Here is a 115,343-nt window from a genome sequence, read left to right on the forward strand (position 1 = left end):
CCGATAGTCGACCAGCTCACACCTGACGTATGCTCCATCCGCTGGGCGACACCTCCTAGCCAAGCGAATCGGCCCTAGGAATTTATCCGCCGCGCCAGTTCAGATTCCGTGGAGGTGAACTAAAAAACAAACCAGAACGGAAGCTGAGCGATGAAGCTGTGCAGTCTGCGAGTGAGCAATTTTCAGTCCTTTGGCCCGGCCACGATGGAAATCTCTTTCGAGGACGTGACCTACCTACTGGGCCCCAATGGCGCTGGCAAGACTGCTGCTTTGCAGGCGCTTTGCCGGATGTTTGCGTTTGAACCCAATTTGAGGCGAGTCCGACGTTCAGACTTCCACGTTCCCGTCGGGGAAAAAGAGCCGCTGGAGCAGCGCGAGTTTTGGCTGGAGGCGGATTTCACCTTCGAAGAAACGCTGGATGACGACGATGACGATACCGTTCCGCCGTTCTTCGGGCAGATGGCACTAAACGCAGCAGGTGAAGTCCCACGACTACGTTTTCGCCTGGAAGCGACGATGTACGAGGATGGGGAAATTGAAGAGCGGTTCCTTTTCGTCACGAAAATGGATGAGGAAGACAAGCCCGCAGCGACGTCGACAGTGCCTAAACGGCACCGGGATACCATCCATCTCCACTACCTTCCTGCACGGCGCGATCCGTCCGACCATGTTGCTTACGGGGCAACTGCGCTTCTGGGCCGCCTCTTGCGCGCGGCCAACTGGAGCGATGATCGTGAGACTGTAAGAGAGCTTACTGAACAAATCACCGAATGCCTGACCGAAAACGAGTCGGTACAAACGTTAAGTTCAAGCCTCAGCACCGCATGGCAGCGTCTGCACAAGGGTGATTTTTTCGCTTCACCTCGCCTGACCTTTGAAAACTCCGAGATCGAAGCGTTGCTCAGGCACTTGTCCGTGTCCTTCAGCCCTGGCCACGGTGAAACCGACGTGGACTTCGTGCGGCTGAGCGACGGTCAAAAGTCCATGCTTTACCTCTCACTGGTTCTGTCCGCTCTCTCAATCGGCCGTGACGTAAGATCGGGGAAAAATACTTCCTTCGATCCGCATAAGCTGAAGCCACCAGCGTTTACGATATTGGCGGTGGAAGAGCCGGAGAACAGCCTGTCGCCGCACTACCTTGGGCGTATCGTCAATTCGCTCAAGTCCTCGGTAGGTGTGGATGCTCAAGCTTTAATCGCGACCCAAGCACCTTCCATGCTGCGTCGGGTCGAGCCGGAGAACATCCGCTACCTTCGATTGAATGAAGATCGCTGTACCCAAGTCTCGAAGATCCGGTTGCCCCCGAAGCGTAGCGATGCCTACAAATTTGTCAGGGAAGCCGTACAGGCCTTCCCTGAGGTCTACTTCGCCCGCCTGGTTGTGCTCGGAGAAGGAGACAGCGAAGAGATCGTGCTTCCTAGGATTCTGCAGGCAAAGGGTGCACCGGTCGATGAATTTGCCGTTGCTATCGCTCCTCTGGGAGGCCGCCATGTCAATCATTTCTGGCGACTGCTTTCAGCGATCGGAACCCCGTACATCACCCTCCTTGATCTGGATGTTGGCCGTCATCAGGGAGGCTGGGGGCGCATTGGGTACGTACGAGATCAACTTCAGCAATTCACGCCGCATCTCAACCTTCCTGTCGGCTGGGTACGACCTGCATGGAACGATCCCAAGGCACCAGTACGAACAAAACACTGGTTCAAAACCGATGAAAAAAAACTAAGCCTTTTCCAAGAGCTCGAAAACCGAAACATCTTCTTCTCGGCCCCCTTGGATCTCGATTTCGCGATGCTGTGCGCCTTCCCGGAGGCATATGAAGCTGAGGCCATGACTGCCACTGCAAAAAACTACGTTTCAGTCCTTGGGGAAAGCCACTTCAATCCAGATCAGTACAGCGAGGCGGAGCAAAACTGGTTCGCCGCATACCACAAGCTCTTCAAATTGAGCAGCAAGCCTGCGGCGCATCTAAACGCCCTCGGAAGGCTTACCGACAAAAAGCTGCTTGCTGCTTTACCTGCGTCGCTCAATCGGTTGGCAGACAGAGTCATCGCTAGGCTTGAGGAGTCGCCGGAATGATCAAGCCTGAGCGGTGGGTGCCCTCGCCTGGTATTCGGCTGGAGCGAAACGCCTGGGAGGTTATTCGAGAGAGAGACAAGTCTGTAGTGCTGACTGCTGGGCCTGGCGCCGGAAAAACCGAGGTACTTGCTCAGCGCGCAGACTTCCTGCTTCGTACAAATAGTTGCCGATATCCGAAGCGGATCCTTGCAGTTTCGTTCAAAACGGATGCGAGCCGGAACCTCAAACAGCGGATACAACTGCGCTGTGGCTGGGACTACGCCTCACGTTTCGACAGCATCACTTTCCATGGTTTTGCCAAGCGAATCATTGACCAGTTTCGTCCTGTCTTGGTCGATGTAGCACTGTGCCAAGATTATGAAATCGGCTCGGAGTACATCGCGGGCAAGCAAATTACATTCAATGATCTACTGCCGTTTGCCCTGCGGATCGCGAAGGAAAGCGAAATTGCGCGTAATGCAATACGAAAGACGTATTCGCACGTGTTCCTCGACGAGTTTCAGGATTGCACAGCGGAGCAGTACGAGCTGATCAAGCTGCTGTTCCTTGATACGCCGGCCATTCTGACGGCCGTGGGTGACACCAAGCAAACCATCATGGGTTGGGCGGGTGCACTGGAAGGAATCTTCAAAACCTACGCTGATGACTTTGAGGCGCGTCCGCTAAGACTATTCCTAAACTTCCGATCGCAACCAAGCCTGCTACGCATGCAAAACGATGTCATTCGGGAGATTGATGCAGCAGCCGTCATGCCGGATGAGTTAATCGAAGGCAATGGTGGGGAAATTGTAGCCCTTCATTTTCGGAACTCCGCTGAAGAAGCTCAGGCCCTAGCAAACCTCATTGATCACTGGATCACAGTCGAGGAGGTTCCCCCTAGCGAAATCGCGATTTTGATGCCTCGCCAGATTGGCGAATATGGCGAAGCGCTGATGGAGCAACTTTCGCTTCTGGGCATCCCCTTTCGAAACGACCACGACCTTCAGGACTTCCTCAAAGAGCCTGCGGCACGCCTTGTGATCGACTATCTGATCTGCCTTTACGGCGAAGGCGACGCGCAAGCCTGGTCAAGGCTGATGGAGCAATTCGCGCCCTTTGAGGACGACGATAGCCGGAGCAGTGCTCACCGGATATTTGAGGAAACCTATCGTGCCCACGCCAGACAGATTAAGAAAACCCGCAAGTCAGAAACGCCGTATAGCGCCTGGTGGGAGCTAACCTTTGAGCTTCTCAAAAACCTGGGCGCCTCGGCCCTGACTGCACTCTCTGCGGATTACCACTCTAAGCAACGCTTGAAGGAGGTTGTTCGGGAGACCCGCGATCGCATCAAAGCCCACTTGGCTATCGATTCTGAGTTACCGAAAGCGTTAGCGCGCCTCTCGGACGATGCGGCAGTGCGATTTCTCACCATGCACAAAAGCAAAGGACTTGAGTTTCATTCAGTGATCGTCTTCGGCGTCGAGACACAGGCGTTCTGGGGGAAGCTCGCCGAGGAGCGTTGCGTATTTTTCGTTGGCGTTTCGAGAGCAAAACAGCGACTCGTCCTGACCACGGCTGATCTACGCCCACGGCCAAAATGTGCAAAAAAAAGATGGGATGAACGAAGAAGTCCTCATGGCGAATTTGTCAGCCACGTCACTCGGCATCTTACCCACTCGGCGAAGCCGTGAACCATGTGATTTAAAGCCGAGTATGTAGGCATAGAGTTTTACCTCACGAATAAGGCTCCCGTTGTTAATCTGGCTAAGCTGAAAGACTCCTTAGACGCATCGCCTAAGACCAGCCAGGAAAGTGCAGTGGTTCTGCCCTTCAACAAAGGTCGCTAAGCGATCACTAACGCGACGGCTGAGTGTACAGTCGCGTTGCAATGCAAATGCGAAGGCTGACCGTCCAGGCTCCCTACTTAGCCGCCGATGTCATTCGCTAGTTACTGGCTGATGAAAAACAATGGCTACATCTTCGCAGGATGTTTCATCGGCCATTCTGATAGGCGAAACCTTCAGGCGCTCGACGATAACAGTTGTGAAGCCGGGCAGATCAGGCACGTCGCCATCGCCAAAGTGAGGATGACAAAGAACGCCGCGAGGATTCAACAGAAGCTTCATGCGCCCAGAGGTATCGGCACGTTCCTCCTCAGCACTCTTCTCGTTCGGTGAGTAATCAAATGGGTCAAAAAATATGAAGTCGTACTGTTGATCGATATTGGACTGCTTCCAATCTCCGCAGTGGGGATGCACAGACGGATTTGCCTCGGAAAAACGCTCCAGGTCTTTACAGACGGCCTTCTCGATCTCAAAAATATCGTGCCGGGCAGGTTTCATATGCTCCTGAATGAGGCCGGCCGAAATGCCTAGCCCAAAACCGATTTCCAGCACGGTAGTCGGTTTAAGGTAAGCCAGTCGCTGAAACAGAGCCTTGAAATATTCCTCCTCGGTTCGCGACATTACCACCTGCCCATTCCAAATGAGCACGTCTTCATTCTTCTCGTCAAAATTTAACTCAATCGAACTCATAGGATTCTTAACTATCTCGTTGACCTGATCCGTGGACAGCTCAATCTCGTGATGACTGCCGTCATTTTTCTGTGATTGGATTTCATTTTGACCACCTACGAGTTCACCCTCAGTACATACCGACTGCTCACCGGCCGCTCCAGAGGGTTGCCGACGCCAAACCAATACAAGCTGAGCATCCTCAGGTGTCGTCACATCGACAAAACCAGCATGCTCAGCCGCCTTCCGAGATGCGGTATTTGATTTACGCATGTGCGCGTAGACGACATCATGCTGACTGAGTGCACAGCAACGCTGGTAGACAATGCGACCGATCTGCCGGCCTTGGCTAGGTCTGTTCAGGAAAACGTGAAAGGATGGATGGTGGCCGCGCACAGGATCATTCACCAAATTGATGTAAGCAGTGCCTGCCCGTTTACCGTTGGACAATATGATCCATGCTTCACCTCCTGGCCCACCACCTCGCTCACGCGAACCCGGGGTGCTGATCAACTCGACAGCGTCTGCGCAGACAGGGCCCAGCTTTGATTTGGCTTTTACTGCGGGGGGTTTGAGTGTCTGCCGCTTGGATACTTTCGGCTTTGGGCTACTTAGCGTTCGAACCATGGCGACTCCCCCAAGCCCAGCAGAAGCCGATCACAACTTTGAGCCCAGAACTCCGCCGGAAAGAAGCCTGGTGAAAAGGCAATTACGATGTCTTCGAGACGAATCACCAAGCCGTGTCGATGTAACGCCTGAGTGAGCTCATCGATGCGACTCAACACCTCTGGCAACGGGCAGTTCAAAGGGCACGGGTGCTCCACAGAATCGCTGTCTCCGTCGTACCGGTTGCAGAAGTAATCCATGTCAATGTGAAGCAGGATAGCAGTGCCACCTCCTTCAAGCCCCTCAAGCCAAGCGTCAAGGTCGTCGGTGAACCGATAACGCCCGCGACCCGCCCCATTTTCATCAGGGACAAGCGAGACTCCGGGACGGAACTCAGTGGGGCTCAACAACGTATCTGCGAGTAACTCCAGCTTGATCACTGAATCGACCGTGCCAACGCATTTGGGGCCTTGGCAAAGGTGACGTACGTCAGTGGCAGGGGCGTAGTGAAGGAAGGGAGTCAAAAAGCTTCCCATGCCCAACGCACCACTCATGATCGCATTCCTTACGGTGTCGGGCTGATGAAGATTCACAGCCTGCCCTTTGATGGGATCGACCCAACCGTCAGCCCGCTCGAAAAGTCGGGGGGCACCCAAATCCTTATGGTCATCCACATGGAGCACGGTGATGTCTGGATGCGCCGGGTTCTTGGCCAGCCACTCACTCCAACTTTCCAGTGTCCAGGTATCATTCAATGACAACAGCACTCGCCCTTTGCGCTTACGAGCAGCTGCCATATCCTGATAGCGAAGATCGCCCCCCCACCATGAGAGTCCCTCAGTGAGTCGGGGGTCGACATACCGGTATGGATCATCCGACCAATCCAGCGCCAAGGCCCATAGATCGTCGACTTGACTGGCTACTGCATCCTTATCGCAGAAGTAGTCCCGCAGTTGAGCATGTCTTTGCTGCGGATCAAGCGACAGTCGGGACAGCGGAATTGTAATCGGCAAACTCATTGGACTTTGTCCCTTCCTTGGCGGCACGGTTCAATACCTCAACAAGACTCAGCCCCATATGCGTCAATGGGCATTCCTTCAGCGTGGCAAACGCTTGCTGCAAGTGCAGATCGGTGTCTGCAATCTGGTTTATAGCGCGCGAATTAAGGCCCGCTGGCCCGTGGTCGCGCACATGCATCCAGAAACGTCTGAGCTCTACAAAAACGAAGACTGCATGGAGCAACCCCGACGGTGGACGCAAGTCTTCTCTCCAAGGAGAAATGACTTGGGCGGATGTACGTTCCACGGTTGGTGCGTACCGCTCCAGCAGGTAGAGTTTCTGATGACGATGTTCATGGATCAGTGAATCTGCCAGATCGTAAGGGTCAATCAGAACCTCGCCCTGAGAGATCGACACGTAGAGCGCGCCGGGAACGGAGTTGTCACTGAATGACACGATTTTGTGAGGATCCGCACTGGGGTCACGAACGAATTGAACAGCGCTGCACGCCGCTAACATCTCAGCCGCAAGCTCTGGACGCCAAGCCTTGACGATCGCCATGGCACGCTCGACGAGCGACCGTCCAGTCTCCGCAATCTCGTCGTTTTCGAAGATAATCGCTTCTCCGAACGGAGCCCTCAGCCAGAGGTCGTTGCGGGCAATATCTAGCTCTACGCGAGCTTTTTTCTCACCAGCCAGTGCGAGCAACATATCCAGATAGTCCCGACTGACGGTAATGGCATGACCATCCACCGCTAACAACGCATGCCCGCAATTTTGGGCCATTGCCGCACTTGACCATGCAATGGAACCTGGATGGAGCGCCACCTGTTCGAAGGTGGCCTCATCCATCGTTTCAAGCTGTGCTGCACGACTGTCTTCAGGGAACAAGTTCAACGCCGCATGCAGGCGTTGTACAGCATCTCCTTTTGCGCCGGCACACAGCCAAATCAAATGTGGCCGAGAGGACTCTGCTAGCTCGAAACCAGCTAACTCAAATGATTCCGGAAGTGGAACCAGCGATTCCTCAAACGTTTCGCAGGAAAGATGCTCTGTCAGACGATTGCTGATATGCGCCACCAGACGCTTCATCTCATTGCAGTACACCGTAGGATTATTGAAACCATCCGCGCCGAAGCGGTGAGGGAGTGATCCCCCACCACAAATCTCAACAATCGCACAGGACTGGCAGGTGTCTGACAGACCATCTTTACGAAGATAGCGCCGGTGCTGCTCGATAGAGGGTGAGCGCGCCACCTCGGCAATAGGCGTGTCCAACACCGTTCCACCGAGCCGGGTTGCCCCTTCCTGAGTAACCTTCAGAACGTCCAGATCGTGATAGCTACCATCGGTTTCAATCGATAGCAAACTCACGTCGCCAAAGCCAAATGCATCGGTACCGGAAGGTAGCCCAGCGCAGACATCGAGCAGGGCTTCAAAGGTTCTCAGTGGTAAATGCGGGTACTTGTCGAACCAGACATCAAACGCATTGACTAGCCAATTCTCGTACAGGCCCGGATCTTGGTTACGACCCGGGGGTGGGCGCAACCAATGGGCATCCGGTAGCAGGAAGTCGAGGCGTGGGATGATGAACTGATCAAAATATTCAAAAAGCTCAGTCGCACTGGTCGAGGCGTCCACCACTGCAATGACGCCCGCGAAGATCGACGGATATTGCTGCAGGCGCCTAAGGGCCTGCTCTGTCTGTTCAAAGCTGGAGCGTCCCTTCCGGGTTAGGCGATGCTTGTCGTTAGCGGATTGGGGGCCATCAAGGCTAAGCGAAACGCCAACGTCAGCCTTTGCAAGGATACCTAGCGCCTCGTCGGTCAATAACAGGCCATTTGTCTGCAAACTGACATCCACAGGAATGGTGCAGGTCTTGCGAAGGAGTGCTGCAAAGTTCGCAAGCGATTGGGCACCAGCCAGCAAAGGCTCACCGCCATGCAGGATGACGGTACAGTGCTTCAGATCACTCTGGAGTACATATTCCGCGAGTCGTTGAGCAAATGCCTCTCGATGCTCCACGGAGAGGAATTTGGGCATGGAGCGCCAACTCTGATCCGCGTGATGGTAGACGTAGCAATAATCGCAATCGAGGTTGCACCGCGATGCCACTTTTACCAAAAACGACGAGAACTTAGCGGCGTCCATTCAGGCGACTTACGAACGATTGTGGCGGTGGTGCATGCGATCGTAGCTGGTGATGACCTGGCTGACGTCCGACTCAGTCAACACGCGCGAACGCAGGCGCTGGATGGCCGGGTTAGTGCTCTGCCCTTTTGCAAGACTGTGGCGGATGGTCGACTGAGTCGACTCTTCGATCTTGATTGCTGGAGACGACATCACATACTCCTTGACATGTTGAAGTGCCACCATGATGACGGATGGATCCAAAATTTCAAGAGGTATCGCAGACTTTGTAATAAATTGAATAAATGGAAGCTGACTGAAGAAAATTAGGAGCCAGTAGGAACGTTTTCGTAGCTTCTCGCGAATCTTCGGCAGCTCCGACCTAAGGTTGAAGGTTGCCAGTCACGATAAGCCTACTGGTATGTGTCATCAGTACGCCTGGCGACATCCATCTACTCCCCCTGTACCCCCGCAATAGACGATCAGGGCGGCCTTTTGGGAGGCTTGCGCTTCTTATATTGGCTTGGTAGATACTGGCTGCGCTGGGTAGGCGCACTTCACCCGTCAGTGTTAGCTGGAAACGGCACTACCCGCAGGAACTCAAAGCTTAAGGCCATGATTTTTCCAGGCCCCAAAGACAAACTCGAAGCTGCCAAGCTGCGGGTCGCCCTCTCCGGAATGCGCGACGCTGCCAATTTTTTAGCTTATGTGGCTCAGAAAATAGCGGCAGCGGGGAAGCTACTCAAATCCGCGCTATCAAAGGTCTTAGGCTTATACGATGCCAATGAGCACATCATTCATATCGACGAAAGCGTCGTCGCATCCAAGCAAACATTTCTGAAGCTTCATGAGACCGGCCATCATGAAATACCAGCACACCGTGACACGTTTAAAATATTTCAAGACTGCGACCTGACGCTCTCCCCTACCATTGCCGATCTTTTTGAACGCAAAGCAAACAACTTCGCTCGCTATGCGCTTTTCCAGGGGGGACACGTATAAAAACAAAGCCGCTGATATGGCTTGCGTGATCAAAACCCCAATGGCACTGGCAAAATATTTTGGCGCATCGGTCTACGCCTTGTCGCGCGAGTACGTGAGGACACACCATCGCGCATGTGTGCTCTACGCGCTTGAGCCGCTGATGCAGCTTCCCACCGGAGGCACAGTGGCACCTGTTCGACGGATTGAAGTCTCTCAAGCATTCAAGCATTCAAGCATTCAAGCAACAATTCGGCGTTCCCAATGATCGGTTCATCGACTTCACCCACCGGCTGGGGAGGCTCGTTCCACCGCCAGGTCGTCGAATGACAGCCGCTTCCGTTGTGTTGTTGCGCGACTTGAATGGTGTAGAGCACGAATGCATTGGCGAGGCATTCAATAGCACCTTCAACATTTTTTTACTCGTATTCCCAACGAAGGCTCTTACTGCAACGTCCATTGTTATGCCCCCATGGCCCGCATAGAAAACTAGCGCTGACTGCAGGTGACAAGGGCGCTTTTACAGCTTGTGGCGGGTCGGCTTTCGATTACCCTTGCGTAACATCATCTAGGTAATCGTCGACTTCACCACTGCAAAAAAAAGCAGTGCTGGCCATCCCTAAAACCGAGCGCACACCGGCAAACCTCACGAGAGCCCAAAATGAATTACGTTGAATTGGTTCAGCACCAAGCAGAGGCGGTATTTGGCAGCAAAGCACGGGCTGATGTTTGGCTGAACCAGCCCAAAACGGCGTTCGGTGGCAGCTCAGCGATCGAGCTTGCCCGCAATGAAGCCGGCTATGCGCAGGTTAAGGACGCACTCGAAAGAATCGACCACGGGTATGTAGGCTAAAAGAGGCTCGTGACATCGTTTGAAAGCCGCCACAGCACTCATTACGTGGCCTACGCGAGGTCTGCCAGGGGAGGTGAAAGTGACATCACGCCTTGTCCCTCACAACCCAAGTTCCCAGCCCAGAAAGTCCTCTTTGACGGCGTCATTCGCGCAACCATCCTGCAGCAGCCTGGATTGTATTGCGCGCAGCAGATGGACTCTCACGCCCTGCCGCAAACTCACAAACTGCGACGCGTCCGCTCGCGAACTGAGTACCCATGCTCTGCTGTGCAGTTTCGCCCACAGCATCTGCGTCGCTTGGGTTCCGATGTTCGATGCGTGCAGGCGTACCGGGGCATCCAAACCAGGTGTGCGTCTGAAGTTGTCCAGGGCATCACTCACCAAAATACTAAGATCGTCAGGCCCATAATGCTGCTGAGCCAGCGACCAAACTGCCGCCTCAATTTCATCCAAAAACGAGAGCTCCCAACGGAAAATGCAAGTGACAGCCTAGGGTGATTGATCAGTCCAGAAGACGTCGCCGTTCGTATCATTCAAACGTGCCCCCCGAATTGATTTTAAAAATGCCCCCCTGACACGCGCTATTCGGAACCACAGAAATCTAATACTGTTTTCAGATATCGCCAAATCAATTACATCGAAGGTTTGCCGACTGAGCTAAGCCACACGCTAAGCAAACCCACTCGTATAACTTACTCTTCAATCATGTCAACCCAAAATCGTTTGCAAGCAAAAAAATGCCATGCTAAATTTTTCCTATAACTTTAATAAAGGAACCAACCATGTCCTCTTACATCATTCACATCGAACATCGGGAAGAGCAAGATTTGGCTTGGGTTGAAATCAACGCACTGAGCCAAGAGTCTAAGTCTGCGCGCCGCTGTCGCTTTCAAACCATCGGCTGGATTTTAAGCATTGTAGATACTGTGAACAAAAAAGTTGATCCAAGAATAGTTGAAGATGAGGACTACGCTAAAAAAGCATTAATTAAGTTCGCTAAAATGGATGAGGCCTCAGCAGATTTACTGTTGAGCGCTCGTGACTGGAGGCGCCGATTTGAAGCAGTTTGGCCAACACTCGACGATGAGCAGCGTGAACACGCCCTGCGTTATGACTACGATGACTGGGATAACTATTGGCCAGGATTTGATACATTCAATCGCACGCTTTACGAACAGTATTTCATGCCACAGCCGAACGTTGCTCAAGAAAAAACCTACGATACTTCATCTACTATGGAACTGTAATGGCGAAAACCAAAAGGCAGAATGGGAGTTAGGGTATCGCCCACCATACAAGCAGGCGTTTTATCGCGGCGTGAAACTGATTGGCGCGACCTCACACTTTGTGACTGCTGACTTGGACGAAGGGCCGATCATCGAGCAAGACATCGTTCGCATCACTCATGCTCAGAGCCCTGAAGACTATGTTTCGTTGGGACGCGATGTTGAAAGTCAGGTGCTGGCCCGCGCTATTCATGCCTACGTGTATGGCCGGGTTTTTCTAAACGATACCAAGACAAACGTGTTCCCGCATTCGCCAGATTCATATTCATCTGAGACTATCGGTTGAGGTGTATGTGTTTCGAGGCCATAAAATCTTGAATGCTGGCCGAACCCTTAGGACAAGAGTATGCCCTTGGGAGTATTCCTAAGGGGCACATTCACACAAAAAACTGAGCAATCCCAAACAAAAAGGTATAAAAATAATTTAACGCTTTGGAACTTTATTATCATCCCGCTCGACACTGCGCTAACTCAAGAAGACGCTGCCCAAGGGCCATACGGAATACGACATTGAGGTTTTCAGCGTCTAGGCGGGTGAGCGTTCCGTCCAGCTCCAGCCTCTACATCAGCGCATGGGTGTAATACCCAAGCTGTATTGAATATGACGAGTTTGTTCAAATCAATTTTCCGAAGCTCTGCTAACTTATAACTTGTGCAAAACAGGGTCGTCAGTAAAGTCTCAAGGCATGGAAATCATGCCAAATGTGGGGCATGCCGAAGGCCGATGAAACCGCGTGCAAGCCGAGGCGCGTTACCTAACCAAGCCATACAGACTACAAACGAAATCGACCTACCGCCGCTTTCAGATCTCTGCCTAAACCTGCCAGCTCCCTGATAGAGTTCAAGGCCCTCGTGGCTTTTAGCGAAGACTGGTCAGCCATGAGACGAACATTTGAAATGTTCTGATTAATTTCTCCGACCGCCGCCCCTTGTTCCTCTGCCGCCGCGGCAATCTGCAGATTCATGGATTGAATGCTTGCAACCGACTGATTTATATCCACAAGCACCACTCGAGCGCTTTGCGCTTGCTTTACAGCTTCAGCGGTACATTGGGTACCACGAGCCATGAGCACTGAAGCCTTACTACTGCCATCCTGGAGCGCCAAAACTAGCTCCTCAATTTCAGACGTAGACTGCTGTGTACGCCTCGCCAATGCTCGGACCTCATCTGCAACCACAGCAAAACCACGACCTTGTTCGCCCGCTCGAGCAGCCTCGATCGCAGCATTCAATGCCAATAAATTGGTCTGTTCCGCAAGAGCTTTGATCACATCTAACACCTGACCTATTCGCTCACTGTCCTGCTGCAAGCGATTCATGGCTCCATCTAGATCATTCATTTCCTGAGAAAGATACTCGATTTGATCGACGACACTGTTCACCACGAGTTCTCCCTCTCGCGCTTTTGCATCAGCGACAGAAGCAGCACTGGCGGCCAAATCTGTATTCTTAGCTATATCATGCACGGTAATCACAAGTTCGTTGATGGCTGTCGAAACTTGCTCAACTTCCAGTTTTTGCTGTTCAACATCACGTTGCGACTGAGCACTGTCCACTGAAAGATGATCAGAGGCCTCTGCTAGCTGCAGCGCTCCCTGATCAATTTTTCCCACTAACTCACGCAAGCCAACCGACATCGCCTGTGTTGCGCGCTGTAACTGACCTATTTCATCTCGCCGCGAAGAGTGGGCTACCTCAAGTAAATCACCCGCAGCGATCCGCTCAACAAATTGCACCGTAGACTTCAGCGGGGGGACCAATTGGCGAGAAATTAACCACACTGCAAAGGTGCTGGCGAGCATCGCCATAAGGGATGTGGTAAATAGGAGTACGTAGATCAGATACATGCCATCACTGCGAGTTTTAAGCAGAAGTTTAAGTAAATCTTCGACAGCGTTGCCCAAAGCCACACGTTGACTTGCTATCTGCGCATCAACTGAATCCCACTTTACAACGGATAGAGTGTTGATCTCGCGGGTATTCGACGCACTACTTTTATCTGACGCATACAACTCGTTCGCATGAAGTTGCAACGCCAGCTTCAATCTATTCAGTTCTTCTGGACTCGTTTTACCAAATAATCGAGCTATTTGATTAAGGCTAAGATCCACCTGCTCTAATGTTGAAGTTTGGAGCCGACGCGATTCAGGATCTCCAAGGAGCATATACCGCATTTCAGCGGTGCTCAACTCTTGGAGTTTGTTCTTGAGCTCCCCAGCGGCCAGGCTTTTATCCAACACATCTGATAGCAAATACGTGCCGAAAAAAGCCGAGAGAGGGCAAGTCAGTCCTACCAAGATCGCTAACGAGAAGCCAAATGCAAGTTTAGACTGAACAGTAAAATTCGCGAAAAAGCCACTTCGTGCGTTCATCATCTCACTCTTTTTATTGTTAAAACCAATTAAAAATTCCCGACAACTCCGACAACGTCAAACTTTTATAAACTCTGAAATACACACATAACATGAATTAAACCCAGAACTCGACACGCAACCTGAAAAATAATGAGTGCAGCACTAATTCGGCTTCACGGTCGTTATCAATCAAAGTGAATGACTGCGCGGATTACTTTTCGGCCATGCATCAACTTGAACGTTTCGCTGATCTACTCAAGTCCCATATTGTGAGTAATAAAAGCATCTAAAGGAATTTCTCCGCTCTGCGCCGTGCTTACGTAGCTAGGTAATTCGCTGCGCCTTTTCCCCCCCCAAAAAACCGATCCCCAGAATGAGCGTGAACAATCTGAACAATCAGAGCTCGTATCAAAACCTCCTCTACGCGATGATATTAATCATATGCGGTAGGTGACCGTAACAATACGACGGCCATAAACAACTGGGTATTTTAGATCAATCATCGGTACTGGCATCCATTGTGCAAATCCAACTATGAAAAACACCACGCATGAGCCACTTCAAGATTAAGTATCAACATAGATACATTCTCATACTGTAAAAGGCAACTCACAGGCAAAAAATTTTAGCGTTCGCTTAGAGCGCACTTCGGACTCAAAAACTTTAAACGTATTCACCAAACCACTACATGGCTTCTAGCACATTAATCTATTTCGCCCCTCCTCGGATTTAAAAGTTACTACATTTCACACACAAAAATGATCAACATGAATCAGTTAATAGCTTCTTGTGCCTCACTGTTAGGCGACACAAAGTGAGTACCAAGAAGCTATATTCCTTAACTATATTTTCATGCTTTAAACTGTTTTCCGCACAGTCAAAATGCCAATCCATAACCGATGGTTAAAAAACTCAAATCTGTATCAATTTTGCTTCCGGTACTGGGACCAGTGCCTTTTACACTTTTCGGTAGGTCGTACTCATAACCAACCGTCAATTCGCTGCCTCCATCAAACTTACGAGTGAAACCCACCGTGATCGCATCGGGATTGATTGCGACCGGAATTACGTTGTTTGCCGTAAAATCAGACTGGAATTGTCTCCGCGCGTGGCTAATCCCACCACGAACGGACCATCGATCATCCAATTCATAATTTACACCTGCACGATACACATCCTGGGACCTCCACCCGAAAAGACGATTGTACGCAGCGACATTATCCCACGCGATATGCTGCCAATCCAAAGCGAAACTTAAGCCAGGAGTTGGCATATATGCGATGCCGAAAGCATATTGTTCAGGAATGTCTATAGAGCCATTAGCTGCAGATAATAAATCGTCTTTATAACCAGACATCTTACTCATATTTATTTTGCTGGCATATGATGCACCAAGTGAAAATTGTTCATTAATTTTCCACAACACACCAGTTCGCCAACCGCCACCATAGGCCATCTCATACCCATGACTCGGTAGCCCGCCACTTCCATCTGGCAATGGAATTCCTTGTACTCTAAATCTCTGGGCGGCGATCGCCAAAGAAAGGCCGACTGAAATATTTTCGTTTAACTTGTAACCTAAGGTGGGTAGAGCGACCACTTGTTGCAACGAGCCTTTTGCTTTAACGAGCCCAGGTATAGGTAATAGCGGATCGTCATATGCGAAGCCTATGCCACTGCCTGCGGTGCTTAGTCCGAGAGTAACATCTGGGCTCAATTGATAATTGAAAGCAACTTCAGGAACTGGGATTATAAGCGAGCCACTTTTATCATTATTTTCGGATAAAAATTCTACGTCCGAGTGGACATATAGGACCCGCAAGTTTCCATCAAATCGCGTGCCTACCTCTGCCATGCCTGCTGGGTTATTCGCCGCGGCAAAAGAATCCAGTGGCAAGGCAACTGACGCTCCTCCCATACCGGCAGCCCTTGCACCGTATCCCGTCAATTGAGTGCCGTTGTTCGCTAGGCTGGGGACTGCGTACCAGAGAGAAAAGGACGCGACTGCTGCTAGTATTTTTATGTTCATAAAAACCCTCAACTTATTGTTATTATTGATGTGATTTTTCAGGTACAACGTTAAAATTTCAATTCAACTACCCCAGACTGGAAAAGTTCGCTTTAATAACCACACCTTTGCCAAAATTCTGGTTTTTAGTTGCGCGCCATTATTTGCGATAACCTGCCAGGTACTACTAACCATACATAATGCAGATGCGCTACAGATACATATAATTATCATAACCTGCCTCCTTATTAATTTTTCAAGAGATAGTTATCGCTTCGAATCGAATCTTAATTATCAACGCTTGTCGCTTATTCCAAGATAAGCCAGTGACTCAATATGCACCTCCACATCGCGCAATATAAAACAGCAATGGGTTTACCGATTAACTCATCTGATCGAATTGAGAAACTACAAGTGCAGCTTTTCCATCATAGGGCGGACTCAGAAACTGTTCTTTAGGCGCGCTTGATTTTTGATAAACTACTCCCTTGGCATTCGATAGCTCGATGAAGCCTGCTCTACCGTAGCCCTTGCCAATACCGCTTTGGTTCACCCCGCCCATTGGCAGCTCGGGCAGTATCGACTGCAACAAGACATCGTTGACCGTAGCTCCGCCGGACGTCGTGTGGTTCAACACGTAAGACACGAAATCCCGGTCTTCACTGAATACATATACCGTGAGCGGCTTGTCGAACTGACGTACGAAGGCAACCGCCTCTTCGGGCGTTTGGTAATTGAAAATTGGCAGCAATGGCCCGAAGATTTCTTCCTTCATGAGCGCCGCATCTGTTGGCACGTTGCTCAAAATGGTGGGCTGTATTTTGCGCAGCTCATCGTTGAACACACCGCCCACCTCCACCTTAGCACCGCGGGCAATAGCGTCATCGAACAAACGGCGGATACGATCGTAGTTGGCCTGATTCACGATCTGTGGATAATCGGCGTAATTGAACGTGCCCGACGCGCAGAAGCTTTCCTGCAAATACTGCTTAGCATTACTTACGAACTCAGCCTGAAGTTGCTGGGGCACGAGCACATAATCGGTATTCATGCAGATTTGCCCAGCGTTCTGCTGCTTGAAGTTCACGATGCGATACGTGGCTTTGTCAAGATCTGCGCTCTCGTGAATGATAGCAGGGGCTTTGCCACCTAACTCCAGAGTGACCGAGGCTAGGTTTTCAGCCGCCGCACGCATTACCACCTTGGCCACCGTTGGACTGCCGGTGAAGTAGATGTGGTCGAAGGGCAGTTTCAGGATTTCCGTGGTTTCAGGAATCCCTCCTTCAAACACCGCAACTTCTTCTTCTGGGAAGCACTCGGCAATCACCTTGCGGATCATCGCGCTGTTTTCCGGCGTCAGCTCGGAGGGTTTGATGATGGCGGTGTTTCCGGCAGCAATCACGGAAATCAGTGGATACAGTGTTAGCGCGAAGGGCACGTTCCACGGGCCGATTACCAGCACAACGCCCTTGGGCTCGTAAATTACCTCGGCGGATTCGGCGTCGGCGGACACCAGCTCAATGGGCTCGTTGCGCATCCACTGCGCTAAGTGCGAAATGTTGTAGTCGATCTGAGTGACCATGATGCCTACTTCATAAATGTAGTTCATCACGTGCGGACGCTGGAAATCGAGATAGCCGCTTTCGGCAATTTCATCCTTATGCTTGAGGATGACCTGCTTGAGCTTTTTCAGTTTCGCGATCCGTTGCTCAGCTGTGGTCTGCCTGATCGCATGTTGATGCTGCTTCTGCGCCTGGAAAACCCGCCGCAATTGCGCGGTATATGCGTCCGGTATAAGGGCGGCGCCTACGCTTGCAATCATTACTGCATCTCCTTGGGTTTATTTAGGGGCGAAAGCCGCAAAAGCCTGTTCAAAGAACGCTTCTGTTCCCGAGTTGAAGGGTGGGGACAGCAGCTCCGCCATCGGCAACACATCGGCTTGGCGATAGATCGCCTTGGCGTGGCTAAAGGTGCGAAAGCCGTAGATGCCTCCGTGGTAATGGCCCATTCCCGACTCGCCAACCCCCCCGAAGGGCAGATTCTCGTCGGTCAGATGGCTGATGCAGTCATTGACGGTGACACCCCCGGAGATCGTTTCAGAAAGCACGCGCTGCTCTTGCGCTTCGTCCTGGCCAAAGTAATAAAGCGCCAGCGGACGTGGGCGGGCATTGACATAGTCAATGGCGTCATCGATCGAGGAATAGGCAATCACCGGCAGCAAGGGCCCGAAGATTTCCTCCTTCATGATCTGCATGTCCGGCGTGGTATCCAGCACCAGTGTGGGTGAGATACGCCGCGTGGCCGGATCGACCGGTGCTTCACCGGCTGCAATCAGTGGAAGCACTTTGGCGCCCTTGGCTTTGGCATCTTCGATCAGGCCATTGAGACGGGAAAAATGGCGCTCATTGACGATAGTCGTGTAATCCGGATTGCCGTGTTGGATGGGGAACAAGCGGCCAATGGTTTGGCTGGCGATCTCGATGAAAGCATCGCGCTTGTCCTGCGGCACCAGCACATAGTCCGGGGAGACGCACACTTGGCCGCAGTTGAGCATTTTAGCCGTCAGGATACGGCTGGTGGCCTGCTCCAGATTCACCGTCGTGCCGACAATCGCAGGAGACTTTCCGCCCAGTTCCAGGGTCAGTGGTACCAGGTTCTCCGCCGCTGCACGTGCTACATGTTTACCCACGGCAGTACTGCCAGTGAACAATAGATGGTCGAAGGCCAACGCGGTAAAAGCCGCACCAACCGCCGCACCGCCGGTGACGACTGCCAGCTCGCTTTCATCGAACGCACCGGAGATCAATTCCTTGAGCGCTTGAGCAGTGACAGGGGTCAGCTCGGACGGCTTGAGCAATGCACGGTTACCCGCGCCGAGGATCCCGATGATCGGCCCGATGGCGAGCTGCACTGGCACGTTCCACGGGCTGACCACGCCAATCACGCCTTTGGGCTGGAACTCCACGCGCGCTTGACCACCTGGGACGGGATCCGGTTGAACATCGGGCTTCATCCACTCGTGCAGATTCGCGCGGTTGTGGGCAATGGAACCCAGTAACGCCAGAACATCCAGCAACAAGCTCGTTGCACGCGCACGGTTGCCGAAGTCATGGGAGATAGCCTCAGCCAGTTGGTTGCGGTTGCCATGCAGTGCAGCGGACAAACGATCAAGACGATCCAGGCGCAATTTCAAGTCAGGCGTGCCTTGCTCAAGAACCGCGCGTCGCTGCAGCGTCAGTAACCGCCCCATGTCCGCAATAGCAGTTTGATCGCCAACAGAAATATCAGTGTTCATGTGATTTCTCTCTGTGGAGGAAGCGCGCCATTGGCGTCTTCCTCTCCGTGAACATGAATCGATCTCAGAACGACGTGATGACGCTACGGGCGATCATGCCACCCTGTAGTTCGGCATAGGCCTCATTGATCTGCGAAAGATTGATCTGCTTAGAAACCAAATCATCGAGGTTGAGCTTTCCCTGCAAGTACATTTGGGCGTACATGGGGATGTCGTGCTTGATGTTACTGGAGCCCATGAACACGCCTTGCAACCGGCGCTGTGGCCCAATTAGCTCTTCAGTGACCATCAGCTCAATCTTCGATCCAGGCTTGTGAACCCCAATCAGGTAGGCATCGCCACCGACGCGCGTCATGCGAACCGCTTGCTCGGATGTGATCTGCAAACCTACGACCTCAAAGGCATGATCCACACCACCACCTGTCAACTCGATGACCTTGGCCACCGGCTCCTCTTTCGAGGAGTCCACCACGTCCGTCGCGCCGAACTGCTTGGCCAGTTCCAGCTTTGAGGGCTGCAGGTCAATGGCAATGATGCGAGTGGCACCGGCAAGTTTTGCTGCCGCAATCGCGTTCAGACCAACGCCCCCTACACCGATCACAGCCACCGTGTCACCCGGACGAACACCAGCGGTATTGATGACCGCACCAGCGCCGGTCACCGTTCCGCAGCCTAGCAGGCAGGCCTGCGGGAACGGCAGCTCATCGGGCACTTTGGCAAGTTGGTTCTCGTGCACAAGCGCGCGCTCAGCAAATGCAGCAGTGCCAAAACCGGGCGTGACTGGCTTGCCGTCACAGGTGAGACGCGGCGCCTGGGACGAGTCGCGCAACGTTTCGTTGGGGTTTTGGCATTGGTAGGTGCGGCCTGCCAAACACGACTTGCAGTGCCCGCAATATTGGATCAGGCAGGCCACTACGTGGTCGCCTACCTCGAACTCTCTGACATCCGATCCAACCTCCAGCACCACGCCCGCCAACTCGTGTCCAAACACGGCAGGCAATGGAATGCCATAATTGTGCGTGGCTAAATGCAGGTCGCTGTGACACAAACCGGATGCTTTTACCTGCACCAGTACTTCGCGCCCGATGGGGGAGGCAATTTCGACCTCCTGGATATCGAACCCTTTGCCTGTTTCATTAACGACGGCAGCTTTCATAGTAGTCTCCTGCGTTATTGTTATTTTTTCTTGGCCTGTACCGGTTTGCGGAACAGCATGGTGAGGAGGGTCCAGATCAGTCCAGGGCTTGCGAACTTGAGTGCTGACCGGAGTTCTTCCGGGCGAAGCACCGTTTTCATGGGCATGGTGCCCATGATTTTTCCTTCGATGAGGATGCCCTGTTCGTGCTTTCGCACTGCGGTGACATCCATCAAAATGGTTTTATCCAGCGTGAACAGCTTCATGTTTTTATTTTCCTTGCTCGATGATCAACTGGAAGCCTTGTCGAAATCCCAGTCCTTATCACCAAAGATCTTGATGGCGGTTGCTCGGCCACCGCCGGTCACGCCACCTACCGATGGGTGCATGAAAGTACCGGAGAGGTACAGGTTCTCTGCGCCAGGCACGGCGTATTGCGCCAACGATGGCGTTGGGCGGTGCCCTTGGGTCTGGAAGAGTTGCCCCGACAACCCCACTACGTCGCCGTTCTGGAACGTCGGGGAATGCGCGGCGATGTCTTCGGGAGTGTCGAAGGCCTTTGCCAATACATTGGCTTTGATGCCCGGCAGAAAGGACTCGATCATATCGAGCGTTTCTTCTTCGACTTCGCTGCGAATGTCTTCCCAGGAGCGATCACCTGCCAGCTTGAACGGCATGATGCGCCATGCGAGGAACGTTGCTTTTCCTTCCGGATTTCGAGTTGGATCAATCTTGTGGGTGCTGATGGTGCCGATGGAGGGCACTTTCGGAACTCGGCCATTTCGCAGATCGTCAAAGACCGTCAGATATTCTTTAAGCGAGGTGGGCGCTAAACCGTTGACCCATGAGTCGTTGATATCAGGATGTGCATACTGGGGTGGTGCATCCAGAGCGTAGTGGGCGGTCACGCAGGAGAAGGTGGAGGTTTCCGCACGCTTGATCTCCAGTTGAACCTGATCGTCCAGTCCATCCACCAGCTTGGGCAGCAGGAAGGGGTGAATTTGACCGACGATGACTTCGCGAGCGCGAATTTCAGAGCCGTCGGCCAAACGAACGCCTTCAGCCTTGCCCTTGCTGGTCAGTACTTTCACGACCTTGGAGTTGTTACGGAACTCAGCACCGTGGTCCTTCAACTGACGCATAAGGGCATCTACCAGTGCGCCACTGCCGCCTCGTGGCGTACAAAACCCAGCCTTGTTCAGCATAGCGGGATACATGAATGCAACCCCACCATCGCCCTTAATCTCTGGATCGATGAAGTGCTCACTCAAGATGCGCATGATGTGGATCTTGACCTTGTCGCTCTCGAAGCGCTCATCGAAGATATCAGCCACGCTGCGCTGCATCATGTGCAGTGCGTTGCGCCCTACTGCGCTCTGATCCAGTAAGGCCAAGAACGCACCAAAGGGCGGCGGCGGGGCGAACATACCTTCAATAGCCAGCGGAGCAAATTCAGCACCTTCCTGGAACAGTTTGTAGTACGCGTCCGCGTCTTTCTTCGAGACCTGAGCGATGTTGTCGACCGTCCGATCCAGATCCTTGTAGCTGATGAGGGTGCTGCCATCGGTAAAGGTGGTGGAGATATCCGCTTCGGGGCGGATGTATTCCAGACCATATTTACTCTTTAGCTGCAACTCGTCCTTGGTTAGCAAGGGGTTGAACTGAATGCTCAAGTGCGCAGTCGAGTGCAAGTCACTCTTGAACCCCGGGAGCGTGACCTCTCGCGTGGCCACACCGCCACCATAATGCTCATGGCCCTCCAGAATCAGTACAGACTTCCCTGCTTTTGCCAAATAACCTGCGGTGACCAAACCGTTATGACCGGAACCGATTACAACAACGTCGAAAACTTCAGACATGGTGTTCTCCTTGATCAATTAATAGGTAACATTAAGTGTAGCGACAACAGCCGTGCTTAGCGGCTTGGGAAACTAACGTCACGCTTCTGCAAAAAAGCTTCGATGCCGGCTTTGGCATCGCCGCTTGTCAGAGTCAGAGCCTGTGCAACGGCTTCAGTGAAGAGGCCGGCCTCATCGGGCATTTCGTCAATCTGCGCCAGTGCGTGGAGCATCATGTAGTTGGATATCTGCGCGTTGCCAGCCACGTTTTCAGCAAGTTCCAGCGCAGCTGTGAGCGCCTGACCTGGCTCAACCAAATAATGTGAAAGGCCATACTGATAACCGGTTTCAGCATCCAGTTTCCGTCCGGTCAGCATCATTTCGGTCAGGCGCGACACACCGATAACCTTGCCAATACGCACACTGCCACCACCACCCACAAAGATGCCTCGTCGGCCTTCAGGCAACTGGTAAAATGCTGATTTGTCGGCGATGCGAATGTGCGTCGAGCACGCCAGCTCCAGCCCGCCGCCAATCACTGCGCCATGCAGTGCACTGATGACGGGACGACCACAGTTTTGGATATCGCCAAACAAGCGATGCCCCTCGCGAGAATTCAGCATGCTCTGGAAAGGAGGGACATGCTGATGCTCGGCTAGATCGAGCCCGGCGCAAAAATGAGTGCCATTGCCCGCAATAACCACGGCCCGCACATCATCGGTAAGCTGGTCGATAGCGATACGTAGACCATCGAAAACAAGTTGTGAAAACGCATTACGTTTTTCGGGGCGGTTTAGCGTGATGATCGCGGTTGAGCCTTGACGTGTGTACGTCACGCAATCGTTGGAATTGTCCGTCATGAATAGTCTCCTCGCTTTTTAGCGCGTTACAATAAGAGCATCGAGCGCGACTACACCTTTGCCCTTGCCATAAGCCACCAGGGGGTTGATGTCGATTTCAGCAATCTCTGGCACAGACAGCATCAAGCGGCCTACCGTAGCGACAACCTCAGCTACGGCATCCAGATCAACAGGCTCAGCACCGCGATACCCCGTCAGCAACTTGGAAGCCCGCAGTTTTAGCAATTGCGCCACGATCCGATCTGCTTGCAGGTCTGCCGGCAGTAACTGGACGTCGGCCAATACTTCGGTCCAGATGCCGCCCAAACCAACCACCACCGTCGCCCCCCACTGCTCATCGCGGCTGGCACCAACAATTAGCTCCAAGCCTCGTTCGCCCATCGCCTCGACCAAGATTCCATCGAGTACCAGGTCTGGTTTGGCGCTTGTCACGTTGGCATGTATGCGATGCCATGCTTCACGCAGGGCGACCTCGTCCTTGATCCCAACCAAGACACCGCCCACTTCACTCTTGTGCATCAACGACGCCGCTTGCGCTTTGACCACCACCGGGTAGCCGATGCGCGCTGCGATTGCGACGGCATCGTCTTCGTTGCTGGCCAGACTGCCCTCTGGGGTCTTGATGCCCAACGAGCGCAAAATCTCTTTGCCGCGCCACTCGGCGGTTGGCCCTTTTTCAAATACGGGTTGTTGTTCCAGTGGTACGAAGATGGCAGGACTGCCCAACGCCTCACGCTCCTTGACGGAACGTGACAGCGTCGCCAACGCGCGAATCGCACGATCGTTTGAGCGCATCACTACTACCTTCTCCGCGTGGGCACGCTCTACAAAGCCCTTGGGTAGCGGAACGTCTTCGGCATGAATGACGATGATGGCGGGCTTGGAAGAGCCCTTCACTGCCACGATGTAATGACTTAACCACGCCTCTAGAATCGCCGCTGATCCGTAGGGGAATGACATCAACAGGCTGCCGACGTTTTCATCCCCTAGCAAAGCGTTAATCCCGCGCTCCAGCAGCTCCGGTTGCCACGCCACCGCCGTACCGAGGTCAAGCGGGTTGCGTGGTGCGAGAAAATCCGGCAGATGTTCGCGCAGCACCGCGGCTTGTTTGTCTGAAATGGGTGGAAGTTCCAGCCCCAGGGGCTCGACGTAATCCTGCGATAGCCCACAGATCGCGCCCGATGCGGTTACCAGAGCCAAGCCACCAGCCGATGGGTTGGGGAAGCGCAGCAGCAACTGGCCGATATCAACCGCCTCTTCAAGGCTGTCCACCACCACCACGCCTGCACGCTCTGCCATCAAACGCATGACCGCATGATTGCCTGCCAGTGCGCCCGTATGCGACAGCGCTGCCTCTTGCGCCTTCTTACTCTTGCCAGGGTGCAGTAACACCACGCCCTTACCAGCGGCTCGCGCGCGCTTAGCTGCAGCAAGAAAAGCCTCTGCCGAGCGGATTTGCTCTGCGTAGATGATGATGGAGCCAGTCGCCGGATCATCAACGAAATGATTCAGTACATCGTCAAGCCCAATATCAGCCTCGTTACCGGTGGTCAACATATAGGACACCGGAACGCCACGTGCCGTCAGCGAACCGGCCACGTGCGAACCGACCCCTCCACTTTGTGCGGCTATGGCAACGGCTGGCCCGGCATCTGGATTCAAACGCGTCGGTAAATCCACATCGACCAGAATTAGATAGAAGCCATCGACATAGTTGTAATAGCCAACGGTATTGGGACCGAGCAGAGTCAGATTGCCTGCGCGGGCCACGTCGGCAATTTCCACTTGCTGCCTGCGGCCCTCCTCACCCATTTCGGCAAAGCCAGATGCAAAACAAACCGCAGCGCGAACGCCGCGTGCAATGCAAGCCTCGACCGACTCTAACACTGCCGCTGCAGGCACCATGAGGATGGCAAGATCCAGGCCTTGTGGCAGTTGATCGATGTCAGTCAGTACAACTCGACCGTCAATTACGCCACCACTGCGACCCACCAGATGAATGTCACCTTGGTAGCCACTTTTGAGCAGATTACCAAGTACAACTTGCCCTGCGGAACCGATTTTGGATGACATTCCGACGATGGCTAAGGATGCCGGATTGATGACGGGGTTGAGCCGACTCGGTTGCAGATTTGCATTGCTATTCATGTAGCTCATTGCACACTCCTATCAAATATGGTCAGGATCACTAAAGGGGTCATTACGTAGCGTCATCCGGCTGAAACAGCAGCAGATGAGTGCCGTCTTCATTGGCATGCCAATATGGCTTCACACGCAGACCGATTTCGACGCGATCCATGTTGCTCACCACGAGGTTGGAGATCACATCGACCCCCACATCAAGGCGCACCAGCACGACCAGATAAGGCTCGCTACCACGTAAGGTCCCCATGCCACGGCGCGTCAGCGTGTAGCTGAAGATTTCGCCGGAACCATCCACTTCTTCCCAGTGCAAATCTTGCGTGCCCGTCGCGATGCTGGTCGGCCGCGGGAAGAACTGGAATTGCCCAGTTCGTGTGCAACGCTGCAACAGCAAGCGTTTTTCACGCGTGGCATCCCAGTAAGGCTGCGAAAAACTCCGCGCTTGAATCGGTGCGCGTTGTACGCAGAGCGTGTCGTTTACAAGCGTCGTCATTACCTCACCTCACGCATCAGGCGTCAGAACAAGCACATTGCTGGAACCCCAGTTACGGGCGTAACTGAGCCAACCTATGCCCGTGACCAGGGTGTTATCGAGGCTGCTTACTTGGCGGGCGCCACCGGCCCCAAAGAGTTGCCGCACGGCTTCGACCAGATTGGTGCCGCCGCCGGCCAAACCGACTTGGCCGGCGGAGATCTGCCCGCCACCGGTGTTTAATGGCAGATCGCCATCAAAATTGAAGTTGACGTCACGGATGTAGGCACTGCCCTGGCCTTTGCCACAGAAGCCGAGCGACTCCAGTTGCAGCATGATGGCGATGATGAAATCGTCATATGGTTGGAATGAGCGGATGTCCGTGGGTCTCAAACCCGCCTGTTTGAAGGCTCGCTCACCGGCAATGCGATGGCCTGAATCGGTCACGTCACACAGGCTGCGCGCACCGTGCAACGTGGTGACTTCCCCGTAGCCCACGGGAACGACGAACCGATCTAAGCCCTTGGTCTTGGCGATCTTCCGGCTTGTCACCAACAGGCCGTTGGCACCATCGGCAGGCATGACGCAGTCAAGCAGCCGAATCGGATCGGAGATCATGCGTGAGTTGAGGTAGTCATCAACGGTGATCGGCTTGCGTAGCTTCTCGCACGCGTTGTCGTTCAGCAGGGCGTGGTTGCGCTGCGCGACCGCCAGCTTGGCCAGCGCCGAGTAATCCAAGCCATATTCATGTTCATACCGCTTGGACAACAAACCGAATGAGCCGGGCGGGCCCATCAGCCCATAGGGGTCGGCCCATTCTTCATGGAAGCCGTAGTTCTCGTACTGCGTTTGAACCGAGGACACATCGGTATTGATTAGCAGGACGGTAGAGCACAAACCCGCGTCAATCGCAGCGGCTGCTCGCGCCACCGATGCCACTGCAGAACAACCGCCTAGCTCCGTCCTGTCGCAGTAGTTCAATTGCAGCCCAAGATATTCCGAAAGCGTTTGCGACCAAAACTCGTTCCTGGCGGCAGCGAGACAAGGTGTGGTGATCATTCCGTCGATCTCGCCTTTCTCGAAGCCGGTTGACTTGAGCAGCGAGTCAAGAATGTCCGCGGACAACGAGAACACATCTCGCCCGCCCTTGATAGCTATCTTGGTTTCAGCGAAGCCCACGATAGCTGCATCTTTCAATGCCATGAACGATCTCCTCAGCTGTTATTTTTATATTTTTATCGCCTTTTAAAAATAGACAGTATGTACAATACTAGTCAAGCCCACGATGAAAAAAAGATCTCACCGATCCCTCGACATCAGCCCAACGGTAACGATCGTGCGAAGAGCAATTACGGTGGATAAGCCCGATATAGAGGTGCGCGGAGAGCCAGACCCAACGCTAAAATGACGTACAATTCAAAGGCTATCTCACGACACAAAGACAGCTTTGGTAAGGATCAGGACAGGAGAGTGTTGCTTGTGGAAGGAAGATCCTCACTGTGGGACTAACTGCCCCACACATCACCGTTCTGAGCGCCACAGCAAGCACTTGCGTTTGAAGTGAACCGACTCACGCCGCGAGAAAATCTGGTGGCAAAGCAGCATCTCTGCCTGCTCGCAAATGATATTTTGTCAATTCAACTCAGAGGAATTTTCAGTGGAGGAAACACGAGAGTCAGATGCAGTCATTGCCCGTCGCGCAAAAGTCGCAGCGAACCGAAAGGAGCGCTCTAAACTAGCCCTTTTAGCAGCTGCATTTGAACTATTGGGACAGGTGTCTGGCAGGATTAACAACGTAGATGCAGTCATTGCCCGTGCGGGGGTTACACGCGGAACTTTCTACAACCATTATGGGAGCCTCGATGAATTGCTAGCGCACCTGTCGTGGGAGATTACACACGACTTCAATCTTGCCGTTCTCCGATACCTTGGGACAATCAACAGCCCCGCAGAAGAGGCCACGATCTTTACCAAGGCCTACCTCCAGAGAACCGAGAAAGACCCTAAATGGGGATGGGGGATGGTCAATCTTTCGAGCTACGGCCCTATCCTTGGCGCCGCCTCGCACAAGATGTGCGAGAGCAATGTGAAGCGAGGCATAGAGTCCGGAGAGTATTCATGCCTGACCCACAGAGCGGGTCGCGATATCGCACTGGGATCCCTGTTCGCAGCCATGAATACCGTGTTGCTTCAAGGAAACAGCAGAGGCCATATTTCGAGTGTTGTCATAGGCGTCCTGCGCGCCTTAGGCGTTCAGCACGATCGGGCAATGGTGTTGGCGAAACAACGAATGCCTGTCATTCCTTACCTGGCGACTCGCGACGATTCAATGACGGACTGAGCAGGCCACCAACAACCGACCGTATTCCCTTCCGATTTGGTTGAGGTTCTTGGCCATCCATTGGACTCCCCCTACTCCGATACCTCAACCTGTGCTTCGCGCATAGGTTGAGGTTTATGAGCGCCTAGCTTTACCCCTAAGAATTTAAAATCGAGGAGGCCAATCAAGCACCTCAGCGCGGCCTTGCTGTAGCCCAATCGGCAAATCAGTACTCTTGCCCATCCAAAGATGCATAGCTGCGCTAGAGCTTGCCGGGTGGATGCCGATGGTTTTAACCCCATGATAGAAAATCAAAAAATGGCATATGCACACAGCTTGCTTCGGCCGCCCTAGATCTCTGCCCCCCCTGCCCGCCAGATCCTTTCCCAATCGGCTTCAGACATACTCAACGGAGCCACCCACAAAACCGGCGCTGCCGGGTCGCTGGACTGGCGGTGCGCATGCCGGAGCAGCACGAAACAAGCGAGCAATAGGTCAGCAGCCCTGCTGCCGAGCCCAGGGCCTCAGCGAGGACGCAAAACAGAAACAAAATCTGCACCGCAGCGTTGAGACAGAGTTTGATCGAAAATCACGTGACTACCCCATTGACGACCTGCACACGTGTGCGTATCTTCAGGAAGCAAGAGCGTTACATACATTGTCGCAGCACCATGACTGCAGAATGCAAGCGCTACACGTGGAGTTCCCTAGCGCGTTAAAACGAGCAGTCACGGGCCTCCCACAGATTTGATACCACCACTGAGGATTCACTCTAAATGTCCAGTGATGCAAAAAACAGCTCGCTCCAGGAGCTGATCGACTCCAAATCCTGCCTGACCGAATATTTCTATAATGACACGCTGACTCCACACAGTCGGCAGTCGGCTGCACTGTCGCCGGCCCGCATGGAATTCACAAACTGGCGTGACGAGCAACATGGCTGGCGTGACACTGCGATCATTTTCGATCAGTCACATCATATGCCCGAGCTCTTTCTGAGCGGCCCTGACGCATTCCGCCTTTTGAATTATTTAGGCATAAACAGCTTTGCCAATCTTGAACCTGGTCGCGCAAAGCAATTTGTTGCATGTACCTCGCGAGGTTATGTGATTGGCGACTGTGTGCTGCACTGTCTAGCCCCCGATCATTTCGAGCTGATCAGCGGAATGCCCGTCCTTGATTGGGTACACTTCCATGCAGAAACTGGCGAATATGACGTCACAGTCGTCCGTGACAACCATACTTCAGCCAATCCGAACGGCCGCACCAATTTCCGGTTCGGGCTCGATGGCCCCGCCGCTGGCGAAATTTTCGCGGAGGTGGTTGAGGGCGAAGTCCCCGAGATTCCGTTCTTCCGCACCGCGAATGTGACGATTGCCGGCGTTCCAGTCATGGCGCTGCGCCACGGCATGGCCGGACATAAGGGTGTCGAACTTTCGGGGCCCTTTGCTTCAGGCGCGAAAGTTCGAGCTGCGATTCTCGCTGCTGGGGCAAAGCATGGACTGGTAGAAGGTGGTACCAAAGCCTATTTCAGCACCGTTTTTGAAAGTGGCTGGATGGCTTATCCCTTACCGGCCATCTATACAGACGAAGAACTGCGTTCCTTTCGCGAGTGGCTTTCCGCGACGTCTTGGGAAGCGAGTTCCCAGCTCGGCGGCAGCTTCTACTCCGAGAACATCGAAGATTATTACACAACACCTTGGGATCTCGGCTATGAAAGAATTCTTAATTTCGACCACGATTTCATTGGCCGTGAAGCACTCGAAAAAATGGCTGGTGAAAAACGACGCGCCAAGGTGACCTTGGTCTGGAATAAAGAAGATGTCGCCAAAGTATTCAACTCCTTACTTCACGAGGACACACCGTTTAAATACATAGATCTGCCCGTTTCGTCCTATGCCTTTCAGCAATGTGATGAGGTACAAAACTACCAGGGTCAACATATTGGACTTTCGAACCTTTGCGGCTACAGCGGTAATGAAAAGGAAATGTTGTCGCTTGCGATGATAGCAACTGAATATGCAACGCCCGGAACCGAAGTTGTGCTGATCTGGGGGGAAGTTGGAGGAGGATCTCGTAAATCGCATGTCGAGCGCCACGCACAAACCACGATCAGGGCAACGGTCGCGCCCTCCCCTTATGCAGAAGCAGTGCGGCAGATGAAACGTGCCAGAATCTGAACCGCAAAACTCCAGGCTGATGATGGATGTTTAAAGGCTGATAGTCCAATGAGCTCGGGCCACCAATACTGGCAGAGGCCATGTTTCTCGCAAACAAACCACCTGAACCGAACTTTTCGGGGTAGTGGCTCATCACAAATCCTGTAATAAAGGGGAGTGGAGAAATGAAGGTGAACGCGTCGATATTCGACGGCCATCTGATCAGAGTATGGCAATATTTGATCTTGATGTCCGTAGTCCTTATTCTGGTGATCGATGGGCTGGATGTGCAACTTCTTGCATTTGTCACACCAGTGATTCTCGGTGAATGGGGAGTTGAGCGCGCCGCCTTCGCGCCCGCGTTGGCAGCAGTTATGGTTGGGATGGCTCTTGGTGCCGCTTTCGGCGGGATGCTCGGCGACCGCATTGGCAGACGACCTGTTCTGATCGGGGCCACCCTATCATTTGGGCTTGCGACAGCGCTTGTCAGTCAAGTGCAGGACATCTCTGCATTGACGGTTCTCCGCTTCTTCAGTGGGCTGGGGTTTGGTGCTGCGACACCGAACGCTTTTGCACTGGCAACCGAGTGGCTTCCTAACAGAGCTCGATCATTGGCCGTAGGGATTGTAGCCGTTGCAGCGCCACTGGGAGGCATGATCGGGGCAGGAGCTACCGTGGTTTTGCTTCCTGAGTTCGGCTGGCGGGGCACCTTCATTATCTGCGGCCTTTCGACGGCGCTGTTTGGCATCATCCTATATATGCTGCTACCTGAATCGCCGACTTTTTTGATGGCAAAAGGACGGCACCAGAAAGCAGTAGCCGTTTTGCGGCGGGTTAACATCTCACTCCCCGAAGCGCATCAAGCAAGTGTACAAATCTCGTTCGAGAAAGTGCACCGAACCACTATGTTTCGCAATGAACTCTTACGACTTAACATAGGCGCCGCGCTGGCCTTTTTCACCTTTAATTTCGCAACCTTTGCCATATTGAGCTGGATGCCGACCATCCTCAGCGACAACAACTTCCCCATCAAAGACGCTCTGCGCAGTGCGTTCATTTTCAATATGATGGCTGTCGTTGGAACATTGAGTTCTTCGGCAAGCATCAACCGGCTCGGCTCAAAATTCGTCATGAGGGCGAGCTGTTGCGCGACCCTGGGCGGTACCGCCGGCCTGCTCGCAATCCTAATAGCCGGCTCCGCTCAAAGTGGCGGCACGCATTGGTATATTTTGTTTACCTGCATCGGCTTCGCTGGCTTCGGCCTTGGCGGAGGGATGACTTCGACCTACGCGATAGTGTCCACTGGCTATCCAGTAGAATGTCGCGCAACCGGAATCGGTTTTTGTGTTATGGCTGGCCGGATTGGAGCGGTTGTGACCATTCTTGCCGGGGGCATTCTACTCAGTGACAAAGGCGGCGCTCCAATTAAATTCCTCGCTGCTATATTCCTCGTCATGCTGATTGGACTAGTCGCTACCTTCATAATTGATCGCCACGCCCCACGCCGCACTGGCTGACAAAACACACTTTATTCGTTGTTAACAGCTCATAAAATGCACACGTGTGACAAGCGCATAGATTACAGAGCAATAGGACCGAGATTAGTAAGCAGCACCTACCCGTACGGTGAAGAACCGCCGAAAGGTAAGCCAAATCCACCAAATCCATAAAGAGAGCGCCTTTAGGCCAGGAACGATCATGTCTTCAACCTCAGCAGAGATCATCTCTCCAGCAGATCGCAGTCTACTCACCGGGTATTCCCTGGAGATTACGGCCAAGGACAACGATGCTGTTTCTAAAACACAGGTGAAAATTCCCCAGGGAACCCCAATCTCAATCACCTATCTACCGGGTGAAACGCCTGATGCGCGCGTCAGAGCAGCAACCACAATCCGCAGGCTTGGTTTTGTACCTGTCCCCCATATTTCCGCGCGCCGCATCCCTTCAAAAGATGCCCTGCAGGACTTCCTGCTCCGCATTTCTCAAGAAGCACAGGCTGATCGAGTGTTCGTCATCGGCGGCGACCTGCATCAGGCATTGGGTCCTTATAACGATGCACTCGCGCTGATACAAAGCGGGCTTTTCGAGGATCATGGCATCAAAAAGATCGGCATTGCTGGCTATCCTGAAGGGCACCCGGATATTTCCGACGAGACTCTATGGAGTGCACTCCACAGCAAAGCAAAACATATTTCACAGCTTGGTTTGCCTCTTGAGGTGGCTACTCAATTCGCTTTTGACGCCTCCCCGATTCTGGCATGGCTAGAGCGCCTGAGAAACGAAGGCATTGAGGCTCGCGTGCGCGTTGGCGTCCCCGGCCCAGCGAGTGTAAAGACCTTACTGCGTTTCGCTGCGCGTTGCGGGGTTGGTGCCTCAACAAAAGTGCTTTCCAAGTATGGCCTTTCGATCACAAAGCTTTTGAGCAGTGCAGGCCCAGATAGCCTACTCAACGAGCTTGAAAGCCGCCTGAATCCCAAAATTCACGGGGATGTGAAGATCCATTTCTATCCGTTCGGCGGGTTCGAGCAGACGGCGAACTGGGTCAATACTTTCACTAAGGGGCGTTGAAGGTATCTGAACTCCAGCCAGCGCTATAAATGATACGTCAGGTCGGTCACGATCAAGCGAAAGACTACCGGCCCCAATACATCACGCCCACGTTTGAAGAAATACTCAACAGGGCATGACGAGAGTATAAAAAGTGAAGATCAAAGAAATTCGAGAGATCAATATCCCACTTGAGGGCCAGGTTTCTAATTCCGTTGTCAATTTTTCGGACCACGACGTTTCTCTCGTAGCCGTCATTACCGATGTCATACGCAATGGAAAGCCTCTCATCGGCTTCGGCTTCAACTCCATTGGTCGATATGCTCAAAGCGGTATTATCCGCGATAGGATTATTCCACGAATTACTTCTGCGGCGCCGGATTCCTTACTTAACGATTTTGGCTTTGACTGCGAAAAAGTTTATCGTCTGGCGATGAAGAACGAAAAACCGGGCGGACATGGTGATCGAGCCTCTGCGATTGGAGCAGTAGAGCTGGCCTTCTGGGACCTGAATGCCAAACTTGCTGATGAACCCGCCTATCGAACAATTGCCCGCCATTTTGGCCGAACCCCTTCAGATAAAGCTCCCGTTTATGCCGCTGGTGGTTATTATTACGATGAAGATGGTCTCGACCGCCTTAAAGACGAACTGAAAGCCTATGCTGATCTGGGCTTTGATGCGTTCAAGATGAAAATCGGCGGCGCTTCACTATCAAAAGACATGGAGCGCATTCAAGCTGCACTGGACATTTGCAAGTCAGGTGCGCGGCTTGCCGTGGACGCCAACGGGCGCTTTGATTTTGAAACTGCAATGACTTATGGAAAAGAGATCGCCCCCTTGAACTTACGCTGGTACGAGGAGGTTGGTGATCCGCTCGACTTTTCCCTAAACAGTCGTATAGCTGCGGAATATTCCGGAGCACTCGCGACGGGGGAAAACCTATTCTCCGGTCTGGATGTTCAGAACCTTCTAAATTTCGGCGGAATGCGGCCAGGCCGCGATATCTTCCAGATGGATGCAGGCTTGAGCTACGGTCTCTCTGACTATGCCCGTAGTATCAAACTGCTAGAACAAGCGGGATTTGACCGCAAGTTCGTCTACCCACATGGCGGTCACCTAATCAATCTGCACATTGTCTGTGGCATGAACCTTGGAGGCTGTGAAGCGTATCCTAGTGTCTTTCAGCCGTTTGGAGGGTATTCGTCACAGTGTGAGGTCGCGGATGGTTTTATCGCGCCCGCCGACCATCCAGGATTCGGCCTGGAATCCAAGCTGGCCCTGCGGCCGCATCTTGAAAAACTTAGCGCATAACGGAGTTAGTGATGAAAATTGCGGTCGTTGGATGCGGTGCAATGGGTTCGATATATGCGGCACGCCTTTCCGGTTCTGGCAACGATGTCATCATTATTGACACCTGGAAAGAACATGTCGACACCATCAACCGCGATGGGCTGGCTGTTGATGGCGTCGCTGGAAAATGCATTGCTCATGTTCGCGCCTTCACCGATATCCCAGAGGAAAAAGTCGACCTGGTTATCGTCTCCGTCAAGGCCGCCCATGTTGAGAGTACTGCCGGCCGCATTGGCAGGCTTATGGATCACCATACCAAAGTTTTGACCATCCAGAACGGAGTCGGTAGCGCAGAGATACTGGCAGAGCATATTCCGCCGGAACGTTTGTGCGTCGGAGTTGCAAAGGCTTTTGGTGCAATCATGAGGGGCCCCGGGCACGCTTATCACAACAGCATGAACGAGATCCGTATCGGCGCATTCACCGACCTTCCTGCTGCGGATGTCGAGAGTATCGTTTCGGTTTGGCGAGCTGCTGGCTTCAATGTCAGCACAGTAGCCGATGTACTGGCCATGCAATGGGAGAAACTGATCTGCAACGTCGCCTATAGCGCACCCTGTGCGTTGACGGGTTTAACGGTGGGAGAAATGATGGATCACCCCAATATGGGACCGGTGAGCCGGGCCGCCGCAGTCGAGGCCTGGACGGTCGCGCGCGCGCTTGGAATCAAGATCAAGGTTGATGACCCGGTCAAGCTGGTACGCGACTTTGCCGCCGGCATGCCCGCAGCCAAACCTTCCATGCTCCAAGATCATGAACATGGCCGCGCAAGCGAAATTGACGTGATTAATGGAGCTGTTCCGAAAGCCGCTATCCGCGCCGGCATCGCGACGCCAGTTAACGATACGTTGGTAGCTTTGGTGAAGGCAAAGGAAAGGTCATTCCTCGCCTAGGGAATCTCCTAACAAGTCCACTTATGCGAAACCACGGTACCTAATCCGAGTCGCCATGAGCCAGATGAGATTTTCCGACTTTCAGCGCGCCGGCAAGTGCAAGCAAACCTGCCGAGAACGCTTCTTCACCGAGATGGATCAAGTCGTGCCCTGGACAGCCCTGCTGGGGCTGACACAGGCTGCAACTGCGTCGAGAAGCACTCTGAATATGAAAGCTGGGAATTCATCTGGCAGACCGCTGCGTGCCGCAGTGCATACAAGACACTGGGTAAGCGCCGCCCATTGTACAAAGCCAAACGTAAGATCGAGAAAGCCAAAGCCCAGGTTCGGACCAAGGTCGAGCACCCGTCCCAGGTGTCCAAACGGCAGTCCGGTTACGGGAGGGCGCGCTTCCGTAGTTTGTCTAGCAACTGGTGACACTGTTCGCGCTATCTAATCTGCGGATGAAGCGGCGAGCGTTACTGATCCAAGCAGAAAATGTGCGCCTGCAATGTTGAAAATGGCTGCTGCGATGCGCTGGGCAGCAGCTAGGAACAAAGAAATGAGGGGGTTACCTGATCGTGATTGATCGATTCGTCGCTTTCAAAACCGGCGGGGGCAGAAGTCAGACAAAGATACCTAGTTCATTCAGGCCGTTCTTAGATGGTGTTTGATGCAGATAGTGCCCAGCGCAGCATTAATTCATCACCGATTATTATGCGCACTACTCATCTAGAAACACTATCCGCGGCACCTACTTGGTTAGCCTCAGCAGCTTCGAATTTAAACCCCCTTTTTAATTTATGCCAAACCTGCCAAATCTAGTACTACTACAAAAATAAAATGGAAGGCAACCCATGAAAAACAAAATCGAAAAGATTATTTGCGCTTTTATGGCCAGCTTGGCTATTAGCATTTTCGCTAATGCCTCGGGCTTTATAAATGACAGTGGAGCGGCGCTCACTGCTCGCAATTACTATCTCGATCGCGAGTATAAAGGAATATCGCCACAAAATCACGCCAGGGAATGGGCGCAAGGATTCATCTTTAAAATAAATTCGGGCTACACCGACGGCCCGGTTGGGTTCGGACTGAATACCATAGGCCTCATTGGAATAAAACTGGACTCTTCTCCAGATCGTATCGGGACCGACTTACTCCCATATAATTCTAAAAAAGAGGCGGATGACGAATACTCGGAATTAGGATTAACTGCGAAGATGCGATTCGCTAAGACTATCGTGCAAGCCGGAACGTTAACAGATACTGCATTCCCAATGGCGTACCACAGTGCCTCACGCCTCCTCCCACAAACCTTTCGAGGCGTTCACATATCCTCCACGGACCTAAATAATTTCACGCTGATCGGTAGCTACATCGACCGAATCAACAAGCGAAATTCCACGAATTATGAAAAGTTCACAATGGGTTCACCCAATGGCCGCTACAATCCAACTGCTGAGTCAGACCAGGCTACTTTCTTGGGTATCGAGTTTCGACCTGTGAATGAATGGACCCTGAAATATTACAATAACATAGTAGATAATCTTTATAGCACGAACTATTTCAACATCGAGCATCTACATACTTTTAACAGCTCAAAGCTGAAGTCAGAGTTCAGTTGGTACACATCTAAAGATGAGGGTGGCGCACGCGCCGGCAAAGTAGATAATGACACCTACTTCGCAGAGTTTACTTACTCGACGGGAGGGCACAGTTTTATAGGTGGCTACCAGTTACTGAGTGGTGATACGGCCACCCCTTATATCTCTGGCACTGAGTTATTGAGTCTTGGCAAGTACATGCTCGCGTCCGACTTTCTGAACACAAACGAACGCACTTGGCAGGCCATGTATGTCTATGACTTTGCCGCGTCCGGCATCCCAGGCTTGAAAACAACCATCAGATATTTGAAGGGTAACGACATTGACCTGCCAGTGGCTCTGGGTGGGAATGGACGGAGCGAGAGTGAACGGTATACTGAGATTTCGTATGTTATCCAAAGCGGGACGTTCCGGGATGTTGCAATTCGGGTGAGGAATTCAACATACAGAAATAATTTTGCCAGCACTGCAACCTTCCGCGATCAAAACCAAACCCGGATCAATATTGACTACACCATAAAGCTTTGGTAAAAGTAAAAATATAAAAAAGTAATTTTTCAGGTTCGAGATTAAACAATCTATTTACATCAACTTGATTCAACCTCCAACGGGATTGACGCCCTGCTTTTGTCATGTACTGAAAGTGCCATTTCTACTCTTGGGCAGTCGCCTGGTTCTGCGCCGAGGATATATCCTCGCGCAGAACATTTCGGCAAGCAAATTGGGGGCGATGACCTGAAGTAGTTATACGCTTCCGGCTCACCAGACCTAACTCTACATCGACACCAATGTGCGCCTTGGCGCCAAAGTAATACTGGTTGTCTTTCTTGGTCTGATGAATTTTGGGATTACGTTTGCCTCCCTTGTTCTTGATCGAAATCGGCGCATGTATCCACGTGGCATCGAAGGTGGTACGTTCGGATTCCACGACACGTGGACAGGCATTCGGAGCGCAGCGACGCAGGTTCGCGGTGATAGCCTGAAGTTCCGGCTACAGTCAATTTCGTTGCGCGCCTACGCATCAATTCGCCCTTCAGTTCTATGCGGTAAGCGTTGTCCGCCAGCCGGTCGAGGATCGCATCGCCCACAGTCGAATTACCGATTAGAGGATGCCATTTAGCCACCGGCATCTGGCTGGTCACCACCGTCGAGCGGTTTCCGTAACGGTCTTCCAGCAGTTCCATCATGTCACGCCATGAGTTTGGCGAAGCGGTCGTCGCAGTGGGCCACCAGGCCCAGTTCTTTCATCAAGCGAGGCAGACGCACATAACGCACGCTGTACCCGTCCCGGCAGGCCTTATGTGCCAGCACGCAGGCGAGCCACGTCTTGCCTACGCCAGTCGTGCCGCCGATGATCAGATTCAGGCCGTTGCTCAGCCATTGGCCGCTACCGAGTTGCAGGATCAGGGGCTTGTTCAGGCCGCGCGGCTGCGGTAATCGAGACCTTCAAGGCGGGCTTTGTGGTGTAGTCTCGGGGGAGTTGAGGCGAGTGGTCAGCCGCTGCGCATAAGGCATCGATGAAGGTCATCAGCCTCATTGGGAAACTCGGCCACAGGGATAGGCGTATTCAACCAGACACGGGAAGTCTCCTTCCGACCTTCCTTAGGACAGGCTGGACCGCGCCTGTTATGATCGCAAACACACGAATGTCACTCTATGATCCTTCCCACATTTAGCCAAGCTCAGGAACCTCTGAAGGTCTTTTAATGTCCACCTATAAACCCGCACGTGCAGTTACGATCAAGGATATAGCAGCTCGGCTGGGCATGAACCATTCAACTGTTTCACGCGCGCTCACGGGCAAGGCTAATGTTAGTGATGCGACCAGGTTGCGTGTCCGCGAGGCCGCTGACCATCTTGGATATGTCGCGAACATTTCCGGACGTATGATCCGGGGTGAAGCAGGTCCACTTATTGGCCTCGTCATTCCCGACATTCGGAACGATTTCTACAGTGGTATATCCAAGGCGCTTGCGGATCTTTGCCGCAAGGCAGGGCTGCGGATGCTGTTGGCGATAACAGAAGACGATCCGGAAACTGAATGTAATGAAATCCGGTCGCTTTTGGAAGCTCGGGTCAGCGGGGTTTTCACCACGTTAACCAGCAAGCCCCTTCCCGCAACTCTCGATCTGTTGAAGAATTTGCCTTCTGTCCAGATTATTCGTCGTGTCGCGAAGCTGAACAAAACAGCAGTATGCATGGAGGACAATAAAGGCTGCCGTGAGGCGACAGAGCATTTACTCTCCTTGGGACACCGAAATATAGCCTACGTTGGTACAAGCAAAGCTATTAGCACAGGGCGCGACCGTGTGGAAGGCTATTTGAATGCGCACCAAGCGTTGGGCGTCACTCCGCTTGTGGGTGGTATTGAACTGGTGCCGCCGCGTCAGGCATATGGCTATGACGGCGTATCCCGAGTCCTGAAGTTGCAGCCGACCGCAATTGTCATCGGCAGTTCTGAACTGACGATTGGAGGTTTGAAAGCCATTAGGGAAGCGGGTCTGAATGTGCCGGATGATATATCTGTTGTTGGTTATGGCGATCCGGCCTGGTTTGACCTTTTGTCTCCGGCTCTAACGGCGGTTGGCTTACCTGTTGAGGCAATTGCGGACAATGCCGCAAGTCAACTCTTTAGCCAGATTAAACATCGTAAGACAGACGCCGATAGTTCGGCTCCAATTATTCGAATAATGCCACACCTAGTTTTGCGGGCATCCACGAAGAGACTGCCCCAAGCTTAACATCTGTGCTCTTACAAAGTTCAATATTGTAATGCTACTTCATTGAGAGGTTACTCTCCAACTACCGCCCTTGGGAAAGGGTGATCAGCCTAATAATCATTGATCTAATGCTTGTATTCAGCTGTAAACTGTTCGCAAATAGGCCTAGCAGGATAGCGCGACGCAGCATTGATACTGACGCAAAGCTTAACTGATGAAATCAAGTTGTTCATCGTCATTGACAGCAGTTGTTCGACCAGCACCTCGATCGGAAATTTCCATACCGTGGATTTCACGCGGTCACGCTCTCAGCAGATCCCCAACCCCGCTCATCCACGCTGGCTTACTTGGCCCGATGTCTTTCGGCAGGCACTCATGCAGTAGTCCGTTTTTTTTATTGATTTTTCTCTACCAGAATCTAATTGAACAGTCCGCATCCAATCCAAAACCGATTCATAGAAATAGGCACCGGTATAGAACAGCTCAGGTGGAGTGTTCTCTACTATTCCCCATAGCCCTTTTCTGTTCAGGTCAATCGTATGCTTAGCTCAGGTATTTCCATCAACACTTTCTCGACCTAAAAAAGGTTGGTGGTGAGGACTGCAGCCGATAAACGGATGTAGCGGAAATCAGTCGAAAGTCGTTTCAGGGTTGGGCGAAATCAGGAAATTTTCGGAATTCGATCCAATATCTAAACCCTCTTGAAGCTCAGGCAGGCGCGCGTGCAGTTTACGCAGAAAGAGTAGTAGCAGGTTTCTTTCATCTCCGCACAAGTCTTGCAGTAGAACCCTCTCACGATGAAGAGCCAGCTCACGCACCTGATCAAACAGTGCCGCGCCACTGGGTGTCATCGCATATGGCCGGGTGCGACCGGGATACGTCCCCAAGATCTCCGTAACGTGTCCCAATACTTCCAGCTTCGCCATCGCCCTGCTAACGCCGGCTGCATCTATTCCCAGAAGAGATACAATCTCGTTGGCACTAGCGCTTCCGGACGATCCCTTGGCGCCAAGCGATCCGAGGACGCGCCATTCTGTCATGCCTATACCGAACAGCTTCAGATAGGTGCGTGAGGAAAGGACGTTCCATTTGTTTGAGATCGCGCCAATCAAGAAGGGTGTGAAGCCGTTCAGGTCAAGGTGTTCTGCCGGCACCCCCAATTTCGGGGGCTTCCTGCGCTTTCTGTAAGCTGGCTTCTTCATTAGGGCACCTTTATCTCACCATTGTGTTCCCTGCAGCCGTCAGCGCGGAGCTGGAGTGGCGCCGCGCTGTTCCGAAATCTCAACTGTGCTGAGAGACCGCAGAATTTTGTAACCTTGCAGCTCTCATAGTGTTTGAAAGCAAACAGGCAATGGTCATCGGTCCGACCCCCCCGGGCACTGGGGTAATCGCGCTGACATGCTCCATCTCTTCGAACGCTACATCGCCGACAATCTTCGGCCTGCCTGTATTATCAAGGACCCGGTTGATACCGACATCAATGACGACAGCACCAGGGCGAACCCAGTCACCACGTACAAGGCCGGGACTACCAGCGGCGACTAAGACAATGTCTGCTTGACGCACTATGTCGGGCAGGTTTTGCGTCAGGATATGCGTTACCGTCACCGTGCATTCGCGCTCAAGAAGCAGGAGGGCTGCGGGCTTGCCAACGATATTGGACTTACCGATCACAACAGCGTTTTTGCCGCGCAAGTCGGGAACAACAGATTCCAGCAGCATCATGCAGCCAAGCGGCGTGCATGGAATGAGCCCGCCGGTTCCCGCTGACAGGCGGCCAATGTTGAGGGGGTGGAACCCGTCAACATCCTTGTCATGCCGAATGGCGTCCAGAATTTTGCCCGAGTGAATGTGGGTGGGCAAGGGAAGCTGCACAAGGATCCCATGCACACTCACATCCGCGTTCATCGAAGCGACCAATCCCAGCAAATCCTGCTCGCTAGTATGGGCGGGAAGGACGTGCTGGATCGAGCGGATGCCGACTCTCTCGGCCTGAGATACCTTGCGCCGGACGTAGACCTGGCTGGCAGGATCCTCGCCCACAAGGATCACCGCCAGAGTTGGAATGATCCCGGTCTCATCGGTGAATGCCGAGACCTCAGAGAGCAGCCCAACCGCGATTTTATCGGCAAATGCTTTGCCGTCGATGATTTTTCGCATGCTTCAGCCCCGGAAAACGACAGTCTTGCTGCCATTGATGAGGATCCTGTCCTCCAGATGGCATTGAACCGCGCGCGCAAGCACCCGTCGCTCAATATCGCGCCCCTTGCGGACAAGATCATCCGGAGTGTCACTGTGGCTGATATGCTCGACATCTTGCGAGATAATCGGCCCCTCATCCAAATCCGCCGTCACATAATGAGCAGTGGCGCCAATTACCTTCACGCCCCGCTCATGGGCCTGATGATAGGGCTTCGCGCCTTTGAACCCAGGCAGGAAGCTGTGATGGATATTGATGCAGCGACCCGAGAGAAAGCCCGCGAGGTCATCGGACAGGATCTGCATGTAGCGCGCGAGCACGACGAGCTCCGCCCCGCTGTCGGTCACGAGTTCCTTGATCCGGGCCTCCTGCTGCGGCTTGGTATCCTTGGTGACGGGCAGGTGGTGAAACGGAATATTGCCCAAGAGGTGGACGTTCAGCGCCTCTTTAGGGTGGTTCGAAATGATGCCGACCGGCTCGAAATCCAGCTCGCCAATTCGGTTGCGATAGAGCAGGTCGCCAAGACAATGGTCGAATTTCGAAACCATGAGCATGACCCGGAGGCGGGCTTTGGCAGAGCGGATCTTCCATTCCGCACCTGCAAATTCCGAAAGATCCCCGAAACCGGTCTTAAGATCGCTTTCGGTGCTGTCGCTTGTGAAGACAACGCGCATGAAGAAGTTCGAAGTCTCCGGGTCTTCGAATTGCTGGGCCTCGACAATGTTGCCGCCCTTCTGGGCGAGGAAGGTGCCGACGCGACCAACAAGGCCGGGACGATCAGTACAGCGCAGGGTCAGAACATAGGTGTTGGACATGATAGCTTCCTGAATGTTTGCAGATGCCTGAGCAGCAGCGCTCCGCCTTCTGGCCGGGGCGCGCGTGCAGCGGCAGGAGATCGGGTTTAAACGGCGGTTACATCCGCACGACGGTTGTCTTGCTTGTAAGGGGCAGGGGCAATTATCGCCCGGACTTCTTTTTGCGGGCCTCCCGGCTCGCCCCAGAGCACCACAACTTCCGTGCCGATTTCGGCATGGTCGACATCCATCACCGCCAGCGACAGCATTTCGCGGAAGTAATAGCTGTAACCGCGCGAGGTCGCGACGCCGACAACGTTACCGTTCTTGGTGACCTTGTCCGCCCACATATAGCCGCGCTGGTCGCGCGGCAGATCCATCACCGCATAGGGCGCGCCCTTGCAGAATAGAGAGGCATAGACCGCGGTCACATCATCAGCATTCCAGACCAGAGTGCGGATCTGGCGACGCGGGTGTGCCAGCTCTTCTTCAAGAGCGGTGCGGCCGATGAAATCATGGTCGAACTTGATGGTCTTGCCCCAGCCAAGTTCGACCGGGCTGCGGTAATAATCGCTGATGGATTTGCCCTCAAAGCTGCCGGCGACGTTGAAGGTCGTGGCAAAACCTGGCATCGCCGCCATGAACTCCTCTAGGTAAGCGGTGGTTTCCGGCTCAAAAATCGCAGGCAGATAGTCGACAATGATTGTCGGGAAGCAAGCCTCAATATGGTTGATCCCCGAAACGCGACCGCCCAGACGGCGGATGCCAAATTCTTTGCCCGCCTCAAGGATCGCATTGTAAATAGCGAGGCTATCGGCGCGTGGCCCCTGCAGTTCATAGCCGATCTCGCCGGCCATGCCCTGCCTCAAAGCGCGTACTTTACAACCGGCAATCATGACCTCGCCGCTGTGCATGAACTTGATGTCGCGCATGTTCTGGCCGGCGGCTTTTTCCACCACGTGAATGGCGAGCGGGCCAGAGACCTGGAAGTTGTACCAGTCGTCTTCTATCGACTCGACGTCGAAATTCCCCTGACGCAGCATATGGTCTGCCCAATAGCCGCCGCGCCCAAACAGCATATATTCTTGATCATCAAGTCGGCTCAAAATACCTTCATGGATTACCTTTCCAGCTTCATTCGTATGGATCAAGTGCTTCGACTGGCCGATGGCGACCTTAGCGAAACTGTTGACCGAAATGCTCGCCAGAAGCTTTTCGACGTCGGGGCCACGCAAGCGACGCTCTTGAATCCATGACCAGTCACCGATGTAGCATGACTCTTTCCAGGACATGCTCTCATCAATCCAGCCGGTATATTCTGGTTGCCCGAAGCGCGCGATATTTGGGTAGCTGCCCGCAGGCGGGCTGCGCATATCTTTCAAGTTCATGTGCTCTCCTCTTCTCATCTTCCAGCCAGGAGCTCAGCGCTCAGACGGCAGCATCGCTGCGTGACACGCCGACCAGTGTTCTCCTCGCCGTTATCACAGCCTCGTAGTTGACTCGTCAATTCCAGGGCTGCCTTTCGTTGAATTTCATCGGTGATAATTTAAGCTTTACTGGCTAAGCGCATTTAGATTTTTTCCTTTTATAACAGATATTTAAGTGCCTATATCTCGACTAAAGCAGGTCATTTTTCGTCTAGCCTTTTGGTTTTTTCCTGCTCTGCGCTGTTGACATTAGCACACGTGTGCTTCTAGATAATAGCCACACCCACCAACAACGAAATTCGGGAAGCGAGGAGGCGTCTATTTTTATGGAAACCCAGAACAGAATCGCCCGTACAAAGTCCATTGACGAGACTGTGGCGGAAACAAGCGAGCGCAACGACTTTTATGATCGTGCCTCAGCAATGGATTTGACGCCCCTCTGGGCGGTGATTCGCAACCTTGTGAAGGTCGAACCTAGCCCTCAGGCGATCGCGCACCGCTGGCGCTTCAGCGAAGTCCGCCCCTTCCTGATGGAAGCCTGTAAGTTAGTAACGGCTGAAGAAGCCGAACGGCGTGTTCTAACACTGCAGAACCCAGGGCTGCGCGGACTGTCGCGGATCGCCGAGAACTTGTTCTGTGGTTTTCAGGTCATCAACCCCGGTGAAATCGCGCCTGCGCACCGCCATACTCAATCTGCGCTGCGCTTCATTGTTGAAGGCTCGAACGCCTATACGGCAGTTGATGGCGAACGCACTATGATGCGTCCGGGTGATTTCGTGATCACCCCGACTTGGACTTGGCATGACCATGCCAATAACGGTGATGGTCCGATGATCTGGGTCGACGGACTCGACACGCCGATGATCAACAACCTGAATGGCGGCTTCCGCGAAGAGCTTGACGAGCAACAGCACAAGATTACCAAACCTAATGATAGTTCTATCATCGAGTTCGGCTACGCGATGGCACCGCATGACTTTAAACCCAATCGCCCCGGTACGCCGATGATCAACTATACCTATTCGCGCGCTAAAGAGATGCTCGATAGCATGCGCTCGCACCGTGAAATTGATCCTTGCCACGGGCACATGCTCAAGTATCTTGACCCGCTGACCGGTGGATGGGCAATGCCCACAATTGCCACGAATATGCGACTTATGCCCTCCGGCATGGTAACTAAGCCCTATCAGACTACCGCGACCACCGTTTTTGTTGTGGTCGAAGGTCAAGGTACCAGCCGGATCGGCGGCGTTGAGATCGACTGGGCCGAGCATGACGTCTTTGTTGCTCCTGCTTGGTCGGTTCAGGAACATGAAGCACGCACAGATAGCGTGATCTTCAGTTATTCAGACCGAGCGGTTCAGGAAAAACTTAACATCTGGCGAGAAGTGCGCGGCTGAATACTGCCTGCGCCAAAGAGGAGAAAGATACATGCGTATTTGTCGTTTCAACAACAATTCCCTAGGCTTGGTTTTGGGGGATGAGATTGCCGATGTGACCTCCGTGCTTGCGAATGTGGGCACCGTTCCGAATTGGCCATTGCCAACAACAGGTGATTGGCTAATCCAAAATCTCGAAATCCTGAAGCCGCAAATTCTTGAGGCGTCAAAAACCGCAAAACGTATTCCATTGAAGGACGTTGCCTTCCTGAGTCCCGTAGCGAACCCAACAAAAGTCATTGCAGCGCCGGTAAACTATCTCGCTCATCAAAGTGAGGTAAACCAGGATAAAACCGTCAACTTTGGCACTCAGGTCAAGACGATTGAGACCGTGGGCCTCTTCCTGAAGGCAAACTCTTCTCTCGTTGGCGTATCTGAGGGGGTTCGGCTGCGTGAAGATGATCGTCGCCATGACCACGAAGGCGAATTGGTCGTCATCATCGGCAAAGTGGGCTATGACATCCCTGAGGCAGATGCTCTGGATTATGTCGCGGCCTATAGTGTCGGTCTTGATATGACCGCGCGTGGACCGGAAGAGAGGTCTCTGCGTAAGTCTTGCGACACTTACTCTGTTGTGGGGCCTTGGCTGACAACGCCCGATGAAGTCTCTGATCCAGACAATCTTGAATTGCATCTGACCGTAAATGGCGAAACTCGACAAAAGACAAATACCAACCTAATGATTTACAAGACCCGGAAGCTGATTTCTTATGCATCAAGCTTCTACACTCTCTATCCAGGCGATGTACTATTTACCGGCACTCCTGATGGAGTGTCGAGAGTCTATGCCGGTGATGAGATGTATGTTGAAATCGAATCGGTTGGTGAGATGACTGTGAAGGTCCTAAAGTAGTCTTCCACGGTGCGATTGACATAACAGCGTGTATACCTGCTTGGCGAAGACTCCCAAAAGAGGAGCCTTCGCCTTGTAGTACTGTCTAAATAGACCGCTGGATATATAAATTTCAGTTTGGCTTCTTCAACACCTGCAAGCTTATTTTTAGCGCCAAGCATGATTGCTTTGGGAATGGCTCATAAAAAGTTTGCAGAAAAATCTGAGGCTATATGGCCTCAGACTAGGCTTGCGCCTACGCGCTCAATCCTGAAGTGCTTGTACTGCATAATGATCGGATCGACAAATCTCATGTCGGTCTATGACGTGGGTGTGACTAATCGCACAGAGGCTGATGGCATGGCTGTCGCTCGGATGTCGGCGCTTGTCGCTGACGTAATGAAATCGTTGCTTTCAGGTGTCTTCACAGTGGCCGAAGATGAACTGTTCCGCGGGCTATTCAGGCGCAAACACCTCAGTCGATTCGCTTGGAACCTTCGTCACTGCGGGCATTGCACGGCCGGACTTCATCGTGAATAGCGGCCAAGGTCTTGTCCATCTGAACCGTCACGGTCTGCGCAACAAGCTGTCCCTAGCAGCTCATATGGCGAGGACGACCGGTGGCGAATTTGTCCCGCAGGATTAGTTCGAGCGGTTCATGGAACGTGGCAAACCGCTTGTAGAGACCGACTAAATCACCACTGCCTTCCGGGCCATCAAGGTATCCCCTTCGACCGCTGTGGACCGGACTGCTAACCCAGTTTGCTTGCGGACAACGACCGCGGCATTCCCTAGATGTTGAGGTAAGTAGTTGATGAATAATTTATTCCAGGCTGAACGGATCGACGGTAAAGGCTTCGCCGCTAAACTTGTCGAACGACTCGCCGACGACGTGCGCTCAATTAAGACCAACACAGGACTGACACCAGGGCTGGCGGTCGTATTGATTGGTGAGGATGCTGCCAGTGGGGTCTATGTTGGTGCAAAGCACCGCCAGACCCTGGCGGTCGGCATGAACTCCTACGTACACCAGCTACCAACTGATACCACACAAGCAGAGCTAATGGCACTGCTGGATAAGCTCAATGCAGACACTGCTGTAAATGGCATCCTCGTGCAGTTACCTCTACCTGCGCACCTTGATACTAACGCTGTGATCAATGCCATTGACCCAGACAAGGATGTGGATGGATTTCATATACTGAACGCCGGTCGTTTAGCGACTGGGCAAGATGCGCTAGTGCCGTGCACCCCCCTGGGTTGTCTGATGATGCTCAAAGACCGACTCGGCAGCCTCGCTGGTCTGCACGCGGTGGTCGTGGGCAAATCCAACATCGTCGGCAAGCCCATGGCACAGCTCTTGATGGCCGAGAGCTGCACTGTCACCGTGGCGCATTCAAAAACCAAAGACATCCCCGCACTCTGCCGCACAGCAGACATCCTCGTTGTCGCTGTAGGTCGCCCCGAGCTTGTAAAGGGTGACTGGATCAAACCTGGTGCAGTCGTAATCGACGTGGGTATCAACCGAATTGACCGCGACGGACGCTCCAGGATTGTGGGTGATGTTGCATTTGATGAAGCAGGGCATGCCTCGGCAATTACCCCAGTTCCAGGCGGCGTCGGCCCGATGACTATCGCATGTCTGTTGGCCAATACAGTTACAGCATTCAAGCGTCAGCACCACGTTACCGATAAAGCAGCAGTTGCCGTTTAAGGTGATCTCAGATGAACAAAGCTAATAATAAAGTACTCCCAGTTACCTCTCCGTCGATCAGGCGCGTAACCGCTGATAATACTGCTTTTTTATCTGAGCATTGCTGCAATACCCGCGATATTGCTCAATTTGACGTTTCGTTGGAACCAGATCTTGAGATTCAGGTACTGGCACGTGCACTTCATGCTTACGTGCAAGGTCGTGTTTTCCTAAATGATACCAAGGCGGATTTTCCTGGCCTCGCCAAATTCGTATTCGTCTGAAGCTATCGGTTGATCTTATTTTCTTAAAACACAGCAAAGACTACAAAATCCTAGAGGATTGGCAAAACCTCGAGACGAAAGCACCTCCCTACAAATATTTTCAAGCCGATGCTTTATTCACAAAAAATGAACATTACTAACCAACAATCCATGAACATAATTTAAAGCTTCGGCTCCTTATCATCATGTTCAACGCTGCGCTAATAAAAACAAGGTGCGAGGCATACCAATGCAAGAGTCCACATGATTGTTAGGCGTGCTATTCGGGTCTGGTGTCTAATTATTTTTCATTATGAAAGTCCGAAGGTCATGCCATTGAAGGCGCCAATACTATCGCCTATTTTATGCCACAAGGAAATGCGTCATTAAATAGGTTTCAGATCAGCGAGTCAGGCTCCATGAAAAACCACACAGTCTATCTCGGCCTAGGCAGCAATGTTGAGCGCGAAACACATCTTGAAATCGCTTTGAAAATGCTGGAAGAGCATCTGAAAAACATCCGTTGCTCACCCGTTTATGAAAGTATCTCCTTAGACGGTAATCACCCGCCCTTCTACAACCTCGTAATCTCTGCAACCACGGATTTGGATTTAAGGGGACTTGTCAGATGGCTCAAAGGAATAGAGCACCTGCATGGTCGCAGAAGCTGGAGGCAGCGGTTGATCTCACTCGACATCGACCTGCTCCTCTTTGACAATTTGAATGGCAGGTTTGATGGCATCCAGCTACCCAGGGCCGAAATTCTTACCCGTTCCTTCGTGCTTTACCCTCTGCAGTTACTTGCACCAAATCTTCATCATCCCGGATGCGACGTCACCCTTGCAGAACTATGGCTCAATCGTCGACCGGGCCCGTATCTAATGCCAGTTCGGTTCCCCTTCGGCAATTCTCCTTTTCCACTCGTTGGGTCGAGCATCTCTGCTGGAAAAAACAAGTCGGTACAGCCGCCTGCAGCTCAGCTGGCCAGCTGAGTCTCTTACTAACTCACTTCAACGGAGTGCTGCATGCTACGTTGCCACGTACACGCGTTACCCTATCTCGCCGACCCTACGATCTACTTTTCTCTCATACGGCATGCTCCGGGGGCAATCCTTCTCGACTCGGGACGCCCCGCTTCTCAACGAGGCCGTTATGACCTCATGAGCGCCTGGCCGATCAAGCACCTTCAGCCACTAGATGGCGAATCACACGCACTGTTTGCTGATCGGTTGAGATCTGCGTTGGGGCAGCTGGGGTCGGCAGAGCTGTCGGCAAACCTTCCCTTCGCCGGGGGGCTGATGGGCTATTTCTCCTATGACCTAGCGCGAAGAATTTATAAGCTTGAGTATCCGGCCACTGATGACCTCAACCTCCCTCATGCACAGATAGGTTTGTACGACTGGTCGCTCACCTCTGATCACAGTGAAAGAACGAGCCAACTTGTTTTCCACCCTGCAGTCAGCCAAGAAGACCGTCATCGAATCATCAAGGTATTTGAATCCGCTATATCGCAGCCCCTTCAAATCCGAGGCTTCAAGCTAACCGGAAAATTTACGCAGAACATTACTTATGGCCACTATGAAAAATCCATAAGCAAGATCCATGAATATATCCAAGCGGGCGACTGCTATCAGGTCAATTATACCCAACGCTTTCAAACTGAGTATTCAGGCGAACCCTGGACTGCCTACCAAATCTTGAGAACCCGCTGCGCTACACCATTTGGTGGATTTGTAAGCCTTAATTCTGAGAACGCCATATTGAGCTTTTCGCCAGAAAGGTTCGTCAGATGCGAGCAGGGGCTGATAGAAACCCGCCCTATTAAGGGAACAGCCCCTCGGGGCAATACAACATCGGAAGACGCATCAAATGCCCTGGCCCTTCGGAACAGCCTTAAAGACCGCGCTGAAAATCTTATGATCGTCGATTTGCTGAGAAACGATCTGGGCAAAAATTGCCGATACGGCTCAATAACGGTGCCCGAGCTGTTCACCATTGAGAGCTACCCCAGTGTTCATCACTTGGTCAGCACCATCCAAGGTGAGATTGCTGAAGGCAAAGATGTCATCGATGTGCTGATGGACGCCTTTCCAGGCGGCTCAATCACCGGTGCGCCGAAACTCCGTTCCATGCAAATCATTGATGAGCTGGAAGAGTTTCAGCGAGGGATTTACTGCGGATCGCTATTGTACATCGACACGAGAGGAGAGATGGATAGCTCCATAGCCATTCGAACACTGCTAGCCAAAGATGACCTTCTAACCTGCTGGGGAGGAGGAGGAATCGTTGCAGATTCAGAGCCGGGTAGTGAGTATCAGGAATCGGTGACCAAGGTAAGAAACCTTATGGATTGCCTTGAACAGCATTTCTTCATGAGAGATTGAGTGGGTATTGTCAGTTTGACACGTAACTTTGCGGACTTTCTGGCAGGAGCTGTTGCCGCTGACCGAAAACTGACCCAGTAAAGGCTGTTCTGCCGACTGAAAACTAGTTGATCGCCATCGGGACGCACGAACAAAAATGAATAGGTGACCTTTCGTTTTTTCGCAAGTCGCAATATCTTGCGGCTTATCAAACCAAATACGAACGTAAGGAAGAAGTTCAGGCGCCTGGCGCGAGCGAATGCTGCATCCAGCGGACCAATGAGGGAAACAATTACTGCTCCCGGCTTAAGAATGCTGATCGATTTCTCAATTGCGTCACCTCTGAGAGTACCGAGCACTACGTCATAATCACGCAAGACACTCTCGAATTCCTCCTTCTTGTAATCGACCACCTCATCTGCACCAAGGCTGCGTAGCAGTTCCACGTTGCCCGTGCTGGTGGTCGTACCCACCTTGGCACCAAGGTGATTCGCCAACTGGATCGCGAACGAGCCAATACCGCCGGCCCCCGCGGGGATGAAAACCTTCTGGCCGGCGCGAAGATTGGCGCGCTCTTTCAATGCCTGCCATGAAGTGAGCCCAACCATCGGGATAGACGACGCTTGCACAAAGTCCAGATTGGCCGGTTTAAGCGCTGCAGCGCGCTCTGGAACCACCGCGAACTTAGCGATTGAGCCGGTACCAAGTTCGAAAATGCTGGCGAAGACGGCATCACCGGGTTTGAAGCGAGTCACCCGGCTGCCCACTTCAGTCACTACTCCCGCCAGATCACTGCCCAGCACGGCCGGCAGCTCTAACCGCAGAACTGGTTTGAAGATCCCTGTCGGAATCATGTTATCAATTGGATTAAGGCCCACCGCGTGAACCTGAACCAGCAATTCGTCAGGCTTTAACACCGGGAGAGGCACGTCCGCGAACCCAATCTCGGGTACTTGCCGTAACGTTTGAAGGTGAGCGCTTTCATACTGGACTTTCCATCTTTAACGAATACTCGAAAACTCAATAGTGGCTGCATCGCTGCGACACACTGTCATGCGTTTACGTCGACGACTGTGCGCCCCCGAACCTTGCCTTCAAGGACCCGATCGGCTATTGCGGGGACTTCCGCCAGGCCGATCACCTGCGTCGTCCGTGCCAGCTTGCCGAGATCCAGATCTGCGGCCAGACGCGACCACGCCTGCAAGCGCACCTGCTGCGGCGCATTGACCGAGTCGATGCCTGCCAGCGTCACGTTGCGCAGGATGAAGGGCAACACGGAGGCCGGCAAATCAGTGCCCTGGGCGAGGCCGAAGGCCGTGACAACGCCACGATACTGAGTCTGTGCCAGTGCGTTAGCCAGTGTATGGCTGCCTACTGAATCCACGACGCCTGCCCAGCGCTCCTTGGCGATGGGCGCCCCCGGTTCAGAAAGCGTGCGACGGTCAATGATCTCGGCAGCGCCCAGAGCGCGCAAATAATCGGCCTCTTCGAGGCGCCCGGTCGATGCAATCACACGGTAGCCCAGGCTCGAAAGTAGCGCGATCGCCACGGAGCCAGCGCCGCCATTGGCACCGGTCACCAGGATGTCACCACTCTCCGGCGTCAGACCACCATGCTCGAGCGCTAGCACAGCCAGCATTGCGGTGTAACCGGCAGTACCAATAGCCATTGTCTCTTTAGTCGAAAATACTTCCGGGACCTTGACCAGCCAGTCACCGCTGACACGAGCCTTTTGCGCGAAACCACCATGCCAGGTCTGGCTTAGTCCCCAGCCATTGGCCAATACACGGTCACCGGCTACGATGCCAGGATAGGTGGAGGTCTCGACGATGCCCGCGAAATCAATACCCGGAATCAAGGGAAACTGACGGATTACCGGAGACCGACCACTGATAGCCAGTGCATCCTTGTAGTTCACGTTTGAATATTCGACCACTACGGTGACGTCACCCGGCATAAGGTCCTGGTCGTGTAGATTGACCAGGTTGGTCGAGATCGCGTCGCCCGTCTTGGTAGCGAGCAGTGCTTTGAAGGTCATGATGTTCTCCTGTTCAAGTATGGGGGCGCTATTGATGCTGGATCAAAATACTGACTAACGCTGATACGAGCGGCCTGCCCATTTCCTAAGGAACATCAATGCTCGATCAGGGACAACGTCGCGCGCAGAAGTGCTGAAATCGAACTGCAGCTTTACATGGCCGGCCTCTTACAACTCGCTCGTCGTCCGCATCGTGTCGAGTGATGCAATGGGGGGCAAAAGCCGCCGTTGGTCAACCGACACTCTTAATGATTTCATCAATGTGGGTAACCACGAGCCGCTGCATTTTTTAGCTAAGGCAAGCGACTCGAGAATGTGTTCGAATCGCGCTTTTCGAGCTACCGACTGCCCATCTTTATGATTACGATAGTAATCATAAGAGCATTGAGAGAGCAAGAAATACCCCATTAATTCTTCGTCGGCACAGAGCTGCTATTTGTCCACGCGAAGGGGTTGTATCGCGTTTCGACTCGAGGCCTATGGCAACACGTGAAGTGGATGTCGCGTGATGAAATTATCCAAATACCTTACGACTTCGGTCGGCGTGGAGTCGGGAAAGAAATGACCACCTGGAATTGCGGCAGCTTCCATGGTCGTACAACGTTCATACCAGGTAGCGGGAATGTCGTAGTGCCGGGCCATCGCTCCTGACGCTCCGTAGAGAATCTGCGTGGGGGCCGCAATACGTACTCCTTGATCAATCAAGTCGTCCTCGAAATCGACCGCCAGGGTAGCGCGGTAGTCGTTGCAGTACCCGGCGATCGTCATTGGATCTCGCCATGATTGCCGGTACGCCGACAGTTGCTCTGCATTGAAGTCCTCAGGCCCGGCTGCGCCCCACCCGAAAAGACAGCTCTCGAAGAAGAAATCAGGATCCGCCTCGATCATCCGCTCTGGAAATGGCCCCGGCTGGGCCAAAAAAAACCAGTGCCAGTAGCTTTGCGCGACGTCCTTGCGCAACTCCGTCAGCAGCACTGTCGTTGGCACAATGTCCATCAGCGTTACGCTGGCTACCGAGTCAGGGTGGTCGAGCGCCAAGCGATGCGCAGTCCGAGCGCCACGGTCGTGGCCTACGAGATGGAACCTTTCATGCCCGAGTGCACGCATAAGTGCCAACTGATCCAAAGCCATCGCCCGGAACCCATAGTTCACCAAGTTTAGCTGGGCCGGTGGTTTACTCGACGCGCCATATCCGCGCAAATCAGCGCAAACGACCCGACGGCCCTGCGCGACCAACGCTGGTGCGATCTGCGCCCAAACTGCCATGGTCTGCGGAAAGCCGTGAAGCATCAGCAGAGGTTCGCCTTCACCTGCAACGACACAGGCGATTTCAACTTCGCCTACTTTGATCTGATGACGCGTGAAGCCTTCAAACATTAGCCTTCCTCCTCACAAAGAATGCTCACAGCCCGCTTCCTCGAATCGCCTCCCTTCGAAGCAGCGACCCTTTATCAAGCATCCCCCCCGAATAAGATGCCGCCCTTCAATGACCCGCGCGAGTTCCGCTCCTTATAGTCGACGGTCGAGTTATATCAATCTTCGACGTTATTTAACCTTAACGATGACCTTGCCTTTCGCCCGACCTGTTTCAACATAGGCCAAAGCATCCGGGGTCGATTCGAATGGAAAGATCCGATCCACAACTGGGCGTATGACTCCAGAATCGATCAGTGCGGTGATCTCACGCAATTGCTCACCGCTTGCTTTCATGTAAAGGAATGAATAACTGACGCCCCGACGTTTGGCTTTTTTCCTGATTCCGAAGCTCAATAGGCGCATGACAAATTTCAGGAACCAGGACAATCCAGCGCTTTGCGCGAAGTCAGCATCCGGCGGCCCTGAGATTGAGATCAGCTTTCCACCTGGCTTAAGCACACCTAGCGATTTCTCCAGTGTCTCTGTGCCCAAGCTGTTCAAGACCACATCGTAATCGTGCAGGACTTTTTCGAAATCGTCTTTGCGGTAATCGATTACGACATCCGCACCAAGGCGCTTCACCCATTTGACATTCGCCGTGCTCGTTGTCGTCGCTACGATCGCCCCTAGATGCTTCGCCAGCTGAATGGCCAGTGTTCCCACACCACCGGAGCCCGCATGGATAAGCACCTTTTGGCCTTTTTTCAGGTTCGCTTTTTCGACCAACGCCTGCCATGCCGTCAAGCCAACCAGAGGGATCGACGCTGCCTCCTCCATGGTGAGACCTTTCGGCTTGATCGCCAACGAGCCTTGATTGATCGCAATGAATTCTGCGAATGCACCGATTCGATCATCATCTGGCCGTGCATAGACTTCATCGCCGGGCTTGAACTGCTGCACTCGTGAGCCAACCCTTACGACGACCCCGGCTAAATCATTACCCAGGATGAGCGGCATGCGGTAAGGCAAAATCATCTTGAACTCGCCGTCCCTGATCTTTAGATCCAGAGGGTTCACACCCGCCGCATGGATCTGGACTAAAACGTCATCTTTGCCCAATTCTGGTTCCGGCATTTCAGTTGCCCGTAACGCAACTTTTTTTCCGTAGCGATCGATAATGAAAGCTTTCATCGTGCGTCCTTATTCCTGCCGTACCCAAGTCTGTGAGCGCCCCAGCACCGGCACACCAATGTAGCCGCGCACGCTGAGCTTTTTACCGTTGTCGGTCAGCTGGACTTTACTGCTATAGACCTTTCCGTTGTCCGGATCGAGTATTTGGCCATCGGTGTATTCTTCGCCGTCCTTTCGCAAACCGGTCAGAATGGTTAGGCCAACAATCGGCGCGTTTTTGTTCACGCCTTCACATTTCACGCACTTAGGATTCTGAGATTCGCCAGGGGTTGGAAACGCTTTTTCAATAACGCCTTTCAGAACGCCGTCGGATTCGGTGATTCGAATCAACGCCCTCGGCTTCCCACTGACGTCGTCTATGTTTTGCCACAGACCAACGGGCGAATTATCGTCTGCCCAAAGTGCAGATGACATGACTGCGGTTGCCAGGGTAAGCCCGAATACACCTGTTTTGCTCAGAATACGCATTGCCTGATTCCTCATGATTGAGAGTCTCTTAAGTAACGGCTTGATGCCATTTTTCGGGTTGTGAAATTGGCCTTATGGCTGATGGCTAGCGGATTGCGCTATCGGTTCTAAAAATCGCTTTTTGAGGCACGTGAAACGTAAAGGAACGCAAAGATGAGCGCGACTTCGATGAGAACGGCGGACAGGATCCCAAAGCCAACATTACCCATGGCAAGTTCGAATATGCCAAGGACGGCGAGTATCAAGCAGGTCACGACCAACCCGGTGACCAACGATGAGCGGGCCGAGGATGGCCCCGTATTTCTTGCTGAAAAAAACATAACTCCTATCCCCGCATACAACGCAGCCCCCCGACGTCCGACTACCCCGACGGACTCAGTGAAATCCACGCCCCAGCTTGCCAGCAAAAAACCGGGTGCAAACGTCCAGGTGAAGGCCAGAGCGAAGAACAGGAATGCTGAAAGGGTGGCGAGATTTTTGAAGTTAGCTTGCATTGGAAGATCCTAAAGTATTGTTTTCCGTTGTGGATGGACCAAGCGTGCCACCCTCCGCGCTTTACCGTTTTCGAGATCCACGCCTGAATCCCTTGGAGTCGATTCCCTATCAATCCCGCTAGCTCTCCAGGCGCCTGAGAAAATAACACTGTTATTTGATAAACATAACTCCGTTATGGCACTATTGCAATATGACCTCTGAAAACTCACTACCTAATGCCCCCTCTCGCCTTGTCGAGGCGACCATCCGCGTGCTTGCGACTAGCGGCCCGTCCGAAGTCAAAGCGCGCTCGGTATCGAGTGAAGCCGGCCTCTCGACGATGGGCGTTTATACTCACTTCGGTGGCGTGCCTGAGCTTCTACAGGCGGTCGCTGACGAGGGATTCAAGCGGCTGGCAGCAGCCTTCAAGGGCGTGCCGGTTACGGATGATCCGATAGCAGACTTATGTGCAATGGTCCTGGCGTGCCGAGACCTGGCACGAAGCAATCCTCATCTGTACGACTTGATGTTTGGCCTTTCGATTGACGGGAGGTATAGCCCCTCACGAGGGACCATAACACCCATTGCAGATGGACAATCCGAAGCGTTCAAGGCGACATACGCGATTCTGGTCGATGCGTGCGCTCGCTTGGTTGATGCGAAATGCGTCCGCAAAATCGATCCTGCTTTCATCGCACCGCAGCTATGGAGTGCTGCGCATGGATTCATCATGCTCGAGCTCGCCGGTCACTTTGCGAGCACAGCCAATCCTGCCTCAGAGATCCTGGTAGCGACGTGCAACAACATTGTTGTCGGCTTTGGAGCGAAGCGCCAAAGAGTGGAGGCTTCCACCGCTGGCGTATTTGAGAGGTGCGCAAGCACGCCAGGCGTTTGAAAACCGCGCAACCCTGCAGTAGCGCGGTGCGAACGGTACTTCAGTTCATGTACTCATGCCGGTCGGCATATTCAGATGAGGGTCAACCGGTTCGTTCATTAGAAAAGTGACCGGTCATGATGGATGCTCACTTGCGGAGCAGGAGCGGGATCTGTATCGAGGCCGCACGCGGATCATCTGGATGGCTCGGCGCGACATTGGACTGCCTCGTAGCCACCGCTTCACCTCCTCCATGATTACCGTTGATATTGCCCTGACGGGCGTCCGGTATCTGCGCCATTGCGTACTCGGCAAGTGCCGTGATGGTCAGCGCAGGATTGACCCCGGGATTTGCAGGCATCGCAGCGCCGTCACAAACCAACATGTTTTGATAACCAAAAACGTGCAGGTTCCGATCAATCACGCCGCTTTTAGCATCGGCACCGATGACGGCGCCGCCCAGTACATGGGCTGTTGTTGGAATATTACCCAGTGCTTCCATTACGTTGCTCTGAGCAATGCCGCCGGTATGCCTGGCCAGCCATTGAGCGGCCTGATTACCCATTTCAATGTACGTCGGATTTGGCTTGTCGCGATTCTGTTCTGTGACGAGGCGGTAGCCGCGGCCCAGCCAACGCTTGCTGGGGCGGAGTGCGATCGCATTGTCCAATGCCTGCATGACGAGCAGCATCACCATGTGTCGGCTCCAGCCCCATGGCCACAGTGACTTCAGCCATCGTACCGGGTGCAACACGATAGTCCCCAGCCACTTCAGCGGCCGCTTCACGCGACCACCCTTGCCGACCAGCAGAGTGCAGAGCAGGCTAAGGAAGTCGGCGTTGCGACCGTAGGTGAGAAACTCGATGTGAGTATCCTGATCGACGTGCACACTGCTGCTGGCAGTGACGTCGTACCAGGTTTTACGGTCCTCGGGCAGGCGCACGTTCAGAACCGATTCGCTGTTGGTGCGCACCAATTCACCAAGACGATCGCTGACCCGGGGCAGCGAGCCGCCGTGTTTGCAGTTGGCCAATAATTCGTTGGTACCGAGAGCCCCGCCGGCGAAGATAATTCCTCGTGCGGTATACGTCTCACGGTCACGGAAGAACCAGGCGCCGGGACGCTGAGTGGTCACGCGGTAGCCTTCACTGCCATCGGCTGCCCCAAGCGGGATCACATCAACGACCTCGTGCTCTGCCAATATCTGCACACCGCGTTTCTCTGCGAACCACAGGTAGTTTTTCACCAGCGAGTTCACAGCTCCGACGCGGCATCCGACCATACAGGCGCCGCAGCGTATACATCCCGTGCGGTCAGGTCCTTCCCCACCAAAATAGGGGTCCTTGACAGTCTTGCCCGGCTCGCCAAAAAAAACCCCGGTGGGTGCGCGAGCGAATGTGTCTTCGGTTCCGAAGTGTCGTGCCATCTCCCGGGCGAGTTGCTGGTTCGTCGAGTCAAAAGGCACCGTCTTTACCCCAAGCATGCGCTCGGCCGTTTCATAGTGAGGCTGCAACAGCTTGTCCCAGCGACCGAGTTCACGCCACTGCACGTTTTGGAAGAACTCTGGCTTGGCGCGATACAACACACCGCCATACACGGTACTGCCGCCGCCGACACCCGACTGACTGGGGAAGAAGACATGGCGAAACAGCGACATGCGCATAATCCCCTTCAAACCCAGTGCGGGTGCCCACAGGTACTTGTTGAACTGCCAAGCCGACTTGGGAAGGTCTTCGTCACGATAACGTCGGCCGCGCTCGAGCACCGCCACGCGATAGCCTTTCTCCACGAGGCGCAGCGCCGAGACGCTGCCGCCAAATCCCGATCCGATTACCAGCCAGTCGAAGTCTGCGCTTTTCATAGTGTGTCCCCTTCTACGTGCCAATTACTTGCCGCCTAATGTCCACGAGGTAGTTACTTGTCAATTGGCCCGCACTCGGTCCACATCTTCCGTAACTTCAGCTTGTCCACCTTGCCCACGGCGTTCTTTGGCAGGCTGTCAATAATGTTGATCGTGGAAGGTCTTTTGTAACGCGTCAGCCGGTCGGTACAGTGCTCATTCAAAGCCGACTGGGTACCTGTGAATTGCGAACGAAACGCGACGTAGGCAACAACAATTTCACCGAAGGTCTCGTGGGGGACACCGATCACTGCTACTTCGAGAACGCCTGGAAATTCGAACAACGCATCTTCGATCTCCTTCGGATAGATGTTCTCGCCACCGCGAATGATCATCTCTTTAAGGCGCCCGACGATAGCCAGATAACCGTCCTCGTCGATCCGACCAATGTCGCCAGTGTGTAGCCAGCCATCAACGATGGTCTTCGCTGTTTCCTCGGGTTTCCCAAGGTATCCGCGCATGACGTTCGGGCCTTGCACCAGCACCTCGCCAATGGCGCCCTGCGGCAGATGCATACCGCTCGGATCGGCGATTGCAATGTGTTGCCCGATGAAGGGCAGTCCGACAGTACCGACCTTGCGCACGCCGTCGAAGGGGTTGATGGTCGAAGCGCAGGTACCTTCGGACAGCCCATACCCCTCAAGCAGCGGAAAACCGAAACGAGCTTCAAATTTTTTAAGTAGTTCCGCCGATGCAGGTGCCGCGCCGCAGATGCCATACCGAAGACTGGAGGTATAGGGTTTGATCTCACGGGGTAATGCGTTAAGCATTGCGTAGATGGTTGGCACTGCGGAGAAGTACGTGGGCCGAAGCCACTCGACATCCTCAAAAAATGTTTCGATGTTAAAACGCTTCCTGATCGTCACCCGGCCACCGCTTAATAGCGGAATAAGAGTACTTACCAAAATGCCGTTTACGTGAAATAGAGGCAGTATCAATAAACAATGGTCCGTTGCCGTGACCTTTAGCGAATGCCGGCCCATTTCCGACATGGCTTCAATATTGGCGTGATCGAGCATCACGCCCTTCGGCAAGCCGGTGGTGCCACTTGTATAGATCAGGAGTGCCAGTGCGGTAGGCTCTTCGAAAGGTACGCCGGTGTAGACCGCCCCACTTTCCAGAGTCGATACAGGCAGGGACAACACGCTTGTGACCACCGCTTCGCCACTGGTATTGATGAGCAGCTTCGCCTTTGAATCAACCAGTTGATGGGTTGCTTCCTTACTGGTAAGTGCAGGATTAATAGGCGTGATCGCCGCCCCCAGACGCCAGGCGGCGAACATCGCCACCACAAATTCGACCTGGTTGGGCAACATGATGGCGACGACATCTCCGACACCGACACCCATATTCGCGAAGACTCCCGCCGCGGCGAGGATTCTGGAGTGAAACTGCCGGTTAGTCAGGTTGCTGTTGTCGTCAGCGACACACAGAGCATCGGGCTCCGACGCCGTGCGTAAATCTGAAAGCTTGGAAAAGCACATTATTGTTGTTCTCTCTTAAAAGTGACGGAAACGCTCGAATCAATTGGCTGAAGATCCAAGTAGATGTTTCGTCAGGAATTGGGTCTGATCCGCCACCAGCTCTTCGAACGCATCGCCCATGTAGAACTCGAAATGCCCAGCGCTATAAAGCCTCGTTTCTCCATGCGGCGCTCTGCGCACCAAGGCGATCGTCTGATCTGCCGGCGTCACAGTGTCAGTAGTGCTGACACAAAATAGAATTGGGAACTTCACCTTCGCGGCGGAGCGTCCGGGTCGATACGTAATGATCTCCGGGAGCACCCGCGCTGCGACGTGATTGATGAACACCATCCCTTCTGGCATCAGGGCCAGGTAACCCGGCAGGGCGTCATGGGCATTCATTAAGGCGGGCTTACCGGGAGCGGCAGCGATGGGCACCATCACTGGCGGGCGACCCAGCAGCTTGGCTGCAAAGTCACGCAGGAGGACCGGGGTAACCTGCAGCGATCCCTTCACACCCAGTGCGGCTGCCGCAGCCAGACCGTCGGTAAAGGGGCACTGGCTAATAGCTGCCAGTAACTCGGGATGTCGACTGGCCACCGTGATGGCATGCCCTCCCCCAAACGAGCTTCCCCATACGGCAACCCGGCTTCCATCGACATCCGAGCAGCCTTTGACGAAGTCCAGCGCCGCATCCCAATCAGCAAGTTGCCGCTTCACAGACATCAGTTGCCTGGGCCAACCACCGCTGTCTCCAAAGTAACGGTAGGTGAAGGCCAATGTAGCAATTCCCGCAGCGGCGAACCGCTCCGAAAAGGCGTCGAGACGCATCTCGCGAACCGCACCGAGTCCGTGACCGAGTACGACAATCGGAGGTTTCTCTACCCCGACCGGCAGGTAGAGCCAAGCCGAACAGTAGGTTTCGCCCGAGTCAAAGCGGATGTCCTGGCGAGTGACTTGATAGGGAAGTCGCGACGCTTGATTCATTTCTTGCCTCCTCCGTTTTGCAGGGGCAAAGAACCTTGCTCAAGGGTTTGCTCGAAAATGGCCGGGTTGTAGAACGGCACGCCACCGTCGCGATCGGTGCGCTCAAGGTATTCGACCATTAGCAATTGCGCAGTCTCAGAAGGCGAGATCTTGATGAATTCGGTGCGCTCCATGTGCAACCCCTCATCGAGGGTGGCTGATCCGCCCAAGTACACAGCCCGCTTAATAGCCTCAATGGCGCCCCTAGGTCTGGAGCCCAGATACCGGGCCAGCTCAATGGCTCGATCAAGCAATGCATCCGGAGCAACCACTTCGTCGATATAACCTATTTCGAGCGCTTTCTGTGGCGACACCGGACGGCCTTCGAGCATCAGCATAAGAGCTCGATGGGCACCTACCAGCCGTGGTAATCGCTGAGTGCCCCCGCCGCCGGGAAGGATTCCAAGAAGCACTTCTGGTTGCCCGATGAAGAAATCCCCATCCGCCATCAGGCGGACGTCGCAGGCTAGCGCGAGTTCGCTGCCAAGCCCCAGCGCAGACCCATTCAGAGCGGCGACGAAAATGACGCCGCTTCGGTTCATCCGTAAAAAAGTGTCGTGCAGCTTGTCAAGCTGCATCCCGCCCTCTAGCGGTGTCAGAGACGCAGCTGCCGCCAAAGGCGGAACACCGCGAACGGTCTTTGCGGTTCGAGCAATCGCCGAGGCAACAGTGCGGCCGACCTGCGGGATGCTCTTCCCACCTTCTTGCAACCAACGAACGTCTGCGTGACCGATGAATCGCTCAGGGTGAGTTCCGGTGAGCACCACCGCTTTTACCGCAGTATCGGACTCTAGCTTATCCAATAGCTGCGAAAGCTCATTGGCCATGTCCAACCCCATCAGCCCGTGTGGACCTCCATCCAGCCGCGCTATCAACACAGCGCCACGGGACTCCATATCGAGGTACTCAGGCGGCGTATGCATCTTCGTCATCTCTTGGATCCTCTGGTGATAAGCCTGGAGAGCAGGTCCGCGCTCCATCTGTAATGTCCACCTCGTAACAGCAATCAGTTCTGCTCGGGGGCAACCGCCGACTCAAAATCAATAACACTGTTATTTGCGAAACATAACACTGTTATAGTATGGTCGCAATACGGCCATCCCCTGTACGCGTTTTTTGATGACGACGATGGCCTTCGCTGACACCGGCACCTGAGGGAACCAAAGAAATGAAACCGCATATCACTGTGGTGCAGAGCAATCGAGCCGCCAGGAATCCGTACGAGTTGCCTTTTTCAGAATGGAGGCCTGCAATCCTCGTCACAGGCGCGGCCTCCGGAATCGGTCGTGCCTGCGCTGAGTTGTTTGCGCATCGCGGATGGTTTGTGGGTCTATACGATATTGATTCAGAGGGTGTCGCAGCGGTCGCTGCGACCTTGGGAGAGGGCAACGCCGTCTCCGGCACTCTCGACGTCAGCGATCCTGCGGCATGGGCGCGAGTGCTTGCGGAGTTCTGGACGCAAAGCGGTCGGCGGCTCGATGTGCTGTTGAACAACGCAGGAATTCTCTCTGCAGGGCAATTTGAAACCGTCCCGTTGACCAAACACCGCGCGATGCTCGACGTGAACGTTCAAGGAATGATTACCGGCTGTCACAGCGCCTTCCAGTACCTTCGAGATACGTCCCGCTCACACGTCATCAATATGGCCTCAGCCACCGCTATTTACGGCCAGCCGGAACTCGCAACTTACTCGGCCAGCAAGTTCGCCGTGCGCGGATTCACCGAAGGACTCGACCTCGAATGGAGAAAGTTCGGCATCCGCGTGAGCGACATCTGGCCAAGCTTCGTAAAGACCGCAATGGCTGACGACTTCGGCCGCATCCCCAGCGCCAAGTCGCTGGGCATTCGGCTCACTCCGCAGGACGTCGCATCGACCGTATGGACTTGCGCAACAGCGAAACGACGCATTCACAAAACCCACTGGACTGTCGGTATGCAAGCGGGATTCCTATCGTTCGCTACACGCCTGGCGCCTCCAGCCCTTACCCGATGGATAGTCCAACGCATGTCGAGATAACAGACGAGTTTACGACTCTCGAAAACGGACCAGGGCGAGACATTAGAAAACACGACCGACCAGACCTGGCCCCATAGGTGGACTTAGTGTCCCTGGGGCCATCCGATCGGGAAATGGTGCTCCCCGTCCACCAAGATCTCGATACAAATTGCCAACGATGGAGCTGCCAACAAAATGAAAGGCTTCAACTGGATCGATGAACTGAGCCCTCAAGTGCGGGACTCCATTCTACGTTGCGCTCATCCAAAAACCGTTGCCGATTCGAAGATCCTGTATCAAAGCGGCGATCGAGTAACGGAGGTTTTTCAGATCGTTTCCGGAGCCATCCGCAAATGCATCCTCACCGAGGACGGCCAGGAGGTACTGCTCTACGTTTATGGACCTGGCGATATAGTTGCTGATGCTCCGGTGACTGATGATGAGCCCTCCCCCGTCACACTGACGACGCGGGGAGAAACCAGATTGAGAGTCTGGTCGGCGAGCGACCTGAAACTGCTCAGGGAGCAGCACCCTGAAATCGAAACGGCGCTCGCCTGCCAGATCAACCGTCGCTTACGGGTAGCACTTCAGTTGATCGAAGAGCTGCTAACTTTGCCGGTCGCGGCAAGAATCGCGTCCCGCTTCGCTCAACTTAGTGATCTGCAGAAGCCTTCTGATAAAGGAGTCGATTTACTGCTCTCGCAGGTAGATATAGGTCTCATGGTCGGAAGCACACGGCAAAGCGTCAACCGAGTGGTCAACGAACTGAGAGGACTGGGCCTGATAGAACCGCTCTACGGCAAGATAACTATCAAGGACCTGCCAGGACTTAACCGTTACGTTCGAGAACATCACCGCTCGAGCGAACGTTAGCTTACGCAATGTAATCTGGAAAACGTTTACCCAGTCACAATAAGCAACACACCTAGCCCCCTAAGTGCGCACGGTGAAAAGCATGGGGGCGCCTGCTCCCGACCACCGTCGTATGCCCGAGTTCGACGTGACCGAACTGGCCCAGCGGATAGTCTGGCCGTCTGGCATGTATGGATGCAGGCCCGTCAATTCCATATCTACATGGATGCTCTCGGGACCGATGGTAGAAGATCCTAGAACTCCATGATGTCTACCGGAAGACGTTGTTGTTTTTTCGACCATCACTCCGTTGTAAGAGGTCCAAACCCTCAGAGGCGAAACGAAAAATAGCTCACACAATGTAAACTGGAAGACGTTTCCTCTGGATAACGCACTCTACCATCAACTCCGTAAGCGCCCTTGTCATAACAATAAATCAGGCGCTACCGGAGAACTCTTATGCATCCACGAACACTCGCCAACATTTCGCCTCCCCTCGTGCCACCGACGCCTCATCACCCAGCCCTTGCTTACATAAATTGCCGCGCTGACTACGCCGCAGGCCGACATGATAGTCAGATTACGCATGGTCTGACTGCTGTGATAATCCACGATCTAAAACCTAAGGTGATGCTCGACCACGACGATAAGCACTTTCACTCCCCTCCTCCATTTCCTCATCTTGGGCGCAGACAGGCCAAGATCGGGCCAACGCATAAGCTGGCCCTATTGATGATCACCAGTTCATCCACCCGCCCCCCTTGCGTGGCAAGAAAAAACTTTCTGGTGGAAGCGTTGCCCGCCGATCTGCCAATGCCGCTATCGCTGATCTAGCTCCCCTTTTTAGTGTGTTGGGAAGCATGAAGATGAGCACTTATTACGGTTATAGATCCGCTTCGTTACACCTGTGCATGACGGAGAAAGCGATCGCCCCAAACTGGTGATGAACCACGCTGTCACCCTGATCGGAGTAAAAGCAGTGAACAAGATTATTCTCCAAAGCACTTTCGCACTGACCGCCTGTGCGCTTTGCACCACCGCTGTCGCCAACGGCCTGGCCCTCAACGAGCAAAGCGCCAGCGGTGCCGGCACTGCCTATGCAGGCCGCGCCTCAACGGCGCTGGATGCCAGCACTGTCTATGGCAACCCTGCCGGCCTGAGCAAGCTTAAGCGCACCGAGGTCAGTGGTGGTTTTGCAATAGTCAGTCCCAAGGTCAATATCAGTGACGCCCAGAGCAGCGCCTCGGGCAGCAACAAAGGCGACTCAGTACCATTGGTTAAAGTGCCTTTCGGTTACTTCTCTACGCCGATCAATCAGGACTTCACCTTCGGAATGGGCATTTATGTTCCCCACGGTTTGATCAACGATTATGAAAGCGGCTTTCAGGGTCGTTATCACGGTAGCTATAGCAAGGTACAAGTGATCACGTTGCAGCCAACACTCGCCTATCGCATCAACGAGCGCGTCACAATCGGCGGGGGCCCAACCATCAATCGCATTGACGGCAAGCTACAGAACGATCTGGCCACGGGTGCATTGAATGCCGGAAAGGACACCCAGATCACTATCAAAGCCGACGATACTGCGCTCGGCTACAACCTTGGGCTGATGGTCGATCTGAGTGACGCTACCACCTGGGGCATCACTTACCACTCCAAGGTCGACTATCACCTCAAAGGCCACACTGAAGTGAGCGACTCTCCGGGCGCATTCGGCCTTGACGGCAAGTATAAGACCTCGATGGATGCGACCCTCCCTGAGTCAGTAAATACCTCTTTCACTCATCGCTTCAACGAGCGCTGGACTGGTTACCTCGGTTCCACCTGGACGCGCTGGAGTCGTCTACCAAAGCTCGAAGCACACAATAAGGGTGTTCCACCGCTCGGTCAGCAACTAGGCTTCAACACCATTGGCGAAGAGCTGAATTGGCACGACACCGTATCGGTTGCATTGGGTGCCTCCTATCAACTTGATAAGGAGTGGGTGCTGCGTGCAGGCTTCGCTTACGATCCGTCACCGACCACCAACTCAGACCGGGAAGTACGCATTCCCGTAGGCAACCGCCGAGCCCTGACCCTGGGAGCCGGCTACTCGCCCAACGCGGATCTCACCGTCGATCTCGCCTACGCCTACCTGTGGGAAAATAGCAGCTCGGTTAGTCAGCCCAACACTTCCGGACTCCAGCCAGCCTACAGCGCCAAGTACGAAAGCAGCGCCAACGGCCTACTGGCGCAACTGACTTATCGTTTTTGAGGCCAGCGCAATGCTCCATCTGACGTGGACTGGCTCTTGATGAGCAAGCCCATGCCCGCGTCCGACCCGCCAGGTGCAAACCAGATCCCATCACAAGAGTAACGAGGTCAGACATCACCGAAAGCCGCCCCATGGTAGTAGGTGATGTCGTCGGCCAAGCAATGACCAATTAAACATAACTACATTTTTCGTATAGCATTTAAACTATACGCGCTGCCTAGTCCTATCAAAGAAGCCTCAAATCACGGATCGGATAGACGAGCTCACTGAAGCCTGGAATAGCGAACAGCGCGGCAGCCTCGAAGAAAAATGAGGAGCCATAAAATGCTTCGCTGAACCAGAACATTAGGCCGAACTTCAGAGTCCTCCGCCAAGCCGGGAACGCATACCTGGACACATCACCTGAAGGCGCGAGATCGAGCCGGGCTTAAGCTCGAAGGAGCGACCTCTCCATTGACGTCATTCACACCACAGCTTAGCTATGGCTGCCATTCGGAATGAACGCGAATCGAATCACCATATCCTGTGGAGCTAAGTGAACGCAGCGTGAGTCCGAACGCCAGTTTCAGTTCACTCGGTTGCGCCCGCTGCGCTTGGCTAGATAGAGCGCATCATCGGCCCGAGTCAGAAGGCTTTCCACATCGTCACCCGCTTTGGCGAGGGCGACACCAAAGGACGCAGTGACAGTGTCCAGCACCTCATCCGTGCCACGAACCTTGATCCGCAGCGCCTGAATCTTCAGGCGCAGCTGCTCAGCCAAAGTATGAGCATTGGTGAGATCAAAACACTCTTGAAGGACTACACAGAACTCTTCACCACCATAGCGTGCCGCCAGGGCTTGAGGCGGGATTGTGTTCCGTAACACCTGACCAACATGCTCAAGTACGCGGTCGCCCAAAGGATGGCCATACCGGTCATTGAACTGCTTGAAATGATCGATATCCAGCATGACCAATGCCACCCCATGAGGCGCGTTGATCAATGCATGCTCCAGCAAGCGAGTGAAGGTAGCTCGGTTCAACACCTTAGTCAGACCATCCAAAGATGCAGCCAATTGGGCTCGCTCGAGTTTGTCTCTCAGACTCTTAATTTCATTCTGCGCTGAGTGCAGCTGGGAGAGGAAGAGCTCTTGCTGATCCTGCATGACCTGAGTGCTTTGTTGCAGCTCACTCAGAATGGCGGGCAACCTCTGGTCGACCGGCTCGGCGAGCATTTCCATGCAATGCCCAAGACTGGCTTGAAAGTTGGCACTGCCATTCACGCTACGCGAGACATTACGCTCCATATCGTCAACCAGATTGATCGCTTGTTGTTGCCCTGCCCGCGCCTCCTCCAATTCGTCACGAATGATGTAGTCGCGAAAAAGCTTCGTAGCGGATTCTGGAGGGAAACAATCGAAGTCTTTGACCACCCTGTCCAGATGGCGATTAAGCTCTGGCTCCTGACCTTTGCTGTAGGTGTACCAAAGCGCATAGTGCACGGGATTTGGTGGGATGTTGTGACGCACCATCAGTGGTACGGCCTGCTTCAGCAGAGCCGCCGCCTCGCGGGAATCCTCCGGATACAGCGTTAGGGCACTCGCACGCGTCTCTGATTGGCTCATAACGTCACTGTAGTTGGTTTTATTGGCATATATGAAGTCGGGCGCAGCATATCCTACGTACACCAAGCGGCCATACATAATGTATGCCTACTACCTGTTGGATTAGCTATAGACCGAACTTGACTACAGTGATTTGCTGATGAAATAGCCCCAGGTATCAGCTAACGCCATCGGTTGGTTTACCCACATAGAGGCCAACACCAATGATCAGCACGCTGGAATCGAAAAGGCATCGTAGCTTTGTACACTCTCACTGCCTGCGTTCCTGTGGATGTCGGAATCATCCCAGGCATGTACCCAATTTGACACGTTCGCCGTGATGGAAGAAATTGATGATCCGCCTCTTCTCTTCGACCTGAAATCCTGCGGCTGTATTTGCAGCCCAAATTTTCGACACGATCGATTGGATGTTCCCCAACCAGCCACTGACCCAGCCGATTACTGGGTGCCTGGTTTCCTAATAGGAGTGACAAATTGCTGACTCGGCCAGACAAAGATGCGCTACGTGCGATGCTGGAATCGCAAGTTCAAGAAAAGCTACAGCATGACCCTGACGCGGTAACGATTTATGCAGCACAACCTGAACCCGAACGAAAGCCATACACCAGTAAGCCCACGGTTCAGGACAAGGCGTTTCACAAGGAGCTCGAACAGATGCGTGTGGATGCTGAAGTTGGTGTGCTTCATAAGCCGGTACCCGCACCGATGAACGATTGCGGGCCTGACCTAATGCTCAATGATTACCCGGGCTTAAGACACGCAAGCTTTCCATCAAATCAATGATAAATATTTGTAGTCGATCCTCGTTCATCTACCACCAGCGCTACTTGTCCTTGACTCAAACAAAGAATAACTTGAACACAAACTCCCCTCTCAATGCCCGCGAGGTCTACCAGGTTCTAAGGGACGTCTCCCTTGGCATACGCACCATCCAAACGACGCCGGCAACGGCGCGAGGGTAGTCGAGGGCAATCTGTACGTGATGCGCTCCCCGCGATCGTGCCCGACCAGATGGAAGCGTTCACGCCCCAGAGCGCGCATCAGTGCCAGTTAGTATGCAGCCACCGCCCGAAGCCGTAGTGGGAAAGATCCGCTTGCATCGAAGGCTTACCCGACCCCGCCATAGCCGGCCAGGTCAGCACACACTACGCTACAGCCGCGCGCGACCATTGCTGGTGCGATTGCTTCTAGATCGCTAGCGGCTGGGGGAACCCGTGGAGCATCAGGACGGCATCGCCATCCTCCGCTGTAAAGCATACGATCTCAGTGCGGCTGCATCGTGAAAGCCTTTTAACATGGACCCTAAACTCCACAATGCCCCAGGGCCTTTGTTGGCATTGAGTCTATCGGCGAGACAAAGGACGACCCGAGTAAGAGGTCAACGCCAGTGCTGCAATAAAGCGGCCGACTGGTGCTGGGGGCAGCGTCTCGGGACTCGCAGCTTATGCCGGTTTCAGGAACGGGCCCGCAAGCGGCGAGTGCGGAATGCCCCCCACCCGCTGCCGAACGCAGCTTTAAGGAACGCCCAGAATCCACTTTCGTTGGGGCGAGGTTCGCCACCTTTGGCAATGCGTTTGAGTTGTCCGGTGTACCAGAGGATTTCCATAATCCCCATGCGATCCACGGCCTTGATGCCGGTATTGATGGGGCGCACCTGTTGATTGCTGTCGCTCCCCTTCAGCAATGCCGCTGGGGCATCCGGATCGATGGCCAACAGTCGTGCCAGACCGACCACATCTAGCGATCCGGAGCGCAGTGCCTCGTTCATCCCTGCCGCAGTGCGAAAACCGCCTGTGACCATCAAGGGCACTTGCACGTTAGCTCGAACCTTCGCGGCGAACTCTAAGAAGTAGGCTTCGCGTGCTACGGTAGAGCCTTTTTTCGGCTCATGCATCGCACCACTCATGGCTGGAGCCTCGTAGGTGCCGCCGGATATCTCGATTAGATCAATACCAGCGTCGATCAGCGCGCGGATAGTTTCCATCGACTCCTCTTCAGTGAAGCCTCCGCGCTGGAAGTCAGCGGAGTTGAGTTTAATCCCCACCGGGAAGTCCGCTCCGACTTGACGTCGAATTTCGGTGTAGACGGCCAGCACAAAACGGCGACGCTTCTCCGGTGTGCCACCCCATTCGTCTTCGCGCCGATTGTGATGGGGTGAGAGGAACTGATTGATTAGGTAGCCGTGTGCTCCGTGGATTTCCACGCCACTGAAACCAGCTTTTTTGCAGATGGCGGCACTGCGCCCGAAACGCTCGATGATGTCTTGGATCTCGGCAACAGTGGCTTCACGTGGGGTTTCGAAAAAGGCAGCCATATCCTCTCGGAACGGAACAGCCGATGGAGCAAGGTTGCTGGCGTTCAGCCCCTTTGTCGATTGTTTGCCAGGGTGGTTGAGTTGCACCCAGATCGCCGCCCCCTGGTCGGTAGCAACCTTCGCCCACTGTCGCAGTACCGGCAGATCTTTCTCGTCCTCAATTACGACATTGCCCGGTTCGCCAAGGGCGCGACGGTCAATCATCACATTCCCCGTAATGATAAGTCCCAGACCGGAAGCTGCCCAGCGACGGTACAGTTCGACCAGCCCTAGGGTGGGACGGTTATCGTAAGTGCCCAGCGTCTCGCTCATCGATGCCTTGGCCAGTCGATTGCGCAGCACGCTTCCGTTGGGCAGTTGCAGGGATTGGTTCAGCAGGTTTGTTTCAGCTTTCATCTGGTGTTCCCACAAGGCTGGAATGAGGAAGAGCAGCAAGCAATGTGTCCGGTAAGTTTTCCGGATTGAATTCGAGCACTTGAAACAGTTGCTCGAAGGTTTCGAGCTGTGTGTGCGGTAGATGAGCCCGACCTTCGCGCAACGCGTCTGCCGGCGAAATTTGTCGTAGGGCCAGCGCCATGAAGGTATTCAGATCGCAGTGGATGACCACATCGGCCGCTGGGGCATAACCTGAGCGCGCGAGTATCTCGCTGTCATCCACGCGTACGTGAAAGACTTCCTCGCCCACGTGAAACTCGAATGTGGCGCGTAATCCAGTCCTTGCATCGGAGCGGCCGATGCCCGTGAGGCTGAGGGCTATGAGTTCAGCGCGTGCAGTCGCGGGATCGATGCGTTCGTCCACTGGCAAGCTCAGCCCCCAGAGTCCTAGCGCGAGCAGTGGTTTACGCAACTGCTCCCCCAATTCCGTTAATTCGTAGGCGGAAATTGGCGCTGTAGCAGGCTTGGCGATTCCGTTGTCTACCAGCACCTTCAGGCGTGCGGACAACCGGTTAGTCCCCATGGCCGGCAATACCGCCAACAGTTCTTTGAACCGCTTTGGGCCCAATAGCAGTTCGCGGAGCACCAATAGCGTCCAGCGTTCGCCTAGCACATCGAGGCTTCTGGCAATCGGACAAAGCTGCCCATAGGTCTTGTTTAGCATTTTGTCAGGCGCCATCGTCGTTAAAACGCAGTGCGGTCATAGGGAGCGACCACTGTGGGTGGCTGCAGGTAAGCAGTCAGCCCCTGGAAAAACATTACCTTGAGAAAATCACCGCTGATAACCAACTCCTCGTTACCCAGCCCCCTAAGGAACGCTGCCTGGCTGTCCTTGGCCGAGAGAATTGCAAAACCCTTATCGGCGTCTTTAAATTTCAAAGTGAAGCGCGGATTGTCGGCCAGGCCGGCAACAGAGCGGATGGCGCCGTTTCGTATGACGAAATAGCGGCCAATACCAGCATCGGTACGGATCTGGAACACCAAATCCTCGCCTTCGATGTAGCGGGCGCAATTGGGATTTATCCTGACCTGCCGTTTCAGCAGTTGGGTGAACATCCACAATAGAAATTTGAACTTGAGCATGGTGACAACCTTGAGTCGGTGGATCGGGTTTGACGTTATTCGCTGAGAAACCTGGCGGCGTGATAGAGAAATCGCTCCGGGTACTGGAACTGCGCGCCGTGCCCGGCATCCGGATAAATAAATAACTGCGCGTTCGGCAGATTGCGCGCCATGTAGAACGAGTTGATGGTCGGAATCATTACGTCGTTCACGCCATTTAGGATAAACGTCGGTTGCTTGATTTGACGTAAGTAGGCAAACGGATCGCCTTCGGACACCCTCGGCAGATACAGCATGTTTGCCTCGATCTGCGCTGATGCAACTTCCTGCGAAGTAGGCGGATCCTGATCCTCGCGCTGATGCCGGCGCTCCCAGAATTCGCTTGCAGCTCGCTTTGCCACCTCGGAACGGCCAAAAAACAGGTACTCAAAGTCTTCGTAGGTCGGAACTGGACGCGGCGCGGTCGTCAGTACCTTAGGTTCCATGTCCGGGTTGCCTCCACGCGGGCCTGTACCCAATAGCATCAGCTTACGAATAAGTGCGGGATGTCGCCATGTCAGATCCAACGCCTGGAAGCCGCCAAGTGAGAAGCCCAATACATCGATTTTCTCCAGGCCCAAGACACGTACGAAGGCGGCGGCATCATCAGCCATGTCTTCAATGCGACGACGTGGCTGCCCGGAGGACGAGGCCACGCCACGACCATTAAAGAGGATCACTTCCCGGCCTTGGGCCAAGCCGTCGGTCATCAACGGATCCCAGTGATCCATGCCACCGCGAAAATGCTGAAGCATCAGCAGCGGCGGCTGTTCGGTGGCCGTATTTCCCCACCTGCGGTAGGCGAAGCGGTCGCCATCGATCTCGCTGAAGCGGGTTTGGGCAGTCTGATGCGTATCGGTCATGTCTTTCCTCACGAGCGGTTTCGGATTCTGAGGCTGGAGCAATTCTAGCCTGTGACCGCCGGCATTTACTATACAAAAAATATAGCATTAATGAAATACAAATCGTATAGTGAATTCGTGACTGGGCCTTGCTCTGCTTTTGCAGGCCACGGCCTCTCCAAAAAAATAAAAATGGGAGCGTAACGTGGAACTGGCTTTCGACTTTGACTTCATCGTCATAGGCTCGGGCTTCGGCGGGAGCGTTTCGGCGCACCGGCTGACGGAAAAGGGCTACCGTGTTGGCGTGATGGAAATGGGGCGCCGTTGGCGTGCCGAGGACTTTCCGAAAAGCAACTGGGATCTGCGTAGATGGATGTGGATGCCTGCTCTGAAAATGTTCGGCTTCTACAGCATGCGGATGTTTCGACACGTGGTCGTCGCAAGCGGCAATGCGGTCGGCGGAGGCTCCATCACTTACGCCAACGCACTGCTGAGGCCTTCGGATAAGGTTTGGGACGAGGGCTCATGGGCAGGTCTGGCAGATTGGAAGAGCATCATGCCAAGGCACTATGCAGAGGCCGAGAGAATGCTGGGAGTGACTGAGAGCAAAATCCTGGGAGAAGCGGATTTGCGTCTTAAAAAGATGGCGGAGCTAAATGGCGTCGCCCACACCTTTCACGCACCCAATGTTGGTACCTTCTTCGCTCCAGAGGGCGAGGTCGGGGGCAAAACCTATCCCGATCCGTACTTCGGCGGTGAAGGCCCTGAGCGAGGCAGTTGCGTGGGCTGCGGCGGCTGCATGATGGGCTGCCGGCACAATGCCAAGAACACACTCGACAAGAACTACCTGTTTTTGGCTGAGAAGAACGGAGCTCAAGTCTTTGCGGAAACTCAAGTCGTAGACGTCCGACCGTTGAATGGCAAGGTGGACGGTAGCGATGGCTACGAGATCCACACGCAATGTTCGACTTCCTGGTTCCGCAAGAATAAGCGGGTCTTCCGCGCCCGAGGCGTGGTGTTCGCGGCATCCTCGTTAGGGACGATGGAGTTGCTGTTCCGGCTCAGGGAGAAAGGCTCTCTGCCTCGTATCAGTCAGGATCTGGGTAAACGGATACGCACCAATGCCGAGTCACTTATCGGCGTCCGCTTCCCTTCCACAGATAAAAGTATGTCGCCAGGCTTGGCGGGCGGGGCCAGTATCTACTTGGACGAGCACACTCATATAGGTGTCGTACGCTATCCGGAAGGGTCAGATGCCATAGGGCTGATGATGACGCTGATGAGCGGTGGTCGCCCTGGGTGGAGACGAATTGGTACTTGGATACTGACATTACTCAAGCACCCGATGCAGGCCCTACGGGTACACAACCCCAAAGGCTTTGCACGGGAAAACATGTTGTTGCTTGTGATGCAAACGGTCGATGCTCATATCAATATGCGTCTTAAACGTCGCTGGTACTGGCCGTTAGGAAGCCGTCTAGTGACAGAAGGCGGCCCAATTCCTACGTTCATCCCGGAAGCGAATGTCTTCGTCGAGAAGGGTGCCAAGGCACTAGGTGGTATAGCGACCACCTTCCTCAGCGAAATCCTGTTCAACATTCCAACAACCGCGCATTGCATGGGCGGTTGCGCCATGGCGGAATCCGATGGCCATGGTGTCATGGACGCGCAAAATAGAGTGTTTGGATATCGCAACCTGTTGATCTGCGACGGATCAATGCTCAGTGCCAACCTTGGCGTGAACCCAAGTCTGACGATCACTGCACTAGCGGAACACGCTATGTCGCACATACCAGTGAAAGGGAAATCTCAAGTCGAAACTCGGATTGCGATGACCCAGTTGGAATAACGGGTTGCTTTACGGGCGAACGCGCCTCGGTAACAAGAACAGAACCGTTGCGCCACGTGAATACGGCGACCAAGACTCGATAAACGTCTCGAATTGCAGAGGCCGATTAGCGACTGCGTTTGCGCTGGTTTTGCTAGGGGTATAACTATCCATGTCCAAAAGTCATACAGGACGACGCGAATTATGCCTTCTACAGAACCATCTAAAGAAGCCGTAAGAGAACTTTAAATCGATAAAAAACCACATTAATACAGAACCAGATTGGTCATATTAAAGAACAGCCATCCTTAGCGGGAAACGGCACCATCGCCTAAACTTAAAAACAAAAATGGGTCATCCAATGAATACAAAAAAAACTGCTGAACCATCAGCTGGCGTGACACCTCATCCCTGCCCTGGCGTCCAATTAAAACTTAAAATAAACTCACACCTGACCCCGCGCAGTTCAATATTATTCGGGGCGACTCTGATACTAACACTAGGGACTCCATCTGCTTCATGGGCCAATGGACTTGCGCTCAACGAACAAAGCGCTAGTGCTGCGGGGACTGCTTATGCTGGCCGCTCCTCGTCAGCAATAGACGCAAGCACCGTTTATGGTAACCCAGCGGGTTTAAGTAAAATCAAAAAAATAGAGGCAAGTGGCGGACTGGCATTAATTGACGCAAAAGTTAACATAAGCGATGCAAGAAGTACTGCCCCAGGTACCACTGACGGCAATTCCGTACCTCTTACAGCTATTCCTTTTGGATACTTCTCCTCGCCAATCGACGATCGCTTTACCGCTGGCATTGGTCTGTATGCGTCATACGGCCTCGTTAATGATTATGAGAGTTCCTTCCAAGGTCGCTACCATGGCTCCTACAGCAAGGTTCAGGTTAAAACATTGCACCCTGCTGTCTCTTACCGCTTGAACGATCAAGTAGCTATTGGCATTGGCACCACATTCAACCGTATTGAGAACAACATGCAGTCCTATCTAGCTACAGGCGCCTTGAATGATGGAAAGGATACACAGCTTACTGTAACAGGCAATGACACTGCCATTGGCTATAACTTTGGCCTGATGGTTGATATGAACGAATCAACCACATGGGGATTAACTTATCACTCAAAACTTGACTTCCATGTTGATGGCCACACTAAAATAAGCGACAGTCCCGGCGCACTTGGCCTCGATGGAAAATACAACAACAAGATGGATGTAACCCTACCAGAGTCAGTGGATACATCGTTCACCCATCGCTTTGATGAGCGCTGGACTGGTTACGCAGGTGCTATTTGGACTCGGTGGAGTCGAATCCAGAGGATTGAAGCAATTAATAGTGGGTTACCCTCCCTAGGCCAACAGTTAGGATTCGGTTCAGTTGGAGACGACTTTAAACTTCATAATACTGTGTCGACGGCTATTGGCGTTTCGTACCAACTCTCTTCGCAGTGGCTACTTCGCAGTGGCTTGGCTCTTGATCCTTCGCCGGCCCGCAACTCCGACCGAAACGTGCGACTTCCAGTAGGAAACCGAAAAGCCTTGGCTTTTGGTGCCGCTTACTCACCCAACTCTGATCTGACTACCGATATAGCCTATACCTATCTTTGGGAGTCAACCACATCTGTTAATCAAGCCGATACAAATGGTTTACAACCCGGATTTAGTGCTAAATACAACAATAGCGCACACATTATAGCAGCACAGCTAACACATCGGTTTTGACGTATCTTTGACGTGGTTTCTTGAATGATGCCATCGTCGTTCTTGCTGACTAATGGCATTGCGCGTTTTTTCTAAAGAAACATGGATCGCCCCAGTACTTAAGCCGCTGAGATATCTCCGACTAGAAAAATCCTGATGATGCAATGCCAACTCTTCGATTTGAACCCCGAAATCTTCAGAAACAGAAGGAACCCATACCGACATGAGGTAAACAACTTAAAAATAGGCATATCTGAGTCAGTACTAAAAGCGATCGTCTCAATAGCCGAGGCACCAAAGTCACCGCTGTCGACGACACTAGGAAAATCCTGATTCGACACTCAGGTTATAACATTGTCTCGGCACACCATCTTTTCAATAGTAGGTTTTCAATCTGCCGATAATGGCAAGGAGCCCCATAAACTCGACTAGAGCATAAAATGATAGCAATAACACCACACGGCAAGTGTTTTGATTTCAGTCACCCTTGTCCCAACTCAGCTAATTAATAAGATAATCAAATGAGGTCTCAAAATGAGTACCAGCAAAGCACAGGCACGGAAAAATCGGGTACGCGTTGTTGAATCAGCTTCAGTGCTGTTCCGCGAGCGCGGCTATGACGGTATCGGGGTTAAGGAATTGATGGCGGGGGTCGGACTCACTCATGGAGGGTTTTACAACCAATTCAGCTCAAAGTCGACACTGATGATCGAAGCTACGTCGTTCGCTCTTTCCCAAATGACTGCTGACTCCAATGCGAGTGACTTCATCAATTACTACGTTTCCCGTGCACACCGTGATTCAGTCGGCCAAGGGTGCGCGATCGCTGCGCTCGGTGGCGATGCTGCTCGTCAACATAGAGAAATCAAGTCCGTATTTGAGACTGGCATAGAGAAGCTAATATCAGGCTTGAGTTTCGGGCTATCCGCTGACGAGCAAAAGAAAGCCCGTGCCAAGGCAGTTTCATTGTTGGCACAAGCGGTCGGAGCCATTGTACTGTCACGGGCTTGCCCAGATGATGCGCTACTAGCCGACGAAATCCTGGACAGCTGTAAGCTGTCGCTCGCCATTTAGTTAGCGCCCAGAAGCATGTGTTTCGCCCGCAAGAGCCCTAATTGTTGGCGTCGGTTGAACACTGACCTATGCGGATCTGCCCGGATACCTGTTTTCTATTAGGGAAGCGGATTTCTCAGGCGCCAGGTGGCTTGAATCGGAATAGCACCCGCCTGCTACGCTGTCCTCTTTTCATGGAGGAAACGCGATGTCGAATGCTGACTTACTACCTTCCCTGCTCTTCAAGATCAATCAGAACCAGCTAGCCCTCGAAGCCGCAATTATGGAACTTACCCTTTGGGTCGAGCAGCGCGGCTCGGGTGAGGTTGGAGGCAATGTGCGCGGCGCGCTGGCAACGATCAGCAAGAACGAAGAGTTTATCAACATGACGCTAGCGGTGCTCATGACGCCTGAGTGAGCAGGTCTCGAGGTCGGTAGGCTACGTGCGGCCAAGGACTCAAGAGCTAGGCACTCAATACAAGACCAAACCTATTACGCATTCCACATTTGCCGCCAGGTTTAGAAACGAAGCAAAGGTTCATCACTTCACATCTGAGCAGTGGGAACCCCGAGCCATTGCATACGTAAGCGGGATCGAGTATGAGGCGTAGGAGGATCGAAATCCTATTTGGCGTATCAGACAAGAGCTTGGGTTCAACGGTCAATGCAAAAGATTAGCTACTGAACGATGTCGGGATATTCTTCGGTGCTATCGGGCCAAGGCGTCAAAATCTTAAAGCCATCGTCAGTAACTGCCACCATATGCTCCCACTGAGCAGACAGGGATTGATCCTTGGTGACCACTGTCCAGCCGTCGGCCAGGGTTTTCACATGACGTTTACCCACGTTCAGCATGGGCTCGATGGTGAAAATCATCCCAGCTTCCAGTTTCCGGCCCTGGCCCGGATAACCGTAATGAAGGATCTGCGGCTCATCGTGGTAGATCTTGCCGATACCGTGACCGCAGTATTCGCGTACCACACTGAATCCGTCCTTTTCTGCGACCGTCTGAATGGCATGACCAATGTCGCCCAGCCTAGCTCCGGGGCGCACGACTCGAATGCCGGCGCACATGGCTTCATAAGTCGTCTTGACCAGGCGTCGAGCTTGCACGCTGGGCTCGCCAACAAAGTACATACGACTGGTGTCGCCATACCAACCATCCTTGATCACCGCAATGTCGATATTTAGAATATCGCCATCCTTCAGAGCAGTAGCCGAAGGGATGCCATGGCAAACGACCTGGTTGACCGATGTACACACGGTTTTCGGGAAGCCGTGATAGCCGACATTGCCCGGAATGGCCTTTTGAACGCTGATGATGTAATCGTGACAAAGCCGATCCAGTTCGTCGGTGGTGACCCCCGCTTTCACATGGGGAGTAACCATCGCCAGCACCTCGGCAGCCAGAGTACCGGCAATAAGTGACTGGGCAATTTCTGCCTGGGTATTAATAGGGACATTCGTTTTCATTATTGATTCGGCGTGGATGTGGCATGAGCCTGGGCGCTTTGCGGAGTGTCCGCGAGTACACAGAGCTGTTTCAAATCGAGGCCTCCAGCCAATTCCGCACGAATCATCATCCGGCAGATGTCGCTCTGATCCAGGTTAGGATGCAGCTCCGCAAGCATCCCGATTCGCATCCAGTGCTCGGCCTGAGCATTGATCGAGCGACTTAGCGCAGCGCTGGCGACACGCAAATGCTCATGCATGTCTTCTGAAATTTTTACGATGCCCATCGGCCTGCCTGATATGAAATGCATATGAATCGTATACTAGCCAATTCAGATGCGGTACCGCAATCGGACATGAGAAATGGGTCGATAGCGGCCAGTAACTATCAGCAGCCAAAGCCAGAAGCAGACCTTCGGATGTCTACGAAAGTAGGGGCGATTTAGAAGGAGCCAGCGCCTTAACTAAAAGAGTTCATCTATATGTTCCCCTGCGACTCACTGACTGGCGACAACGGCAACGACGCAATTATCTCAGCGTGGCAAACCTCGAGTATTTCATCAGCCAGAGAAGAATCATCTGGACAGGCGCGCGACAACATTACCGCACCGATTGCATGCGCCAGTATGTCGATCATTTTTGCCCTTACCCCTTCCTGCGGCGCGTCTTGCCTGGCCTTGTACTTTTCCTCGAGCGCTGCCAGCGTGCTTTCTACCCCGCTGGCAAAGGTGGCCTTCAACTCATCTGATTGACGCGCAGCGTCACCACAAAGGGCCGCCATGGTGCAACCGCTGCCCCTGCCGTCTCGGTGATCCCTCGACACATACAAATCGACGAATTCAGCAACGTCGAGACCTTCGGAACTGGTCAGCGAATGCGAAAGACTGTTCGCTGCCGCTTCAGCCATCAAATCAGCCTTGGAGCCGAAGTGCTTGTAGAAGCCGCCTTGCGTAAATCCGGCTGCTGCCATGAGTTCAGCCACCCCCACGCCATCGTAGCCACGCTCGCGAAACAGCTCTGAAGCCGTCTCAACGATGTGAGCTCTATTGGCGAGTGATTGCGCCTTGGTGATCTTCATTTCCTGCGCCTCTGCATCTCAAAGCAATGCCCTCATCATACTCTGATGTCGCTCATAATCAAAAGCATTGACAGTTATGAGTATGGTCGACATCATAAATATGCCAACGCGAATCTTCCCAGGCACGGCGCATGTCGCCTTCATTAATCAACGAGTATGGAAACGATATGAACGATAAGACGTTATTTGAGCCGCACACGCTCGGCTCGCTGACACTTTCCAACAGAATCGTGATGGCTCCGCTGACGCGTAACCGTGCGGGAGAAGGCTTCGTCCCGAGCGAGTTCGCTGCAACCTATTACAGCCAGAGAGCCTCTACAGGCCTGTTGATCTCCGAAGCCTCGCAGATCTCGCAGCAGGGACAGGGCTACCAGGATACGCCCGGTATCTACACACAGGCGCAGATTGATGGCTGGCGCAAGGTCACCGATGCCGTCCACGCAAAAGGCGGACGAATTTTCCTGCAACTGTGGCATGTCGGGCGTGTGTCGCACGTTGACCTGCAGGAGAACGGTGCCGCTCCCGTAGCACCCTCCGCTCTGCGTCCCGCGACCAAGGTGTTCGTCAACAATAGCTTCGTGGACGTTTCAGAGCCGCGAGCGCTTGATATCAGCGAGCTTCCCGGGATCGTCAATGATTTTCGCCAGGCGGCGGCAAATGCCATCGCTGCGGGATTCGATGGCGTAGAGATCCATGGCGCGAACGGCTATTTGCTGGATCAGTTCGTCAAGGACGGTGCCAACATCCGCACCGATGCCTACGGTGGCTCGATTGAAAATCGCGCTCGCCTACTGCTGGAAGTGACGGCGGCGGTAGTAGCCGAGGTCGGTGCAGAACGCACAGGCATCCGTATATCGCCAGTTTCGCCAGCCAATGGTGTCTCCAGCAGCGAACCGCAGGCCCAGTTTGACTACATTGTCGACCAACTCGATGCCTTGGGCATTGTGTACCTCCATGTGGTCGAAGGCGCGACTGGCGGGCCGCGCGATATTGCGCCCTTCGACTTTGGTTCTTTGCGCCAACGCTTCAAAAATACTTACATCGCGAACAATGGCTACGACGTGAAGTTGGCCACCTCTCAACTCAACGATGACAAGGCTGACCTGATCGCCTTTGGACGTCCCTTCATAGGTAACCCGGACTTGGTGGAGCGCCTTAAAACCGCTGCCTCTTTGTCGGCATTCGATCCTGCGACCCTGTATGGCGGCGGTGCAGAAGGCTACATCGACTACCCAACCCTTGCTGAATCCAATACCCGGCGCGGCTAAAAATCACGTCTGCGCATGTCCTCCGGACACCACGCATGACTCGCCTATCGATATCCGAAACTGAGGATCAATTCATGAGCATCCCTACCACCGTTCTCATTACCGGCGCCTCCACTGGCATCGGCGCTACCTACGCCGAGCGCTTTGCACAGCGCGGGCACGACCTCGTACTGGTTGCCCGCGACAAAGGGCGGCTGGATGCTCTTGCAGCCCGGCTGCGTGAGAAACACAACATCACCATTGATGTTCTCCAGGCTGACCTGACCCAAATCAGCGATTTGACCACGGTCGAGGCTCGCCTGCGCGACGACGCCAGTATTGGCATCCTGGTGAACAATGCAGGCGCCGCACAATCCGGTAGCTTTATCGAACAATCCACCGACAGCGTTGCTCAGTTGGTTACGCTCAACACTACGGCGCTGGTACGGCTTGCCAGCGCCATCGCCCCACGCCTGGCACAAGCCGGAAACGGCGCGATTATCAACATAGGCTCGGTTGTTGGCCTGGCACCTGAGTTCGGGATGACGGTCTACGGCGCGACCAAGGCGTTTGTACTGTTTCTTTCTCAAGGTATGAGCCTGGAGCTGTCGCCCAAAGGCGTCTATGTGCAAGCCGTTCTGCCGGCAGCCACTCGCACCGAAATCTGGGAGCGAGCGGGCATCGACATCAATACCCTCAGTGACGTCATGGAAGTGGGTGATCTGGTCGATGCCGCGCTGGCCGGTTTCGATCGTCGCGAGCCAGTGACCATCCCACCCTTGCAGGACGCCGCCCGTTGGGATGCCTTGCAGGCTGCACGCCAGGGCTTGCTGTCGCAGATCAGGCAATCCGATGTCGCCGAGCGCTATCAAGCCAAGGCGTAATCATCGTGCAGCAGGCGCTGGTGCGCAGCACTCGATGTAAAAGCGCCTGTAATACACCGTCTCACTTGCAGCTTTCCCATCCGCATCAGGGGCACGGAGCAAACATGATGACTCCAGACACAAAACCTCATCCCGGATCCCGTTCGCAGTCCGTGAAGGCAGCGAATCAATGGATCAGTGTTGAAGGAACAGCGTTCGCTTACCGTGACGTAGGCCCCAAGGGTGAGTTGCCGCTAGTTCTGCTGAATCATTGGGGCGCAGTGCTGGACAACTTCGACCCAAGGGTCATCGATGGGCTCGCAAGCACTCGGCGCATCATTGCCACTGACTACCGGGGAATCGGCGCATCAGGTGGATCCGCCCCCGCGACGGTCAGTGAAATGGCAAACGATGCCATCGGTGTGATACGTGCGCTGGGTTTCGAAAAGGTCGACTTGCTCGGTTTTTCACTCGGAGGATTCGTGGCACAGGATATTGCTCTGAAAGCCCCCGATCTGGTGCGCAGACTTATTCTGACCGGCACCGGGCCTGCTGGCGGCACAGGTATCGACAGGGTCTGGTCAGTGGCCTGGCCATTGATGATCAAAGGCTTGCTGACCTTGCGCGATCCAAAGTTCTACCTGTTCTTCACCTCTACGGCCAATGGTCGGCGAGCTGCGAGGGATTTTTTAAAGCGTCTGAAGGAGCGCAAGAAAGATCGAGACAAAAGCCCGACGCCAACAGCTTTTTTGCAGCAGTTGAAAGCCATCCACGCGTGGGGCAGACACCCCCCACAAAACCTCAGTCGAATACAGATACCGACGCTGATCGCGAACGGTGACAACGACATCATGGTACCCACCGTGAACTCAACCGAGCTGGCGAGCCGGATCCCGAATTCGCAACTGATCATTTATGAAGACGCAGGGCATGGCGGGATTTTCCAGCATCACGCTGACTTCGTGGTAAAGGCAACGGCATTTCTGGATGCCTGACGACGTTTTCCGCTCGTTGCAACGGGGTACGCAACGTTATGCGCATCCTGCCATCCCCATTTGAAACTGTGAGAGCTGAATCATCATGAAGGCGTTTTTTATCGACCGTTACGGCAAGAACAATGGACGTATTGGCGAGGTGCCCGAGCCTGAAGTGGGTATCCACGACGTTCTGGTTCAAGTGCATGCCACCAGCGTCAACGTACTGGATTCGAAAATCAGTAAAGGCGAATTCAAACTGATCTTGCCGTATTCATTTCCCTTGGTATTGGGTAATGACTTGGCCGGCGTCGTGGTACGTGTGGGCTCTGGTGTGCGGCAATTCAAGCCAGGTGACGAAGTCTATGCGCGCCCTCCCGAGGAGCGTATGGGTACCTTCGCCGAGCTTATCGCGGTGAAGGAAAATGCCCTCGCACTGAAACCCGAAAATATCAGCATGGAAGAAGCCGCCTCCCTCCCTTTGGTCGCTCTGACGGCCTGGCAGGTGCTGGTGGAAACAGCCAGATTGAAGAAAGGGCAGAAGGTCTTTATCCACGCCGGTTCTGGTGGCGTCGGTACCATCGCTATCCAGCTTGCCAAACATTTGGGCGCCTTCGTTGCGACAACCACCAGCACAAAGAATGTTGAATGGGTTAAAGCGCTGGGAGCGGACGTCGTCATCGACTACAAGAAGCAAAACTTCGAAAGCATTTTGCAGGACTACGATGTCGTATTGAACAGCTTGGGCGCGGATGAACTGGAAAAGTCGCTCAACATTCTGAAGCCTGGTGGCCAGCTCATCTCCATCTCGGGGCCGCCGACGCCGCAATTCGCTGAAGAGCAAAAACTGTTCTGGGGATTGGGTTTGGTGATGCGTCTGTTGAGCAGCGGCATCCGCAGAAAAGCGCGCAAAAAGGATGTCAGCTATGCGTTCGTTTTCATGCGCGCGAGCGGTGCTCAACTGGGTGAAATTACTGTTCTCGTCGAGTCCGGCATTATCAAACCGGTGATTGACCAAACCTTCCCTTTCGAGTCAACAGCTGAAGCATTGAGCTATGTCGAACGAGGAAGAGCGAAAGGTAAGGTAATCATTAAGCTCATATGACCCCAACCGTCACTCAATAATTAGAATTCCGGACGACGGTGCATATCTTTTGCAATTAGAAGTACGCGAGCCGGTGCGGAAAAATAGAGTAATGACTGTCGAGAATTGGATGACACGTAAATCTGTGCTGCCCCCTCCACCAGGTCAAGGTCAGACGGCTAGCGTCGACTTACTAATGGACAACTTGAATAGCCTGCCGGACGAGACACCTTTCTTAGCCAGGCATGGGGATGAATTATCAGACCAGCCCTGTTTGAACCCTGCTTCATCGCAAGAAAAAATCGGGTTGCAATCCAAGCTCGCTCTGCCAGCGCCTCCAACAATCGTCTGGCGTAGATTGATGTTGGAGCAATAGCGAAAAGAAACTGAAACTTCCTAAAGCCGAAAGCGACTTACGGACGCCTTCAAGTCTTTTCCCAGTCCCGCCAAATCTCGAATCGATTTGGTATTTCGGGCTGCCGTTGTTGCAGACGCATCCGCCAATGACCTGACGTGCTTGATACTTTGGTTTATTTCGCCGACAGCTGCGCCCTGCTGCTCCGCAGCCGCAGCAATTTGCTGATTCATCGCCTGGATTTCCGCAACAGACTGGCCGAATTCTAACAAGAGAGTCCTGACATCCTTCGCCTTTGTTACGATTTCACGAGTACGGTCGTTCCCCCGTAGAACCAGTGAAGACGCCGCTGAGCTACCTTGCTGGAGAGCGTCCACCAGACCTTCGATTTCTGTGGTCGATTGCTGCGTCCGCATTGCCAAAGCCCTGACTTCATCCGCAACCACTGCGAAACCCCGGCCTTGCTCTCCCGCTCGTGCGGCTTCAATGGCCGCATTTAGCGCCAATAGGTTGGTCTGCGTTGCGATAGAGTTGATGACGTCTACGATCTGACCGATCTTAGCTCCGTCCAGGCGCAGCCTTTCCATTGCTAAGCCAAGCTCATCCATTTCCTCCCCTAGATGTTCAATCTGGGCCACGGTATCGCGAACGACGGCTTCCCCGTTTCGCGCCTTCGCGTCGGAGTTTGCGGCTGAAGTCGCGGCGATTTCCGTATTGCGCGCAATTTCTTGAACGGTGAACACCAACTGATTTATCGCTACGGCGACCTGCTCAACCTGTGCTCGCTGTTGATCAATATTAATCTGGGCCTCACTGCCATCCTCAAGTAGCTCCTCTGAGGCGTTACTCAATTGTGTTGCGCTTTCACCTATGCGACCAACCAGATCTCGAAGGCCCGAGCACATAGAGTGCGTTGCGCGCTGTAGCTGGCCGATCTCATCGCGACGGTTTGAAGGAGCAATCTCCCGCAAATCTCCCGCTGTAATGCTTTCAGCAACGGATACCGTAACTTTGATTGGAGGGACAAGCTGGCGTGATATGACGATGACGGCGAAGGCGCTACCTATCATTGCCAGAACGGAGGCGGATATCAAAAACCAGTAAATGCCATATACAGTGCTCTGCTGATCCGCATAAATTTGTGCCGCTGCGCCAGAGAGTATTAATCCAGCATTCTTTATAGATTCCGCTAAAGCTTCGGCAGCGGACTGGCGACCACTTGGATTAGAGGCCGAGTCAGACCTGAGGGTATTTAGAGTCTCCTGGATGCCACCGAGCTCAGCGTCAATTTCTGGCAGCGCTTTCCCAGTTGATAAGGCTGTATCGGAGTATCTGGGTGCCTTGGACTGAGGCCGCTCCGGGGACAATACTGCCGTCGCATTGACGCTAATCTCGGGAAACTGTTGGCGAAACCTGACGGTTAGAACTTCGAGCTTTCTTTCGAGCCCTACCACCTCCCAGTTCTGATGAATCAATGAGGAGAGCTTATAGGTTCCTACAAAACCAGAAATAGTCACCCCAAGTCCAATAATTATGGCAATTGAGAAACCCAACGCCAGCTTATACTGAACCCTCATGTTTTCTATAAGCATACGTAAACCAAGCACGGCAGCCCCCTATAAAGCGGGCAAAAAAAACCCACTTAGAACATTAAAAGCTTTAGTTTTTTAAAAGCTATTGTATACAGCTTCTGATGAGCTGCACTCTTAAAGGAAAGTTGACTATCCGTGATCTCTAAGCACACTCAATGAGGAGTCTACTTGATACAGAGGCCCCAAACTTCTTAATGACAAGGCAGTCTTTATAAAAACCTCAGTACCGACTGATTTTATATAACCGAGCGGCCCGCCCCGAAATCGTGGAAACCCTAGACCCATCACGGCTGCAAGATCTGCATCTTCGGCACTGAGAATCGTATTATCAGCAAGGCAACGAGCAGCTTCTAAACACATGGGAATCATCAGCCGATCTATTATTTCTTGATCTGATACCTCATGTTCTGCAATCGTCCCACTGGCATAAACTTCAGCTTTAAGCGATGGGAGTTTTTGATTAGCATCGAGAAAACCGACAGTATAGTTATAAAATCCTGAGCCACTTTTCTTACCAAGGAGGCCCGCGCTCAATAACTTTTCTGCAATCACTGGAGCCTGATGACGCATCCGCTCAGGGAAGGCATCCTGCAAGACGGTGTCTGCATGTACCAAAATATCCAAACCGATGACATCAGCTAACGCTGCCGGCCCCATGGGCCAACCGAAGCGCTCCATAACACGATCTATTCGATAAAAGCCAACACCAGCATTTAGCAACAGATTGAAGGCATTAAAGTAAGGAAACAAAATTCGATTTACATAAAACCCTGCTCCGTCATTAACGACAATGGGCGACTTTCCAATAGCGGCAACAAACGCTACCGCTCGGGAGATTGTTTCGTCGGATGTCTTTTCACCCCGCACAACTTCGACCAGCGACATAGCCGGGACGGGATTGAAAAAGTGAATACCGCAAAAATTTTCAGGACGAGAAAGATTTTGGGCTAACGTGTTTATAGAAATTGTTGAGGTGTTAGATGAGAGTATGGCCCCTTTAGGAAGTTTTCCCTCCAGCGCAGACAACACAGCGCTTTTTATCTCGACTTTCTCCGCCACAGCTTCAATCACAACTTGGCATCGCGAAATCTGAGCATCTTCTAGCGTCGAGGTAATTTTAGCCAAAGCAGTTTCAGCTTCGAACGCCGTCAATTTACCGCGTTTGGTTTGTTTAGACAGGTACGTCTCGATGGTGTCTATACCTAGATCCAATGCCTTTTGTGCGATGTCCTTCAACACGACCTTGAGACCGTTCGTCGCCATTTGATAAGCGATACCTCCGCCCATAACTCCTGCGCCCACTACACCTCCCACATCCACTTTGGGCCATGCAGTGACGCAACGCGCAGATCGCTTCTTCATCGCCTGTTCTGCGATGAACAAACTCACAAGGTTTCGAGCCTCAGGGAGTTTCGAAAGCTTTGCAAACAGTTTTCGCTCAGCTCGTAGAGCTTCATCGAAGGGTTCGGAGGCGTTTGATAGGACTAAGCGATAAATTTCCACTGGTGCCTGGAAGGCCTGATCGTGAATCTCAGGGTGTCCGTCGGTGTTTTTGAATGAATAGGATTGGATGGGAGCTCGTTTCAACTCCCTTCTACCCTCCCAAAGGGAACGTGACCGAGCTCTGGACTTCAAAAGGGCCATGGACTCACTCAGAAGATCTTCACTCTTAACCGCCAAGTCAGCCAAACAAATGGAAACTGCAGCGTCAGAGTCAATGGTCTTACCTCCGGCTACATAGTTCAGAGCGGCGTCCAGGCCAATTAAGCGGGAAAGACGAACCGAACCTCCCCATCCAGGACAGAGGCCAAGCGTCACTTCCGGCAACCCCAGGCGCGAACCATTTGTGATAACCCTATAATCTGCACTGAGCGCAAACTCCAACCCACCACCCAGCGCAAAACGCTCTATAGCAACGACAGAAGGGAAAGGTAACGTCTCTATCCTGTTGCATAGCTTCTGACAATGGGCAGCCCATTGCTCAACGCTTTTCTCGCTCCCGGAAAAGATGGTTGGAAAACCTTTTATATCTGCACCAGCGATGAAACTATTTTTTCCACTGGTGATGACCACCCCTCTTATCTCTCGGGTCTGTTCTAGTATATCCAACGCCTCGGCCCATTCGCGTATGGCTTGCTCGTTTAGGATATTAACTGGGCCTGACATATCCAAGCGCCACTCAATAAACCCTTCAGGCAGCCGAAAGAGGCTCATGGTAATTCCAGAGTACATTTAATATCCCTCAAACTGATAACATCTATAATCGACTTAAAGATTTTTAGCGTACAGATTAGAACTTCCAACCGTACCCGACAGTCACGAAGCCCATATTGGTATGTATTTTTGTGCCTTCGCTCACACCGCTACCATTAGAGCTCGTGCTGAGGTCGTACTCATAACCAAGCGTCAACTCCCCGTTGCTTTTGAAGCTACGAGTCACACCAAACGTTGCAGCTTTAGGATTTATACCAACTAACAACGTGTTTTGCAGTGTGTAATCTGACGGGAATTGTTTACGGGTAGTGCTATAGCCTGCTCGAACTGTCCACTCCGGCGAGAGTTCATACGCTGCGCCGAGTCTGAAAATATCCTGTGAGCGCCATCCGAATAGCTGATGGTAACCATCACTGTTCTGCCAAGAGATATGTTGCCAGTCCAGTGCAACAGTCAAGGAATCAGTTGGTTTTACTGCCAGGCCCAATGCATATTGCTCTGGTATATCAATCGAACCATCCACTGTGGAGAGCAGATCATCCTCATACCCGTTATAGCTGCTCATTTTTATCTTGCTCGCGTACATCGCACCTACGGAAAGCCATGGATTGGCTTTCCAAAGAGCACCTGCACGCCAACCTACCCCATAGGAATACTCAGCGCCATGCGCTGGATTACTTGCACTCCCATCTGGCAAAGGAATTCCTTGTATCTCAAGTCGTTGGGCGGCCAATGCAAGAGAAAACCCGAGGGAAAGTTGGTCGGTAACCTTATAAGCAATGGTCGGAAGTCCTATCGCTTGGATAAATGCTCCTTTGGCCCGATCAACGTTTGGATTAGGAATAAGCGCGTCATCATAGCGAAACAGTACTCCGCTGGCCGCCGTGGAGAAACCCAATGAAAGCCTGTCATTGACCTGAAAGTTCACCCCGAATTCTGGAATCGGCGCATAACGCTTGCCGCTATGCTTGTTCTCGCTGTTCAGAAACTCGGTTTCCGTGTCGACGTACAGAATTTGGAAATCGCCATCAATTCGACTGCCCACTTCAGCCATGCCAGCAGGGTTGTTAGCCGCAGCAATGGAATCTTGGGGGAATGCAACGCTAGCACCCGCCATGCCCGCTGCTTTGGCCCCGTAGCCGGTAAGCTGCGTTCCGTTAGCTGCGAAGCAAATATTTGGGATTTGAGACGAAAGGACAACACCTGCGAGGACGAGGATTTTGTTCACTACTTATTCTCTTTATTTTTATTGATAGAAGCGTGTAGATCAAGGCTGCAATCAGGTCGACTAGAGCCCCTTAGAGACGAGGCTCTTTTGTCGATCCAGATGAGGCACCAAGCGCTGCTGATCTGTGGCCAGACTGCCAGATTGCGCACGCTGACGCGCGCACCAAGGTGACCTAGGAATAGGATTCCAGGGACATGTCCATCTTGAAAACGCCAGATGTTGTCCGCCGTGTAGTCCTGAGATAGAGTGAATTGGCGCGTGATCCCTGCGGCGGAACATTTCTGCGTTACGTCATTGTCCGAATCGCACTCCGGGGCTACTAGGTCTGATGCGCGTCCTAATCAGGTCAGATCTAAAATAAGAATAGAGGCTCCTGAAATGCTAGGACAAATGCTCTCTGCGAGCGATTTCGCAGCATACGCCGCGAGGGAGGCCAGTCATGGTCATCAACCCAAGTGAAGCTCGAGATAGACGGTGGTCTACATCCGATGCGCAAGACTTGGCGCCTCTGAATGCGTTCAAAGCAGTTGTTTCGGCAGAGATTGCCGAGATGACCGTGGAAAGCAGATTGCAGGACTCATTTCGCGCCTCCTGGACGCGGTATGGCTTGGGGCCGATAGACCTCAATTTTTTAGAGTGCGACGCACAGAAAACCTCTCGCTCAACAGAAATGGCAAAGCGGGATCAGCGGCCCTTTTTTGAACTGCTTTATGCGAGAAAAGGTCGTATCCAAGTCTCTCATTGTGACGAGATTTCAGAGATTCCTTCCGGTGCATTCGTCCTTCTCTCGGATCAAAAACCGTACTCTTTGGACTTCCCAGACGGCAGCGTTTGCCTGACCGCACATATGCCAGAGGATTGGTTAAGACAATGGGTACCAGACCCTAATCGTCTCGTAGGAAAGCCGCTGGGTCTAGGAGTGCCATGGTCGCTTCCATTACAAGGATTATTGACTGCATTTGCCGATGCTGGAGTGGAAACCGCGCCATTGCCTCGTTTCGTGCTTGCTGACCAATTCGGCGCAATGTGTGCCCTAGTCGCAAACGTCAAATTGCCTGAAAAGCACAATTCTGAACTTGCTACCCGCATCAAAAGCTTCATCTTGGAATACTATCCAAACCCTAACCTAACCCCGGCTATCATCGCGGAACATCTCGGGATCAGCACACGTCACCTCCATCGAGTGTTGGCGAGCTTCAATGAAAGCTATAGCGGTTTACTACTTGAGACACGATTGACCAAAGCCGCCCAATTGCTAGCTACCCCCTCACAGGCCATCGTATCCATCAGCGATATTGCTTGGTCGGTCGGTTTCGTCGACCAGAGTCATTTTGCTCGTCTTTTCAAATCAGCTTTTAACACCACCCCTTCTCAATACCGCTCTTCTCTTCGTCAGGCGTAAAGAAGGCGGCCTCACGTCCTCGCTCTTCTACGCGCTCGGTATAAGCGGATGGTTAACACACCCTCTGAGTTTGGTGACGGGACGATCTAGTCGGCTTTGGTCAACAGCATCGCCCCGAAGCGATGGTCGGCTCGCTGGAAGAAGCAGTTGACCGCCGCAGTCCTATTGAACGGTATCGGTTAAGGAATCCAGGATTGGCGTAGAAGGTCGCCCGATCAGACCGCTTAATACCCCACTTTCATCGAATAGCGCTCCTTGCGCCGCCACTGCATCCGAGTCGGCAAGCAGAGCCGCCAAGCCAGCCGGCAAGCCAACGCTGATCAAAACTGCTTCAAACTCAGCCTGTGGCAGGTTTTGATAAATCACAGGCTTACCAGCCTTCTGGCTAATCATCGAAGCCAGATCGGATAAGGTATAACTGCTGTTACCTGCCAGTTCGTAGACCTTGCCAGCCTGCCCTTCAGTGGTCAGAACCACCGCAGCAGCTTGGGCGTAGTCGGCGCGCGGTGCAGAACTGATTAGACCGTTGGCCGCGCTGCCGAGCAGGGCGCCATTTTCCACAGCTGTAGGTACACTTGCCAGGTAGTTTTCGCTGTACCAGCCATTGCGAAGCAATACGTGCGGTACACCAGACGCTCTCAAGGCTTCTTCAGTGTCGCGGTGGTCAGCAGCCAAGCCCAAGGTAGAAATATCAGCGTGCAGGACACTGGTGTAGGCAATGAGAGTGATCCCTGCGGCCTTGGCGGCATCAATCACGACGCGGTGTTGGGTAGTTCGGATTCCCGCTTCGTTTGAAGAAATCAAAAGCAATTTATCGACGCCTTTCAGAGCGTCAGTAAACGTCTCTGGTTCGTTGTAGTCAGCCCTGCGTAGGGTCACACCCAATTCGACCAGGTCTTGGGCCTTGCTCAGGTCTCTGACCAAGGCAATTACTTGGTCGGCTGGACTGCGCTCAAGCAGGTATCGGATAACAAGACGGCCCAATTGGCCAGAGGCTCCGGTGATTGCGATCATGACAAATACCTTGATTGGAAAAAGAAGAGTGGTCACCCTAGCCGGGCAGCTAACTTTTCGTAAGTACGCACCAAAAGGTAAGCGTGATGAGCACAGCCACTGAAGTTTCTAACCCGTTTTCAGCAGCCGTTCGACGTGGCGACGTATTGAGCGCTGATTGCCCATCCCGTGAGGTACTCAAGCACATGACTAGCCGTTGGGGCGTGCTAGTTCTGGTAATGCTTTTGGGCGGGATGCACCGCTTCAGCGAGCTGCGACGCAAGATAGGTGGAGTGAGCGAAAAGATGCTTTCGCAGACCCTACAGGGGCTTGAGTTTGATGGACTTATCGACCGCAAATCATTACCCGTAGTACCGCCTCATGTGGAATATAGTCTGACCCCATTGGGTCAAGAGGCAGCGCAGCACCTTGAAGTTATGGTTGATTGGATCGAAGAAAACCTTCCGAAAATCATGTCTCGTCGTCGTGAGGTTGGACACTTTGCGCCGAGGAACCCTGGTTGATACCCGACTTCCCTTTATGAGGCAGCAGTGGGCAATGTCACTTGCCCACTGGTCGGCAGTCGATGCAAAGCGTGCTTTACGCAAGCAGACGGATCGTTCCCGTTCATGCGCAAAGACTTGAACAGGCTAGTCATCGCCGTCGCCCGTTTACCACTGCGAAGCGATCCGACAAACAATAAGTTCAAGCGCCCACGCGCCGAAGGTCTGATCTGGTTTTCCACCTGATGTTGTCAATGGCCACAGCTCCATCGTCCAAATAGCGTATCAGCGCTACCCAACGTCTAGGCTGAAAGTCATGGCTTTCGCCGTCGCCGATCCATTGGCAAGATCCTACTCGGCCAATACCCAGTCCTGCAGCGTTGCGATTATGGGAGCAGCCCTTTCCTCTCATATTCGCCCGCGAACCAAGTCTTGAAGTTGGTCGTTATCGAGTTCGATCTTCGATCACTGCCGGATGACTTCCACAGACATTACCTATTCGCTCCATGTCCCCTGGTGCAACCTACCCTAGACCGAGCTCCCCTTTCCCTTTGCTAGGAGAGCTTTGTAGTGCTCGACGTCTTCGTCTCTAGGCTCCTAATCGAATGTCCCTTTCAGGCGCGCAACTCCCGTTGCTATGAGTCAACCTAAGCCCATAACGACGGATGCCCTTTGGGTACCGTAACTACAAGAATAAGCAGAGAGCCAAGGCTCATACTGCGTTAGTCGCTACAGAGGCTGCCATGATCTCTCCTGAGATTTACCACTCTTCGCTTCACCTGAATCAAACCTACTGGGCATGCGCGGATGGAAGCGCAGATAAGGCTGTTCAGTTTTTGTTTATCCCTAATGGTCGGCTCCAACTGGGGGCGCTCGAATTGGTCGGACGAGATCAGATTGAGCGCTTTTTCACAGACCGCGCCTGCGAAAACCAAAAGTCAGCCCGAACAACTCGGCACTTTTCCAGCGGCTTCGCTCCTGAGGTGCTGATCGAGGGACGTCTGCTTGTGAAATCCCTCGTAATGGTTTTCGCCGGTTCTGGATCTTTACCGCTGCCCTCTGATGTCCCTTCGACCATTGCCGATGTGGAAGACGTGATGGTGCTGTCACCAACTGGATTATGGCTGTTTGAAAGCCGATTGATCAGACCAGTCTTCGTCGGCACTTCGGCAGCAAAATTTGCTCAGCGAACTTAATTTCCCCAGGAAGTCCTAACATGTCTAATAACAACAATTCATCTGTAAACAAACCCTCCGAAGGCTTTCTCGCGTGCGTGCCCCATGTGCCACTCACCAAAATCCAAGAGTCTTTGGGGGTCAAGGCGAACGAAGAGTTCTGGTCGAGCTACGAGAAACGCGTCGAGGAATTCAAAGCCTTCGACCCAGAACTGGTAATCATCTTTGGTGGCAACCACATGGACGGCATCCACCTAAAACTGATGCCCCAGTTCGTGGTAATACACGCTGCCGAGGCTTTGGACGACTGCGGTGGATGGCCTGGCCCACTCGACGTTCCTATGGACGTCGCAACAGCGTTGACAGAACACCTTAACGAGCGTGAATTTGACATCACGACCTCATACGCAATGGAGGTCGATCACGGATTTTCTAATCCACTGCACTATTTCATGGGTGAGCTGAACGCCCGTCCTGTTCTTCCTATTCATATCAATACCATCGCAGATCCTCGACCTACCCTGCGACGCTGCCGTTTACTGGGCGAGGAAATTGGACGCTTCGCAAAAACACTCAATAAGCGTATAGCGTTCCTGGGTACCGGTGGGCTTTCGCACCAGACCGACTTTGTGTTTCCTCAGTACCACACAGCCCCTAATTTGGAGGTTCGTGACTACCTCGTGCATGGCGGAGATAAAGGCCCAATTACCCGCGAAAAATGGCGCAATGACGTTGTCGTAGGGATGGACAAACTGAGCCGCGATTTGGTGGAGGGGACTTTCCAAGCCCCTTGGATCAACGAAGAGTGGGACAAAAAATTTCTCTCTACATTGGCTAGTGGCAACCTTGCCGAGTTCGATACCTGGACAGATACCGAAGTTTTAGACGCCGCAGGTTATGGCGGCTCGGAAGTACGCCTTTGGATTGCTGCTGCTGCTGCCGCACAAGCGTGCGATGAGCGTTCCGATTTTAAAGTTGACTTTTACTCAGGCGAAACGACTTTTGCTGTCGGCGCCGGAATTGTGCATAGCGACCCATCGTCTATTTAATCCTGAATCAACTTGGCAGTTCCAAGGCACGTAATTCAGGATTGTGTGTGACCTCAGCTTGGTTGTGACCAAGTTAAACTAGGGGATTAGCATGAAAAACAAAGTTATTATCACGTGTGCTGTAACGGGTTCAATTCACACTCCGTCGATGTCACCGTATCTGCCCGTTACATCGGCTGAAATCGCGACTGCAGCATTGGAAGCTGCTGACGCTGGTGCTGCAATCGTACATTTACATGCTCGTGATCCGTCAGATGGAAGGCCGTCGCAGGACGTAGGTTTGTTTCGCCAGTTCGTACCTGAAATCAAAGAAAAGTCTGATGTGATCATCAACATCACAACAGGCGGCTCACCCACGATGACAGTAGAAGAGCGTCTGCAACCTGCATTACAGCTAAAGCCTGAAATCGCATCCCTCAACATGGGCTCAATGAATTTTGGGCTCTATGAAATGCTAGGGCGCTTCAAGGATTTCAAGCATGACTGGGAGGAACCCTACCTCGCCGGAAGCGATGATCGAGTTTTCAAAAACACATTCAAAGACATTGCCTATATTCTTCAATCCTGCAGCGAGAATCAAACCCGGTTCGAAATCGAATGCTATGACATTGGGCACTTGTATACCGCAGCGCACTTTTTGGAGCGCGGACTGCTGAAACCTCCATTGTTCATTCAGTCCGTATTCGGACTTCGAGGTGGTATCGGTGGCCACGCGGAAGATATCTTGCAAATGCGGCGCACGGCTGATCGCTTGTTTGGAAAAGACTATGTTTGGTCGGTTCTAGGGGCAGGCCGGGGTCAGATGCCTATTGCCGCTATATCTGCATCCATTGGTGGAAACGTCCGTGTCGGCCTAGAAGACTCTCTTTGGGAGTCTCCTGGTCAATTGGCCACATCCAGTGCAGCACAGGTAAAAAGAGTTCGCACCATCATCGAGGCATTATCGCTCGAAGTTGCAACGCCTGAAGAAGCGCGACAAATGCTTCAATTGAAAGGCCGAAATTCAGTCGCGTTCTAGTTTTGAAAACCACATTAAAATAAGATTAACCGGAGTTACCGATCATGGCTAAAGCCTCTGACTATCGCGCCTTCACGTCTGTCGTACCTCATTACGCCTCCACCACTACAGGAAATACTCCTGAGTACACCGGGTGGATGGACGAACAAATGTCTTGGAAAACCACTTGTTACATGGGGGACTGGTCATTCGTTCCTCAGATCCGGATCAAGGGCCCAGACGCACTGAAGCTTTTTACCGACCTGTCGACTAATAGCTTCGACAATATGCCCCTTAACCGGGCTAAACATTGCATTCAATGCAATGAGGACGGAAAAGTAATTTCAGAAGGCGTGCTGTTCCGGCACGCTGAAGACGATTTTGAGTATCAGTGCGGCACCCCCCAGTGGGTATATTACCACCTCAAATCGAAAGGCTACAACGCGGAAGCTAGCTTTCCAGTCAGCTATAAAATGCAGATCTCCGGGCCCAACGCATTGGGGCTTTGCGAAAAGCTTGCTGGCGAAAGCTTGAGAGATGTCAAATTCATGTACACAAAGAAGGGAAAGGTTAAAAACCTAGAGGTGACCTTCCTGCGCCAAGGCATGGCTGGTGAAATTGGGTTTGAATTGCAGGGGCCTATCACCGAGCGAGAAGAACTGGTTGCGGCGGTCATGGAGCTTGCACCGGAGTTCGGCATGCGCCGCTTAGGCGCTAGAAACCTGATGATCAACCATCTTGAAGCCTGCTATCCAACTGGGAGCATGCATTTCTACAACGCGCTCTCCGACAACAGCCAACAAGCTTATTTAGACTTCATGGCGGACGATAAAAACCTGCCAGACGCCTGGCGAGGCACTCCTTTTGAGACGGTGTTGCGATTCAACTTTTCAGGTGCATTCACTGGAAGTTGGGACGGTGATGACCTCACTGGCTTATACCGCAGCCCTGTTGAAATGGGCTGGGGTAAAAATATTGTCTTCGATCACGACTTTATCGGACGCCAGGCGCTTGAGATTGAACTGGAGACTCCTCGTCGCAAGGTCGTGACTCTTGAGTTTAACAGCGACGATGTCAAGGCTGTCCACGCGTCCCTATTCAGCGATGGTGAAGTCTATCGTCAGTTTGAATACCCAGATATTCCGCATCAGATGGCTTGGACTGATCTCATCCTCAAAGATGGGAAAACCGTGGGCCACGCTACCCACCCTGGTTATAGCCTCTACTTCCGAAAAGTTCTTGCGCTTAGCTTCATAGATGTCGCTTACGCCGAACCAGGCACCGAAGTTGAGGTTCTGTGGGGAGACCCAGGCGCACCGCAAATTAAACTCCGAGCCACTGTAGCACGTGCTCCTTACAAGCAGGACACCCGCCGAGCCGACCTGACCAAGCTGTGACAGAAGTATGCTTGAAGTGTTTGAGTTAACGTTACGTACTAATGATCATGCGTGTGGAGAATTATCATGGCTGCGCCAGATAAGCCAAAAAACGAAAAGACGTATATTTTGAATGCTACTTGCAAAGCGACTAAAGGCATTGTGGCAGCAGTCACCTCATATCTTGCGGAAAACGATTGCTACATCTGCTCCTTGGAGCAGTTCGATGATGAATCCACTGAACGCTTTTTCATGCGTGCTGTGTTTAAGCCTGAAGTCGCTGCGCCCAAGCTTGAAGAGCTAAAAGACGGTTTCGTAGATATTGCAGAGCGACTGAGTATGTCATGGAACTTCTTTGACCCTAGCCTTCCAGTGAAGACTGTGATCATGGTATCGAAGTTCGATCACTGCCTGGATGATCTGCTATATCGTCGCCGAAAAGGTGATCTCAACATGGAGATTACTGCAGTAGTTTCGAACCATCAGGAACTGCGCCCTATGGCTGAGCGAGAAGGTATTCGCTTTATCCATCTTCCAGTGAACAAAGACAACAAAGCTCAACAGGAAGCACGCCTTGTTGAAATTGTTGCTGAAACGCAGTCAGAGTTGGTGATCCTGGCTCGGTACATGCAAATCCTTTCCAATGAATTGACCGCTGAGTTAGCTGGTAAGTGTATCAACATTCACCACTCTTTCTTGCCTGGCTTCAAGGGCGCTATGCCTTACCATCAAGCTTTCGAGCGAGGGGTAAAACAAATTGGTGCCACAGCGCACTACGTTACTTCTGATCTTGATGAAGGGCCCATCATCGATCAAGTCGTCACACGAGTTGATCACAGCTTTAAGCCGCAAGAGCTTGTCCGGGTAGGTCGTGATAATGAGTGCATGGCTCTAGCAGCAGCGGTGAAATACCACATCGAGCGCCGCGTGTTTGTCGATGGCAACAAGACAATAGTGTTTCAAGGCAGCTGACTTATAAGCGAATACTGCGCCTGTCCCTAATCCTCACGATTAGAGGCAGGTCGCGGCAGATCATTAGTTGGAGTTTTCACCTGCCTGCTGTTTGTTGGAGAATAAAATGACTGCCAAAATTATCGATGGCAAAGCGTTATCATCGAAGCTGCGAGTAGCGTTCCGGGCTCGGGTTTCCAAGTTGGTCGATCAGGGTATTCGTCCTGGTCTAGCTGTTATTCTTTTAGGGGATAATGCCGCATCTCGGGTTTATGTTAGAAACAAGATTAACGCCTGCGATGATTGTGGCCTGAAGTCATTTCCTCATCTGCTGCCTCCAGATACTACGCAAGACAAGTTGCTCGAGCTGATCGAAAGTCTCAACGAGGATGACGAAGTACATGGCATACTCGTTCAACTGCCTTTGCCGCCTCACATTGACATGCGCAAGATCTTAGAATCAATTGCCGTGGACAAGGATGTTGATGGTTTTCATCTTTATAATGTCGGCAGTCTGGTTGTCGGCAACAGCATTTTCCCACCCTGCACACCCTATGGCGTTCAGCTGCTGCTGGATACCACCGGGATTGATGTGGCAGGTAAAAATGTTGTCGTTGTAGGTGCTTCGAACATCGTTGGAAAGCCCATGGCACTTATGCTCCTTCAAAAAGAAGCCACGGTTACGGTGTGTCATGCCAAAACCCGCGATCTAGCCCAGCACACTATCTTGGCAGACATCCTTATCGTGGCGGCAGGCGTGCCAGGGCTCATCACCGGCCAGTTGGTCAAGCGCGATGCAATAGTTATTGACGTAGGCATTAACAAGTTGCCTGACGGGAGCATTGTCGGCGACGTCGATTTTGCTTCGGTGAAAGAACGCGCTTCCTGGTTAACACCTGTACCAGGTGGAGTGGGCCCGATGACGGTGACAATGCTGATCGAAAACACATTGCGATCAGCTGAGCGCCGCTTGGGAATAGGTCGCGGTATCGGCTCTGAAGGATGGGACGCAGCGTCACACTAATTTCTGAGGAACTGCCTCCGGTCTACTCGTGATTTGAGGCGTTACCCATTGAGCGCTTAAAGGACACCTTCCATGTCTAAACTGATTGATCGTAAATCTGTTGTCCTCATCCACGGTTGGGGCGGATCTACCCAATCCGTTTGGAACTCAAACGGGTGGTTTGACCTGCTTCGTAACGCTGGATTCGATCCAGTCGGTATCGACCTGCCCGGACATGGGGACGCCCTCCGCTCTCATGATCCTGCACGATATGCAGATTTAGCGAGTGAGGTCATAGCCCAACTGCCCGACGACAAGGTTCTATTGGGAATCGGGTACTCGCTGGGCTGCAAGGTATTGCTGGAGATTGAAGCAAGGCAGCCAGGACGATTTGCTGCGCTTGTCCTCGGCGGATTGGGCGGGAACGTGTATGCACCAGAAGCACTAGGCGCAGTCGTTGCCCAGTGCCTTGAAGAGGGTATTCCAGATGATTCCCCGCCGGTGGCAAAAATGCTCGCCCGTTATGGTGTTTCTGCGGGGAATGATCCACTCGCGATTGCCGCATGCTTAAGGCGAAAGCCTAACCCTGTCCTGACTCCCGAACAGCTTCGGACGGTGGAGTGCCCTGTGCTTCTCGTCTCTGGCGACGCAGACACGGTCGCATTCCCCGTTGATCTGCTGGCTGATTCCATTACGCAGTCATCGGTGCAAATCCTGTCCGGCATCGACCATCTGCATCTGCCTGAGGACAAGGATTTTATGGCCGCTGCACTCCGTTTTTTGACTGCAAGCTAGTTCAGCGCTACAGGGCAGCTCACATGCTTCCTTGTAATACTGAATTCAAGCAATACGGGCACTAGACCGAAGCTAGACGACGGCTCAGACACTTACCAAGGCGACCTACGTATGAACTCCATCAACGCAAGTTTTAGGCAACGCCTGAGGGCTCCAAGTCGCGCATTGCTAGGCACGTTCGTTAAATCCCCCTCCCCCCAGGCGATTGAAATCTTCGGGGATCTAGGCTTCGACTTTGTGATTATCGATGCAGAGCATGCACCGCTTGATAGAGAAACCATTGATCATCTGCTGCTGGCAGCGAAAGCCAGCGGAGTCGCGGCGTTAGTTAGGGTTGCCGAGACATCCGCAAGTCACATCCTGTCTCCGCTTGATTCTGGTGCTGCCGGCGTCATAGCCCCACATATAAATTCGGTGGAAAAAGCGCAAGCGTTGGTGGCTGCGAGTCGTTATAGCAAGGGGCGTGGCTTTTCGAACTCGCCTCGCGCAGGCGGCTACGGACAGAGAACAATATGGCAGCACGTTGATCAAGCTGATGACGAAGTCATCGTGATAGGCATGATTGAAGATCCAGAGGCCGTATCCAACATCGACGAAATTCTTGGTGTGGATGGCCTAGACGCTGTGTTCATCGGGCGTGGAGATATGGCGGTTGCTCTCAATGATCGGCAACCAGGTGCACCAGTCGTACGAGAGGCTACTTCCAAGGTAATCAGTGCCGCCACTAAAGCTGGAAAAACAGTGTTCCTTTTGGCCGCAGCACCGCAGGAGGCGGCAGAGTTTTACGCTCAAGGCGTAGGAGCCTTCGTCATTTCGTCTGACCAAGGGTTTCTTCGGACGGCTGCCGCTAACGCGCTTAGCGCGTTCACCAACTCTGACTCTGCCAGAACCTAACTCATACAATAGGAGCCAACATGGGCCAGTCCAATGATCCCAGAGCAAGCCTCGCCGCGTACGGTCAAGCACAAGCGGTAGAATCGTACCCAGCTCAGTATGCTCGATTCTATGCTACGCCCCCCTCTGTCGCTCAGGAGCTCGTGGAGGTTTGGTACGCACGCGGTCAAAACTTCGTAGTGGGCCAAGTCAATGCAAAACCGGGTGGTGAGATCCAGCGACTAAATCAGGTGGACGAATATGCCGTTCTGTCCCTAGATGCCGAAGTACCTTTCGTAATCACTTGGGAAGGCGTCCAGACCCAGGTGAAAGGTGGTTCTATAGCATTCGTGCCTGCTGGCCCAAGTTCCATCCGCTTACAAGATGGAGGTCGTCTTACGCTGATGATCACGACCCAGAACGGCGATGTTTGCGATCTTTGCGTGAACTCCGAAGCGTACAAAACTCAGCACGCGAACATCCCTCCGTTTGAGGAATGGCCGGAACCGCCAACTGGCCACAGAGTAAGGCAGTACAGCCTTGACGTAGCTGACGAGCCTGGGAGATTTGGTCGAATCTGGCGTTGTTCGACCTTTATGATCAACGTGCTGCCCGTACAGATAGGGCCACGGGACACGACCAAGCTGTCGCCGCATCATCACGACACCTTTGAGCAAGGATCACTTGCGTTGGAGGGCACGTTTACTCACCACGTGCGCTGGCCATGGAACTCAGACTTGAACACCTGGCGTGCGGACGACCACGAGTTCTGTGCCTCTCCATCTCTCGCGGTTATTCCACCGCCAGCGATTCACACATCGCAAGGCATGGTCGATGGGCGGAATCAGCTGGTAGACATTTTTTCGCCTCCCAGGATCGACTTTTCTTTGAAGGAAGGTTGGGTACTTAACGCCGATGAATACCCGCTCCCGGCATCGATATCACCCTTACAGTAACCGCTGAATTACAGCATTTGGCGGCTGAACTTGCCGGTATTCTCGGTTCGTTTGCAGCCTCATGCTGACCTTAGCTACTACGGCTACTTCCCGCTGGACTCCAGGACAGATTGTGTGTCGTCGACGAACGTTCCGCGACACGGGAACTGAAGTCTGAAGTTGAGCGAATTGAAGATTTCGCTTTTCTTCAACCTTCTCAGTCGGCTAATCCCCCAACGGGTCAACACGTGCTCTTTTCGTCGATGGAGTGAAGTCATCACGTTGTTTGAAAGAGGGTACTCCTTGAGATTGCTAATGGAGGCTCAGTTGGAGGCGCTGTCGTCACCATGATAATCACGGCGATCACAGCCGCCACCTTTACGAACCAGCCAGTCGCCCCCGCAAGATCATCAGGCTCACCAGCGGCCCCCCAACGTGCTTTGTGTAGATAATCAGGCTCGTCCACCAGACTGAACGTTGATCATCTACTGGCCGATTATTACGCAACCTCCAATACAACCAATGGCTAATAGTCGCGTCAACGACCATTGATTGAAGGAATTGATAACAGAACTTGCTCATCAGCCCGGCGTGATTATTGATTGCGGGCACTACTTCCATTTTACTATCGCAGTATTATGGTCGTAATATTATGCTGTCTACATTACAAAATCGTTTGCATCTAGCCTTTTGAGCACTGGAGTACCAAATGAGTACATTTTCCGAAAGAACCGCGATAGTGACAGGTGCATCATCTGGGATTGGACGCGCGACTGCCGAGGCTCTGGTGCGAGTGGGATATACGGTGTTTGGCACGAGCCGCAAGGCCGGCGACAGTCCAACGCAGGTGTCAATGCTCACTTGCGATGTGACAGATGGTGACTCTGTCAGTGCTCTCGTTTCAACTGTACTCGCGCAAACCGGGCGGATCGACCTTTTGGTCAATAATGCCGGGGTCGGCCTGCTTGGCGGCGCTGAGGAGTTCTCGATCTCGCAGGTGCAGGCACTGTTCGATGTCAATCTGTTCGGTGTAATCCGCATGACGAATGCGGTGTTACCGTCGATGCGGCAACGTGGCCAAGGGCGCATCATCAATATCGGATCTATTTTGGGATTAGTACCCGCGCCCTACTCCGCTCATTATTCGGCGGTCAAGCACGCTTTAGAGGGCTATTCGGAATCTCTCGATCACGAGGTTCGAGCTTTCAACATTCGAGTCTCGGTCATCGAGCCGGCATTCGTGCGTACCGTCTTCGATCAAAACGGCATTGATCCGGACTCGCAATTGAAGGAGTACGATCAGGCTCGAGCCGGGTTCAGGGCACTGCTAGGCGAAGTGATGCCGAAAGCCGACCTTCCAGAAGTCGTGGCGGCTGTTGTAGTGAAAGCGGCGACCGATGCCCGCCCTAAGCATCGCTACACTGCCGGCAAGGCAGCACGACAAATCAGCATACTGCGCCGTTTTGCCCCAGCAGGGATTTTTGATAAAAGCTTGCGCAAGCAATTCCGCCTGCCGGTTTGAAGCCGGCGCAGTAAAAGTTGAACCAAAAAAGGGCCATCAAAGGCCCTTTTGTACTCAAACCAACATCACTTGGTCAGCCAGGACTCGACTTTGTCGGAGCCGTATTTCGCTTTCCACTCTTTCAGCGTCTTGTGATTGCCGCCTTTGGTTTCCACGACTTCGCCAGACTCTGGGTTTTTGTAGACCTTCACTTGCCGTGGTTTACGTGTACCCGATTGCGACGGGGCTGCAGGAGCGCGACGACTAGCTTGCGGGTCGAGCAGATTGACGACGTCTTTTAAGCTGTACCCATATTTGGCAAGCAGGGCTCTAAGTTTTGTCTCAAATTCAATTTCTTGCTTGAGACCAGCATCACCCTTGAGAGCTTCGAGGGCTTGCAACTGCTCGGCTAAGTGTCGTTCGAGCTGACGAAATTCGGCGAGTTTAGACATGAGGGATCTCTACGTGAATAGTTTCCTAACATTACACCAAAACTAAAGATTTTGAATTAGAGGTAGACCTCATATCTAACCTTGAATGGATAATTTGAATCACGCTGTTGGTACATGGTCATCTGTAAGCGATACAAGGAAACCGCAAGCGGAGGAATCATGAGCCTTTCAATGACAATCTTGCCTAGAGCATTGAATGAATCCGACGACACCTGACGGCCGCTACTTTGTAGTCAAAGGGCAACTGTGGCGCTGCAGCAATCCGTTGCTGACTGAAGACGCGCGGCAGCACCTAATCCACAAACTGATGGAAGCACGACGGCAAGTAAAGACTGCGAAGGCGTCAGGTGATGATGGACAGCTGAGGTTGGCCAGGATGCAAGTACAGACGGCAAAGGTTGCGCTCGGGGAACGGGGGCCGGTCTGGTGGGAAGACGGAACCCCAGACTTCAATAGACATGCCGTCATCAATACGCCTTACGCAGAGTGGTATCGCTTACTCGATATCGATAATCGTCAATGACGCAGCCTGCAGACCAACGATACTAGGAATTAGTCTATGTACCCTTTCTCCTGATCGATCTCGTACCGTGCCTCACAATCCTTCAACGATAACGCGTGATCGTCAGCTCCCTTGCCTGACGGAGCAGGCCTTACCGAGCGTAATGCAATCAACTCAGCATAATTTGAACGAGCTTTGGTTTCACACTGGTTAATGACATCCACACATACACTGACGAAATCAGGATCATTGAGCCCATGCTCGTTGAACCATTGCGCAAGCTCTAGAAAAATCGCCATGTGGACTTCATCAAAATGACGTATCGAAGCGGCACGAAAAAGAAATCGATTGTCGTTGTAAAGCGACAAAACAAACTCCCTCATCCGCTCCCCCGTTGATGAAGTCGTCGTCAGGAGAAGATGACGGTGAGTCCTGAATGGGGATAGCGCCATCCTTTAAACTTCCACATGTGTGTGTGTGTGTGTGTGTGTGTGGAGTGAACAATAGCTTTTGCACCATTCTCGTCAAATGCACTGCTGCATACTGCATTGAAATAGGAGGAGAGCTAACGACTGTAGACAGTCCACAGCTGGTCAACGCGAGTTGTGAAGCTCTGGCTCATCATCTCCCGCCGCATCCGCCAATCCGGATCGGTCGGTACACTCGCAAGACGCATAGTCCCCCTACCCCATCGACCGTTAATGGCATCCAAAACACCCATTACTTTCTCGGTGGCAACCGGCTGCGAGATTGAAAAAAGGTCATCGGTGTACTCGCCTTTCTGACAAAGGTTGACCAAGAGAACTTCCGCTTTGCTGTACTTGAATCCCGGTCGAAAAACCCTATCTACCGCGTCCACGGCAGCCTTTGTCATCAACCGGACATCGTCAGTTGGGTACGGCAATTCGACCAGGACTCCATTGGCGTATTTGGCTTCCTCTGGATTGAACATGCCGGTGCGTATGCTCACCCGAACTTTCTTGCATAGCGACTGCTGACCCCGGAGCTTCTCCGTGGCTCGCATCATGTAGGTCGCAACGGCCTCTTTGATCGGTGCAATCTCGGTCAGGCGCTTGCCAAACATGCGGCTGCAACAGATCTCCTGCTTCGGTGGGTCAGGTTCATCGAGCTCAAGGCAAGGTGTGCCGGCCAACTCGCGGGCCGTCTTCTCGATCACCACGCTGAATTTTTTACGCAGCATCCAGGGATCGGTTTTGGAAAGATCCCAAGCTGTATTGATGCCCATCCCTTCGAGGTGCAAAGTCATTTTGCGTCCGACACCCCAGACATCCGAGACCGAGCATTTCTTCAGCACCCAATCGCGCTTGTTCTGGTCACGAAGATCGACGACTCCACCGCTCTGCGCCTGCCATTTTTTGGCTGAGTGATTGGCGAGTTTGCTGAGGGTTTTCGTGCCGGCGATACCGACGCCGACCGGGATGCCCGTGCGTTGGTAAACCTGAGCGCGAATCCTCCGCCCAAGCGCCTCAAGATCCCCCGGCACACCGGCTAAATCTGCGAATGCCTCATCGATGCTGTAAACCTCAACTGCCGGCACAAGCGACTCGATCACGCTCATCACGCGCTCACTCATGTCGCCATACAACGCGTAGTTGGACGAGAACGCTACGATGCCGTGTTGCTTGAGTTTGTGTTTGATTTGGAAGTACGGCTCGCCCATTTTCACGAAAGGTTTGGCATCGTAGCTTCGAGCAATCACGCAGCCATCGTTGTTCGACAGCACCACGATGGGAGTCTTGGCCAAGTCAGGGCGGAACACCCGCTCGCAGCTTGCGTAGAAGCTGTTGCAGTCGATCAGTGCAAAGACGGGATCAGGCTTTTGGATCATGGGCGCGCACACTAAACGTCACAACGCCCCAAATGACCAACTCATCGCCTTCGAGGATGTAGCGAGGTGGGAATCCACAGTTCTCTGACATGAGGATGATGTTGGGCCCTCGCTTACAGAGGCGCTTGCAGACCGGTTCGCAATTCACTGCAGCAATGACAATGTGCCCGTGTTCAGCGGTGATCGAGCGATCAACCACCGCCATATCACCATCAAAAATCCCTGCGCCTTCCATGCTGCGTCCCTCGATGCGCACTAAATAAATGTGCGGTGCACGGATGTCCAACAACTCGTCGATGGAGATGTGTTGCTCAAGGTGATCAGCCGCAGGCGATGGGAAGCCGGCTGGGACTCGGAACGAGTAAAAGGGTAGCTGAACTCCCCCCGGTGCCAACGGGCCGATGATGGTCACGCTCATGAAAGATGCCTTACGCCTAAACTGTATATCCATACAGTTAACGTCGAAGACTGCTTGCGGTCAATCTCGGTCGAGAAATTTAGACCAGCGGGGAACTCGATAACGCGCATCACCCTATAGCCCCAAGTCTCGCCCCAACTGATCATCCTGCATTTTTTCGGTAGACTGTCCCGCCCCCACGAGGTGAAATTGCAGCTGGTTTCTCAGGTGATTTTTCAGACGAGACCTGAGCTCGATGTAGCTGGCAGATGGGCCTGCATAGAGATCACGACGTGTCATCACGTCACGGAGCACCCTGATGCTCTGCGCGCCAATCCCTGAGATGTGTAACCGCAGAAGAGGATCGTAACCAGGACTTCTCTTGAAACTGTCGACCGCCTTTTCAATCAATCGCACAAACGCCGCCGTGTCACATGTCTGCTGTGCCAGGCGCCAAACCTCTAACTCCAGTTCTTGTTCCATCTGATCTCTCCAGTTCCTATGCGGACTTCTCCCGATGTAAAAGTTGTCCGGCTCGAGTATTTTTTAAAAAAATTACTCGTTGTTTGACATCAAACTGGAAAGCAGCGGCTTACGCCGCGAAGGGGCGATTTTGCTATGCCCAGAGGGCAGTCGTACATCAGCGTAAGAAGGACTCATCGCAAAAAAAGGACAGAAACAGAAGCACCGCAAAAGCAAAAAACAACACCGATTACCCTTCAGGTTCGGTGAAAGGAGGAGCGCTGAGATCTCCGCTTTTATGTTGCTCTCAAATAATAAAGATCCGTCGCTGAAAAAAATTTCAAGGGGGGCTCTAAAAATATATTTTTGTTGACACTGCCAAGCAAGGCTTCACGACCCCCCCATACTCGTTTTGCTCGAAGGGTGTGCGATGAGCGCATTCCGAACTAAACGTCCGACAGCGTACAATTACATGTGCTGTTGAAACGCCTTGGTCGTCCAGGAAGATGGTGGATGAGCTTGAGTTCACTCCTACAGATCAGCGTTAGCGCAGAATTGGATGTATTAAGGAAACACTGATGACGGTCGACTTGAAAAGCCTGTGGCAGCGCGAGCGTGCTAGACGTGCGGCTTTATGGGATCTGGAGGGATTGCGACCCGGTGATGAACGCGCAAAACCTCACCTGAGCATTCTCGATGAAATCGATCGGCAGGATCTCGAACAACCTCATAGGGAAGCTCCGATCATGACGATTGAAGAGTTGAGAAATTCTGTACCGGAAACGCCGTACGTAAGCAGCGACGGCCACCATTTCGTGATTGTTCTAGACCAGCACATTCAGGAAGTTTGGCGAACGAGATTCGAAGCTGCCAATGCACTCGCCGAACGTTTTTCGGAAGGAAGCTATGCGCATGATTGGCGCCGATTTTTGAGGGGCTGGGTTCGAGACATGGAGCACTTGGCGGCTCACCGTCTCTCATAATTTTTTATGGTTCACGACGGCGACGAGAGTCGTCGCGATGAGGAAGGTGGACGGGGTAATTGCACTGACTTGTCCACCCTTTGCATTCGACCTCATCCGTCATTTGCATCCGCTCTGAACGCCGACACATTGAGGCTTTGTAACCATGACCGGCAGAGAGCGGCCAACAGCTACTATTCAATTGGGTGTCGAGGCGCAGCACTCTTTTTAGGTTCAGGGCTGACCAGAAGTAGGATCATCACGACGTCAACTTTAATTTTAGAGAAAAACACGGCATCGACCCGAATGACGCAAGGCCAGCGACACTGTCATTTCACGCATCAGATCGACGCCAGTGCAGAATGCTCTCGAGAACGCTTCGTTCAGGTTGGATCACGCACGAGTAATCGTTGCGGGCAACCGTCATGATCTGTCCGCCCTCACTTGCTTTCTAAGCAGCCTCCACCCGTCCGTTGTGTTTACTCACCTCAAACTGCCCCACCAGTTTTTGCAGTTTGTTGGCATTGAGCCTCACGGTCTCGGCACTGCCTTGCAACACCACCACCGTCTGACGCATTTCTGCTGAAGACTGGTCGACCTGCTTGATTGTCTTGCCGTAGTCGAGGCTACGCCTGTTGAGCTGCTGAATTATCGCAAACATACTTTCCACCGCTTGATGCAACTGCACGTTTTCCGAGGAAGCATCTTCGGCCAGACGCAGGCTGTTATCGACATCTTTGACACCCTCCTTCATGAAACTGACGGCGTTTTGCGTTTCACTCTGCAAGCCCTCAACCATCTGCCGAATGTCGTCGGCGGCCCGAGAGGTGCGTGAGGCGAGGCTGCGTACCTCATCGGCGACCACAGCAAAGCCTCGCCCATGTTCGCCTGCGCGCGCGGCCTCAATGGCGGCATTGAGTGCCAGCAAGTTTGTCTGGTTGGTGATGTCACTGATCAGGCCGGTGATATTGCCGATTTGTGTCATGCGGCTGTCGAGCAACTGCACGCTTGAAGAAGAGCGCTCAACCACATCCCGAATCGACTGGGTACCTGTCTGCACGGCGAGAAACTGCTCGCGAGCACGGGTAACGACTTCGTCCATCGCCTGCTTCATCTGTTCGGCGCTGGCAGAGGCTTGCTGGATCTCACCCAATTGGTCTTCAACGATGATCATCATGCGATGCACCGCTTCGGCCACCTCGGCTGAGGTGACGCCGGCTTCCTGGCTGCGCCCCAACATCATCTGATTGGTGGCGCCAACGGTGCGACTGGCCTTTACCACTTGGCCAACAACCGAGTCCAGATTATCGATGAAGCTGTTGATCCAGCGCCCCATGTCACCTGTCTCGTCGTTGGTCATGCGCGTGGTATCCAGTCGCTGACGTAGGTTGCCCTCGCCTTCGGCGATGGTCCTGATCACACCCGTCATCTCGCTTAATCTTTGCGCAAGTCGTTTAGGCCCCAATAGGCTGAACAGCGCAGCGGCGCAGACCACGCCCACAACCTCCACGGTATCGATTAGAACTTGTGCCAAGCCGCTGTAATGCTGAATCGTAAAGTTGCAAGCAAAAAGCCCTGTCATGGTTGCGAGATAAGGCTTCATCAAGCTGTAGCTGAGAGAACGTCGGCGGTAAACCTCCTCTAGATCGGCCTCACACATCATTCCCCAGCGATCAGGTGATCCTGGCAACTGGAACGTAACCCCCTTGCCGACCACCGGAATGTGCCGATAGTCCGAGTAACCCGGATAAGTCACAAACAGGTTGGAGCCCATGCGGATGGTTTCGCGCACACCTGGGTGCAACTCCTGGGTAGCCGGGTCTGTGAAGCGCAGTTCCAACTCAGTGTGCCGTTGAATCTGCACAGTGTTATAGGGCGTGTGTACGCCACTTTTCAGATTTTCGCCGTGGGTGAATGTACCGTCCTCGAAACGTGAACGCGACAACGCGGTTCCCGGCGCGATCGCTAGATCAAAGCGTGATTGCGCCATGAACAAATAATTGTCGCCCGACTCGGCATAGATGTGCCCGGCCTCGCGCTGGATAAGATCTCCCAACACATCGTTTGGCACACGACCGCAAAGGCAGCCCAAAACTTTTCCATTGACCTTCAAAGGTTGATAGAACATCAACGTGACTTCATCGTGAAAGCGTGAAGTCGATGGGCCGATTTGCAAGGTCAATGGATCGCTGTAAGGGCCGTGAAGAAACGGTGCCTTCAACCCTTCGGCCAGGGCACGGGTTTTCTCAAGCTGATTTTTACCGCGTCCGTTCCAGCTGGAAGCGATGACCACGCCGTCGACACCCAGAACAAACAACTCGGAAAAATCTTCGGCTTGGCTGAGCTTTTCTATCAGCGAACTACTGTCGATATGGGCAAAATCCCGACCGAGATTTTCCGCCAGTTCAGCCAAGTGTTCCCATTGCTCGCGCGTCCAGTTTTGCAGCAACTGCATGCGCGTCTGCGCAATGGATTCAAATGCTTGTTCGATCACCGGGTAAGTCGACTGATTGAGTCGGCATGACCACCCCATCGCAAATTTCCCAGTTTTGCCGAACCAAGGTAACCAGTGCTTCTCACCAGAAGATAACTGCATAAAATTACTTGAAAGCGACATCTGTCTCTCCAACCGCGACATTCGGATGGCAAGTCAATAGCAAATACCAAGCCAAGTCATAAGCAGGCTAACCATTAATACTTATCGAAGGATGTCCTGCAGTCGACAGCAATCTGCTTGCCTGGCCCGGAAGGCCGCATGCTTCAACGCGGTGCGCCAATCGCCATATGCTCTGAAAAAAGCACTGATTTCAGACAGTGACAGCTCACACGCTAGATCAAATACAGTCCTTCAAGACAGACAGCAATCGGCCAGAAGCGGCCATTGCGACGGTGCAGTACGATGAACGCCTATCGTTAGATCATAAGGGCTAACCCATGCAATTCCATGGTTTCGTGTTCGGGCATATCGAGGTTGAGATTCACGACCGTGCGTACGATCTGCATAACTTCTACCAAGCCAACGCCATCAATTACGACATCTTGAATCGGTCGGTTGTACTTAGCTTTACTCGACGGAGTGAAGCTTGGGTGCCGACCGAAGAGGCGCGCAAGATTACTATCAGCTTCCTTGAGGTTGAGTACTTTTCAGCGAGTGGGCGGGATGAAAACCCAGTTGACGGCGACGATAGTGTTCTTCATTCGATTGGAGCGGTGGAGCCCGACGCGGAGACAAAAACCTTCTACCTCACGGATAACATCAAACCAGATCATCACCTTGTCATGCGCTTCGAGTCTGGTCTGACATTACGAGTACAGGCCGCTGAAGCACGGTGCGAAATCGTTCTCTGAGCGGCATAAAGCTATGGCACTCGACGTCTGCTTCGGGTCGGGACGGTGTCGAATGTCAGCCTCCAACAATTCCAGCATCTGGATAACGTCTTGATCTCCGTCCAAGGAAGCGCTCCGCGTCCCTACACCGTGATCTTCACCCATTAAAAAGCGATGCATTCAGACTACGATCCCGTGCTCAAGCCGGCCGATCAAATCAATAACGGCACCAGCGTCGCCCCCTGCATCAAGCATCTCCAGCGGTGCCTTCGAATTGAAAGCGCGCGATGGCGAACGCAAGAAAGCAGCTGCCGCCTGGACATCGCCCTCAAACAGCTCAGCGGATGACTGTACAACACCAATCAACGAATCAAGGCGCGTGCTTTCGCGTACTGAGAAAAACCCTTTCTTCGCCCTCTTCATCAACGTTTCAGCCGATATCCCCAGGTACATACCAAGCGTTTCTTCATCCAGACACAGCAGGTCTGCCAGAGCTTGAAATGAAGAATGAGAAATCTGCCGACGAGGTAAGTCGTGAAGTTCAGAGCCTGGCGAAGACACATGCAAAGCGGCCCAGATGTCTGTTCTCATGGGGGATGGCTGGCTACCTATGATTTCATCTACCCTCGTCTGAGGGTGACCAATTGGTGTGGTCAGAACAACGTACACTCAACCAGCGTTCGCCTCCTAAAGTCCCGGTCTGCCCGCACACCTCGCAGGTCGACATCGACCGTTCTTCTGCAGCAGTAACCATTTCACGGCACGCCGAATCACCGCCAGAATAGTAGAAGCGCAATCCGCCAAACTTCTCCTTCACCTGACGCACCTGTATTTGAGGCACCTCGGGGTGCGCATTCAAGTGAGTTTTCAGCGCACGACAGAGCTCATCGATTAAATTCAGCCATCCTGGCAAACACCCAATTTCACGAAGCGGAGCGCTGGAAAAAACTCCGGGTGGCGTTCACGCAAGATAGGCAATAAATTTTCAGTCATAGGTTTCTTCTCCTCCCTTTATTTGATGGCTTGTGTCGTGAATATGATGCAACGTGGACAGGTGCTCAATCAGGATAATTGCACTGACTTAGCCGCCCTTTTGCATTCGACCTCAACTGTCATTTGCATCCTCTGAAAACCGACTGTATCGGAGGTGATCATTCGGCGTACCTGAAAGTGGATCAATCACAACAACTTCCAACTACGAAACGTATCTTCCAGACGACTCAACGGAATCATCGGCGAGCGCCAAGCTTCCTGGGGCAGCTCTAGATCCTGTAGCAAATCCGGCAACGCCAGCAGCAACCGAGCATCCGCCTGTAAGCGATCGAACAGCCATTCCGGATCTGCCCTATGCGCGAAACGAGCACACACAGCCCCCCAATCGACCGAACCTAAACGCTCTATTTGTGTTGACCACCGGGTAATCCGCACAATGCCTTCAACATCCAGCACCATGGGAGCAAGATCGTAAATGGGTGCAAAGCTCACTCGCTCTTTACTCCGAAGGATCGAGAGGTTTCCGCCATGGTTGTCCGTGTTTCCGACGATCAGATTTATCAAATCCCGCCGCAGGTATTCGCTAATCATGTCCGGCATTTCAGATTCCTGGCCAGCGGCAATCCATGTTTTCGCTAGCCGATCCACGACATCGAAATGATTCAAACAACTACCTCGGTCGCTGACGCCACATAATGAGTACATCGACTCTACTGCGATGCGCTCCACTCCCTCCGTAGAGACCTTGCGATCAAATCTTTGCATCCAAATGCTAGGTACTTTCACTGCTTCGTGGGTCAGACCATCGGCGGCGATCGTGTCGATCCCCAGCTCGCCCAGCGCGCGGTAAAAGCAGTATTCGCTATGTAGGATGTCGCGATCTAATTGAGTTGCGGTGTTACGCGGAAACTTAACAAACCAGTGTTGGCACACATCAGCGTCGCGTAGCGCCCCCTCAGGATAAAGCTGCCCCGACGCATCTTCGACCAGCAGCATCTTTGGAGCTTCGCCGCCAGCGCCCAGGGCACCGCTTATCGCCATTCCCGATTCCCTGGCCTGGTCGAGAAAACCCATACATCCCTGAACAACCTCGTCTCGGTTAAATCCACCAGTCAATTTTTGTGCGGAACACAGCGCTCCGGCCGCACTTTTTATACGCATATGCCCAATGGGAGCAGCAGCGAATTGCTGCAGCAGAAAGAGATCAATCGACATCCCTGGTGGTACTACCACTCTCGACAACAAGTGCCGACGCCCCGAACCGACCGGGATGATATCGCGCAGAAAAGCTGGGGCAAGTTCACGCCGGATATCCCACTCCAGTGGGAAATTCACACTGACGGCAGGCGCTTTTACCGTACCCAGTTGAATGTACTGATCCGCAAGGTATTCAGGCAGGTAGTGAGTGATGCACCGGCTGCGCAGGCTATCTTTAGGCGAATCGAAGCTGACCACCAGTGCGTCGTGCCAATGGCCATCCGAGTGAATTTGAAGCGTTATGGATTCCATACGTCTCGGCGAATTACCGAAGCCTCGCTGTGCTTTGATCAATATGAGTCCCCAGCGTTTCTGGGGGATTTTAGGTACGATCGGACAGCGAGGAATCGTTTCTCGCTCAACGTTTTTGACTCAATCCAAAGGTGAGCTAGGCATTGCGCCCAAATAGGGAGTTCTTCCCAGTTCACCGATAGATTACGAAGCGTGCATTGGCAACTCTCATGCAGTTCTGCTCTCGCCACTCGTTTATTCACATCAGCCTTTTTAAAGCACGTCACGCTTCAACACCAGGCACACTCACGTGCTTTTTCGCGCTACAAACGGCCTCTTAAAACTTCGAAAAAGAGGGTTGCAACCGTCATTGCTCAATTTTTATAATTAACTAACAACAAGAACAAGGAGAGCACCATGAATTACAACTCTGCGGAATACATCAAACAGTACAACAAAACGCTGAACCAGCATTGTGATTGGGAAATTCAGCTATCGACCGACGAAGAACACAAGGATTCTTTTGCGGTATTTCATTTAAACACTCACCCTGCAGAACAAGACACAGCTGTATTCATTGGTTATATTCCCATCGCTACACCAGTAGAATCACTCGTTTGTTCCGAAGCATTCTGCTTCAACTATTGTCGATTAGGGATGGATATTGGACGAATGACTCGAATTTACTTATCAGCAGATACTGGAAGACTCGTCTTTGATGAGCAGACCCAAGAGCTCCTGAATAAACTCAAAATTCAAGCTGCTGAAGGCTCAGACCCTCAAAAAAACGGAGCATCAGTTGGCACTCGTTTTCCAGAGGAAGGATAAAGAGTCTTCAACCAGCCCCCCAACGCTTTGACCGCAGGCAAGCTGGCATGCTTGCGGGCACCACGGCCGGCTAAGATGTAAAGGGTATCTTTGCTTTCAAAAACGCATTCCTCAAAGTCGCTCTGAAAATCGCTGAGAAAACTATCCCCTAGCTGGAGTTTGTTACCACTATCGAACACCACTGCTTGCACATACAAAACGGTTGCCTCAAGGCCTTGCGCTTTGATTTCCCGTTCTTGAGAATCCGGGAGCATGACATCCAACAACATCCAACGTCGGACGATGCAAAAAGGCTTTTCTCCGAAGGTATCAGCGGCCAGTTCGACTAACTCATCGTCGCCAAGCTTTGACCCCCCAAGGGGTTGCGCTGGCCCAAACAGTAAATCGCCTAGCAGGTCTGTATCTGTAACTCTTGTATTCATAATCTCGCTTTAACCTGCTCTTCCCGCGAGTACCAGACAGGAATTATTTTCCCTATCCCCGCTGATACGTGGATAACCCGAAAGCCTTTTTCGCGCCGCGTTTGCAGATCCCTCAGTGATAAATGCGGTTCATGTAGAGGTTGCCGCCGCCAATCGCCCAACTCACGATTACGTATCGGCTGCCTGCCACGGTTTGAAATAACGAATAACCGTCGATGAAGATGACGCCCGTTATCCGGGACGTCCGCATGCTCGCACCCTCTCGAAAACGACCTGTGGTATCGCCATAAACCGTTCCCATGATGACGGGTGGACTGTCGACGGCTGCGAACAGGAACGCGGTGATGGGCATACCGAAATCCTTTTCCATTGCCACGGCAACCGCTGCCGGAATGGACGATGTAAGCTGTTGCTCAGTCATCAAGCGGCACAGCTGCAAGGTCAGCCGGGGTACGTACTTCGTTGTCTATTCCACACATCTTTCAGTCCCCCTAACGATCAATATAGAAACTGCCCTTCTCACAACGCATGGGTATGCGCGCCCTTAGGGAAGGTCAATCACAAAGCCGGGATCGAAGCCCGTTTGCTCACCTGGGTAACCTCTAGGGTTCGAGACCACACGACAGCCCTCCAGCGTGATATCAACCGCGCGGTGTGTATGTCCAAAAATCCAAAGATCCGCCTTATCCAGAAGCTCGCGCCAACGGTTTGAGTAAGCAGCACTCAAATGCCCTTCATGTTTATCACCCGCAACCTCGGGTATGGGGGCGTGATGCGTAATGACCACAGTGTTGCCATCAAATGGCTCATCGAGCTCCTTGGCCAGCCAGGCGAACGACGCGTGGTTTCGACTGATGAGGTCGGACGGGCGCAGCCGGCGATAGTTTTCTCCAGTGCGAATGACTCGAAAATCATTCATCCACTCCCACGCTGTTTGGGTTGCTGCAACCACGTTTCCACTCGACGAAAAATCAGTCCACCCCGTGGCGCATAGGAACCGTGTTTGATTCCAAACGAAGGTCTCGTTTTCTAGAACATAGACGTTCGGTAATGCGGCCTCCTTCATTTTTTGCAGCGTGTGATCGATGTGGCCACCGTAGAACTCGTGATTTCCGCAGATGTAGATGA

Annotated in this window: 101 protein-coding genes and 8 pseudogenes (1 of these 109 running past the window's edge); 51 read left to right on the forward strand and 58 right to left on the reverse strand. The window is 53.0% G+C overall.

The genetic code is table 11. The features are described 5' to 3' along the window. Nucleotides 1–150: 150 nt before the first annotated feature. Both ACYZT3_RS21060 and ACYZT3_RS21065 read left to right on the forward strand, forming a co-directional pair. Complete coding sequence (locus tag ACYZT3_RS21060; protein ID WP_462030630.1) at nt 151–2,079, forward strand: ATP-dependent nuclease; 1,929 nt, start codon at nt 151–153, stop codon at nt 2,077–2,079. After that, entirely contained in the window at nt 2,076–3,749 is a 1,674-nt protein-coding gene (locus tag ACYZT3_RS21065) for a UvrD-helicase domain-containing protein (RefSeq protein ID WP_462030631.1), read from the forward strand. The genes ACYZT3_RS21060 and ACYZT3_RS21065 overlap by 4 nt, the downstream gene beginning before the upstream one ends. A 246-nt stretch (nt 3,750–3,995) precedes the next feature. On the opposite strand, the gene ACYZT3_RS21070 is transcribed toward ACYZT3_RS21065, so the two are convergent. Genes ACYZT3_RS21070 through yhhA form a run of 4 tightly spaced genes read right to left on the reverse strand, consistent with a single transcriptional unit; the run spans nt 3,996 to nt 8,519 of the window. Further along, nucleotides 3,996–5,198: a GNAT family N-acetyltransferase gene (locus ACYZT3_RS21070; RefSeq protein ID WP_462030632.1), complete on the reverse strand. Its 1,203-nt coding sequence runs from the start codon at nt 5,196–5,198 to the stop codon at nt 3,996–3,998. Continuing rightward, on the reverse strand, nt 5,183–6,196 hold the full coding sequence (locus ACYZT3_RS21075; protein ID WP_462030633.1) for a hypothetical protein: 1,014 nt from the start codon (nt 6,194–6,196) through the stop codon (nt 5,183–5,185). Before ACYZT3_RS21075 ends, ACYZT3_RS21070 begins: the two co-directional genes overlap by 16 nt. Then, entirely contained in the window at nt 6,153–8,327 is a 2,175-nt protein-coding gene (yhhB, locus tag ACYZT3_RS21080) for a cyclophane-forming radical SAM/SPASM peptide maturase YhhB (protein WP_462030634.1), read from the reverse strand. The genes ACYZT3_RS21075 and yhhB overlap by 44 nt, the downstream gene beginning before the upstream one ends. 9 nt (nt 8,328–8,336) lie before the next feature. Then, complete coding sequence (yhhA, locus tag ACYZT3_RS21085; protein WP_462030635.1) at nt 8,337–8,519, reverse strand: YhhA family cyclophane-containing RiPP; 183 nt, start codon at nt 8,517–8,519, stop codon at nt 8,337–8,339. 402 nt (nt 8,520–8,921) lie between these two features. Here yhhA and ACYZT3_RS21090 point away from each other — a divergent pair, with 402 nt between their 5' ends. Continuing rightward, nucleotides 8,922–9,308: a hypothetical protein gene (locus tag ACYZT3_RS21090; RefSeq protein ID WP_462030636.1), complete on the forward strand. Its 387-nt coding sequence runs from the start codon at nt 8,922–8,924 to the stop codon at nt 9,306–9,308. Between the two features lie 640 nt (nt 9,309–9,948). Further along, nucleotides 9,949–10,140, forward strand: a complete 192-nt coding sequence (locus ACYZT3_RS21095; RefSeq protein ID WP_462030637.1) for an antitoxin Xre/MbcA/ParS toxin-binding domain-containing protein — start codon at nt 9,949–9,951, stop codon at nt 10,138–10,140. Between the two features lie 99 nt (nt 10,141–10,239). On the opposite strand, the gene ACYZT3_RS21100 is transcribed toward ACYZT3_RS21095, so the two are convergent. Continuing rightward, nucleotides 10,240–10,593, reverse strand: coding sequence for a hypothetical protein (locus ACYZT3_RS21100; RefSeq protein WP_462030638.1), 354 nt, complete (start codon nt 10,591–10,593; stop codon nt 10,240–10,242). Between the two features lie 329 nt (nt 10,594–10,922). Between ACYZT3_RS21100 and ACYZT3_RS21105 the strand changes: the two genes are divergently transcribed. Next, nucleotides 10,923–11,387: a hypothetical protein gene (locus ACYZT3_RS21105; protein WP_462030639.1), complete on the forward strand. Its 465-nt coding sequence runs from the start codon at nt 10,923–10,925 to the stop codon at nt 11,385–11,387. Next, complete coding sequence (locus tag ACYZT3_RS21110) at nt 11,341–11,712, forward strand: formyltransferase family protein (RefSeq protein ID WP_462030640.1); 372 nt, start codon at nt 11,341–11,343, stop codon at nt 11,710–11,712. Before ACYZT3_RS21105 ends, ACYZT3_RS21110 begins: the two co-directional genes overlap by 47 nt. Before the next feature lie 487 nt (nt 11,713–12,199). On the opposite strand, the gene ACYZT3_RS21115 is transcribed toward ACYZT3_RS21110, so the two are convergent. From ACYZT3_RS21115 to ACYZT3_RS21170, 12 genes and pseudogenes are all read right to left on the reverse strand, one after another. After that, nucleotides 12,200–13,801 (reverse strand): methyl-accepting chemotaxis protein, encoded by a 1,602-nt coding sequence (locus ACYZT3_RS21115; RefSeq protein WP_462030641.1) that lies wholly within the window; start codon nt 13,799–13,801, stop codon nt 12,200–12,202. 164 nt (nt 13,802–13,965) lie between these two features. After that, nucleotides 13,966–14,160: pseudogene (locus tag ACYZT3_RS21120) on the reverse strand (S-(hydroxymethyl)glutathione dehydrogenase); the annotation flags it as partial. A 497-nt stretch (nt 14,161–14,657) separates the two neighbouring features. Further along, on the reverse strand, nt 14,658–15,809 hold the full coding sequence (locus ACYZT3_RS21125; RefSeq protein WP_462030642.1) for an OmpP1/FadL family transporter: 1,152 nt from the start codon (nt 15,807–15,809) through the stop codon (nt 14,658–14,660). Nucleotides 15,810–16,170: 361 nt separating this feature from the next. Then, complete coding sequence (locus tag ACYZT3_RS21130; protein WP_462030643.1) at nt 16,171–17,610, reverse strand: aldehyde dehydrogenase family protein; 1,440 nt, start codon at nt 17,608–17,610, stop codon at nt 16,171–16,173. 18 nt (nt 17,611–17,628) lie between these two features. Further along, on the reverse strand, nt 17,629–19,083 hold the full coding sequence (locus ACYZT3_RS21135; protein WP_462030644.1) for a coniferyl aldehyde dehydrogenase: 1,455 nt from the start codon (nt 19,081–19,083) through the stop codon (nt 17,629–17,631). A gap of 64 nt (nt 19,084–19,147) precedes the next feature. Beyond that, the gene (locus ACYZT3_RS21140; protein ID WP_462030645.1) at nt 19,148–20,239 is read right to left on the reverse strand and encodes a Zn-dependent alcohol dehydrogenase; all 1,092 of its coding nucleotides are present in this window, start codon (nt 20,237–20,239) and stop codon (nt 19,148–19,150) included. A gap of 20 nt (nt 20,240–20,259) precedes the next feature. Further along, nucleotides 20,260–20,484: a hypothetical protein gene (locus ACYZT3_RS21145; RefSeq protein WP_462030646.1), complete on the reverse strand. Its 225-nt coding sequence runs from the start codon at nt 20,482–20,484 to the stop codon at nt 20,260–20,262. 24 nt (nt 20,485–20,508) lie between these two features. Continuing rightward, nucleotides 20,509–22,077: a phytoene desaturase family protein gene (locus tag ACYZT3_RS21150; RefSeq protein WP_462030647.1), complete on the reverse strand. Its 1,569-nt coding sequence runs from the start codon at nt 22,075–22,077 to the stop codon at nt 20,509–20,511. A 56-nt stretch (nt 22,078–22,133) separates the two neighbouring features. After that, a complete protein-coding gene (locus ACYZT3_RS21155) occupies nt 22,134–22,916 on the reverse strand; it encodes a crotonase/enoyl-CoA hydratase family protein (protein WP_462030648.1) in 783 nt (260 codons plus the stop codon). 18 nt (nt 22,917–22,934) lie between these two features. Further along, nucleotides 22,935–25,073: an acetate--CoA ligase family protein gene (locus tag ACYZT3_RS21160; protein WP_462030649.1), complete on the reverse strand. Its 2,139-nt coding sequence runs from the start codon at nt 25,071–25,073 to the stop codon at nt 22,935–22,937. Between the two features lie 43 nt (nt 25,074–25,116). Further along, complete coding sequence (locus ACYZT3_RS21165; RefSeq protein WP_462030650.1) at nt 25,117–25,551, reverse strand: Zn-ribbon domain-containing OB-fold protein; 435 nt, start codon at nt 25,549–25,551, stop codon at nt 25,117–25,119. 9 nt (nt 25,552–25,560) lie between these two features. Next, nucleotides 25,561–26,733 (reverse strand): thiolase family protein, encoded by a 1,173-nt coding sequence (locus ACYZT3_RS21170; protein ID WP_462030651.1) that lies wholly within the window; start codon nt 26,731–26,733, stop codon nt 25,561–25,563. Between the two features lie 454 nt (nt 26,734–27,187). Between ACYZT3_RS21170 and ACYZT3_RS21175 the strand changes: the two genes are divergently transcribed. The 8 genes and pseudogenes from ACYZT3_RS21175 to ACYZT3_RS21210 all read left to right on the forward strand — a co-directional run bounded on the left by ACYZT3_RS21175 (nt 27,188) and on the right by ACYZT3_RS21210 (nt 36,914). Next, the gene (locus tag ACYZT3_RS21175) at nt 27,188–27,871 is read left to right on the forward strand and encodes a TetR/AcrR family transcriptional regulator (protein ID WP_462030652.1); all 684 of its coding nucleotides are present in this window, start codon (nt 27,188–27,190) and stop codon (nt 27,869–27,871) included. A gap of 755 nt (nt 27,872–28,626) precedes the next feature. After that, nucleotides 28,627–30,030 (forward strand): hypothetical protein, encoded by a 1,404-nt coding sequence (locus tag ACYZT3_RS21180; protein WP_462030653.1) that lies wholly within the window; start codon nt 28,627–28,629, stop codon nt 30,028–30,030. Nucleotides 30,031–30,194: 164 nt separating this feature from the next. Continuing rightward, nucleotides 30,195–31,526 (forward strand): MFS transporter, encoded by a 1,332-nt coding sequence (locus ACYZT3_RS21185; protein WP_462030654.1) that lies wholly within the window; start codon nt 30,195–30,197, stop codon nt 31,524–31,526. Between the two features lie 181 nt (nt 31,527–31,707). Further along, on the forward strand, nt 31,708–32,577 hold the full coding sequence (locus ACYZT3_RS21190; protein WP_462030655.1) for a methylenetetrahydrofolate reductase: 870 nt from the start codon (nt 31,708–31,710) through the stop codon (nt 32,575–32,577). Between the two features lie 133 nt (nt 32,578–32,710). Next, nucleotides 32,711–33,868 carry an enolase C-terminal domain-like protein gene (locus tag ACYZT3_RS21195; RefSeq protein WP_462030656.1) on the forward strand — a complete coding sequence of 386 codons (1,158 nt, stop codon included), beginning with the start codon at nt 32,711–32,713 and terminating at the stop codon, nt 33,866–33,868. An 11-nt stretch (nt 33,869–33,879) separates the two neighbouring features. Next, complete coding sequence (locus ACYZT3_RS21200; RefSeq protein WP_462030657.1) at nt 33,880–34,800, forward strand: ketopantoate reductase family protein; 921 nt, start codon at nt 33,880–33,882, stop codon at nt 34,798–34,800. A gap of 153 nt (nt 34,801–34,953) precedes the next feature. After that, nucleotides 34,954–35,297 (forward strand): annotated as a pseudogene (locus ACYZT3_RS21205) (IS5/IS1182 family transposase); the annotation flags it as partial. Between the two features lie 339 nt (nt 35,298–35,636). Further along, complete coding sequence (locus ACYZT3_RS21210; RefSeq protein ID WP_462030658.1) at nt 35,637–36,914, forward strand: OprD family outer membrane porin; 1,278 nt, start codon at nt 35,637–35,639, stop codon at nt 36,912–36,914. A gap of 229 nt (nt 36,915–37,143) precedes the next feature. Here the strand turns inward: ACYZT3_RS21210 and ACYZT3_RS21215 are convergent. Together ACYZT3_RS21215 and ACYZT3_RS21220 are read right to left on the reverse strand one after the other, a co-directional pair. After that, nucleotides 37,144–37,296: pseudogene (locus tag ACYZT3_RS21215) on the reverse strand (IS5/IS1182 family transposase); the annotation flags it as partial. 67 nt (nt 37,297–37,363) lie between these two features. Next, nucleotides 37,364–37,855 (reverse strand): annotated as a pseudogene (locus ACYZT3_RS21220) (ATP-binding protein); the annotation flags it as partial. A 234-nt stretch (nt 37,856–38,089) separates the two neighbouring features. Here ACYZT3_RS21220 and ACYZT3_RS21225 point away from each other — a divergent pair. Beyond that, nucleotides 38,090–39,124, forward strand: a complete 1,035-nt coding sequence (locus ACYZT3_RS21225) for a LacI family DNA-binding transcriptional regulator (RefSeq protein WP_462030659.1) — start codon at nt 38,090–38,092, stop codon at nt 39,122–39,124. A gap of 608 nt (nt 39,125–39,732) precedes the next feature. Here the strand turns inward: ACYZT3_RS21225 and ACYZT3_RS21230 are convergent. The 4 genes from ACYZT3_RS21230 to ACYZT3_RS21245 form a co-directional block, all read right to left on the reverse strand. Beyond that, the gene (locus ACYZT3_RS21230; RefSeq protein WP_462030660.1) at nt 39,733–40,305 is read right to left on the reverse strand and encodes a MarR family winged helix-turn-helix transcriptional regulator; all 573 of its coding nucleotides are present in this window, start codon (nt 40,303–40,305) and stop codon (nt 39,733–39,735) included. Nucleotides 40,306–40,384: 79 nt separating this feature from the next. Continuing rightward, the gene (locus ACYZT3_RS21235) at nt 40,385–41,263 is read right to left on the reverse strand and encodes a bifunctional 5,10-methylenetetrahydrofolate dehydrogenase/5,10-methenyltetrahydrofolate cyclohydrolase (protein ID WP_462030661.1); all 879 of its coding nucleotides are present in this window, start codon (nt 41,261–41,263) and stop codon (nt 40,385–40,387) included. A gap of 3 nt (nt 41,264–41,266) precedes the next feature. Then, entirely contained in the window at nt 41,267–42,118 is an 852-nt protein-coding gene (gene purU, locus ACYZT3_RS21240; RefSeq protein WP_462030662.1) for a formyltetrahydrofolate deformylase, read from the reverse strand. A gap of 86 nt (nt 42,119–42,204) precedes the next feature. Next, a complete protein-coding gene (locus ACYZT3_RS21245) occupies nt 42,205–43,485 on the reverse strand; it encodes an aminomethyltransferase family protein (RefSeq protein ID WP_462030663.1) in 1,281 nt (426 codons plus the stop codon). 365 nt (nt 43,486–43,850) lie between these two features. On the opposite strand from ACYZT3_RS21245, the gene gtdA reads away from it, so the two are divergent. The 6 genes from gtdA (at nt 43,851) to pabB (ending at nt 50,135) form a co-directional block, all read left to right on the forward strand. Beyond that, complete coding sequence (gene gtdA, locus ACYZT3_RS21250) at nt 43,851–44,924, forward strand: gentisate 1,2-dioxygenase (RefSeq protein WP_462030664.1); 1,074 nt, start codon at nt 43,851–43,853, stop codon at nt 44,922–44,924. Nucleotides 44,925–44,955: 31 nt separating this feature from the next. Then, on the forward strand, nt 44,956–45,816 hold the full coding sequence (locus ACYZT3_RS21255; protein ID WP_462030665.1) for a fumarylacetoacetate hydrolase family protein: 861 nt from the start codon (nt 44,956–44,958) through the stop codon (nt 45,814–45,816). Nucleotides 45,817–46,609: 793 nt separating this feature from the next. Beyond that, nucleotides 46,610–47,509 (forward strand): bifunctional methylenetetrahydrofolate dehydrogenase/methenyltetrahydrofolate cyclohydrolase FolD, encoded by a 900-nt coding sequence (folD, locus tag ACYZT3_RS21260; RefSeq protein WP_462030666.1) that lies wholly within the window; start codon nt 46,610–46,612, stop codon nt 47,507–47,509. 11 nt (nt 47,510–47,520) lie between these two features. After that, on the forward strand, nt 47,521–47,772 hold the full coding sequence (locus ACYZT3_RS21265) for a hypothetical protein (RefSeq protein ID WP_462030667.1): 252 nt from the start codon (nt 47,521–47,523) through the stop codon (nt 47,770–47,772). 398 nt (nt 47,773–48,170) lie between these two features. Further along, entirely contained in the window at nt 48,171–48,743 is a 573-nt protein-coding gene (gene folK, locus ACYZT3_RS21270) for a 2-amino-4-hydroxy-6-hydroxymethyldihydropteridine diphosphokinase (RefSeq protein ID WP_462030668.1), read from the forward strand. Nucleotides 48,744–48,776: 33 nt separating this feature from the next. After that, nucleotides 48,777–50,135, forward strand: coding sequence for an aminodeoxychorismate synthase component I (pabB, locus tag ACYZT3_RS21275; RefSeq protein WP_462030669.1), 1,359 nt, complete (start codon nt 48,777–48,779; stop codon nt 50,133–50,135). 104 nt (nt 50,136–50,239) lie between these two features. Here pabB and ACYZT3_RS21280 read toward each other — a convergent pair. From ACYZT3_RS21280 to ACYZT3_RS21305, 6 genes and pseudogenes are all read right to left on the reverse strand, one after another. Further along, nucleotides 50,240–51,099, reverse strand: a pseudogene (locus ACYZT3_RS21280) (NADP-dependent oxidoreductase); the annotation flags it as partial. Nucleotides 51,100–51,165: 66 nt separating this feature from the next. Further along, nucleotides 51,166–52,152 (reverse strand): acrylyl-CoA reductase (NADPH), encoded by a 987-nt coding sequence (acuI, locus tag ACYZT3_RS21285; RefSeq protein ID WP_462030670.1) that lies wholly within the window; start codon nt 52,150–52,152, stop codon nt 51,166–51,168. A 477-nt stretch (nt 52,153–52,629) separates the two neighbouring features. After that, on the reverse strand, nt 52,630–53,529 hold the full coding sequence (locus ACYZT3_RS21290; protein WP_462030671.1) for an alpha/beta fold hydrolase: 900 nt from the start codon (nt 53,527–53,529) through the stop codon (nt 52,630–52,632). A gap of 168 nt (nt 53,530–53,697) precedes the next feature. Continuing rightward, a complete protein-coding gene (locus ACYZT3_RS21295; protein WP_462030672.1) occupies nt 53,698–54,699 on the reverse strand; it encodes an NADP-dependent oxidoreductase in 1,002 nt (333 codons plus the stop codon). A 9-nt stretch (nt 54,700–54,708) separates the two neighbouring features. Further along, a complete protein-coding gene (locus tag ACYZT3_RS21300; RefSeq protein WP_462030673.1) occupies nt 54,709–55,167 on the reverse strand; it encodes a DUF2147 domain-containing protein in 459 nt (152 codons plus the stop codon). 107 nt (nt 55,168–55,274) lie between these two features. After that, nucleotides 55,275–55,661: a hypothetical protein gene (locus ACYZT3_RS21305; RefSeq protein ID WP_462030674.1), complete on the reverse strand. Its 387-nt coding sequence runs from the start codon at nt 55,659–55,661 to the stop codon at nt 55,275–55,277. Between the two features lie 191 nt (nt 55,662–55,852). On the opposite strand from ACYZT3_RS21305, the gene ACYZT3_RS21310 reads away from it, so the two are divergent. After that, on the forward strand, nt 55,853–56,536 hold the full coding sequence (locus tag ACYZT3_RS21310; protein ID WP_462030675.1) for a TetR/AcrR family transcriptional regulator: 684 nt from the start codon (nt 55,853–55,855) through the stop codon (nt 56,534–56,536). Between the two features lie 127 nt (nt 56,537–56,663). Here ACYZT3_RS21310 and ACYZT3_RS21315 read toward each other — a convergent pair whose 3' ends face one another. Genes ACYZT3_RS21315 through ACYZT3_RS21330 form a run of 4 tightly spaced genes read right to left on the reverse strand, consistent with a single transcriptional unit; the run spans nt 56,664 to nt 61,836 of the window. After that, nucleotides 56,664–58,376, reverse strand: a complete 1,713-nt coding sequence (locus ACYZT3_RS21315) for a GMC oxidoreductase (protein ID WP_462030676.1) — start codon at nt 58,374–58,376, stop codon at nt 56,664–56,666. Nucleotides 58,377–58,429: 53 nt separating this feature from the next. Beyond that, nucleotides 58,430–59,899 (reverse strand): class I adenylate-forming enzyme family protein, encoded by a 1,470-nt coding sequence (locus ACYZT3_RS21320; RefSeq protein WP_462030677.1) that lies wholly within the window; start codon nt 59,897–59,899, stop codon nt 58,430–58,432. A 39-nt stretch (nt 59,900–59,938) separates the two neighbouring features. Continuing rightward, nucleotides 59,939–60,865: an alpha/beta hydrolase gene (locus tag ACYZT3_RS21325; protein ID WP_462030678.1), complete on the reverse strand. Its 927-nt coding sequence runs from the start codon at nt 60,863–60,865 to the stop codon at nt 59,939–59,941. Then, nucleotides 60,862–61,836: an enoyl-CoA hydratase/isomerase family protein gene (locus ACYZT3_RS21330; protein ID WP_462030679.1), complete on the reverse strand. Its 975-nt coding sequence runs from the start codon at nt 61,834–61,836 to the stop codon at nt 60,862–60,864. Before ACYZT3_RS21330 ends, ACYZT3_RS21325 begins: the two co-directional genes overlap by 4 nt. 236 nt (nt 61,837–62,072) lie before the next feature. Between ACYZT3_RS21330 and ACYZT3_RS21335 the strand changes: the two genes are divergently transcribed. From ACYZT3_RS21335 to ACYZT3_RS21350, 4 genes and pseudogenes are all read left to right on the forward strand, one after another. Beyond that, entirely contained in the window at nt 62,073–62,921 is an 849-nt protein-coding gene (locus ACYZT3_RS21335) for an SDR family oxidoreductase (RefSeq protein ID WP_462030680.1), read from the forward strand. Nucleotides 62,922–63,095: 174 nt separating this feature from the next. Further along, nucleotides 63,096–63,773, forward strand: a complete 678-nt coding sequence (locus tag ACYZT3_RS21340) for a Crp/Fnr family transcriptional regulator (protein WP_462030681.1) — start codon at nt 63,096–63,098, stop codon at nt 63,771–63,773. A gap of 958 nt (nt 63,774–64,731) precedes the next feature. After that, nucleotides 64,732–66,006 (forward strand): outer membrane protein transport protein, encoded by a 1,275-nt coding sequence (locus ACYZT3_RS21345; RefSeq protein ID WP_462030682.1) that lies wholly within the window; start codon nt 64,732–64,734, stop codon nt 66,004–66,006. A gap of 208 nt (nt 66,007–66,214) precedes the next feature. Continuing rightward, a pseudogene (locus tag ACYZT3_RS21350) lies at nt 66,215–66,319 on the forward strand (AbrB/MazE/SpoVT family DNA-binding domain-containing protein); the annotation flags it as partial. Nucleotides 66,320–66,571: 252 nt separating this feature from the next. On the opposite strand, the gene ACYZT3_RS21355 reads toward ACYZT3_RS21350, so the two are convergent. Next, entirely contained in the window at nt 66,572–67,609 is a 1,038-nt protein-coding gene (locus ACYZT3_RS21355) for a GGDEF domain-containing protein (RefSeq protein WP_462030683.1), read from the reverse strand. Between the two features lie 474 nt (nt 67,610–68,083). Here ACYZT3_RS21355 and ACYZT3_RS21360 point away from each other — a divergent pair, with 474 nt between their 5' ends. Continuing rightward, complete coding sequence (locus tag ACYZT3_RS21360) at nt 68,084–68,392, forward strand: hypothetical protein (RefSeq protein WP_462030684.1); 309 nt, start codon at nt 68,084–68,086, stop codon at nt 68,390–68,392. A gap of 670 nt (nt 68,393–69,062) precedes the next feature. Here the strand turns inward: ACYZT3_RS21360 and ACYZT3_RS21365 are convergent. Genes ACYZT3_RS21365 through ACYZT3_RS21380 form a run of 4 tightly spaced genes read right to left on the reverse strand, consistent with a single transcriptional unit; the run spans nt 69,063 to nt 72,322 of the window. Beyond that, nucleotides 69,063–70,319: an NADH:flavin oxidoreductase/NADH oxidase family protein gene (locus ACYZT3_RS21365; protein ID WP_462030685.1), complete on the reverse strand. Its 1,257-nt coding sequence runs from the start codon at nt 70,317–70,319 to the stop codon at nt 69,063–69,065. Then, entirely contained in the window at nt 70,309–71,022 is a 714-nt protein-coding gene (locus tag ACYZT3_RS21370) for a winged helix-turn-helix transcriptional regulator (RefSeq protein WP_462030686.1), read from the reverse strand. The genes ACYZT3_RS21365 and ACYZT3_RS21370 overlap by 11 nt, the downstream gene beginning before the upstream one ends. A gap of 20 nt (nt 71,023–71,042) precedes the next feature. Next, the gene (locus ACYZT3_RS21375) at nt 71,043–71,441 is read right to left on the reverse strand and encodes a helicase (RefSeq protein WP_128608620.1); all 399 of its coding nucleotides are present in this window, start codon (nt 71,439–71,441) and stop codon (nt 71,043–71,045) included. Nucleotides 71,442–71,476: 35 nt separating this feature from the next. Beyond that, a complete protein-coding gene (locus tag ACYZT3_RS21380) occupies nt 71,477–72,322 on the reverse strand; it encodes an alpha/beta fold hydrolase (protein ID WP_462030687.1) in 846 nt (281 codons plus the stop codon). Nucleotides 72,323–72,506: 184 nt separating this feature from the next. Here ACYZT3_RS21380 and ACYZT3_RS21385 point away from each other — a divergent pair, with 184 nt between their 5' ends. From ACYZT3_RS21385 to ACYZT3_RS21400, 4 genes are all read left to right on the forward strand, one after another. Continuing rightward, complete coding sequence (locus ACYZT3_RS21385; RefSeq protein WP_462030688.1) at nt 72,507–74,150, forward strand: GMC oxidoreductase; 1,644 nt, start codon at nt 72,507–72,509, stop codon at nt 74,148–74,150. A gap of 340 nt (nt 74,151–74,490) precedes the next feature. Then, nucleotides 74,491–75,861, forward strand: a complete 1,371-nt coding sequence (locus ACYZT3_RS21390; protein WP_462030689.1) for an outer membrane protein transport protein — start codon at nt 74,491–74,493, stop codon at nt 75,859–75,861. 513 nt (nt 75,862–76,374) lie between these two features. Then, the gene (locus ACYZT3_RS21395) at nt 76,375–76,914 is read left to right on the forward strand and encodes a TetR/AcrR family transcriptional regulator (RefSeq protein WP_462030690.1); all 540 of its coding nucleotides are present in this window, start codon (nt 76,375–76,377) and stop codon (nt 76,912–76,914) included. Between the two features lie 187 nt (nt 76,915–77,101). After that, entirely contained in the window at nt 77,102–77,311 is a 210-nt protein-coding gene (locus tag ACYZT3_RS21400) for a hypothetical protein (protein WP_447764770.1), read from the forward strand. 260 nt (nt 77,312–77,571) lie between these two features. On the opposite strand, the gene map is transcribed toward ACYZT3_RS21400, so the two are convergent. The 3 genes from map to ACYZT3_RS21415 all read right to left on the reverse strand — a co-directional run bounded on the left by map (nt 77,572) and on the right by ACYZT3_RS21415 (nt 79,423). After that, nucleotides 77,572–78,366 (reverse strand): type I methionyl aminopeptidase, encoded by a 795-nt coding sequence (gene map, locus ACYZT3_RS21405; protein ID WP_462030691.1) that lies wholly within the window; start codon nt 78,364–78,366, stop codon nt 77,572–77,574. Further along, on the reverse strand, nt 78,366–78,632 hold the full coding sequence (locus ACYZT3_RS21410; RefSeq protein WP_462030692.1) for a ParD-like family protein: 267 nt from the start codon (nt 78,630–78,632) through the stop codon (nt 78,366–78,368). The genes map and ACYZT3_RS21410 overlap by 1 nt, the downstream gene beginning before the upstream one ends. Nucleotides 78,633–78,823: 191 nt before the next feature. Continuing rightward, the gene (locus ACYZT3_RS21415; protein WP_462030693.1) at nt 78,824–79,423 is read right to left on the reverse strand and encodes a TetR/AcrR family transcriptional regulator; all 600 of its coding nucleotides are present in this window, start codon (nt 79,421–79,423) and stop codon (nt 78,824–78,826) included. Between the two features lie 167 nt (nt 79,424–79,590). Here ACYZT3_RS21415 and ACYZT3_RS21420 point away from each other — a divergent pair, with 167 nt between their 5' ends. From ACYZT3_RS21420 to ACYZT3_RS21435, 4 genes are all read left to right on the forward strand, one after another. Beyond that, nucleotides 79,591–80,691, forward strand: coding sequence for an alkene reductase (locus tag ACYZT3_RS21420; protein WP_462030694.1), 1,101 nt, complete (start codon nt 79,591–79,593; stop codon nt 80,689–80,691). A gap of 74 nt (nt 80,692–80,765) precedes the next feature. Beyond that, on the forward strand, nt 80,766–81,554 hold the full coding sequence (locus tag ACYZT3_RS21425) for an SDR family NAD(P)-dependent oxidoreductase (RefSeq protein WP_462030695.1): 789 nt from the start codon (nt 80,766–80,768) through the stop codon (nt 81,552–81,554). 107 nt (nt 81,555–81,661) lie between these two features. After that, nucleotides 81,662–82,528, forward strand: a complete 867-nt coding sequence (locus ACYZT3_RS21430; protein ID WP_462032405.1) for an alpha/beta fold hydrolase — start codon at nt 81,662–81,664, stop codon at nt 82,526–82,528. Nucleotides 82,529–82,613: 85 nt separating this feature from the next. Then, nucleotides 82,614–83,612 carry an NADP-dependent oxidoreductase gene (locus ACYZT3_RS21435; RefSeq protein ID WP_462030696.1) on the forward strand — a complete coding sequence of 333 codons (999 nt, stop codon included), beginning with the start codon at nt 82,614–82,616 and terminating at the stop codon, nt 83,610–83,612. Nucleotides 83,613–83,987: 375 nt separating this feature from the next. On the opposite strand, the gene ACYZT3_RS21440 is transcribed toward ACYZT3_RS21435, so the two are convergent. The 4 genes and pseudogenes from ACYZT3_RS21440 to ACYZT3_RS21455 form a co-directional block, all read right to left on the reverse strand. Continuing rightward, nucleotides 83,988–84,851: a methyl-accepting chemotaxis protein gene (locus ACYZT3_RS21440; protein WP_462032406.1), complete on the reverse strand. Its 864-nt coding sequence runs from the start codon at nt 84,849–84,851 to the stop codon at nt 83,988–83,990. Between the two features lie 21 nt (nt 84,852–84,872). Continuing rightward, nucleotides 84,873–85,538 (reverse strand): annotated as a pseudogene (locus tag ACYZT3_RS21445) (hypothetical protein); the annotation flags it as partial. A gap of 129 nt (nt 85,539–85,667) precedes the next feature. Further along, a complete protein-coding gene (locus ACYZT3_RS21450) occupies nt 85,668–87,752 on the reverse strand; it encodes a 3-hydroxyacyl-CoA dehydrogenase NAD-binding domain-containing protein (RefSeq protein WP_462030697.1) in 2,085 nt (694 codons plus the stop codon). Nucleotides 87,753–87,828: 76 nt separating this feature from the next. Continuing rightward, entirely contained in the window at nt 87,829–88,980 is a 1,152-nt protein-coding gene (locus ACYZT3_RS21455; protein WP_462030698.1) for an OmpP1/FadL family transporter, read from the reverse strand. A 439-nt stretch (nt 88,981–89,419) separates the two neighbouring features. On the opposite strand from ACYZT3_RS21455, the gene ACYZT3_RS21460 reads away from it, so the two are divergent. Beyond that, entirely contained in the window at nt 89,420–90,382 is a 963-nt protein-coding gene (locus ACYZT3_RS21460) for a helix-turn-helix transcriptional regulator (protein ID WP_462030699.1), read from the forward strand. Between the two features lie 162 nt (nt 90,383–90,544). Here ACYZT3_RS21460 and ACYZT3_RS21465 read toward each other — a convergent pair whose 3' ends face one another. Next, nucleotides 90,545–91,396, reverse strand: a complete 852-nt coding sequence (locus ACYZT3_RS21465) for an SDR family oxidoreductase (protein WP_462030700.1) — start codon at nt 91,394–91,396, stop codon at nt 90,545–90,547. An 86-nt stretch (nt 91,397–91,482) separates the two neighbouring features. Between ACYZT3_RS21465 and ACYZT3_RS21470 the strand changes: the two genes are divergently transcribed. Then, complete coding sequence (locus ACYZT3_RS21470) at nt 91,483–91,899, forward strand: winged helix-turn-helix transcriptional regulator (RefSeq protein WP_462030701.1); 417 nt, start codon at nt 91,483–91,485, stop codon at nt 91,897–91,899. Here ACYZT3_RS21470 and ACYZT3_RS21475 read toward each other — a convergent pair. Beyond that, nucleotides 91,847–92,286 (reverse strand): annotated as a pseudogene (locus ACYZT3_RS21475) (IS66 family transposase); the annotation flags it as partial. The gene ACYZT3_RS21470 and the pseudogene ACYZT3_RS21475 sit on opposite strands and share 53 nt — an antisense overlap. A gap of 335 nt (nt 92,287–92,621) precedes the next feature. Here ACYZT3_RS21475 and ACYZT3_RS21480 point away from each other — a divergent pair. The 10 genes from ACYZT3_RS21480 (at nt 92,622) to ACYZT3_RS21525 (ending at nt 102,554) form a co-directional block, all read left to right on the forward strand. Continuing rightward, nucleotides 92,622–93,074 carry a hypothetical protein gene (locus ACYZT3_RS21480; RefSeq protein WP_462030702.1) on the forward strand — a complete coding sequence of 151 codons (453 nt, stop codon included), beginning with the start codon at nt 92,622–92,624 and terminating at the stop codon, nt 93,072–93,074. A gap of 20 nt (nt 93,075–93,094) precedes the next feature. Then, nucleotides 93,095–94,102 (forward strand): DODA-type extradiol aromatic ring-opening family dioxygenase, encoded by a 1,008-nt coding sequence (locus tag ACYZT3_RS21485; protein ID WP_462030703.1) that lies wholly within the window; start codon nt 93,095–93,097, stop codon nt 94,100–94,102. Nucleotides 94,103–94,193: 91 nt separating this feature from the next. Next, on the forward strand, nt 94,194–95,120 hold the full coding sequence (locus tag ACYZT3_RS21490; RefSeq protein ID WP_223507752.1) for a 3,5-dioxohexanoate:acetyl-CoA acetone transferase: 927 nt from the start codon (nt 94,194–94,196) through the stop codon (nt 95,118–95,120). A 44-nt stretch (nt 95,121–95,164) separates the two neighbouring features. Then, nucleotides 95,165–96,496 carry a glycine cleavage T C-terminal barrel domain-containing protein gene (locus tag ACYZT3_RS21495; RefSeq protein ID WP_462030704.1) on the forward strand — a complete coding sequence of 444 codons (1,332 nt, stop codon included), beginning with the start codon at nt 95,165–95,167 and terminating at the stop codon, nt 96,494–96,496. A 66-nt stretch (nt 96,497–96,562) separates the two neighbouring features. After that, nucleotides 96,563–97,447: a formyltetrahydrofolate deformylase gene (purU, locus tag ACYZT3_RS21500; RefSeq protein ID WP_462030705.1), complete on the forward strand. Its 885-nt coding sequence runs from the start codon at nt 96,563–96,565 to the stop codon at nt 97,445–97,447. A 106-nt stretch (nt 97,448–97,553) separates the two neighbouring features. After that, nucleotides 97,554–98,450 carry a bifunctional methylenetetrahydrofolate dehydrogenase/methenyltetrahydrofolate cyclohydrolase FolD gene (gene folD, locus ACYZT3_RS21505; RefSeq protein ID WP_462030706.1) on the forward strand — a complete coding sequence of 299 codons (897 nt, stop codon included), beginning with the start codon at nt 97,554–97,556 and terminating at the stop codon, nt 98,448–98,450. A gap of 72 nt (nt 98,451–98,522) precedes the next feature. Next, the gene (locus ACYZT3_RS21510; protein WP_462030707.1) at nt 98,523–99,224 is read left to right on the forward strand and encodes an alpha/beta fold hydrolase; all 702 of its coding nucleotides are present in this window, start codon (nt 98,523–98,525) and stop codon (nt 99,222–99,224) included. 111 nt (nt 99,225–99,335) lie between these two features. Then, on the forward strand, nt 99,336–100,118 hold the full coding sequence (locus ACYZT3_RS21515; protein WP_462030708.1) for an HpcH/HpaI aldolase family protein: 783 nt from the start codon (nt 99,336–99,338) through the stop codon (nt 100,116–100,118). Between the two features lie 20 nt (nt 100,119–100,138). Beyond that, nucleotides 100,139–101,053 (forward strand): cupin domain-containing protein, encoded by a 915-nt coding sequence (locus tag ACYZT3_RS21520; RefSeq protein ID WP_462030709.1) that lies wholly within the window; start codon nt 100,139–100,141, stop codon nt 101,051–101,053. Between the two features lie 688 nt (nt 101,054–101,741). Next, on the forward strand, nt 101,742–102,554 hold the full coding sequence (locus ACYZT3_RS21525) for an oxidoreductase (RefSeq protein ID WP_462030710.1): 813 nt from the start codon (nt 101,742–101,744) through the stop codon (nt 102,552–102,554). 65 nt (nt 102,555–102,619) lie between these two features. Here ACYZT3_RS21525 and ACYZT3_RS21530 read toward each other — a convergent pair whose 3' ends face one another. After that, nucleotides 102,620–102,985, reverse strand: coding sequence for a histone-like nucleoid-structuring protein, MvaT/MvaU family (locus ACYZT3_RS21530; RefSeq protein ID WP_462030711.1), 366 nt, complete (start codon nt 102,983–102,985; stop codon nt 102,620–102,622). Nucleotides 102,986–103,181: 196 nt separating this feature from the next. Between ACYZT3_RS21530 and ACYZT3_RS21535 the strand changes: the two genes are divergently transcribed. After that, nucleotides 103,182–103,508 carry a hypothetical protein gene (locus ACYZT3_RS21535; protein ID WP_462030712.1) on the forward strand — a complete coding sequence of 109 codons (327 nt, stop codon included), beginning with the start codon at nt 103,182–103,184 and terminating at the stop codon, nt 103,506–103,508. A 29-nt stretch (nt 103,509–103,537) separates the two neighbouring features. On the opposite strand, the gene ACYZT3_RS21540 is transcribed toward ACYZT3_RS21535, so the two are convergent. From ACYZT3_RS21540 to ACYZT3_RS21555, 4 genes are all read right to left on the reverse strand, one after another. Further along, complete coding sequence (locus ACYZT3_RS21540) at nt 103,538–103,855, reverse strand: hypothetical protein (protein ID WP_462030713.1); 318 nt, start codon at nt 103,853–103,855, stop codon at nt 103,538–103,540. A gap of 197 nt (nt 103,856–104,052) precedes the next feature. Continuing rightward, entirely contained in the window at nt 104,053–105,333 is a 1,281-nt protein-coding gene (gene umuC, locus ACYZT3_RS21545) for a translesion error-prone DNA polymerase V subunit UmuC (RefSeq protein WP_462032407.1), read from the reverse strand. After that, the gene (locus ACYZT3_RS21550) at nt 105,320–105,754 is read right to left on the reverse strand and encodes a LexA family protein (protein WP_462030714.1); all 435 of its coding nucleotides are present in this window, start codon (nt 105,752–105,754) and stop codon (nt 105,320–105,322) included. The genes umuC and ACYZT3_RS21550 overlap by 14 nt, the downstream gene beginning before the upstream one ends. A 114-nt stretch (nt 105,755–105,868) precedes the next feature. After that, entirely contained in the window at nt 105,869–106,216 is a 348-nt protein-coding gene (locus tag ACYZT3_RS21555) for a hypothetical protein (RefSeq protein ID WP_462030715.1), read from the reverse strand. 557 nt (nt 106,217–106,773) lie between these two features. On the opposite strand from ACYZT3_RS21555, the gene ACYZT3_RS21560 reads away from it, so the two are divergent. Further along, on the forward strand, nt 106,774–107,178 hold the full coding sequence (locus ACYZT3_RS21560) for a hypothetical protein (RefSeq protein ID WP_462030716.1): 405 nt from the start codon (nt 106,774–106,776) through the stop codon (nt 107,176–107,178). Nucleotides 107,179–107,608: 430 nt separating this feature from the next. Here the strand turns inward: ACYZT3_RS21560 and ACYZT3_RS21565 are convergent, their stop codons facing one another. Beyond that, entirely contained in the window at nt 107,609–109,795 is a 2,187-nt protein-coding gene (locus tag ACYZT3_RS21565; RefSeq protein ID WP_462030717.1) for a methyl-accepting chemotaxis protein, read from the reverse strand. 296 nt (nt 109,796–110,091) lie between these two features. On the opposite strand from ACYZT3_RS21565, the gene ACYZT3_RS21570 reads away from it, so the two are divergent. Continuing rightward, nucleotides 110,092–110,505: a hypothetical protein gene (locus ACYZT3_RS21570; RefSeq protein WP_462030718.1), complete on the forward strand. Its 414-nt coding sequence runs from the start codon at nt 110,092–110,094 to the stop codon at nt 110,503–110,505. Nucleotides 110,506–110,664: 159 nt separating this feature from the next. Here the strand turns inward: ACYZT3_RS21570 and ACYZT3_RS21575 are convergent, their stop codons facing one another. After that, a complete protein-coding gene (locus tag ACYZT3_RS21575; protein ID WP_462030719.1) occupies nt 110,665–111,075 on the reverse strand; it encodes an antitoxin Xre/MbcA/ParS toxin-binding domain-containing protein in 411 nt (136 codons plus the stop codon). Nucleotides 111,076–111,663: 588 nt separating this feature from the next. Then, nucleotides 111,664–112,986, reverse strand: coding sequence for a type II toxin-antitoxin system HipA family toxin (locus tag ACYZT3_RS21580; protein WP_462032408.1), 1,323 nt, complete (start codon nt 112,984–112,986; stop codon nt 111,664–111,666). Nucleotides 112,987–113,382: 396 nt separating this feature from the next. Here ACYZT3_RS21580 and ACYZT3_RS21585 point away from each other — a divergent pair, with 396 nt between their 5' ends. Next, nucleotides 113,383–113,793, forward strand: a complete 411-nt coding sequence (locus tag ACYZT3_RS21585) for a hypothetical protein (RefSeq protein ID WP_462030720.1) — start codon at nt 113,383–113,385, stop codon at nt 113,791–113,793. Here the strand turns inward: ACYZT3_RS21585 and ACYZT3_RS21590 are convergent. The 3 genes from ACYZT3_RS21590 to ACYZT3_RS21600 form a co-directional block, all read right to left on the reverse strand. Further along, the gene (locus ACYZT3_RS21590) at nt 113,745–114,215 is read right to left on the reverse strand and encodes a DUF6957 family protein (protein ID WP_462030721.1); all 471 of its coding nucleotides are present in this window, start codon (nt 114,213–114,215) and stop codon (nt 113,745–113,747) included. The genes ACYZT3_RS21585 and ACYZT3_RS21590 overlap by 49 nt on opposite strands. Nucleotides 114,216–114,327: 112 nt before the next feature. Then, nucleotides 114,328–114,636, reverse strand: a complete 309-nt coding sequence (locus tag ACYZT3_RS21595; protein ID WP_462030722.1) for a hypothetical protein — start codon at nt 114,634–114,636, stop codon at nt 114,328–114,330. Between the two features lie 123 nt (nt 114,637–114,759). Next, nucleotides 114,760–115,343 carry the 3' portion of a metallophosphoesterase gene (locus ACYZT3_RS21600; RefSeq protein WP_462032409.1) on the reverse strand. 148 nt of this gene lie beyond the right edge of the window, so the window shows 584 of its 732 coding nt (coding positions 149–732); its start codon lies beyond the right edge, outside the window; it ends in the stop codon at nt 114,760–114,762.

The organism is Pseudomonas sp. MDT1-16, assembly GCF_054898115.1.

Coding starts and splice junctions, on each gene's coding strand:
- ACYZT3_RS21060 (WP_462030630.1), top strand. CDS start 151: ATGAAGCTGTGCAGTCTGCGAGTGAGCAATTTTCAGTCCTTTGGCCCG.
- ACYZT3_RS21065 (WP_462030631.1), top strand. CDS start 2,076: ATGATCAAGCCTGAGCGGTGGGTGCCCTCGCCTGGTATTCGGCTGGAG.
- ACYZT3_RS21070 (WP_462030632.1), bottom strand. CDS start 5,198: ATGGTTCGAACGCTAAGTAGCCCAAAGCCGAAAGTATCCAAGCGGCAG.
- ACYZT3_RS21075 (WP_462030633.1), bottom strand. CDS start 6,196: ATGAGTTTGCCGATTACAATTCCGCTGTCCCGACTGTCGCTTGATCCG.
- yhhB (WP_462030634.1), bottom strand. CDS start 8,327: ATGGACGCCGCTAAGTTCTCGTCGTTTTTGGTAAAAGTGGCATCGCGG.
- yhhA (WP_462030635.1), bottom strand. CDS start 8,519: ATGTCGTCTCCAGCAATCAAGATCGAAGAGTCGACTCAGTCGACCATC.
- ACYZT3_RS21090 (WP_462030636.1), top strand. CDS start 8,922: ATGATTTTTCCAGGCCCCAAAGACAAACTCGAAGCTGCCAAGCTGCGG.
- ACYZT3_RS21095 (WP_462030637.1), top strand. CDS start 9,949: ATGAATTACGTTGAATTGGTTCAGCACCAAGCAGAGGCGGTATTTGGC.
- ACYZT3_RS21105 (WP_462030639.1), top strand. CDS start 10,923: ATGTCCTCTTACATCATTCACATCGAACATCGGGAAGAGCAAGATTTG.
- ACYZT3_RS21115 (WP_462030641.1), bottom strand. CDS start 13,801: ATGATGAACGCACGAAGTGGCTTTTTCGCGAATTTTACTGTTCAGTCT.
- ACYZT3_RS21125 (WP_462030642.1), bottom strand. CDS start 15,809: ATGAACATAAAAATACTAGCAGCAGTCGCGTCCTTTTCTCTCTGGTAC.
- ACYZT3_RS21130 (WP_462030643.1), bottom strand. CDS start 17,610: ATGATTGCAAGCGTAGGCGCCGCCCTTATACCGGACGCATATACCGCG.
- ACYZT3_RS21135 (WP_462030644.1), bottom strand. CDS start 19,083: ATGAACACTGATATTTCTGTTGGCGATCAAACTGCTATTGCGGACATG.
- ACYZT3_RS21140 (WP_462030645.1), bottom strand. CDS start 20,239: ATGAAAGCTGCCGTCGTTAATGAAACAGGCAAAGGGTTCGATATCCAG.
- ACYZT3_RS21145 (WP_462030646.1), bottom strand. CDS start 20,484: ATGAAGCTGTTCACGCTGGATAAAACCATTTTGATGGATGTCACCGCA.
- ACYZT3_RS21150 (WP_462030647.1), bottom strand. CDS start 22,077: ATGTCTGAAGTTTTCGACGTTGTTGTAATCGGTTCCGGTCATAACGGT.
- ACYZT3_RS21155 (WP_462030648.1), bottom strand. CDS start 22,916: ATGACGGACAATTCCAACGATTGCGTGACGTACACACGTCAAGGCTCA.
- ACYZT3_RS21160 (WP_462030649.1), bottom strand. CDS start 25,073: ATGAGCTACATGAATAGCAATGCAAATCTGCAACCGAGTCGGCTCAAC.
- ACYZT3_RS21165 (WP_462030650.1), bottom strand. CDS start 25,551: ATGACGACGCTTGTAAACGACACGCTCTGCGTACAACGCGCACCGATT.
- ACYZT3_RS21170 (WP_462030651.1), bottom strand. CDS start 26,733: ATGGCATTGAAAGATGCAGCTATCGTGGGCTTCGCTGAAACCAAGATA.
- ACYZT3_RS21180 (WP_462030653.1), top strand. CDS start 28,627: ATGTCCAGTGATGCAAAAAACAGCTCGCTCCAGGAGCTGATCGACTCC.
- ACYZT3_RS21185 (WP_462030654.1), top strand. CDS start 30,195: ATGAAGGTGAACGCGTCGATATTCGACGGCCATCTGATCAGAGTATGG.
- ACYZT3_RS21190 (WP_462030655.1), top strand. CDS start 31,708: ATGTCTTCAACCTCAGCAGAGATCATCTCTCCAGCAGATCGCAGTCTA.
- ACYZT3_RS21200 (WP_462030657.1), top strand. CDS start 33,880: ATGAAAATTGCGGTCGTTGGATGCGGTGCAATGGGTTCGATATATGCG.
- ACYZT3_RS21210 (WP_462030658.1), top strand. CDS start 35,637: ATGAAAAACAAAATCGAAAAGATTATTTGCGCTTTTATGGCCAGCTTG.
- ACYZT3_RS21225 (WP_462030659.1), top strand. CDS start 38,090: ATGTCCACCTATAAACCCGCACGTGCAGTTACGATCAAGGATATAGCA.
- ACYZT3_RS21230 (WP_462030660.1), bottom strand. CDS start 40,305: ATGAAGAAGCCAGCTTACAGAAAGCGCAGGAAGCCCCCGAAATTGGGG.
- ACYZT3_RS21235 (WP_462030661.1), bottom strand. CDS start 41,263: ATGCGAAAAATCATCGACGGCAAAGCATTTGCCGATAAAATCGCGGTT.
- purU (WP_462030662.1), bottom strand. CDS start 42,118: ATGTCCAACACCTATGTTCTGACCCTGCGCTGTACTGATCGTCCCGGC.
- ACYZT3_RS21245 (WP_462030663.1), bottom strand. CDS start 43,485: ATGAACTTGAAAGATATGCGCAGCCCGCCTGCGGGCAGCTACCCAAAT.
- gtdA (WP_462030664.1), top strand. CDS start 43,851: ATGGAAACCCAGAACAGAATCGCCCGTACAAAGTCCATTGACGAGACT.
- ACYZT3_RS21255 (WP_462030665.1), top strand. CDS start 44,956: ATGCGTATTTGTCGTTTCAACAACAATTCCCTAGGCTTGGTTTTGGGG.
- folD (WP_462030666.1), top strand. CDS start 46,610: ATGAATAATTTATTCCAGGCTGAACGGATCGACGGTAAAGGCTTCGCC.
- ACYZT3_RS21265 (WP_462030667.1), top strand. CDS start 47,521: ATGAACAAAGCTAATAATAAAGTACTCCCAGTTACCTCTCCGTCGATC.
- folK (WP_462030668.1), top strand. CDS start 48,171: ATGAAAAACCACACAGTCTATCTCGGCCTAGGCAGCAATGTTGAGCGC.
- pabB (WP_462030669.1), top strand. CDS start 48,777: ATGCTACGTTGCCACGTACACGCGTTACCCTATCTCGCCGACCCTACG.
- acuI (WP_462030670.1), bottom strand. CDS start 52,152: ATGACCTTCAAAGCACTGCTCGCTACCAAGACGGGCGACGCGATCTCG.
- ACYZT3_RS21290 (WP_462030671.1), bottom strand. CDS start 53,529: ATGTTTGAAGGCTTCACGCGTCATCAGATCAAAGTAGGCGAAGTTGAA.
- ACYZT3_RS21295 (WP_462030672.1), bottom strand. CDS start 54,699: ATGAAAGCTTTCATTATCGATCGCTACGGAAAAAAAGTTGCGTTACGG.
- ACYZT3_RS21300 (WP_462030673.1), bottom strand. CDS start 55,167: ATGCGTATTCTGAGCAAAACAGGTGTATTCGGGCTTACCCTGGCAACC.
- ACYZT3_RS21305 (WP_462030674.1), bottom strand. CDS start 55,661: ATGCAAGCTAACTTCAAAAATCTCGCCACCCTTTCAGCATTCCTGTTC.
- ACYZT3_RS21310 (WP_462030675.1), top strand. CDS start 55,853: ATGACCTCTGAAAACTCACTACCTAATGCCCCCTCTCGCCTTGTCGAG.
- ACYZT3_RS21315 (WP_462030676.1), bottom strand. CDS start 58,376: ATGAAAAGCGCAGACTTCGACTGGCTGGTAATCGGATCGGGATTTGGC.
- ACYZT3_RS21320 (WP_462030677.1), bottom strand. CDS start 59,899: ATGTGCTTTTCCAAGCTTTCAGATTTACGCACGGCGTCGGAGCCCGAT.
- ACYZT3_RS21325 (WP_462030678.1), bottom strand. CDS start 60,865: ATGAATCAAGCGTCGCGACTTCCCTATCAAGTCACTCGCCAGGACATC.
- ACYZT3_RS21330 (WP_462030679.1), bottom strand. CDS start 61,836: ATGACGAAGATGCATACGCCGCCTGAGTACCTCGATATGGAGTCCCGT.
- ACYZT3_RS21335 (WP_462030680.1), top strand. CDS start 62,073: ATGAAACCGCATATCACTGTGGTGCAGAGCAATCGAGCCGCCAGGAAT.
- ACYZT3_RS21340 (WP_462030681.1), top strand. CDS start 63,096: ATGAAAGGCTTCAACTGGATCGATGAACTGAGCCCTCAAGTGCGGGAC.
- ACYZT3_RS21355 (WP_462030683.1), bottom strand. CDS start 67,609: ATGAGCCAATCAGAGACGCGTGCGAGTGCCCTAACGCTGTATCCGGAG.
- ACYZT3_RS21365 (WP_462030685.1), bottom strand. CDS start 70,319: ATGAAAGCTGAAACAAACCTGCTGAACCAATCCCTGCAACTGCCCAAC.
- ACYZT3_RS21370 (WP_462030686.1), bottom strand. CDS start 71,022: ATGCTAAACAAGACCTATGGGCAGCTTTGTCCGATTGCCAGAAGCCTC.
- ACYZT3_RS21375 (WP_128608620.1), bottom strand. CDS start 71,441: ATGCTCAAGTTCAAATTTCTATTGTGGATGTTCACCCAACTGCTGAAA.
- ACYZT3_RS21380 (WP_462030687.1), bottom strand. CDS start 72,322: ATGACCGATACGCATCAGACTGCCCAAACCCGCTTCAGCGAGATCGAT.
- ACYZT3_RS21390 (WP_462030689.1), top strand. CDS start 74,491: ATGAATACAAAAAAAACTGCTGAACCATCAGCTGGCGTGACACCTCAT.
- ACYZT3_RS21395 (WP_462030690.1), top strand. CDS start 76,375: ATGAGTACCAGCAAAGCACAGGCACGGAAAAATCGGGTACGCGTTGTT.
- ACYZT3_RS21400 (WP_447764770.1), top strand. CDS start 77,102: ATGTCGAATGCTGACTTACTACCTTCCCTGCTCTTCAAGATCAATCAG.
- map (WP_462030691.1), bottom strand. CDS start 78,366: ATGAAAACGAATGTCCCTATTAATACCCAGGCAGAAATTGCCCAGTCA.
- ACYZT3_RS21410 (WP_462030692.1), bottom strand. CDS start 78,632: ATGGGCATCGTAAAAATTTCAGAAGACATGCATGAGCATTTGCGTGTC.
- ACYZT3_RS21415 (WP_462030693.1), bottom strand. CDS start 79,423: ATGAAGATCACCAAGGCGCAATCACTCGCCAATAGAGCTCACATCGTT.
- ACYZT3_RS21420 (WP_462030694.1), top strand. CDS start 79,591: ATGAACGATAAGACGTTATTTGAGCCGCACACGCTCGGCTCGCTGACA.
- ACYZT3_RS21425 (WP_462030695.1), top strand. CDS start 80,766: ATGAGCATCCCTACCACCGTTCTCATTACCGGCGCCTCCACTGGCATC.
- ACYZT3_RS21430 (WP_462032405.1), top strand. CDS start 81,662: ATGACTCCAGACACAAAACCTCATCCCGGATCCCGTTCGCAGTCCGTG.
- ACYZT3_RS21435 (WP_462030696.1), top strand. CDS start 82,614: ATGAAGGCGTTTTTTATCGACCGTTACGGCAAGAACAATGGACGTATT.
- ACYZT3_RS21440 (WP_462032406.1), bottom strand. CDS start 84,851: ATGTGCTCGGGCCTTCGAGATCTGGTTGGTCGCATAGGTGAAAGCGCA.
- ACYZT3_RS21450 (WP_462030697.1), bottom strand. CDS start 87,752: ATGAGCCTCTTTCGGCTGCCTGAAGGGTTTATTGAGTGGCGCTTGGAT.
- ACYZT3_RS21460 (WP_462030699.1), top strand. CDS start 89,420: ATGGTCATCAACCCAAGTGAAGCTCGAGATAGACGGTGGTCTACATCC.
- ACYZT3_RS21465 (WP_462030700.1), bottom strand. CDS start 91,396: ATGATCGCAATCACCGGAGCCTCTGGCCAATTGGGCCGTCTTGTTATC.
- ACYZT3_RS21470 (WP_462030701.1), top strand. CDS start 91,483: ATGAGCACAGCCACTGAAGTTTCTAACCCGTTTTCAGCAGCCGTTCGA.
- ACYZT3_RS21480 (WP_462030702.1), top strand. CDS start 92,622: ATGATCTCTCCTGAGATTTACCACTCTTCGCTTCACCTGAATCAAACC.
- ACYZT3_RS21485 (WP_462030703.1), top strand. CDS start 93,095: ATGTCTAATAACAACAATTCATCTGTAAACAAACCCTCCGAAGGCTTT.
- ACYZT3_RS21490 (WP_223507752.1), top strand. CDS start 94,194: ATGAAAAACAAAGTTATTATCACGTGTGCTGTAACGGGTTCAATTCAC.
- ACYZT3_RS21495 (WP_462030704.1), top strand. CDS start 95,165: ATGGCTAAAGCCTCTGACTATCGCGCCTTCACGTCTGTCGTACCTCAT.
- purU (WP_462030705.1), top strand. CDS start 96,563: ATGGCTGCGCCAGATAAGCCAAAAAACGAAAAGACGTATATTTTGAAT.
- folD (WP_462030706.1), top strand. CDS start 97,554: ATGACTGCCAAAATTATCGATGGCAAAGCGTTATCATCGAAGCTGCGA.
- ACYZT3_RS21510 (WP_462030707.1), top strand. CDS start 98,523: ATGTCTAAACTGATTGATCGTAAATCTGTTGTCCTCATCCACGGTTGG.
- ACYZT3_RS21515 (WP_462030708.1), top strand. CDS start 99,336: ATGAACTCCATCAACGCAAGTTTTAGGCAACGCCTGAGGGCTCCAAGT.
- ACYZT3_RS21520 (WP_462030709.1), top strand. CDS start 100,139: ATGGGCCAGTCCAATGATCCCAGAGCAAGCCTCGCCGCGTACGGTCAA.
- ACYZT3_RS21525 (WP_462030710.1), top strand. CDS start 101,742: ATGAGTACATTTTCCGAAAGAACCGCGATAGTGACAGGTGCATCATCT.
- ACYZT3_RS21530 (WP_462030711.1), bottom strand. CDS start 102,985: ATGTCTAAACTCGCCGAATTTCGTCAGCTCGAACGACACTTAGCCGAG.
- ACYZT3_RS21535 (WP_462030712.1), top strand. CDS start 103,182: ATGAATCCGACGACACCTGACGGCCGCTACTTTGTAGTCAAAGGGCAA.
- ACYZT3_RS21550 (WP_462030714.1), bottom strand. CDS start 105,754: ATGAGCGTGACCATCATCGGCCCGTTGGCACCGGGGGGAGTTCAGCTA.
- ACYZT3_RS21555 (WP_462030715.1), bottom strand. CDS start 106,216: ATGGAACAAGAACTGGAGTTAGAGGTTTGGCGCCTGGCACAGCAGACA.
- ACYZT3_RS21560 (WP_462030716.1), top strand. CDS start 106,774: ATGACGGTCGACTTGAAAAGCCTGTGGCAGCGCGAGCGTGCTAGACGT.
- ACYZT3_RS21565 (WP_462030717.1), bottom strand. CDS start 109,795: ATGTCGCGGTTGGAGAGACAGATGTCGCTTTCAAGTAATTTTATGCAG.
- ACYZT3_RS21570 (WP_462030718.1), top strand. CDS start 110,092: ATGCAATTCCATGGTTTCGTGTTCGGGCATATCGAGGTTGAGATTCAC.
- ACYZT3_RS21575 (WP_462030719.1), bottom strand. CDS start 111,075: ATGAGAACAGACATCTGGGCCGCTTTGCATGTGTCTTCGCCAGGCTCT.
- ACYZT3_RS21580 (WP_462032408.1), bottom strand. CDS start 112,986: ATGGAATCCATAACGCTTCAAATTCACTCGGATGGCCATTGGCACGAC.
- ACYZT3_RS21585 (WP_462030720.1), top strand. CDS start 113,383: ATGAATTACAACTCTGCGGAATACATCAAACAGTACAACAAAACGCTG.
- ACYZT3_RS21590 (WP_462030721.1), bottom strand. CDS start 114,215: ATGAATACAAGAGTTACAGATACAGACCTGCTAGGCGATTTACTGTTT.
- ACYZT3_RS21595 (WP_462030722.1), bottom strand. CDS start 114,636: ATGACTGAGCAACAGCTTACATCGTCCATTCCGGCAGCGGTTGCCGTG.